The sequence below is a fragment of the Clostridium sp. chh4-2 genome (genome assembly GCF_002899675.1).
GTDB lineage: Bacteria > Bacillota > Clostridia > Lachnospirales > Lachnospiraceae > CHH4-2.
Window position 1 is genome coordinate 1 of the sequence record NZ_PKUU01000029.1, and the last position, 84,619, is coordinate 84,619.

Genomic DNA, 84,619 nt, shown 5'->3' on the forward strand with positions numbered 1-84,619 from the left:
CGGTCGAGGGCTTAACCAAGTTGGTTTAGGTAAGAAAGAGGAAAGCGGCAGAAGCCGTAACGGATGGAAGGTAGAGATACCGGTAGATATGATTCAGTGTGTGGTTTTGAGGGTACATACCCTATGATCCTTGATAGCTCAGTCGGTAGAGCACGCGGCTGTTAACCGCGGTGTCGTAGGTTCGAGTCCTACTCAGGGAGTTTACTTTTGATAATATAATAAGGCCCCATGGTCAAGCGGTTAAGACATCGCCCTTTCACGGCGGTAACACGAGTTCGAATCTCGTTGGGGTCATTGTGTCTGATAATAAATATTTATTTTGGACCTTTAGCTCAGTTGGTTAGAGCAACCGGCTCATAACCGGTCGGTCCTGGGTTCGAGTCCCCGAAGGTCCACTAACTCTGAACTAAATATTTGATTATAATTTTGGCCTGGTGGCTCAGCTGGTTAGAGCGCCGCCCTGTCACGGCGGAGGTCGTGGGTTCGAATCCCATCCGGGTCGTTGACATCTTTCAAAAAAAGATGTACAATTAGTAACAACTTTATATTTATTCCCTGGGATCTTAGCTCAGCTGGGAGAGCATCTGCCTTACAAGCAGAGGGTCATAGGTTCGAGCCCTATAGGTCCCACTTAGAAGATATTTTTATCTTCATGCCGGCGTGGCGGAACTGGCAGACGCACAGGACTTAAAATCCTGCGGGCCTAATCGCCCGTACCGGTTCGATTCCGGTCGCCGGCATTTTAAAGGACAATCTTATTGTGATTGTCCTTTTTGCGTTATATGAATAAAATTTTAATCTCATTATTTTAGGGAAATGTGTCACAAACAGCCGGGGTGGCTGTCTAACTACATAAAAGGACATTTTATTTGGAGGTATGAGATGGAGAGAGAAGAAATCGACCGTATGGTAGATCTCGCGGTGAACGGGGATCAGAATGCAATGGAGAGCCTGCTTGTGGAAGTCCAGGACCGGGTGTTTAATATTTCACTCAGGATGCTGGGAAGTGTTTCGGATGCAGAGGACGCCAGCCAGGACATTTTACTGCGTGTTATGACGGGACTGCCGGGGTTCAGGAAAGAAAGCAGTTATTTCACATGGGTTTACCGAATTGCGGTTAATTACTTAATTAATTATAAAAAATCTATGTTTGCCCAGCATCCGCTGGATTTTGAATTTTATGGAAGAGACATTGAAACAGGCTCTTTAGATTTTCATGAGGAATTATACGAGGAACCGGATAGGGAACTGCTGGCGGAGGAGTTAAAACTTTCGTGTACGAATGTGATGCTGCAGTGTTTAGATCCGCAGAGCCGGTGTATCTTTATACTGGGGACCATGTTTAAATTAGACAGTCGGATGGCTGGAGAAATTCTGGATATGAGTCCGGAAAATTATAGAAAAAAACTGTCCAGAATCAGGAAAAAGGTGGGAGATTTCCTGTCTCAGTATTGTGGGCTTACGGAAACAGGTATGTGTTCCTGCCGAAAACGGGTTGGATATGCCATATCACAGCATAGGATTAATCCGGAAAGACTGGAGTTCGGTAATTTGAAACGGCTGGACAGCGGAATACTGGAAACGGTTAAGCAGGAGATGGAGACTATGGATGCGGCATCGCTTATATTTTCGAACATGCCGGAATACAGGATTTCGGATAAAGCTAAGGAATTCATAGAGAAAATGATAGGGTCAGAGTCAATGAAAATAATTGCTGCCAATACAAAATGATTTTTATATCCACATAAATGATTTTTTTAGCAAGGCTCCCATTTATGCCTCTTTATTTGATATATTTGCTGCATAGTATCAAGTAATTTAAGGAGGTTATAATTTATGAGAAAGCCATATAGAAACAGGAAAAATAAGAAAAAGTGGGGGACAAAAGCGGCCGCTTATGCAGTGGCACTTTGTTTATCGGTAAGCGGTGCGCCTTTAAATGCGGCAGCTGAAGAAATTGTGGACGGAATCGGCCAAGCCAATGAAACTATTACCGGCAGTTATGATGTGACTGAGGAAGATAAGAAGGCTGAAACGGAAAATGGAGAAGAAGCCGAAGTGGATGCTGGAAAAAGTGAAGGGGCTGGGGCGGATGAAGAGACCGTAGGGACAGGAACAGATAACGAAAGCGGGGAAGACGCCGGAACGGATAATGAGAATAAAGGCGAAGCCGGAGTAAATAACGGGAATGAAGATGAAAATGATGAAAAAGCAGAACCTGATTTAGAACCTGGAACAGGCTCGGAGACCGATGATAAAGCTGATTCTGATTTGGAATCCGGAGTGGGTTCGGAGACCGGCGAAAAAGCAGAAACTGATTTGGAGCCCGGAGCGGGCTCGCAGCCCAATGAAAAAACTGATTCTGATTTAGAATCCGAAACAGACACGGAAACGGATGAAAAAGCAGAGAAAGATGCAGAAGAAGGAAAGTTAGAAAATGATCTGCCGGTGGAGACAGAAAAAAGTAAGGATGAATTAAAAACGGAGAATATTTCCAATGCAATTCAGCCCCAATTATTGAATATGGCGGAATTTAAAATACCAGAACCCAAGGCAGATTTAGAACCCCTTTTAATGCAGGATGATGATGGCAGTATGAAGTTTAGTTTATCTCCTTTCGGATATGATGTGAAGGGCTATAGCGCTTCAGACGAAATCAGAAGTTCATTGGGGGGTATGGAGTTTGGTTATTGCAGAATGATCAGACAAGTGATCTGATATTTTCAGACGGTAATATGAAGAGTACAAAGGGAGATTTAAAAGTTTTCCTCAGGGCGAAAATTGAAATAATAAATGATTTGTCTTATGTCAGATTAATATATTACGTCGAAAATACAAATGCAGATGAAGCGGTTACATTTTCCCTTGGAAGCGCAGCGGATACATGCGTGGGAAATGATGATCATGCAGCGGTCAGGCGTAGTGATGATGGGATATTAATGCTGGGACGTGATTACTCTTCAGATAATCGTGAAGAATATAAACTTGCATTTTCTGTTACAAATGATGAAGAAAGTGATGCTGATGTTGACAGATGGTGGTACGGACGGTATTATGATCGGACAGAAAATATATTTACCGGGGAATTGCCAACAGAGGAGCTAAATGGTGTGGACAGTGGTATGGCCTATTCCTGGATAGACCAGACATTAGAAGGCGGTCAAACGGCAAAGTATTCTGTCCTGTTTGGAATTGGAAGTATAGAGGATTATGCAGAACCGGAACAAAAGCCGGAACCGGAACCGGAACCAATACCAACTCCGACCCCTGCGCCTTCTGATCAGGAATCATCCTATGAAAGTGAAGACAGTGAGGATCACGATGATACGGAGTATTGGGCCGTAAGGGATGGCAAATGGACATTTACCAATGGGGTCTCTTACAGAAATCAGTGGGGATATTTATATTATAATGGGGCATATGGATGGTATTTCTTTAATCAGGACGGGTTTATGGAAACTGGATGGCATACGGATCAGGATGGAAGAAAATTCTATCTGAATCCGTTCATAGACGGAAAACAGGGAATGATGTGTACCGGATGGAATCTGATTGACGGCAAATGGTATTATTTCAGCATGGAAGACGGAGCCGGAATGGGGCAGCTTTTGGTATCTGCGACTACGCCTGATGGATATGAAGTGGATGAAAACGGGGAATGGATTAATTGATGAATGGATGAATTGGTATGTCGGGAAGTGCAGGTATATCAATCTGCAGCACGGAAGAGGAACCCTTCAGGTTTCTCTTCCGTGTTTGCTTTTACCGGAAAATGAACGCTTCGTATTGCTGATTATTGGTACTCTATATTTGCTTCCATAAAACAATGGAGACTTCAAATTCCTCGTTATCAGGCCTTAGATAGAACTGGCCGCCGTTTTTTTCTACGAGGCTGCGGACGCTGGCAAGGCCGATTCCCGGCCCTTCGTGCTTGGTGGAAGCAATATGATATTCCGAAGCAGAAAATACGCCGTTCCAGCTGTTCTTTACGGTTAAAAGAAGGTTTCCTTTTGAGATTTTTGAATATACCTTTATGATGCGTTTTTCTTTGGGAAGCTTTACGGAAGCCTCAATTGCATTTTCCAAAAGGTTACCGAATAAAATGCCCAGGTTCCAGGCTTCCAGTTTCAGGGCGGGCGGCAGAGATACTTTTAATTCCATAGGAACCTCTTTCTGCACGGCAAGCCTGAAATAGTAGTTCAGGACAGCGTTGGCAGCTTGATTTTCACAGAGATTTGTCTGTGTGAATTGTTTGGTGTTGTCATCACAGCCTTTTATATAATTTTCTAATTCATCGTATTCATGTTGGCTGGCCAGTTCCCCAATTGTATTCAGATGATGACGGAGATCAGATACCGATTAAGGTACGAGAAAGGAAAAAAATCAGGGAAAAATATTTTCATTATCTATTGGAGAGGGAGTGGAGCACAGAGGGATGATTCTGATTTTTTAACCGAACATTTCTTTTTCCTATCGGTGCAAAATATGTAACTTTGTGTTAGAATAGAGGAAAAGGAAGAGGAGGGTGATATCTATGAGTCATGTGATAACCATAAGCCGTGAATTCGGCAGCGGCGGGCGGGAACTGGGACTTCGTCTGGCAGAGAAGCTTGGGATTCCGTTCTATGATAAAGAACTGATTTATGTGGCGGCTAAGGAAAGTGATATTGCAGAGGATGTATTTCATGAGTATGAGGAGTCTGTGGATCACGTGGAGATTCCGGCCTATACTCCGTTTTCCAATATTTATCAGGTTCCTATGTCGGATCAGATATTCCTGGCACAGGGCAGAGCCATTAAGAAGCTGGCGGGTGAAGGTCCTTGTGTGATCGTAGGGCGTTGTGCGGATATGGTTTTAGAAGACAGCGTGAACCTGTTTATCTGTGCGCCTATGAAGAAGAGGCTGGAGCGGATGCTGACCATAGAGAAGGGGGCAGAGCCCAGAGAGATGGAACGCAGAATCCGTGAGATTGACAGAAAGAGAAAAGATTACTATCAGTATTATACTGGCAATACCTGGGGGAGGGCGCCGCATTATGACCTCTGCCTGAATACGGGAAAAGCAGGGATTGCAGGATGTTTGGAAACTGTTTTGGCATATCTGGACACATTGGAGAAATGATGTTCTTTTGAAACGTGTGTTTGAATAAGGGAGAAATATGGAGATTCAGTTATACTATACAGAGCGTGGGGAAGGGGAACCGCTGGTGCTTTTACATGGCAACGGTGGAAACTGCGGCTATTTTAAGCATCAGCTGGAGCACTTCTCTAAGGAATATCATGTGATTGCCATTGATACCAGAGGACATGGGCGTTCGCCCAGGGGAACGAAGCCGTTTACGCTGAAGCAGTTTGCCAAGGATCTGAAGGCATTTCTGGATGAAAAAAAAGCTGAAACGGGTGAATCTTCTGGGGTTCAGCGACGGCGGGAATATCGCCCTTATTTTCGCGCTTAAATATCCGTCCTATGTAAAGCGTTTGATTCTAAACGGAGCCAATCTGTATCCCTCCGGCTTAAAACTGAGGTATCAGGCTGAAGAATATGTAGATTTTATCAGGCTTTTGATTCGAGGGAAGGATGAGAAGTCAAGGGGTGAGGCCACCAGGCTGGAATTGATGAAGATTATGATTGAGGAACCGCATATCAAGGTGGAAGCGCTTCATAAACTCAGGATGCCGGTTCTCGTCATAGCGGGAACGGACGATATGATCCGGACCGGGCATACCAGGAGGATTTATCGATCGATTTTAAACGGGCAGCTGGCTCTGATCGAAGGGGATCATTTTATCGCGGCGAAGAATCCGGGTGGGTTTAATGAGGCGGTGGAAAACTTTTTGAAAACTTTTTGAAAAATGCTTGACAAAAAAACAAAAATAGATTAAAATCTGTAATGTTGCAGCAGTGAGTTGCAGCATTACAAAATATGTGTGTGTAGCTCAGCTGGATAGAGCACTTGGCTACGGACCAAGGTGTCGGGAGTTCGAATCTTCTCACGCACGTATAGGAAAAGCCCTGGATCGTTGATCCGGGGCTTTTTATTGTGCGCCTGTCAACTACGGCGCCTTTTTAGATTATGGCAAGTGCGATTGGTAAGCTGCGGCAATTTGTGTATGTTCCGGGGGGAGGCTATTTAGCTCCTCCTTTTTGTTCACGTGTTTGGCATATTGTGACGGCGGTATTCCAACCATGGACTGAAAAACCTTACAGAAATAGTTGGCATCGTTAAAACCGCAAACCATAGCTGTAAAGGATACACTGCAGCCGTTTCTAAGTTCATGTTTGGCAAGGATTATCCGAAGCTGGTTGATATAAGTGCGGAGATTGATTTTCATTCTCTGGTTAAATGTGTGGCTGACATAAGAATGGGAATAATTGCAGGCCCGGGCAATTGAAGTGACATTGAGACCGGGATCCGTATAACAGCGGTATATGTATTTCTGGATATTCTCAAAACCGATATCAGTCACATTTTGGGATTCCTTATATTTTTGCACCCGGCCGGTATAGGGACGGAAAACTTCGGCTAAGTATCTGGCAATAAAAACAATAACTATTTTACAGTCTTCAGATGGAGGTGCTGCGCCTACAGTTCCGGCGAAACACTGAAGCAGAGTGGATTCTTCAAGACCGAAACGGTTGCTTAGGGCAGAGATGCGGCTGGCAGTAAAACTGTAATCGGAGCAGTAATGTCCGACAGATATGGAACCGATACAAAGTTCATCAATTATAATCGGAACAGAATATTCCGATATGCCGAGGAAACAGGGCCGGCAAAATGGAGCATATGTCCGTTCACAGAACCGTTGGTGGATGTCTGCGCATTGAACACATCGTGCGTAAGCCGCCGAATTCTGCTTAACGGCAGTGCAAAAAGCGCTGTGATGTCCGGTATAGGCCAGAAGAGCTGCGCCGACGGTTGGTTCCCAGTTTAAAAAACCAACAAAATCTTTCAATACGAAACCACTGCACAAATGATCCAGAGTATTTAAAAGTGGTGTCAAAAGTTCTTTAATATCCATACAGTCCCTCCCCCTTATAAAACATATAAATCAGATAATATCATTATAAGTAAAGAATAGTTGCGAGGCAATAGAAATGCATTTATTTACTGGTAGACAGCATATTATTACAGGTAAAATTACTAAAATAATGATAATATTTATTTGTAAGATATAAAAAATAACAAAAGTACCTGACACGTAAAAGATCTGCAGGCTTTGATGTGTGAAAGGAACTCAAAAAAGAGGAGGAAAATTCATTAATGAAAAAGATTTTCACTAATTTGTTGTGTATGGCAGTAGTTATTTCTATGACAGCCTGCAGCTCCGGTACGTCAGGTGACACGAAACAGACTGCGGAAATAAAAGAAACTGTTTCCAGTTCGGCAGCGGAAAAAACGGAAGCGGGGGAAACCGCAGCGATGGAAACGATGGCCGACGGCGAACCCAAATACATCGACGAAAACGCCGCAGAGCTGACCGGTACTGTAAGACTTTTGACTGCGTTTAAAGGATCTTTGGGAACGGATGACTTAATTGCTGCATTTAATGAGTATTATCCAAACGTGAATGTAACTTATGAGATTTATACCAACAATGCTGATGGTAATTTAAGCGCCAATACCAATATTCAGGCCGGGGTAACGGATGTTATTCTGAGCTTTGGCACACATAATACCGCATTCCGCTGGGAAAACGGTATGTTAATGGATATTACGGATCGCCTGGCAGCAGATAATCTGGATTTGGTAAAGGAATGGGGAACGGATGCTTATACGTACAATAATCGGATCTTTTGCTTCCCTTCAGGTGGATTGTCCATCTTTGTGGCACTTAATATGGATATGTGGAATGAAGCGGGATTGGGTGATATTCCGGTTTCCTGGACATATGACGAATATATGGAAGCCTGCCGGAAAATGACAAAAAAAGACGGTTCCGGCGCTGTTGCCGTATATGGCGGCACTGATTTTAATCAGAGAGATTACTGGACTTATTCCATGCGTCAGACTAAGGGAGTTGATGCGTTTTATAATGCGGAGGGAAAGGCGGATTTTACCAGCGGCCTGGCGGAAACTATTATTCAGCGGGAATTGGATGCAGAGGCGGAAGAGATTTGGTATCCGAAGATCAACCTGATTAAAGACAGCGTTAAAGCGCGTGACATGTTGTGGTCCGGTAAAGCGGCTACTTGTGTGGAAAGTATTCTAACCCGTTTTGTCATGGATAAGGAAAATTATCCTCACGATTTTATACTTGGTTATGCCCCATATCCTGTTAATAAAGAAGGGGAGACTAACTATGCACTGGGAAATATGCCGAACTCCTTCTATTGTGTTACAAACAATGCCCAGGATCCGGATGCAGCATATGCATTTGCAAAATTTGCTTCAACCTTGGGTGGAAAATACCTTTATGCAGCAGGGCACACAACAACATGGACCGGCACTGATGCGGATGAAATTGTAGATCTGGTATTTGGAAGCCGTGAAAATGCTGAAAAGTATATTGATGTGGATTCTTATATCGCTAATGTTTTAGCAGTGGGGCAGCCGGCATACCACGAAGAAGTTATTACGGCTTACAGTGAGATCGCTTCCCTGATCGATGAGTATACGGACTATATTCTGAGCGGTGAGATGAGTGTCAGGGATGGCCTGCAGCAGCTGAACGATGCCGCAAATCAGGCAATTGAGGAAAGTGAATGATAATGCAGCCTGAATCTTGATTTTACCAACGGGGCCGTGCGCGGGAACTGCCTGACATGGCTCCGTTTGTTATGGAGGAAACGATGAAAAATAAAACAAAGTTAACGATGACCGGTTATGTATTTTTGGCTCCGGCGCTTATTATATTCATTATTTTTGTGCTGATTCCAGTTATTACATCAATAATTTTGGCGTTTACCAAGTGGAATTTCTTCTCAGGAGTTCAGGGACTTAAATTTATTGGATTGAGAAATTTTAAAAAACTGTTTACTTCAGACCGGTCTTTTATGACAGCGCTGATTAATACCATTGTATATGCAGTGGCGACAGTTCCGGCCACAGTGTTTTTTGCATTAATTTTTGCACATATTGTAAACGGGCGGGTCTATTTTCAACGTTTCTTCCGCCTGGCATTTTTTGTGCCGTACATTTCCAATCTGGTTGCCTTGGGCGCAGTATTTAAGTTCCTGTTTCGTTCAGACGGACCGATTAACCAGATCTTAACTCATGTGTTCCATGTTCAGAATGTGCCGGATTGGCTGGTTTCCACCAGCCTGTGCAGGATTCCGATTATCTGTGTTATGGTTTATTCAGGAATTGGTTTTTGCCTGATTGTCTATATTGCAGCATTGAAAAATGTTCCGATGGAATTATATGAGGCCGCCAGGGTTGATGGGGCATCTGCATGGAAACAATTTTCGGCTATTACTGTGCCGATGATTTCACCAACAACCTTTTATCTGATAATCGTGCGTCTGATTAATGCATTCCAGGTCTTTGCGGCCATTAATATCATATCGGACGGAGGAAAATCTTCCGGCAGCGTCAGTCTGGTTGTTTTGGTTTATGAAGAAGCATTTAAAAATTATAATTTTGGATACGCAAGCGCCGAAGCATGGATATTGGTTATATTTATCCTGGCGGTTACTCTTGTAAATTTCGGACTACAGAAAAAATGGGTTCATTATTAAGGGAGGCTTTCATATGAACAAAAAAAATATAAACTTGGGAAAGATTCTCCTGACAGCGGTTGCTGCAGTTATGGCGGTAGGATTTATGCTTCCGCTGCTATGGATGGTATCCTCATCGCTGAAGTCTTCCATGCAGGTATTTGAGTCACCGTTTCGGTGGATTTCCGACCGGATACGCTGGGATAATTTCATGCAGGTCTGGATAAATTCCGAACTGCCGTTTTGGAAAATGTTTTTAAATTCTCTGACGATTTCCTGTATCAGTGTGGTAGGGCAGCTGCTTGTTTCTTCAATGGCGGCTTATGCGTTTGCCAAGATTGAGTTTAAGGGGCGCAATATTGTTTTTATGCTGATGCTGGTTACGATGATGATTCCGGTGCAGGCGTTGATTATACCGAGGTTTATGCTGTTCCATATTCTTGATTTATATGATACGTTATGGAGTATTATTCTTCCCAACTTTTTTAATGTTACGTCGATTTTTCTTCTGCGCCAGTTTTATCTGTCTGTACCGGATGATATAGCGGAAGCTGCGCTGATCGACGGTGCGGGCCATTTCCGCATATGGGGGCAGATTATGGTTCCCTTAACTAAGAATGGCCTGATATCCGCAGCTATCCTGGCGTTTATTAATTCATGGAATGAGTATTTAAGCCCGCTGATCTTTCTTCCCAGCACAAAGAATTTTACAGTTGCGTTGGGAATCCGCTGGTACTTAAACGATACGGCCAGAGAATACAATTTAATGATGTGCGCTGCAGCAAGTACGATTATTCCTGTTGTTGTTCTTTATATTTCAGCACAGAAATATTTTGAAGACGGCATTGCCACTGCCGGAGTTAAGGGGTAGGGATTGCAGGGAAAGGAGTCTTATTAAAATGAATAAACAAAAACCAAATGTTATTCTTATATTAACGGATGACCAGGGATATTGGTCTTTGGGATGCAATGGAAACAAGGAGATCAGAACTCCCAACATTGATGCGCTGGCATCCGGAGGAGTTAATTTGAGCAATTTTTTCTGCGCCTCTCCTGTCTGTTCCCCGGCAAGAGCCTCTCTGCTGACAGGCTGTATTCCCTCACAGCACGGAGTGCATGACTGGATCCGAAAGGGCGCCGGAGAAGTTCATGGCGATGCCCCTGTTAAGTATCTGGAAGGAATTACCGGATATACGGAGCTTCTGGTATCCGGCGGATATACCTGCGGCATCAGCGGAAAATGGCATTTAGGTGCTACCGGCTATCCGCAGAAGGGCTATTCTCACTGGTTTGTAACTTTAGGAGGAAGCGGTACCTATAGAGATGCGGAGGTTTATCGGGGGTCTGAGAGAATTAAAACAGAAGGATATTTAACGGATGTAATTACGGAAGATGCCCTGTCCTTTATTGATGAATGTGCCGATGAGGATAAACCGTTTTATTTAAATCTTACCTATACGGCCCCTCACAGTCCGCATGTGGATCAGCATAAAGAAGAATACGTAAAATATTATAAAGAGAACTGTACATTTGCGGATGTTCCCCAGCATCCGAGAAGCGGATGGAGCATCCATCATCCTCATGATATTGCTTATAGCCTGACATTTGCTTCCAAAGAACGGGAGTATCTGACAGTACGCGATCTGCTGGCCGGATATTATGCCGCCGTACAAGGAGTTGATGACGGGGTTGGCCGCCTGGTGGAAAAGCTGGAGGAACGGGGAATCCGCGATAATACCTTGATTATCTATACAAGCGACAATGGTTTTAACTGCGGGCAGCATGGCATCTGGGGCAAGGGCAACAGCACGATGCCGCTGAACCTGTTTGACACCTCCGTAAAAGTCCCATGTATATTTAATTTGCCGGGGAAAATACAAGGAGGATGTGAGAATGACAGTCTGCTCAGCGCTTATGATTTTATGCCGACGCTGCTTGATTTTCTTGGGATCGAAAACCCAGAAGCCGGAAAGCTGCCTGGACGGAGCTTTTTGCCGCTTCTACAGACCGGCAGCAGCCGGGTTTATCATGAAAGCATTACGGTTTTTGATGAGTACGGCCCCAACCGAATGATCCGTACAAAAAAATGGAAATATATCCACCGTTATCCATATGGCCCGAATGAACTCTATGATTTGGAAAATGATGGAGGAGAGCTGTTTAACCTTCTCGACGAAAACCGGTATTTTCTATATGGACCTAAGTTCCTGGAAGAAAAAGAGGCAGAGATGAAAGCCCAGCTGGATGAGTGGTTCTTAAAATATGCGGAGCCGCAGATTGACGGCAGGAAAGAGCCGGTATGCGGGCGCGGGCAGTTGTGTAAGGTTGGTGCATCTTCCGAAGGAAAGCTGACTTTTCAGCCAGCCATGGAAGTGGAATATTCAAGATAGCAGGGGGAAGAAGATATGAAGCAGTATATCAGGGAGACGCCGGCGCCGTCAAAGAATCCGCCGGTACGTCTGCATTATGAAGTGGTGTTTGTCGGCGGCGGATTGAGCGGACTGTGCGGAGCCATTGGCTCTGCCCGCCAGGGGGCTAGGACGGCCCTTATACAGGACAGAAGCGTTTTTGGCGGAAATGCAAGTTCTGAAACGAGAATGCATGTTTCCGGCGCTTCCTGCCACTGGGGAAAAAAAGATGCAGCTGAAACCGGAATTTTAATGGAACTTCAGCTGGAAAATAAATATTTGAATGACAGCTATAACTACTCTCTTTGGGATGGGGTTCTGTGGGCAGCCGCAAAAGAATGTGAAAATCTGGACATTTATATGAATACGTCCATGTACAAAGTCAATTCCGACGGAAAGACCATACAGTCTGTTTTATGTTACCAGATGAATACGGAAATCTGCTTTGAATTTACGGCAGAAGTTTTTGTGGATACGACAGGAAATGGTACTCTTGGCTATTTTGCAGGTGCGGAATACTGCATCGGGCGGGAAGCGGGATGCGAATATGGGGAAAAAGATGCGCCTGTGCAGCGCGACGGCGAGACCATGGGAAATACGATTTATTTTGTTGCAGAAGATAAAGGGCATCCGGTCCGTTTCCGCAAACCGGAGTGGGCGTATACATTTGATGAAAGCGATTTTGTACACCGCTATCACGGGGACATCGTGGTTTACCATGATGCAGATGATGTGGTTGTCTTAAAACCGGACGAAGACTATGAAGACCACCAGGATCAGCTGGTGGAAAAATATGATGTGGAATCAGGATATTGGTGGATTGAACTGGGCGGAGACTGGGATGACATCATCCGTCAGGCCGAAGATATCCGTTACGAATTATACCGGACGGTTTACGGCGTATGGGATCATATAAAAAATGGGGGCGGCCACGGCGCGGAAAACTATGAACTTGTTTGGGTTGGATCAGTTGCCGGAAGCCGTGAAAGCCGCAGGCTGATGGGGGACGAGGTCTTGACCGAAAATGATATTCTCACAAACCGGGTATTTGAAAACGGAATTGCTTACGGCGGCTGGCCGATGGACGAGCACACAGCCGGAGGTTTCAGGGCAAAGGGGCAGATTCCGTCTAAGGTGCGTTCTTTCCCTGGTTTCTATTCGATTCCTTACGGGTGCTATTGTTCAAAAACTATTTCTAATCTGATGATGGCGGGACGCAATATCTCAGCAACGAAGCTGGCAATGGGATCTGCCCGGGTTATGGGAACCTGTGCCGTTGGAGGAGAGGCGGTCGGAATCGCAGCTGCCGGGGCGGCTAAACTTGGGATGACGCCCAAGGAGTACGGTAAAACACATATACAGGAACTGCGTCAGGAATTACTAAAAAATGATTTATATATCATGGGCTGCCGGAATGAAGATAAGAAGGATGCTGCGCGAACGGCCATTATTTCAGCTTCTTCTGAGAAAAAGGGCTTCGAAGCTGGTCTGGTGGTTTCCGGCGTGACTCGGAGAGAAGGCAGCTGCAGCAATATGTGGAGCTCGGACGGCATATCTTCACAGGGGGAATTTTTAAGGCTGAAGCTTTTAAAACCAGTGCCGGTTAAGGAAGTCCGTTTAGTTTTGGATCCTGATTTATCAGAGGAACGGTGCATCTCCGTCTCTAAGGCATTTTTGGATAAAGAACCTCTTGGCGTAGCTCGGGAACTGCTGAAGGATTATACGGTTAAATTCCTTATGGATGGGAAAACGGCGGCGGATGTGGAAATCCGTGATAATTACCAGCGCCTAAACCGCATTGTCCTGCAGGAAAATGTCCTGACAGATACTGTGGAGATACGGATACATGAAACGAATGGCTGTCAGGATGCACATATTTATGAAATCAGGATTTATGGAGCCGAAACGAACGAATGATGTCAAAGCATATGTAACAGTTCAGCCTTCCGATGCCGCAGCAGGCACAGACATCGGAAGGCTGAACTGTTACAAAATATTAAGTTTTATGGGCAAAATAGTTGAAATTATATATCCGTTATGGTATTATTTGAACATTAAGTCGAAAACCAGATAAGAATGCATAGGTGCATACTCCATAGCGGAAGTGCACCGTTTTTTGTATTGTAAGAGAATCGGGTGATTTTCTGATTGTCTGGTTAAGAAGAGGAGGAGCTATATTATGAAAAAGAAACTGAGTTTATTGTTGGCAGCAGCAATGACGGCCGGTCTGGCTTTGACGGGATGCGGCGGTTCCGGAAACGGAGGGGCGGCAGGCAGCGGAGAACAGACTTCTGCGGCAGGGCAGGAGACGACTGCTCAGAGCTCATCTGCATCAGCAATCGATACAACAGGATTTCTGGCTGTGGCCAACGTATCTGACGTTCAGACAGCCGATGTACAGAGGACGTCTAAGGACTATCAGATTCCGATGAACATCTATGACCGCCTGGTGGATATTCAGGTGGCAGAGGACGGAACATCTTCCGTAGTGCCCAGTCTTGCGGAATCATGGGATGTTTCTGAGGACGGACTGGTGTATACCTTCCATTTGAGAAAAGATGTTAAATTTCATAACGGCAATGATTTAACGGCAGAGGATGTTGCATACACATTTAAACGCCTTCTTACCGTAGAGGGGGCGACGAATACGGAATTTATCGACCAGATTAAGGGTGCGGCCGAATTATATGACGGCACGGCAACGGAGCTGGAAGGTATGGAAGTGGTTGATGATTATACCTTTAAGGTGACTTTAAAAGAGGCGTATGCAGGATTTTTGGCCTGTCTTTCCGCGCCCGGTGTTTCCATCTATGACAGTGAGGCTACCGAGGCAGCAGGCGACCAGTTTGGATTAGATCCTGCGGTTACTGTGGGTACAGGGCCGTTTAAATTCGCTTCCTGGACATTGAATGACCAGATCGTGCTGACTGCTAACGAAGACTATTGGAGAGGCGCGACAGAGCTTCCCGGAATCGTAATTAAGGTGGTTCCTGATACGGAGACACAGACCATGATGTTTGAAAGCGGCGAACTGGATCTGATTGACCTGGATTTTGTTCAGGATGCGGTGGATCATTTTATGGAAGCTTATCCTGATCAGATCGTTTCGGGACCACGTGTGGGAATCACATATTTTACAATGAATCAGAAGCTGGAACCATTTAACGACGTTAAAGTCCGCAAGGCGGTTCAGATGTCGATTGACCGTCAGGCCATTCTGGATGCGCTGTACGGCGGCAGAGGCGACGTGGAAAACGGTATTTTCCCTCATGGACTGATCGGCTACAATCCTGATCTTCCTGCAATCAACTATGATCCGGAAGCGGCTAAGGCGCTGCTTACAGAGGCCGGTTATGCGGACGGATTTACTATGGAGATCGGAGCGGATGCCAGCGCATCGGATACTACGACCATGGCGCTTGAGATCATCAAAGACCAGCTTCAGGAAGTTGGAATCAATGCGGAGATCAAGAATTATGATGAGTCCACTTGGCTGGATACCAGAAAAGCGGGAGATATGGGCTCCTTTATGAGCACATGGACTGCAGATTACAATGATCCTGATAACTTTATCTATACATTCTTTGGCGGTGAAGACAAGACAAAGATGAGATCCATTAACTATCCGGATACGGAAGTGATGGCCCGCGTTCAGGCAGCGAGAGCGATTGTGGACGTGGATGAAAGACTTGCTGAATACAAGGCTTTGGAAGAAAAGATCATTCAGGAAGATGCGGCATGGGTTCCGATGTACTCAAGACAGCATTTATTTGCAGTGAGCAAGAGGACGCAGGGATTCCAGGTATCATGGAATGGCTTGAGTGATGTCAATTTCTATCCGATTTCTGTTAAATAACTGATAAACACTTATGGATGCCGCAGGATGAGGATTACTTGTTTTGCGGCATCTATTTTAGTGAAAAGGAAGGGATTTGTCTCGTGATAAAAAATATCGTAAAACGCATTTTGATTTCAATTCCGGTTCTGATCGGAGTGATCCTGATCATCTTTATCATGCTCCGCATCGTTCCCGGAAATCCGGTGACCACGATGATGGGCGAGCATGTGAATGAAGCGGTCATTGAAAAAGTGAGCAGGGAGATGGGATTGGACCAGCCTCTTTATATTCAGTTTTTTAAATACATAGGAAATGCTCTGCATGGCGACTTCGGAACCTCTTACCGGCTGAACAGAAATGTGACGAGTATAATTCTGGAGTCATTTCCTAATACCATTAAGCTTTCAGTCTGCGCTGCGGTGGTTGCGTGGATTATCGGCATTGTGTCGGGCATTGTGGCTGCCATTAAGCAGAATAAGCTGCTGGACCGTTTATTTATGGGCGGGGCGCTGATCGGCGTATCCATGCCTGTGTTTATGACCGCATTGTTTTTGCAGTATACGCTGGCATTTAAATTAAAGATTTTCCCGGTGTCGGGTTATAATTCACTGGCCTGTATGGTTCTTCCGGCCATCGTGCTGGGGTGGAACTCGGCGGGCAGCATTGCACGTATGACCAGGTCCAATTTGCTGGAAGTGATGCAGGACGATTATATCAGGACTGCAAGGGCCAAGGGGCTGAGGGAATACGGCGTTATCGTAGGACATGCGCTGAAAAATGCCATGCTTCCGGTAGTTACCATGATGGCGCTTCAGATATCCAGTATGCTGTCGGGCGCGGTTATCACGGAGAGCATCTTCGGGGTTCCGGGTATCGGACGGCTGGCGGTCAATGCCATTGAAACCAGGGATATGCCGCTTTTGCAGGGGACGGTTGTGTTTACCACCATTCTGGTGATTGTGGGCAATCTGGCTGCCGATTTATTATATTCCGTATTAGATCCTAGAATCAGGGAGGGTGCATAACATGAGCAAATTACAGAAAAACAATTCTCTCAAAGCTTCAGCCGAAGGGGCCGGACAGGGTTCTAGGGAGTACGGATTGGAGGGCACAGCTTATACGCCCGATATGGATTCTCAGATCGGAGAAGCGGATACATGGCTGGATAAGGTGAAAACTTTGGTACGGCAGAATAAACTGGCCGCTTTTTCGGCGGTTGTCATCGTATTGATCTTGCTGGCAGCCATCTTTGCGCCTCTTGTAGCGCCTTATGATTATCTGAAACAGAGTCTGGTTGACCGCCTTCAGGCGCCCAGCGCGGAGCATTGGCTGGGGACGGATGAATTGGGAAGAGACGTGGTGAGCCGTATTATCTATGGCGCCAGGGTTTCTTTGACTATTGGACTTGTACCGACGCTGATTTCTATGACGATTGGAACGGTTCTTGGGCTGTTTGCCGGTTTTTACGGCGGTAAGGTGGATTTTATCATCATGCGTCTGGCGGACGTTATGCTGGCGTTTCCATCTCTTTTGCTGGCCATGGTTGTGATGTATACCATGGGCGGAGGGCTTGTGAATATTTTCATCGCGCTCAGTCTGGTTAACTGGGCCAGTACGGCGAGAATTGTGCGTTCGCAGACCTTGTCTTTAAAGGAAAAGGAGTATGTGGAGGCGGCCAGGTCCATCGGCGTGAAGAAATGGACGATTATGATGCGCCATATTCTTCCAAACTGCATTCCTTCTCTGATCGTATTGTTTACACTCAACATTCCTTCGGCCATTCTTTCCGAATCCAGCCTGAGTTTCCTGGGAGTGGGAGCGCAGCCGCCTTCTGCCAGCTGGGGGCTGATGGTTGTACGCGGGAAGAAGTATTTGTTCAGTGAACCGTGGCTGTCTCTGGCGCCTTGTGTGGCTATTATGATCGTAGTAATCGCATTCAACTTTTTGGGCGACGGGCTTAGGGACGTGCTGGACCCATATTTGAAAGAACAGTAGGAGGGGATCAGAATGAGTGATAATAAGGTATTGGAAATCAAAAATCTGAAATCCCACTTCTTTACGGCAAAGGGCGAGGTTCCGGCTGTGGACGGAGTCAGCATTACCGTTCCCCAGGGCAAGATTATCGGCATCGTTGGGGAATCGGGCTGCGGCAAGAGCATGACGGCCATGTCGGTGATGGGGCTTTTGAGACATCCGGGAAAAATCGTGGACGGGACGATTACATTAAACGGCAGGGATATTACCCATTTGTCTAAGAAGGAGTTGTCCCAGGTCCGCGGAAATGAGATTTCCATGATATTTCAGGAGCCCATGACTTCCCTGAATCCGGTCTATCAGGTGGGCAGGCAGGTGAGGGAGGCGATTCTTCTTCATCAGAAGATGAGCAAGGAAGAGGCAAAACAGAAGGTCATCGACATTTTCCGGGAAGTCGGGATTCCGGAGCCGGAAAAACGGTATTATTCCTATCCGCACCAGCTGTCCGGCGGGCTTCGCCAGAGGGTGATGATCGGTATGGCTATGGTCTGCAAGCCGAAAGTGATGATTGCGGATGAGCCGACGACAGCTCTGGACGTTACTATTGAAGCGCAGATTCTCCGGCTGATGAGGCGGCTTTGCGATGAGCAGGGCACTTCGATTATTCTGATCACTCATAACATGGGAGTTGTGGCGGAGCTTTGCGACTATGTCTATGTTATGTATGCGGGAAAGGTGATGGAACAGGCCGAAACATTTGAATTATTTGAAAATACCCAGCATCCCTATACGAGGGGGCTGCTGAAATCCATACCGAAACTGGACAGCAAGGAGGAACGGCTGTACACGATTGAGGGCGTGGTGCCGAATCTTCTTCACCTTCCGAAAGGATGTAATTTCTGCAACCGCTGTGAACTGGCAGAGAAGATCTGCTTTGAGAAAAAACCATGTTTGTATCAGACGTCCGAAGGGCATGGAGTCAGATGCTTTCAGTATGAACAAGAGGTGCAGTTAGATGGAATATAAAAAAGTTCTGATAGAAGCAAAACATCTGGTGAAGGAATTTCCGCTGGATGGCAAAAAGGGAAAATCAGTGGTTCATGCGGTTTCCGATGTAAATCTGGAGATCTATGAGGGCGAGACTTTGGCGTTAGTCGGAGAATCGGGATGCGGAAAAAGCACGCTGGGCCGGGTTTTAATCCGACTTTTGGACCCGACGGCAGGAGAGGTTGATTTTGAAGGAGTCAATATTGCCGGGCTGAAGGAAAAGGAATTTGCCCGGTACAGAAAACAGATGCAGATCATCTTTCAGGACCCGTATGCTTCCCTGAATCCCCGGATGAATGTGAAGGAGATCATTGCGGAGCCGCTGGTCACTCACGGGCTGGCTAAGACGAAGCAGGAGGTGGAGGAACAGGTCAGGGAATTGATGAAGGAAGTGGGGATTCCGGCGGAGTTTATCAACCGCTACCCGCACCAGTTTTCCGGCGGACAGAGACAGAGAATCGGGATCGCCAGGGCTATCGCCCTGCATCCTAAACTGATTATCTGCGATGAGCCGGTTTCTGCTTTGGATGTGTCCATCCAGTCCCAGGTGCTGAACCTTTTGAAGGATCTGCAGGCTCAGTACCAGCTGACCTATCTGTTCATCTCCCATGACCTCAGCGTGGTTAAATTCATTGCCGACAGGGTCTGCGTGATGTTTCTGGGGATGATATGTGAAGTGGGAGATACGGACAGTTTGTATGAAAAACCGCTTCATCCTTATACCAAGTTTTTGTTAAATGCAATTCCAAAGGCTGACCCTAAGTTCAGGAAAGAGGAAAAAGAGCTTCTGACAGGGGAGATTCCAAGTCCTGTGAATCCGCCTTCGGGCTGCCGGTTCCATACCAGATGTCCTTATGCAAAGGAAATCTGCAGGGAGAAGGCGCCGGAGGGGAAAAAGGTGGGAGATCGTCAGGTGTTCTGCCATTTTCCATTGATATAATTTTTTTGCAATTTATTAAGTGACTGCAAACTGATATTTTACATATGGAGCCGGACTTTTAAAGTCCGGCTTTGACATTTTACCAGCTTTTTGAAGTGCAGCAGAAGGAAAGAGGACTTATGAAAATAAAATATGTGACAAATCATTTCTATACACCGATTCTGGCTGATGAAAGCGTGTTCTCTGCGGAGGATGCCATACATATTATACAGGAGAGGGCAGCGGATCTGATTAATATCAAACGGATGAGCGGTCCTGTATATGAGGGAAGCAGGATTCGGATGAATGACGCATGGGAACCGGTATCGGGGAAATCCCGGAAAATGAGCTGACAGGAGTGGAATAAGCGGATGGAATATGGTATATTGAAACAATCGGCAGTCACGATCTATGAGCGCGCCTGTACATGGAAGGAATCGGGCGGAGAACGGATATCTTCCATTGCGGACGAAGGGCTATACGGTATGGCGGTCAGAATTACAGGGGAAGAGGAATGCGGATATCTGCCTGTGATAACCCATTACGGATATGGCGGTTATGTGGAAATGTCCGCGCTTTGTCCGGCGTCTTTGAAGGAAGTGAAGGCCAGGGACCTGGACTGCGTCAGAGTTGTGGACGCGGGCTGCGCGGATGTGCTGTCTCTTCCAAAGGTTTCGGGAATCAGACTGGCTTCTCTGTTTCGGGGAAGCTTGATTGAAGTGCTTTTGGAACGGGAAACAGACGGCTGGTCGGCGGTGCGCCTGGCGGATGGAACAAAAGGATATATGAGAACGCAGTTTTTAGCGGAAAAGAAATTCAAACACAGTTTTTTGTGGGAAGGGATTCTGCCTCAGGCTGAAATAGGCGGGGAAGAGGAGTTTCGCAGGGATGTGGTGGAAACGGCATTCAGGTATATGGGCACCCAATACCGCTGGGGCGGGAAGAGCGGCCAGGGAATCGACTGTTCGGGTCTGACTTCCATGGCCTATATGATGAACGGGATTTTGATTTACCGGGACGCCAGGATCAAAGAGGGATATCCGGTGAGGGAGATTCCATTTGTGAGGAGAAAGCCGGGGGATCTGCTGTATTTTCCGGGGCATATCGCCATGTATCTGGGAGAGGAACGCTATATTCATTCCACCGGGAAGGCGGGAAGCGGCGGTGTGGTGGTTAACAGCTTTAGGTCGGGAGACGATGATTACCGGGAGGATTTGGCCGGGAATTTGCTGGCGGTTGGAAGCATTTTTTAGGCGGAAAGTGAGGAAATATGAAAGTATTTGATATGCACTGCGATACATTGATGGCTGTCAATGATGCAAGAAAGGCCGGAGAGGCCGTAAGTTTTGAGAACAATGAGTTACATATTGATTTGAATAAATTGAAAAAGGGAGATTATCTGCTGCAGTGTATGGCGGCATTTGTCCATCTGGGAAGGGATAGGAATCCGCTGGAAACGGCGATGGAAGAATTTGACGTATTTTATCAGATCATGGATCAGTATAAGGATTCCATAGGTCAGGTGAAATGTTTTGGAGATTTGGAACGGAACATGAGGGATGGAAAGATTTCCGCCATGCTGACTGTGGAAGAAGGCGGGACCTGCCTCGGCAATCCTGCGGTGCTGCGTATGTTTTACCGGCTGGGAGTGAGGATGATGACCCTTACCTGGAATTATGAAAATGAACTGGCTTATCCGAACCGAATGCCTCATGATGAAAATGATAATTTTCCGGCGTCGGCGGATTTGCAGCACGGTCTGAAGGAGAGGGGAATCGAATTTGTCAGGGAGATGGAGCGGCTTCATATGGTTGTGGACGTATCGCACCTTTCCGACGCCGGTTTCTGGGATGTTGCAAAATACAGCACGCGCCCGTTTATTGCCAGCCATTCCAATGCCAGGGCGTTATGCAGTCATGTGAGAAATTTAACGGACGATATGTTAAAAACCATGGGAGAGCGGGGATGTCTTTTGGGCATCAATTACTGCGCCGCATTCCTGGACCAGCAGGACAAGGAAGAAAACTGTTTCAGCTCTGTAGCCCTGATGGCAGACCATATCCGTCATATTCAAAATGTGGCCGGAATTGATATCATCGGACTTGGTTCGGATTTTGACGGAATCGGCAGCAGGCTGGAGATGAAGGACGCTTCTTATCTTCCTTTATTGGAAAGGGAGCTTAGAAAACGGGGATTTCATGAGTCGGAGATCGAAAAGGTCTTTTATAAGAATGCCATGAGAGTATTTAAAGAGCTTTTGTAAATGGGCGAAGGGCTGTGATCAGCAGAAAGAGGATGGAAATACTGCCGGTTGGCAAAACGGAGAAAAACGATGGATGAGAGACTGACTTTGGAAAAAAGGATAGCGGCGGAAATTGCCAGCTATGACGGCAGGATGGCTGTCTATGCCGACGATCTGCGGGGAAATGTGATCGCCATTTACCCGGATGAGAAATTTGAAACGGCCAGTACGGTGAAAACTTATATTCTGGCCTGCCTGTTTGACCAGGTGGAAAAAGGAAATGCGGATTTGGAGGGAATGCTTGCGTTAAAACCGGAACATATGGTGGAGGGCAGCGGCGTTCTCTGTTCTTTAGAGCCCGGACTGAAGCTCAGGGTGAAGGATGTGGCCACGCTTATGATTATCGTCAGCGACAATGTGGCCACCAATATGATGATCGAATATCTGGGAAAGGATACGGTCAACAAATGCATCAGGAAGCTGGGATGTAGAGATACGGTTTTACATAACGATATCCATTTTGACAGGTACCGCAGGCTGGGAACAACCACTCCCAGGGATTATGCGGGCATGTTTATCCGCCTTGCAAAAAAGGAACTGATAAGTGAGGCGGCGGATGAGGCCATGATGTCCATTTTCCGGAAACAGCATTACAACAGCATGCTGACCGGGGCGTTTCCGCCTTATTTTCTGGATTGCGAGGATACGGGAGAGGAAGAGCTGATCAGCGTGGCGTCCAAGAGCGGAAGCATGGATGCCTGCCGCAATGACGGGGGAATTATTACCACGCCTTACGGTTCTTATGTGCTGGTGATGATGCATAAGGAATTCAGCGATTCCATTTACTATCCGGGTCATCCGGCTACCGTATTCGGGGCTAAGGTGAGCCGGATGATACTGGATCAGTATCTGGCGCTGGAAGGAAGATTTTACCTTTAGATATTTTGTCTGTTGTTATATTGGAGGATATTCGCTATAATCAAGGTGAAAATAATAACAAAAGAGAAAGCCTCTGTTAAGGAGTGACAGGATGAAAAGAATAATTTTAGATTTGAACCCTTTTAAGACGGAAGACAAGGCGCTTGAGTATATTTGGCTGGAGATGGACATAGACGAATCCTTTGGACAAAGCCTGTCCGGTTTATATGACGCTTTAGCCGCCATGACGGAAAATACCTGTGTGGGTGTCTTCTGCCCGCCGCAGGACGAGACGGGGGCTTATGAGTATGGCTGGAAGGTAAAACGGGTTTTTTGGGATGCGCAGGCGGACAATGAGCATTTATGCGTGATCTATGGAGACCTGGAAGAGAATTACGCGGAATAACGGGGCGAAGGAACGAATGGAGAAGGCGGTATGAAACATTTTCGAAATGCAAGATTGAAGAAGAAGCTGATTTTATTAGGAATTGTCAGCGTGTTGGGGCTGGTTTTGATGGGCGCGTCCTCATTGATCACAACAAATCAGATCAGGAAGTCCAGTACGGATATGACACAGGCCTGGCTTCCGTCTGTTATTATTGCGGAAGAATTGAATACGGCCACTTCTGATTACAGAATCAATGAATACAACCATGTGATCACCCATGATGAGGCGGTGATGGAGGAACTGGAAAAAGAGATGGCATTGGTCTGCGAGGACATTGAAGACAAGTTCCGCCAATATGAATCGCTGATTACCAATGAAACGGATGAACGTCTGATGCGGGAGGCGGAGGATGTCTGGCACGAGTATCTGGAATACAGCAAAGAGATTCTGGAAATCAGCCGGAGAAATGATACTGACGACGCCAGGGAACTGATCATCGGACAATCCAGGGACTATTTTAACCAGGTCAGCAGTTTGTTCATCGACGTGGTGGATTTCAATAAAAACGGGGCGGAAGCGGCCAGCGCCTATGCGGATACTTTATACATCCGCATGATCAAGATCAAGATGACTACCATGGGCCTTATCAGCCTTTTGATTATTATTATGGTGGTTTATATTATCAAGGCCGTGGAAAAGCCGGTGGAAGAGCTTGTGGAAGGTACCAGACGGCTTGCAAGCGGTGATTTAAGCGTAAGCCTGAACTATGAGTCGGACGACGAATTGGGAGTGCTGACCGAGTCGGTCAATACGCTGGTGCACCGTCTGCGCGCCATCATTGGCGACCAGAAGCGGGTGCTCCGGGAGCTGGGCTGCGAGAACTTTGACGTGAAATCAGAATGTGAAAATGCCTACAGCGGCGATTTTGCCCCGATTCTCTATTCTTTAGAGGGGCTGCGCTCGAGGCTGATCCATCTGAAAAAACAAACACAGGATATTAAGAGAAAGAATGGAAAATAAGATGACAGCTAAGTGGATGCTTCAGACAAAAAAGGCTGATTTTGACGCCATAGCAGGCAGGTACAGAATCAGCCCTGTAACCGCGAGAATTATCAGAAACAGGGATGTCCAAAGTGAAGAGGAGATCAGACGGTATCTTACCGGAACTTTGGACGACCTGTATGATCCCCACCTGATGAAGGATATGGACCGGGCGGTGGAGATACTAAAAGAAAAGATCCGGGATCAGAAGAGGATCAGGATCGTAGGGGATTACGACATTGACGGCGTTTGTTCGACCTATCTGCTCTATAAGGGGCTGAGTCGCGTGAACGCCGCCGTTGATTATGAGATTCCCGACAGAATTAAAGACGGATATGGAATTAACGAATCCATTATCCGGGACGCGTATGAAAGCGGAATTGACACCATACTCACCTGCGACAACGGAATCTCCGCCATTTCCCAGATCGCCCTTGCAAAAGAGCTGGGTATGACGGTAATCATTACGGACCATCACGATATTGCGGAAGAGGACGGAAAAGAGCTGATTCCCCAGGCGGATGCGGTCATTAACCCGAAACAAAAATCCTGTACCTATCCATTTTCCGGAATCTGCGGAGGGCTTGTGGCGTATAAGCTGGTTCAGGCGGTCTATGAGGCCTATGGGGTTCCCATGGAAGAATGGAAGGACCTTTTGGAATTTGCGGCCATCGCTACGGTGGGCGATGTGATGAAGCTCCAGAATGAAAACAGGATCATCGTAAAATACGGCCTGATGCAGATTCGTAAAACCGGAAGCCTGGGCCTTAAAAAGCTGATTGAAAAAAATGACCTAGACCCGGAACATATCTCTTCTTATCACATCGGCTTTGTGATAGGACCCTGCCTGAACGCAGGAGGACGTCTTCAGACGGCAAAACTGGCCTTGTCCTTACTTTTATGCCAGGACGAGGAAGAAGCCGGCCGTATGGCCCAGGAATTGAAGCAGCTCAATGACATGAGAAAAGATATGACGCAGCAGGGGCTGGCAGAGGCGGTGGAGCTGGTGGACCGGCATTATGCCGATGATAAAGTTCTGGTGGTATACCTTCCGGAATGCCATGAATCCCTTGCGGGAATCATAGCGGGCCGCCTCAGGGAACGCTATCACAAGCCGTCTTTTGTGCTGACCCGGGGAGAAGAGTCCGTGAAGGGCTCGGGCCGTTCCATCGAAGCCTACCATATGTTTGAAGCACTGCTGGAAGTGAAGGATGTGCTGCTGAAATTCGGGGGGCATCCTATGGCGGCCGGACTTTCTCTGGAAGAGAATATGGTGGATGAATTCCGCCGCCGTCTGAATGAGAATGCCTCTTTAACGGAAGAAGATTTTATAGAAAAGATATGGATCGATGTTCCCATGCCTTTGGATTACATCAGCGAACCGCTCATTAAAGAACTGGAACTTTTAGAGCCGTTTGGACAGGGAAACGAAAAACCTCAGTTTGCCCAAAAGGATCTAAATATCCGGAGCGTGCGCGTCCTGGGCAGAAACCGCAATGCGGTAAAGCTTTGCCTGGTGACGGGGAACGGAACCGTGATGGACGCCATGCTTTTTACTGACGGGGATGAATTTACGGCGAAGCAGGCGGGGCACAGGATGATTGATATTATCTATTATCCTACGATCAATGAGTATAATGGAAATCGTACTTTGCAGGTGACGGTTAAGGATTATAAGCTGCATTGAGGATGATAGACGGTTGTGCGCACGGTAACAGTTCGGCCTTCCGATATCTGCGTCGGCTCCGGCAGTTTCCATGGCTTTTCCTGTGACTTTGCAGGGCATTAGCAATTCTTAACGCGCAGAATTTTTCGTTCAAGGGAAATGTCCACCTGTTTGAGCGTGAGCGAGTTTGGGCATTTCCCTTGGTTTTTAGAAAAATCCTGCACGTTTAGAAGTGCTTATGCCCGAAACCGGAACAGGAAAGGCCATGGAAACTGCCGGAGCCGACGCAGATATTGGAAGGCCGAACTGTTACCGTGCGCCTGAGAATTGATTCCATTTGCTTGACACTGGTATGCTGTTTGTAATATAATCATTTCCAACAACGTCCGGCGCTGGCAGTTTTATCTATCCGGCGCCTGTTTTTTACATTTGCTACCACACAGATAGAAGGAGAGAATGAAAATCATGGTAAATGAAGTAATGAAATTCATCACGAGCTATGACCCTGAAGTTGGCAATGCCATCGAAGCAGAGTGCGCCCGTCAGAGAAGAAACCTGGAATTGATTGCATCAGAAAACATTGTTTCAGAGCCGGTTATGATGGCGATGGGTACCGTTCTTACTAACAAGTATGCAGAAGGATATTCCGGAAAGCGTTATTATGGCGGATGTGAGTGCGTCGATGTCGTGGAAACCATTGCCATTGAACGTGCGAAAAAGCTTTTTGGCTGTGATTATGCCAATGTTCAGCCGCATTCAGGCGCTCAGGCCAATATGGCGGTATTTGTTGCCATGCTGAAAGCCGGTGACACCGTTATGGGTATGAATCTGGATCATGGCGGTCATCTGTCCCATGGAAGCCCTGTTAACTTTTCAGGACTGTATTTTAACATCGTTCCTTATGGAGTAAATGATGAGGGATACATTGATTATGATGAATTAGAGAGAATTGCGGTGGAAGCAAAGCCTAAGCTGATTATCGCAGGCGCCAGCGCATATGCCAGAGAGATTGATTTTAAGAGATTCCGTGAGGTAGCGGATAAAGTGGGCGCTTATCTGATGGTGGATATGGCTCATATTGCAGGACTTGTGGCGGCAGGAGTTCATCCAAGCCCATTTCCTTATGCCCACGTGGTTACAACAACCACTCATAAAACCCTGCGCGGCCCAAGAGGCGGCATGATTCTTGCCAATAAAGAAGAGGCTGATAAGTTTAACTTCAATAAGGCTATCTTCCCGGGAACCCAGGGCGGCCCGTTAGAGCATGTGATCGCTGCGAAAGCGGTTTGCTTCGGTGAGGCATTAAAACCTGAATTTAAGGCGTATCAGGAGCAGGTGGCAAAGAATGCCAAGGCACTGGCTGCAGCGCTGGTTAAACAGGGCTTTAAACTGCTTACAAACGGTACGGATAACCACCTGATGCTGGTTGACCTGCGGGGGATGGAGGTATCCGGCAAGGAACTCCAGAACCGTTGTGACGAAGTATATATCACACTGAATAAGAACACGGTTCCAAACGATCCGAGAAGCCCGTTTGTAACTTCCGGCGTCCGCATCGGTACTCCGGCCGTAACTTCCAGAGGTCTTGTGGAAGAGGATATGGAAAAGATTGCGGAATGTATCTGGCTGGCAGCGACTGATTTTGAGGCCAAGGCTGATTATATCCGCGCTGAGGTGACGAAGATCTGTGATAAATATCCGATTTACTAGGAAGTGATTTATTGATATAGGAAAAGGCGTTTTGCTCTATGCTTGTTGAGCAGACGCCTTTTTATTTTATACCATAGGAAAGTGCTCCTATGATATAAAAAGCCCTCCAATGCCAACTTTGTTGGCTATGGGACCGCACTGCGGCGGCAGCTCTTTTTAGTTTTTCAGCGTACCAGTTCAGCTTTTCGGTGAAAAGTGGAAATGATATGCATTGCCACGGCCGTATTTATATGATATAATAAACGCGTATTTTCTGAGACGGTTCCGTCTTGTTTCCGGCAGTTCGCCAATTTTTCCAGTGATTAAAATTTATAAAGCGGGGAGGGGGATTAACGGTTTGAATGGGTAAACGTTTCGGATTTCCGCATTTTGTGTATCAAGGCCGGAATGGGGAAATTCGGATAAAATCTGGTTGACAATTGCGGCCAACTATAATATAGTATTATTTATGAAAAAGAACATTTGTTCGCTTTGAGGCGAGGCCTGACTGCAGGCAGAGAGGTGTGTGGAGATGAATAAAGATGAGAAGATGAAAGCCCTTGACGCGGCTTTAACACAGATTGAGAAAGCATATGGAAAAGGCTCTGTTATGAAACTTGGAGATTCCGGAGCCAATATGAATATAGAAACTGTACCGACTGGTTCTTTAAGCCTGGATATTGCGCTGGGACTGGGCGGCGTGCCTAAGGGAAGAGTGATTGAGGTCTACGGACCGGAATCCAGCGGTAAGACAACCGTGGCCCTTCATATGGTGGCGGAAGTCCAGAAGAGAGGCGGCATTGCCGGATTTATCGATGCGGAGCATGCGTTAGATCCTGTTTATGCCAAGAACATTGGCGTTGATATTGACAACTTGTACATCTCCCAGCCGGATAACGGAGAACAGGCGCTGGAGATCACGGAAACCATGGTGCGTTCCGGCGCAGTTGATATCGTGATCGTGGACTCTGTAGCGGCTCTCGTTCCGAAAGCCGAGATCGACGGCGATATGGGAGATTCCCATGTAGGTCTGCAGGCGCGTTTGATGTCACAAGCACTCCGTAAGCTGACCGCTGTGATCAGCAAGTCCAACTGTACGGTTATTTTTATCAACCAGCTTCGTGAAAAAGTTGGCGTTATGTTCGGCAATCCGGAGACGACCACAGGAGGACGCGCGCTGAAGTTTTATTCTTCGGTACGTTTGGATGTGCGCCGTATTGAGACCTTGAAGCAGGGCGGCGAGATGATCGGAAACCGTGTCCGCGTTAAGGTGGTTAAGAATAAGATCGCTCCTCCGTTTAAGGAAGCGGAATTTGATATCATGTTCGGCCAGGGCATTTCCAAGGAAGGCGATGTGCTGGATCTGGCGGCTAAAGAGAACATTATTGAGAAGAGCGGCGCATGGTATGCTTATAACGGCGCTAAGATCGGACAGGGCCGTGAGAATGCCAAGATCTATCTGAGAGAGAATCCGCAGATATGTGAAGAAGTTGAGAATAAGGTGCGCGCGCACTACGGCTTAGGCGGAGCAGTTGAAACTGAGGAAGCCAAACCAGAAAAAGCGGTAAAGGCGGCTTCTAAATCAGAAGAGAAGACGGAAGCATAGGCATGCAGGTTACATCGGTAACACCACTCGATAAAAGAAGATATAAGATATTGCTGGATGAAGAGATTACGATCGCGCTTTATAAAGGCGAAGTGAAGCGCTACCGGATAGAAGCCGGAGGAGAGCTGGAAACGGAAGAATATGAAGAGATTCTCCATGACATTCTGTTTAAAAGGGCCAGAGAGCGGGTAGTATTTCTATTGAAGGCATCAGACAAGACGGAAAAGGAACTGCGGAATAAACTGAAAGAAGGTTATTATCCGCAGGAGGCGATTGATCATGCGATCACCGCTGTAAAAAATTACCATTATATAGATGATGAACGTTATGCCAGACAATATGTGGCAAATGGCGCCTGCAAAAAAAGCAGGCGCCAATTATCTTACGAGCTTCAAAAAAAGGGAATTGACCAGGAGCTGATCGCAGATCTCATGGAGGAATGCCCCATTGAAGAGGACAAGCAGATCCGGGATTTTCTAAGAAAACGCAGGTATCATGCCGGGGAAGCTTCGATGGAAGAGAAGAAAAAGATCATGGCTGCATTGGGGCGGAAAGGCTTTTCTTATGAGTCTATTATAAAAGTGATCGGTGAATTTTGTGATAACGAATATTAAAGGGTGCATTTTGTCTAAGTATGGTGAGTATAGTAGGGATATACTTGACATAATGTATAAAACGGTATAAAATTGTAGTGTTGTATTCTTGTACAATGAAAACTTAATAAGGAGGTGCTCCTGTGTCACAAGTAATAATAGCTGCATTGATTACGATGGTTGTCGTGGCTCCTGTTACCTGGGTACTGGCAACAGCTTATCGCAAGAATGCGTATGAAAGCAAGATTGGCAGTGCTGAGGAAAAGTCTAGAGAAATTATAGATGAAGCATTAAAGACTGCAGAGACAAAGAAGCGTGAAGCTCTCCTGGAGGCAAAAGAGGAATCTTTAAAAACTAAGAATGAGTTAGAAAAAGAAACTAAGGAAAGAAGAGCTGAGCTTCAACGTTATGAACGACGTGTATTGAGCAAAGAAGAGAACCTGGACAAGAAGTCTGAAACAATGGAGAAACGCGAAGCAGGTCTTGCTGCTCGTGAGGAAAACCTGAACAAGAAGAGTGCTGAAGTGGAAACACTCTATCAAAAAGGGATACAGGAACTGGAACGTATTTCCGGTCTAACCTCCGAACAAGCAAAAGAATATCTTTTAAAATCTGTTGAAGAAGATGTAAAACATGACACTGCGAAATTAATTAAGGAACTTGAAAACAAAGCAAAAGAAGAAGCTGATAAGAAGGCAAAGGATTATGTGGTTACAGCCATCCAGAGATGTGCTGCAGATCACGTTGCAGAGACGACAGTTTCCGTTGTGCAGCTCCCGAATGATGAGATGAAGGGTCGTATCATCGGACGAGAGGGACGCAACATACGTACTTTAGAGACCATGACCGGCGTGGAATTGATTATCGACGACACCCCGGAAGCGGTAGTATTATCTGGTTTCGATCCAATTCGAAGAGAAGTTGCAAGGATTGCATTGGAGCGTTTGATTGTAGACGGACGAATTCATCCGGCTAGAATCGAAGAGATGGTAGAGAAGGCACAAAAAGAAGTGGAAACCAATATGAGAGAAGAAGGCGAGGCCGCAACTCTTGAGGTAGGTATTCACGGTATTCATCCTGAGTTAGTTAAGCTGCTTGGTAAGATGAAATTCAGAACAAGCTATGGACAAAACGCATTGAAGCACTCCATCGAAGTTGCCCAGTTATCAGGATTGCTGGCGGCGGAGATCGGCGTGGATGTACGTTTGGCTAAGCGTGCTGGTTTGTTACATGATATTGGTAAATCCATCGATCATGATATGGAAGGTTCCCACATCCAATTAGGTGCGGAACTTTGCAGAAAGTATAAGGAATCTGCGGTGGTAATCAATTCCGTAGAATCACATCATGGCGATGTTGAGCCAGAAAGTTTGATCGCCTGCATCGTTCAGGCAGCGGATACCATATCAGCTGCGAGACCTGGTGCAAGAAGAGAAACACTGGAAACATATACAAACAGATTAAAACAGTTAGAAGATATCACTAATTCCTTTAAAGGCGTGGATAAGTCATTTGCTATTCAGGCAGGCCGGGAAGTTCGTATCATGGTAGTGCCGGAACAGGTAACGGATGATGATATGATACTGCTGGCGAGAGAAGTTTCAAAACGTATTGAAGATTCTCTCGAATATCCAGGTCAAATCAAGGTAAATGTAATTCGTGAATCACGTGTTACCGATTACGCGAAGTAATTGTTCGGAGTGAGATGATAAATGCCCTAACGCCGCAGAAAGTTTAGTACTTATGCGGGGTTAGGGCATTTTTTGTCTTCTGTAATCCGTAAAAACTCCTCAGCCATAGCCTCCGGCGTTTCTTTCGTGCCGTTTTCCAGCCAGCAGAGCATCATGTTATAAAAGGCACCGGAAAAATAGTAAAGTTCATATTTGGATATGGAATTGGCAGGCATGTCGCCGTAGGCGTCGATTTCGCAGTCCGTGATGATATCCAGCAGTGTGACCGACATCTTTGCATGGTGAAAAGCCAGAACGATCGGAGCATTTTCCTGGTAGAAGCGGAATTTATAAAGCATGGCTTCCCGGCTGTGAAAATCCTCATCCTGGTAGGTCTTACCCTCATGATAGCGCTGAGCCATATGCTGAATTCCATAATCGATGAGATCCTCTACCGATTTAAAGTTGCGGTAAAAGGAGGCCCGGGCAACCCCGGATTTCTCAATCAATTCACTGACGGTGATCTTTGACCAGTCTTTGTATCCTGCGAATTCGATCAGTGCAGAAAATAAGCGGTCTTTTACTCTTTTATTGGCGGCTTTTCTTTTATCCATGATACAATTCACCTCATTTTGTCTCAGGTTAGCTCATTGACAACATCATTTGATGTGATACAATATGTATCATAATAATATGATTCAGTTTTGTCAAGAGGAGGACATTATGATTTTATATTTTAGCGGTACTGGTAACAGTCAGTTTGTGGCAATGCAGCTGGCGGAACTCATGGCTGACGATGAAGTGGTTTCGATTAATCGATATTTGAAGGCGGAAAAGAAGGTTACTATCCGGTCAAACCGTCCGCTGGTGTTTGTGGCTCCGACTTATTGCTGGCGCCTGCCTAAGGTTGTGGAACAGTGGATCATGGAAACCAGCTTTGAGGGCAGCCAAGACGCTTATTTTATCCTGACCTGCGGCGGTGATTGTGGAAATGCCGGGGCCTATGCGGAAAAGCTGTGCTTAAAGAAGGGGCTGCGGTTTTGCGGGTTAGATTCTGTGGTCATGCCGGAAAATTATTTGGCGTTGTTCCCAACTCCTGATGAAGCGGAGTGCCGGGTTATTGTGGAACGGGCCATGCCGCGTATCTCTGAGTTTGCAGATCAGATACGGGCAGACAGGTGTTTTGACAAAACGCCTGTATCCTTTAGCGGCAAATTGGAAAGCGGCCCGGTCAATCCGTTGTTCTATTCATTTTTCGTGCATGATAAGGGATTTAAGGTTTCAGAACGCTGCATCTCCTGTGGAAAATGTGCTTACCGCTGCCCTTTGAGTAATATTAAGATGGTGGATGGGAAACCTAAATGGCAGGGAAACTGTACACACTGCATGGCGTGTATCGGTGGCTGCCCCACAGGTGCGATTGCATACAAGGAAAAATCAAAGGAACGCTGTCAATATTATATTATGAATGATTCGCTGTGCTGGGAAAATGGAGGTCAGAAAATTGAAAAATAAGCATACGGTCCAAATTGACACTGAAAAGTGTATTGGATGCGGTCTATGTCAAAAGGATTGCCCGGCAAGCAACATTGTGGTGGAAAATAAAAAGGCCGGAGTCATAGCTCAGGACTGTATCATGTGCGGACACTGTGTTGCGGTCTGTCCCAAGGCTGCCGTTGCCATGACAGGATTTGATTCACAGCCGGAAGAGATCATGAAGCCGGTCAGGTTGGAACCCGGGGAGCTTTTGGCTGCGATTAAGACAAGAAGAAGCATCCGTCAGTTTACGGATCAGCAGATCGCCCCGGAACTCATTGAGCAGATCATCGAAGCAGGCCGTCTGACTCCCACCGGAAAAAATGCTCAGGACGTTTCCTATGTGGTGTTAAAGGATGGAATGGATCAATTTGAAACGTTGGCCGTGCGCTTGTTTCGCCGTTTGCTTCCGATGATGAAACTAGTAAATCCAGTGGCACGGCGAACAGAGATCGATGAACATTTTTTCTTTAAAAATGCTCCGGCTGCAATTATGATCGTGTCGCCGGATAAAATGAACGGCGCACTTGCCGCATCCAATATGGCGCTGATGGCAGAAGCCTGTGGTTTGGGTGTGCTGTACAGCGGCTTTTTTTCTATGGCTGCAATCTGGTCCGGCTCTCTGCGCAGAGCGCTTGGATTGAAGCATGGGGATAAAGTAGTGACAACTTTGGTTCTGGGCTATGCCGGAGTAAGATATCATCGAACCGCGCCAAAAGAGGCGGCTTCTGTCCGTTGGCTTTGAGCTGAGCGGAAGCGGCTTTTGCCGCATTGAAATATCTGTAATCATTAGTTAGAAAATTAAAATAGGAGGAATTAATTATGAAGCTTAGTTATATTACATTTATGGTCCGTGATATGAAAAAAACAGTGGATTTCTATGAAAAAGTGGCAGGTCTTCACGTAATAAGGCAATTTAATCCGGGCAAGGGAGAAATCACATTTATGGCAAATTCAGCAGATGAGATAATGCTGGAATTTATTCAGTTTGAGAACGTGGAGAAAGTGTCTGTTAAAGGCATGGTTATGAGTTTTAAAGCGGAAGAGGATCTGGAATGTCTGAGAGAACGAACCATAGAATTGGGCTGTGATCCTACCGACATAATCGAAGAAGGACCAAAACCGAAATATTTCCGGGTGAATGATCCGGATGGAATGGTTATAGAGTTCAGCGTTTAAGGAATATACTGCAGATTTGCAGAAAAGCCGCCAATGTCCGGTTAAACGGCAATCGGGAATGATGGCGGAAAAGGAGAATTACCAAATGAAAAAAATAATCCGCAGCCTATGTATCTCAATGGCAGCTGTGATGTTCCTGGCTGCATGCGGTTCGGCTTCTTCGGCGGATACTGTAAAGGAAACTGCTGCCTCTGAGACGGACAGCGCTGTGACATTGCCGGATACTTTAGTCAATTCCTATTATTCCGGCCAAAGTGATCCGGCATGTGAGTATTTTAAACATTCCAGGATACAGAAATTCTTTGCGATGTGGGTGGAAGAAGAGACGGACGATTTTACAAATCCTGTGAGCAATTTTGAGAGTTTTACTGAAATCAGTGTGCGGGATTACGATTTGTCGGTGTTAAATCCGGATAAACCGCTATATTACTGCACGTTTTCCGATGGTGCAGACAGGTATGGATATGTGATTGTGGAATATAATGGAGGCGATCCCAGTATAATAAACTGGGGAGTGACGGAAACTACGCCGTGCCTTTATGATTTGAGGGCAAATGAAAAAGAGATTGCCGCCGCTCTTATAGAGACAGATATTGATCTTTCCACGGCAAAAGCTTCCCGCGTTTATTTGTACGATAAGGATCAGAAAATGAATGATCAGGCGATTCTTTTTACAGATGAGAAAGGCGATAATTATATCTGCTATTTGGGGGAGGAAAATTTTTGCGTTGAAAAATGGTAATTGAGCTGCGGACGGGCAGAAACAATCTGAATCTATAGAAAATACCACTGGGATGAAGCACGGTGGTATTTTTTATAGCTGCACCTAAGCCGGGCCGAGCAAGTTCTCGTGTTGCTCTCGGATTTGTGGTAGAATAAAAAAACAGAACAATAAATCGGTGTTTGTAAACGGAAAGAGGAATTGGACATTATGAATATAGAAAACAGTATTCTGGCTGCAAAGCAAGGATTTGAAAATAGTTTTTCTTCGGGGGATTTTTACAATAAGCAGACACAGGATGAACATCATTTGAAAAACATTCTTGATTTTTTGCCATTTAAAGCGGATATGAAAATTTTAGATTTAGGTACAGGAAGTGGCTATTTGTCTTTTCCTATTGCAAAAAAATATCCAAAGATATCTATAATTGGACTGGATATTGTTGAAAAGGCATTAGAAGTCAATCGTTTAAAGGCAAGAGAAGAAAATGTCCAAAATATTAGTTTTATAACTTATGATGGTGTTAATTTTCCATTTGCTGATAATGAGTTTGACATGGTTATTTCAAGATATGCGTTACATCACTTCCCCGATATACAAAAAAGTATTTCTGAGATTAGCCGCGTTATTAAATCAGATGGCTTCTTGTTTATTTCAGACCCTGCACCTAATGTCAATGATACCAGCCGATTTGTTGACGGATACATGCAGCTAAAAAAAGATGGTCATATTAAGTTTTATACAAAAGACGAATGGTTACAAATATGCGGAAAGTATGGGCTGCGATTCGAGAAATCTTTTGATAGCATCATTCGGTTTCCAAAGAAAAAAGATACAGCTTATGGATTTGATGAATTATTAAAGAAACATGATAAAGAGATTATTGAAAGTTATGAACTTGAAGTAGTGGGAAATGAAATATATATAACTGAATGTGTTAATAATATTTTATTTTGCAAACGATAAATTCCGGTTTGATGAACTGATCCGGCTTCGTCTTATTGATAAAAGGCGTACTTGCATAGCTGGGGAAACAGCAAAGCCCGCCGAGCCAGTCTTTCGCCCTTCCTTCTTTTTTCTTACAATTCTCTTGCAGATTGCGCATCCGGGGAAAATTACATTGACACGTCAACTTTTCCGTAATACAGTTATAATATAACTAAAATTGAGGGAGTGGAGAATATGATTAGATTGAAAAAAGTACTGGCAATCCTTCTGACCGGAGGCTTACTTGCAGGGATGACAGCAGTGCCGGCAATCGCGGCTAACAGACAGAAAATTAAGTCGGTATCATTAACCATAAAGTCTGAGATTCAGGTAGGAGATGAGATTCGGTCGGATGGACTGGAGATCGAAACCAGCAGTGCAAAGTACACAATCGGTGATTATGAATTCAATAATTCCGGTTTCGAGTGGTTTGAAGATGATATTCCGGAGGCCAAGGTTTATCTGCATGCCGCAGAGGGATATTATTTTGCACTCACCAGAGCCAGCGATGTGAAGCTGACAGGCGCGTCCTATGTAAAGGCAGTAAAAGAAGATTCTTCAGAAACCCTTGTTCTGACCGTAAAACTGCCTTCATTGGCGGAGAACGTTGGGGAGATTCAGTCGGCCGGCTGGTCCGGCACCACTCTGGCATCCTGGGCGGAAGCGACAGGGGCCGGAAGTTATGAAGTCAGGATTTACAGAGACGGCAATCCGGTTGGAGGAAGCAAGAAGGCGGACAGCAATACATTTGACTTTATAGCGAGCATGGGAAGGCCCGGCAAATATGAATACAAAGTCCGTCCTGTGAACAAGATCAAAACAGATAAAAAAGGGGAGTGGATAACATCCTCCTCCGTTACGATTGATTCGGCTGTAGCAGAACAGATCAGAAATGCGAACGCAGCAGGAACTACGCTTGGCGTTAATTCCGGAGAGTGGATTCAGGATTCTACCGGCTGGTGGTACCGCAACTCAGACGGAAGCTATACAAAGAACAACTGGCAGAAGATCGGTGAAGAATGGTTCTTCTTCGGCGATAACGGTTATATGAAGACCGGCTGGATTGAATGGAACGGAGCGTGGTATTACTGTGATGCCACAAGAGGCAATATGCTGGTGAACACCCAGACACCGGACGGATTTACTGTAAATGCGGACGGAGTTATGGTTCAGTAATATAGGGAGCGGATAAAAGAAAAAGCCGTATATGACAAAACAGAAGGACAATGGAGGTAACACAATGGCTGTAATCGGTTTCATCGGCATGGGCAACATGGGCTATGCGATCATGAAAGGTTTATTAAAGGTTTATTCCAAGGAAGACATTTTATTTACGGATGTGAATAAGGCCAGAATGGAACAGGTTGGTGAAGAGACTGGAGTCCGGTACGTGGAGAGCAATGGGGAATGTGCCAATCAGGTGAAATATCTGGTGCTGGCGGTAAAACCGCAGTACTATGACGGCGTTCTGGATCAGATCAGGAATATCGTGACGCGGGAGCATGTGATCATCTCAATTGCGCCGGGAATTTCCATCGAACAGCTGAAGAAAAAATTAGGGGTTGAGAAGAGGATTGTGCGCGCTATGCCCAATACTCCGGCCTTGTTGGGCGAAGGAATGACAGGCGTGTGTTATGATGCAGCTCTGTTTGATGAAGAAGAGCGGGAGACGATCAGCACATTTTTCCAGTCTTTTGGTAAGATGAAGATCGTGGAGGAGCGTTTAATCAATGCTGTGGTCTGCGTCAGCGGAAGCTCGCCCGCCTATGTTTATATGTTCATTGAAGCGCTGGCCGACAGCGCGGTAAAATACGGCCTGCCAAGAGACGCCGCTTATGAGATGGCGGCCCAGACTCTCATCGGCAGCGCGAAGATGGTGTTGGAAACAGGCGAGCACCCAGGCCTTTTAAAGGACCGGGTATGCTCTCCGGGAGGAACTACCATTGCTGGGGTGGCCGCTCTTGAGGAATACGGATTCCGCAATGCGGTGATGAAAGCAACGGATGCCTGCTATGATAAGTGCACCAACATCAAATAAAGGAGAAACAGAATTATGACACAGCCGGTAGTACGTTTAAACCGTGAATTGAAATATCAGGGAACCATTCTTAAAATTTATGAAGATACCGTTTTGGCAAACGGACATGAAGCTCATTGGGATTTTATCCATCACAATGGGGCGGCGGCCGTTGTGCCGGTGACAAAGGACGGAAAGATACTCATGGTCCGCCAATACCGCAATGCGCTGGACCGTCAGACGCTGGAGATTCCGGCAGGGGCTTTGGACTGGCCGGAGGAACCCAAGATCAACTGCGCTTACCGGGAACTGGAAGAGGAAACCGGGTTTAAAACAGAAAAGCTGGAGTATCTGATCAGCGTGAATACCACGGTGGCATTTTGCGACGAAGCGATCGATATCTTTGTGGCAAAAGACCTGATTCCATCCAAACAGAATCTGGATGAGGACGAATGCATTGAAGTGGAGGCGTGGGAAGTAAAGGATCTGGAAGAACTGATCTACAGCGGGAAGATTACAGATGGAAAAACCATAGCCGCCATCATGGCGTATGCGAGAAAATACTCTGTTTAAAACGGGGAAACGTCATAATACGGGACAATGGTTCATAGATTGAGATAAAGAATAGTTTGGACCGGTGTTCATGTTAAAACGGATTACTTACTGGGATTGGCTGCTGATCTGGTTTATAGCGGGTACGGCCTGCGGAACACTGTTAATCAATGTGTGGAAGCCGCAGTTTGCCGGAACGCCCCAGATGCTCAGCAGTTTACTGCTGGATATGACTGCCGGACCCGGCGGTCAGGATAAAACGAATCTCATGCTATATGTGGCCAGGCAGAGGCTGGGGCGCACCATTTTGATCGTACTGGTATCTGTTACCTCCTGGTCTGTGCCCGGATTTTACTTTTTGGCATTTTACGGCGGGCTGTCGGGCAGCATGATCTTATCCATGATCACCTGTCAGAAGGGGCTTATGGGTCTGGTCTGTTATCTGGCCACCTTATTTCCGCAGTACTTATTTTATCTGCTGATCTGGTTTATTTTGGCCGGCTGGGCATCCAAACAGTCTCATCATGTGCGCATGAGTGCAGTTTTGGGAATCGGCGTACTTTTGCTGGCGGGAATCTGCCTTGAGACGCTGGTAAATCCGGTTATTATGAATTTTTTCTGCTAAAATTAAAAAAAAGTTAAAAATATTTAAAATTTTTTTTTACAACATATTGGGAGCTGGAAAAGTCTGGCTGCCAATATGTTGTATTTTTTATGTAAAGTAAGCGGAAAATGACCTGTAAGTGGGAAAATAGCGTTTGATTTTATGGAAAATACTATATATAATGTAAGGCAAAGCCCTTTTTTGGGCCTAATTATGGGACTTGTGGAGCAGGGGTATAGAGATGAAAATGGAGATAAAAAACTTTATTGAATATATGAAGGAGGTTAAGCAGATCTCCAGGAATACGGAACTTTCCTATCAGAGAGATTTGCTGCAGCTTGTTGCCTTTATGGAGGATAAGGGGATAACAGAGGTGGACAAGGTGACAAAGACCAGCCTGAATTCCTATATCCTGTATATGGAAAAAGAGGGCAAGGCGACCACTACCATTTCCAGAGTACTGGCATCCATCAAATCATTTTTTAATTATGAATTCAAAATGGGGAATATTAAGCGTGATCCGGCGGAGCTGTTAAAGGCACCTAAAATCGAGAAAAAGGCGCCTGTCATTCTCAGTGTGGACGAAGTGAGCTGTCTGTTAGGCCAGCCGGCGGGACATGGGCCCAAGGAAATCCGGGACAAGGCGATGTTAGAGCTTCTTTATGCCACGGGAATCAGGGTGTCGGAACTGATTCATCTGAAGGTGGCTGATGTGAACCTTTCGGTGGGATTTATCGTGTGCCGGGACGGCAGCAAGGAGAGGACGATTCCATTTGGCAAAGTGGCAAGGCAGTCGCTCTGCGATTATATGAATTATGCAAGAGATGCGCTGTTAAAGGGAGAGGAGTCGGAATGGCTGTTCACCAATTGCAGCGGCAAGGCCATGAGCAGACAGGGATTTTGGAAGATCATAAAGTTTTACGGGGATAAGGCAGGAATTCAGGCCGATATTACCCCTCATACGTTAAGGCATTCTTTCGCCGCACATCTGATTCGCGGAGGAGCTGATATTAAAGCTGTCCAGGCGATGCTTGGCCATTCCGATATGGCAACAACTCAGATGTACACCATGTATTCTCAGAATGAAACCATGAGAGAAGCATATGCCGGAGCACATCCGAGACGGTAAGAAGACGAGGTTTGGGGAAGAGTATGAGAAGAGCGGACAGGGAAGTAACCGATTTTAACAGGATAATAGGGATTTTAGACCAGTGCAAGGTCTGCAGAGTGGGATTAAATGACGACGGTGAAGTTTATATTGTTCCTATGAATTTTGGATATTCGCTGGAAGATGAGAACTTGACTTTGTATTTCCACTGTGCCAAGGAAGGCAGACGGATGGATATCTTAAAGACTAACTCTGTGGTTGGATTTGAGATGGACTGCAATCATAATCTGGTGGAAGGGGATGTGGCGTGCCGGTACAGCTTTAAGTATGCCAGTATTATCGGAACCGGAGATGCCTGTTTCATAGAGGATTCCAATGAGAAGATGAAAGGATTTCATATCATCATGAAACACCAGACCGGGTTGGATTTTGAGTTTAACGAGCAGATGGTGGCTCCGGTGACCATGTTTAAGGTGAAGGTGCGGAACTATTGCTGCAAAGAACAAAAATAGATAAAATAGAAAAAGACCAGCGCAGGAATCAGTAAGAAGCGCCGGTCTTTTTTTAGTTCATAGAAAAGGGGGCTTTACGAAAGGTTATTCAAAAAGACCTTCTGTTGATTTGCCGCTTTTACCGCTGGTGCCGGTGACTCTGGGCCATCGGTTTGTTTCAATAATTGTAGTTCCATTTATATTGCCTAAATGTGAATAAAAATGGCGGTACTGCGATAGGATTAACCCCAATCGGTTGGATACACATCCGTTTGGCACTTCATACAGCTGTTCATCTGTAAGTGAATCGATATAGGACATGATCTTTTCTTTCACTTTTGCAAGATAAGCGGAAAGCTGTTCTCTTGATAGGGTTTTCTCACTTGGAATATCCAAAGAATTTAAATTTGGCACATGAAAATCCGGTTCGGTATATTCATTTGGGTTGATGAACCATTGGTCACAGGAATGGAGCATATGATATACGTGTTTCCATATGGGTATATCGCAAAGAATGTAATCGAGATTGCAGGTTTTAAGCATAATTTCGGCGTTTGTAAACAACACTTCCGTTTGTTTTCTGATATTGCCGACTAATTCATTTCTCACCATAATTCCCCCCTATGTAAAATACAAAGTTCTTTGGTTATTGTCTCTGCTTACAGTTACATTTTATCACATTTCTACAGACCCTTATAGGGTGTTTAATCAATAAAGAAGCTGCGACAGGTAGAAAAATCTGTGCAAATGTGAAATATTAAAAAAACACCTGAAAAAGGAAAAATCCTTGTAACCACCTTATTTTTTAAATATTTTTTTGAAAATTTGCAAGCAAAATTCATAAAATTTTGCAAAAAGAAATCCCTTGTGAAAAGAAAGTGAAAGAAATTTGAAAAGAAAAAAGAGAAAATTGTAACGTTTGGATATAATGCACAAAAGCCAGGGGTTGAATTGTTGGTTTTTACAATTGATGAAAAGTACACAAAAACGTATTCTATAGACATCTCGAACACGAAATAATAAACAAAAAAGTATAGAAAGTTAGTAGGGGAGGATGAAAGAATTGTTTGAATTTACTGATAAAATACGGTTTACACATGCAAAATATTATAGCTTTCGACCAATACCACTGCCAAAGCCATTTAAGGATGGAACCGGCGGATTTGGTAGATTTGCACCAGAACAGGGCTGCATCGAATTATACGACAGCGAAGGCGCATGTGCACACCTTACATGTACAAGGAATTTTGTGGCGACCATCCTTCCTTTAATTTTAAACGGAGAGACAAAGACATTTACCGAATGGAAAAACACGCTTTACTGGAGATTCAGAAACGGCGGGTTCCAGAGCAGCCAGGTGGTAGAGGTTGGGCAGCTGGAACTGATGATGCTGGATATTCTGGCCCAGAGAGCAGGACAGCCCCTTCACCGGTTCATGGGTGCGACGAAAGACTGGGCGGCAGCTTATAAGGGCGGCGGATCGCTTCTTCTGGAAGATGAAGAACTGGTGGACGACATGGCCCGCTACGTGAGCGAAGGATATACAACTGTTAAGTTTAAAGTCGGAAGCGACGACGGAACGAACATGGAACGTGATGTAAGACGTCTTGAAAAGGTTCGAAAAGCGGTTGGAGATCAGATCGATATCGCGGTGGATGCCAATCAGCGCTGGAGTGTAGAAGACGCTTACAAGTTTGCGAAGATGATCGAACCTTACCGTCCGGCCTGGTTTGAAGAACCGATCCACGCGCATGATATGAACGGAATCAAACGGCTTCACGAGATGCTTCCTGATATGCAGCTGGCATTTGGAGAGTCCATGAGAGTTTCATACGCTTATGAGACATACATAGAAAAAGGAGTTACACATCTTCAGCCTTCCGTGGGAAGAATGTCCAGAATGGATGATCTTTTAAGAATCAGGGATATGGCAAGAGAGAGCGGAGTGCGTTTCTCATCCGGCGGAAGAATTTACTTAAATGCGATTTTCGGATGTCTGTACGGAGAAGATGAATACATCGAATTTCACGAGCCGATCAGCGCTCCGGTAGGCGTTTATACCTTATTCCAGCCGGAAGAAAAGAACGGTAAGTTCTACGTTCAGACCGATATTCCGGGAAATCCTCAGAGAATGGATCTGAAAAAATTAGAGCATGACGGTCTTCTGGAAGGATACAAAATCTATTATACAGAATAATGAAAAAGGAGGGAATCGAAGCAGATGAAAAAGAGAAATGGTATTATGAACAAAAAAAGCGCTCCATACATGATGCTGCTGCCTGCGATGGCAATGATCGCAGTGTTCATGTTTTATCCGATCTTCATGACTTTTTACAACAGCTTTCATAATTATGTGCTGACGAAGCCAAAAGATTACGGATTTATCGGAATTGAAAACTATGTGGCGCTGTTTAAAGATCCTATATTCTACAAATCCTTATACAATACGCTGATTTGGACATTCTGGAACGTTATCCTGCAGGCGTCTTTGGGACTTGCGGTTGCGATTCTGATGAACATTGAATTTAAAGGACGTAAGATTTACCGTATGATCGTTTTCTCACCATGGGCGTTCGGCGGTATGGTAGTTGCTCTTGTATTCAGCTACATGTTTACCGGACAGACAGGTGTTGTAAATGACCTGCTGATCAAACTGGGGCTTATCAGTGAGAGGATTCCGTGGTTTGCCACAGGAGCGAGAGCGAGAGGCGTCCTGATCTTTACAACTACATGGAGAGGAATTCCGTTCTTCGCGGTATCTTTCCTGGCAGCACTTCAGTCTATTCCGGGCGATTATTATGAAGCAGCCGATGTGGACGGAGCAGGAACCTTATATAAATTCACTCACATAACAATGCCTCTTATTAAAAATACGGTTATTCTTACCACCATGCTGAGAACGATCTGGACATTCAATATCGTGGATATCATCGCAGGTATGACGGCAGGCGGCCCGAACAATGAGACGATGACACTTCCATTATATCTGATGACCAAGTTTAACGAAGGTCTGGATATCGGCTATTCAAGCGCGATGGCGGCTACGATGGCAGTCATGCTGGCAGTTTTCGCAGCGGTTTATGCATTCGTAGGAGGATTTGGAAAGGAAGGTGATTTATAATGACATACGGTCAGAAGAAAAAATTAAAGAAACGTATCTTCCGTATTGTAGCAGTAAATATTCCTTTAATTCTTTTGTTCCTGCTGATCATGTTTCCGATCTATTGGACGGTTGTTACTTCTTTTAAAGAAGAATCATCCATGCTGCAGCTGCCGATTAAATATTGGCCGTCGCCATTTACATTTGACAACTATAAATACATCTGGGAGAATATGGGATTCGACCATTACTTCTTCAACAGTGTGTTTGTAACAGGCGTCAGCACAATCGCATGTACGATTATCTCTATTTTCGGCGGATATGCGATTGCCAGATATAAATTTAAAGGAAAAGGCGTTTCTTATCTGATCCTTTTGGTTTCCCAGATGTTTCCGGGCGTTGTACTCATGATCCCGTTGTTTGTAATCTTCAAGAATATGGGTATTGTAAACTCTCCGTATTCTTTGATCCTTACTTATGCAACCGTAAGAATTCCATTCTGTATGATTATGATGAGCGGTTTCGTGGCAGGCGTTTCACCGGCACTGGAGGAAGCGGCACAGATTGACGGATGTTCCATTTTACAGTCTATTTTCAAAATCGTCGTTCCTACGATCGCACCTGGTATCGTAGCGGCAGGAGCATTCTCATTCGTAAGTTCCTGGAATGAATATGTATATGCATTTACATTCCTGAGCAAAGAAAAATACTTTACACTTCCAATCGGACTGAGACTGATGCAGGGTGAATTTACCGTTGCATACGGATGTCTGGCAGCAGGATGTGTGATGGCGTTGATTCCGGTATTATTGTTATTTGCTTATATTCAGAAATATTTAGTATCAGGTTTATCCTCCGGAGCAGTTAAGGGGTAAATATAAAGGCGATTCACAAATGTAGAAAGGGAAAAGGAGAAAAAATTTATGAGGAAAATTCTTTCAGTAACTTTAGCGGCAGCTATGGTAATGGGATTAGCAGGATGCGGCGGCGGAGCTAAGAGCGAACCGACCACAGCGGCAACAGCAGCAACAGAGGCGGCTTCCAAGGACGCAGGCAGCGAGGCAGCAAAAGATACAACTGCAGCAGCAGCGGACAAAGATCCGGTTACATTGACATTCTGGCACAGAGACGGTAATACGACATCCAACCCGATTTATGCGGAATTAATTAAAAAATTCGAAGAGAAATATCCTTGGATTACAATCGAGTACACAGGTCTTGCATCTGACTCCTATACACAGAAATTCAATACCGCTGTTGTTACAGACAGCACACCTGATGTGGGTACCATCAGTGATAAAGACTTATATGCTCTGGTAGCACAGGACGCTCTTCTTCAGTTAGACGATTCCTTTAACCAGTGGGAAGAGAAAGACAATATGCTTCCAAACATCATCGAACAGGCCAGATTCTATGCACAGGATGATAATCTGTACATGTTAGGATATGGTAAAACTCAGGAAACTTCCTGGTATAACACAAAATGGCATGAGGAGCAGGGAATTGAGCCTGCAACCACCATTTCACAGTTACAGGAATACTGCAAAGAATATGCAAAAGACGGAAAATACTATTTCTCATTAAGAGGCGGTTCAGGATCTGCTGAGAACTTATTCATGTTCATCTTATCTTACGGCGGACAGAAATCCTTCTTTAATGAAGACGGAACCAGCACACTGAACGATCCTAAGGTTGTAGAAGGTCTTGATGCGTATGCAAACCTTTATAAAGACGGACTGGTATCTCACGATGCAATCTCCAATGGTTACAGAGAGATGGTAGCTGAGTTCGGCGCAGGTACTGCACAGTACATCATGCACAACTCTTCATCCGTATCTGAGCACGCTACAAACTTAGGCGAAGGCAACTTCCTTCCAATCAAACCAATGGCCGGTGAAGATGGAATCGCAGTCTGCAAATCCCCTACATTCATGGGATCTGTAGTATTTAAGAGCACAGAACATCCTGAAGAAGCTATCTTATTCGCACAGTATTTAGCATCTGCTGAAGGCGCCGGATATGTAGATCAGAACGAAGGACGTGTGCCTGTTAACACAGGTGTTTACGAGCAGGATTGGTATAAAGAGAATGTATACTTTAAAACATATGCAGATTTCGAAACAGATCCAAGCATCGTATTCGCACAGTTCCCAATCTATCTGGACGGATATACAGAATATGCATCTAATGTTATCGTAGCAGATTTACAGGCTGTTATGATGGGCGACAAGACAGCACAGGAAGTATGTGATGGATGGGCAGCTAAGCTGACAGAAATGCAGCAGGCATATCTGGCCAATAAGAATAAATAAATGACAGGGCTGTCGTAAAATGCATGAAGGATAAGTGAATCGCTTTAACCTGCATTTTGCGGCAGCCTTTCTGCATGCAGAGACATGCTTTGGGAGAGGTTTGTTATGGACTATAAGAAGAGTGAGATAAAATTTGACAGGGCTGTGGTGTATTCCCTCAGGCCAATACCTCAGAAAGCGCCTTTTTACGATGCGACGGGCGGCCCCTTTGTGGATACGAAGATTGATCATTTGATGGAACTTTATGACAGTGACGGAGTGGTGGGCAAGATACCGTGTTCTTCGATTATGACGGACAGGATTCTTCCGCTGGTGCTGACCGGGGAGAAGAAGACGTTTGAAGAATGGATGCATCTGGTCTATTGGAAATTGAGAAACAACGGGCTGGCCGGTGAGACCACAAAGGAGATCGGCCGGTTTGAGTTCGCTATGCTGGATATCGCGGCTAAGAGAGAAGAGATTCCGGCCCATAAGCTGTTGGGTTCCGACAGGGAATGGGTGGATGTGTACGGAAGCGGCGGAAGCACGCATTTGGAAGGCAGGGAGCTGGCTGAGGAGATGGAACGCTTTCTCTCTTTTGGACATAAGACGGTGAAAATGAAGGTGGCGACGGATTTTGGAACCAGGCTGGACCGGGATGTGGAGCGGGTGAAGCTGGTTCGAAAGACCATCGGTCCGGACGTTTCCCTGGCGCTGGACGCCAATCAGGCATTTAATGTGGAACAGGCGCTGGAGTTTATAAAAAGAGTGGAAGAATATGATATCGCCTGGTATGAAGAGCCGATTCACAGCTATGATTTCCGGGGATACCGGGAGCTGGCGGCAAGGTGCAGCGTGCCTGTTTCGCTGGGAGAGACATTTTTGAATCACTATCTGTTTCAGCCTATGGCTGAGGCGGGGGTTAAACATTTTCAGCCTACGGCTTCGAATTTCGGAGGAATCGAGGACTGGCTGGAGGTGAATAAGCTGGCAAAAGAATGCGGAGCCATGATTTCTACCGGCGGCCTGCCCATGCTTTCCACGATTATGATCGCCAATGCGGGGGAAAATGCCATTGTGGAATTTTTGGAGCCGTGCAATCAGCCGCTGGTGGATTATATGGATATAAGGCCGGAACGCAGGGACGGAAGATTTTACTTCCCGGATTGTGCGGGACTTCCTTACCGGTTTGATATGGAGAGGCTGGAAAAAGAGGGATTTCTTGTTTCAAAAGAATATTATGGAAGAAAAAAGAACTGATACTGAGAAAGGATTATTATTACCTTAAACAATTATGATGCGGAAAAATGATTTGAAATTGGGAATCCAGCCGTTTTGGTTCTGGAACGGAAATCTGGACAGAGAAGAAATCGTGCGCCAGATCGGAGAAATGCATGATCAGGGCATTAGTGGATTTATCATTCATCCGAGGCAGGGAATGGAGCTTCCCTATCTGTCGGAAACGTATTTTGAGTATATTGATCTGGCCGTGGAACAGGCGAAGAAATGGGATATGGAAGTGTGGCTGTATGACGAATATCCCTATCCCAGCGGAGTGACGGCGGGGCAGGTGACCCTTGACCATCCGGAATACCAGTGCAAGATGCTGGATATGAAGGAACATCAGGCAGAAGCGGGAGAAACGGTTGTGATGGATATGCCGTGGGGCCGGATTCTGTCCGCAAAAGCCTATCCGCTTAAAGACGGAGAGACGGACTGGGAGAACGGCATCGATTTGTCGGGATACATCGGAACCGCTTATCAGGAAGAGGTGTTCCAGTTCAGCGGGCTGACGGAGTATAATCATAAACGGTATTTTACCGGGCAGCAGGCGAGGCGCTTGTGGTGGACTGCGCCAAAAGGACGTTGGCAGATCTATGTGTTTACCGAGGTTGTGATGACCGGGTTTAAGTATTTTAATACCTATGTGGACACCATGAATCCGAAAGCGGTCAGACATTATCTGGATACCACCCACGAGCGGTATAAAAAACGGTTTGGCGGGGAGTTTGGAAAGACGATCAAAGGCATTTTTACGGATGAGATCACCGCTTTTCCGCCGGAACGGCCGTGGTCGCCGCTTCTGCCGGATATGATGTTTCAGAAGACGGGAATCCGGATTCTGGATTATCTGCCCGTGCTCTTTGATATTCCTATGGGGGATATGACGGACCGGGTTTTATACGCTTATTGGAATACGTGTACGGATGCATTTATTGAGAGCTATGATAAGCAGGTCTATGAGTGGTGCAGTCAGAATGGAATCCGGTTTATCGGAGAAAAGCCGATTTTGAGGAGCAAGGAGCTGGAATTCACCCATTGTCCGGGAATCGATGCGGGACATCAGAAGGTGGGAGCAATGCCGGCGATAACCCCGGGAAAATATAGGGCTAACGGGAAGATGATCTCTTCCGCAGAGCATTTTTATGGGAGCGACGCGGCTCTGTGCGAGGCGTTTCACAGCATCGGATGGGGAATGACTATTCAGGATATGAAATGGATTTTCGACTGGCTGACGGTTCACGGCGTGGACTGGTTTGTGGTTCATGCTTATTATTACACCACAAACGGGCTGAAAAAGCATGATGCTCCGCCGTCCGCATTCTACCAGATGCCGTGGTGGAAGGATATGAAGCTGCTGAGTGAGTATGCGGGTCAGCTGATTCATACCAGCAGGACTTGTGAGAGAAAGGTGCCTGTGCTCCTGGTGGACCCGGTCACTTCGGTATGGACGGCAAAAGAAGAGGATAAGGAACCGCAGAGAGAGGCATTTGGTAAGCTTCAGAGAGCGCTGTTGGAAAACCGGCTGGATTATTATATCATCGATCCTCAGCTTTTGGAAAAAGGAACGGTGAAAACCGGCGAAAATGGAACCAGCATGGTGATCAATGGGGAAGAATTCTCGCTGATCGTACTTCCTTCCATGACTAATTTGGAGGACGGATGTTTCTTAAAGATCAAGGAATATGTGGAAGCGGGCGGAAAGCTGGGAGCGGTAGGCCATCTGGCGGACAAAATGATCCAGAAGGAGAATCCGGGCCCGTGGATGAGGCAGTGGTTTTCTTCGGAAGAAGGAAAGCTTCTGTACGGAGCCGATGCGGAAGAACTGTGCCGCAGGCTCAGAACGGTGGCGGACGGATATAATCTGGAAGCGGCCGACGGCCTTGGAATGGAAGATATTCTTTCTGTGGAATATGAGAAAGAGGATGGAACGAAGCTGTATTTTATCATGAATGCTGGTGACCGGGAGCGTGTGATTACAGGAACGATTATACGGGGAGAGTGGCGGATGGGGCCGCTTGAATCCGGTTATTACACTCTGGATGAGGACGGATATCTGAAGCTGCCAAAAAGGGCGGATATATCCTGTGAAATCTCTTTGGACAGGGAATGGGAGATGGAGCTGAAATCGCCCAATGCTCTGCGCCTTGGATGGTGGAAGATGAAGGGAATGGGCACCGGGCAGGAGACGGCCGGACTTGTGGAGCCCATGCCGGTGATAGACCAGCTGGAAAAAGGGCGGATGATGATACCGCTGCAGCCGCGCAAACAGTTTGGCTGTCCGAAGACCCTGCTTCTTCCGGAGGATACTTATTGCTACCAGAGTGAATTTGAGGTGGCGGATGACAAGATATGCGGAATTCCGGTGAATCTAGTGATGGAGCCTTACGGAATACGCGGCAGCTGGACGATAAGCCTGAACGGGCATTGCCTGACAAAAGAGGATTTTGAAGTAAAAAGCATGTACCTGCCGGATAATCTGGCCGCCGATGTGACCGGATATCTTAAAAAAGGCGTCAATGAGATCGTGGTGACGGTGGATGCCGGGGAAACTTATGACGGCGTGAGCAGCCCACTGTATCTGATGGGAGATTTTGGAACAGAACTGGAAAATCAGGTGTGTCGGCTTGTTGAACTGCCGGAAAGCGGCTGTATGAAGGATGGAAAAAAGGATAAGATTCCACATTATGCGGGAACGGCGGCTTACAGCTGTGATATGGAGATCGATATTCCTGAATCTGGCCGGAATGCAGAATTTGTGATAAACGATACATGGCTCCAGGACAGCGTTACTCTGACGGTTAATGGCACTTGCCTTGGAACGAAGGCATGGAGAGGCTACCGTTGGACGGTTCCTGAGGGAGTGCTGAAAAATGGAGTCAACAGAATCTGTCTGGAATTATCCGGAACCATGATCGGGCTGTTTGAAGGGCAGTATTTTAACAGGGAAGCTCACAGATATGAGAATTACCAAGGGGAAGAAACAATAATTGAAGAGTATGAAGCAGTTGTACATAAATAAAGCAGATTTGTGATTTAGTGATAGAATTTATGTGTGAAAAAGGAACCTGGGAAAGGAAAAGGCATCGGCCTGCCATTCCCGGGTTCCTTTTTTGTGTTGTTTTGAGATTCATTGTCAACAATCAATATTTTTTGTGACATACGCTGCCTCCTAATCCCCCGATAATTTGGTAAAAAACAGAAAAACCCAAATCTATAACCCGAAATTACCGAAAAACCAAAGAAAATAACAGAAAAACACAGAATAAAGCATTGACAAGAGCAAAGCATGTTGTATAATATGTATAAAGAAACAAGAAATAAATGGTGATAAAGGGTAAAATTACCGGAAGGGGGGATGCAGATGTTAGCCATGGAGCGTGCCAGATACATAGTGGGGAAGCTGGAAAAGAACAAAGTGGTTTTGGTGGCCGAACTGAGCAAGGAGATGAATGTATCGGAGGAGACCATACGTAAGGATCTGGAAAAGCTGGAGAAACAGGAACAGATCTGCCGGGTTCACGGAGGGGCTTATCTGAAAGAAGGATACGGGAATGAAACTTCGGTGAATGTGCGGGAGCAGATTTACCAGGAGGAAAAGACAGCATTAGGCAGACAGTGTGTGAAGTTTATTGAAAAGAATGAGATCATCATTCTGGACTGCAGTACCACGGCCAGATATATTGCAAGGGCGATTGGAGAATCGGGGCTGAAGGTTACGGTGATAACCAATTCACTGGCCACCGCATATGAGCTGTCCCAAAACTCTCAGGTCAGAGTTCTCATGCTTGGAGGGGAGCTGGACCGGAATACCGGATCATTTAACGGCAGTCTGGTGCTGGAGGCTTTGGAGAGATATCATGCGGACAAGGTATTTTTAAGCAGCGCAGGTATCAGCGCGGAAGCGGGGATCACGGATTACCGTCAGAATGAGGCAGATGTCAGAAGAAAGATGATCTGTCAGGCGGATCAGTGTTATTTCGTGGCGGACAGGACTAAGATCGGCAGACACGCCGCATTTATCGTGGGAGATTTCGGGGCGGTTCAGCATCTGATTGTGGAACAACCCATCGAAGGCGATCTGGCTCTTAAAAAGAAGCTGGAGGAAGCGAGAGTTACGGTTACTTCCTGCGTGCAGCCTCAAAGACCGGAGGAACCGACAGAAAGAAAGGAAGAGGAATGACAGCATTGAATAATCAGTATGAGGAAATAAAGGAACAGCTGGTAAAGACTGCGAAAAAAGCTTACCGTGAGAAGCTGATGGCAGGCACCAGCGGGAACATGAGCATCTTCTGCAAGGAGCAGGGACATATCATTATTACGCCAAGCGGCTATGATTACGAAATTATGGAAAGGAAGGATGCGGTTGTCATTGATTTGGACGGCAATCTGATAGAGGGGATTCATAAACCTTCTTCCGAGTGGCGGATGCATGCGGAGATTTACCGGCAGCTGCCTGAAGTGGGGGCCATTGTTCATACCCATTCGCCTTATGCGGCCAGTTTTGCGGTTCTGCATAAAGAGATTCCGGTGATCCTGATTGAGATGATTCCATTTTTAAAGGGAAGTGTGGAGGTCAGCCCTTATGCGCAGCAGGGAAGCGCAGAGGTGGGCATGAACGCGGTGCCGGTATTGAGAAGAAAGAATGCATGTCTGATGGCCAATCACGGCGCGGTGACCGTGGGGGCGTCTCTTGACGAAGCATATATTAACAGCGTGTATCTGGAGGATGCGGCGAAGATCTATCACATGGCCTGTTGTGTGGGTACGCCGGTGGTCATTGAAGAATAGGAGGATCATTTATGAATCGTGCTTATGAAAGACTTTTGCAGTGTTATGACAGCATCAAAGACAGAATCCCATTTACGCCCAAGATAGCCATAGTTTTGGGTTCGGGTCTGGGAGATTATGCGGATGGAATCCGGCAGGACGGAGTGATTGAGTATAAGGATATCAAGGATTTTCCGGTGTCCACGGTTTCCGGCCATAAGGGGAGATTTATCTTCGGACGGGTGGAAGGAGTTCCTGTGGTTCTCATGCAGGGCAGAGTTCACTATTATGAGGGATATTCCATGGAGGACGTGGTACTTCCTGCCCGTTTGATGAAGCTAATGGGAGCGGAGATTTTATTCCTTACCAATGCGGCCGGAGGAATCAATTATGATTACCAGGCGGGAGATTTTATGGTGATCCGGGATCAGATCACATCATTTGTACCATCTCCTCTCATCGGGCCGAATCTGGACCAGCTGGGGCCGAGATTTTGTGATATGTCCTCGGTTTATAGGGAAGAACTGAGAAAGATCATTCGCCAGGAGGCGGAAAAACTGGGAATGAACATCCGGGAAGGCGTTTATATCCAGCTTACGGGGCCGGAATTTGAGACTCCGTCCACGGTGAAGATGTGCCGGATTCTGGGCGCGGACGCGGTGGGAATGAGCACAGCCTGCGAGGCGGTGGCGGCCAACCATATGGGAATGAAGATCTGCGGAATTTCCTGCATCTCCAATATGGGAGCGGGAATGACGGAGAATCCGTTGTCCCATGAAGAGGTTTATGAGACGGCAGAACGTGTTTCTAAGGATTTCAAGAAACTGGTTACTGCATCCGTGATACGGATGGGAAAGGAGATAACGGATGAAAGCTCTGTGCTATGACGGAACTCAGGCGGTATATACAGAGGAACGGGAGATGCCGAAGCCGGGGGATACGGAAAGCCTTGTGCGGATTTTAGTAAGCGGGGTCTGTAATACGGATAAAGAGATATTGAAAGGCTACCGGCCGGATTTCAGAGGCGTGATGGGGCACGAGTTTATCGGCATTGTGGAGCAGTCCAAAGATCCGTTCTGGATCGGAAAACGGGTGGCCGGAGAGATCAATGCCGGGTGCGGAACCTGTTTATACTGCCGCACAGGAAGGGAAAAACACTGTGAAACCAGAAGAACTCTGGGGATGAGCGGAGGGAAGGACGGCTGCTTTGCGGAGTATATGACCATAGAAAACCATCTGCTTCACGAAGTTCCGGAGAAGCTTCCCACAGAGGTTGCGGTGTTTACCGAGCCCCTTGCGGCGGCCCTGGAAATTCTGTCCCAGGTACATATTAAACCGGAATCCAAGACGGCGCTGATCGGAGACGGCAGGCTGGCGTTTATGATCGCTCAGGTGCTGGCTCTTACGGGAACGGATTTGACGGTTATCGGAAAGCATGAAGAGAAGCTGGAACTCTTTAAGGAATACGGAAAGACCACAACTGCCACAGAAGAAACGTTTGATAATGTGGTGGATGCCACCGGTTCTGCCAGCGGAATCGGACTGGCGATGAAGATTGTACGCAGACAGGGCGTTATCATTTTAAAGAGCACATACAGCGGTCTGGCGAATGTGGATATGACTTCCCTGGTGGTGAATGAGATCACAGTGGTGGGAAGCAGGTGCGGCCCATTTGAACCGGCACTCAAGCTTTTGGCCAGCGGGCGGGTGAAGCTGCCGGACGTGAAGCTGTACGACCTGAAGGACTACCGGGAGGCATTTTCATCTCCTGAATTTAAGGCGGGATTTTTCATAGGTAAAGAATAGGAGGATTGCAGATGAATAAGCAGGAAATGGCTGCAGGCGCGGACAATGTAACGTTAAGCGAAGACGGAAAACTGGTCATCATCGACCAGACAAAGCTTCCGAACATCACGGAATATCTCACGCTGGAAACGGCAGAGGATATTTTCGATGCGATTTTTGAACTGAAAGTGAGAGGGGCTCCTGCCATAGGAATATGCGCCGGTTACGGCATCTATGTTTTGGCCCGTTCCATTGATACGGAGGATTACGGCGTATTCCTTGAGAAATTCAGAGAATATAAGGAATACTTAAATTCTTCCAGACCGACTGCCGTGAATTTAAGCTGGGCGTTAAACCGGATGGAGGCTTTGGTTTTAGAGAATGAGGGAACGCCTGTTACAGAGATAAAAGACCTTTTAGAGGCGGAGAGCCGGAAAATCCAGGAGGAAGATATCGCCATGTGCCGCGCCATATCAGAGTTCGGGTTAACGCTGATAAAAGACGGGGACGGCATTCTGACCCACTGCAATGCCGGTCCGCTGGCCACATCACGGTATGGCACCGCATTAGGCCCAATTCTTCTTGGAAAAGAAAAAGGGATGAATTTCCATGTATTTGCCGATGAAACAAGGCCTCTTTTACAGGGAGCCAGGCTGACTTCCTATGAATTGTCGAAAGCCGGGGTGGATGTAACCTTAATCTGCGACAATATGGCCTCCATGGTCATGAAAAACGGCTGGGTACAGGCCTGCTTTGTGGGCTGTGACCGGGTGGCTGCCAACGGGGACGCCGCCAACAAGATCGGAACCAGCGGGGTGGCGATTCTGGCAAAGCACTATGGAATTCCGTTCTACGTGCTGGGCCCTACATCAACCATTGATCTGAACTGCAAAACAGGAGCGGATATTGAAATCGAGCTTCGCAATCCGGACGAAATTAAAAAGAAATTCTATGAAAAGCCAATGGCTTTAGAAGAAGTAAAATGCTACAATCCGGCTTTTGACGTGACGGACAACAGCCTGATCGCCGGAATTGTAACAGAAAAAGGAATCTGCAGGGCGCCTTATACGGAGAGCCTGGCAAAATTGTTTGAATAATTGTAAACGGAAGAGATGAAAGTGAGGAACGGATTATGAAAAGATTTGCAAGAGTAACTGCATTACTGACAGCGGTGTCCATGGTTACATTATCCTTGTCAGCCTGTGGAAAGAAGATTGACATTCCGGCTGAGACGGAAGGCGGCGTAAAGATCGGCGTGGTTTATACGACCGCCGGATTAGGAGACAACAATTTTAACGATATGGTAAACAGCGGTTTGGAAAAGGCAAAAGCAGATTTAAAGATCACCTATGATTACTCTGAACCGAGTTCCAACGGCGAGGTGGTTACAATGTTAAGGGATTTTGCCCAGACGGGAGAATATGATCTGGTGCTGGCCCTTGGCGCTGACTCCGCTTCCGCATTGGAGCAGGTGGCAGGAGAGTATCCGAAACAGAACTTCACAATCATTGATACCGTAGTTGCATTGGACAATGTCAGCTCCATCTCCAAAAACGGAGCAGACCAGTCCTTCTTATGCGGCGTGATGGCCGGATATTTAACAAAAGATGAAAGCGTTGACAAGATCAATGCGGACAACAAAATCGGCGCCGTAATGGGACTCGATATTCCTCTGTTAAATTCCGTAGTGGCAGGTTTTACGGCAGGAGCGAAATATGCCAATCCTGACGTAGAAGTGATCGCTTCCTATGTAGGTTCCTTTAATGATCCGGCTAAGGCGAAGGAAATGGCGGATTCCATGTACAAACAGGGCGTGGACATCATACTTCAGGGTGCGGGCGGCTCCGGCATGGGCGTGTTCAACGCTGCAAAGGAAGACGGCGGATATGCCATCGGTACCGGAGTAAACCAGAACGCCACAAGCCCGGACGAAATCATCGCAACAGCTACCTATGAGCTTCCGAATATCGTTTATGACGAGGTAAAGAGCGTGACCGACGGCGCATGGAAGAGCGGAGCGAAAGTATGGGGCTTAAAAGAAGGCGCAGTAGGATACAGTGTGGAAGGAAGCAACGTAAAGATTCCTCAGGAAATTCTTGACAAGGTGGAAGAGGCGAAGAAATGGTTCTTAGATGAGAATATCGTTCTTCCGTCCACCACCGATGAGGTAGATGCCTGGGTCAGCCAGTATGTAAAATAAGGGAGAATGTCCATGAATCTCATAAGAATGGAGCAGATCACGAAGACGTTCGGAACCGTCCGGGCCTTGAAAAATGTGGATTTTCAGTTAAAAAAAGGGGAAATCCACGCCCTTTTGGGGGAAAATGGCGCCGGAAAGACCACGCTTATGAAGGTCCTCTACGGCATGTATCAGGCCAACGGAGGCAGGATTTATTATCAGGATAAGCAGGTAGATATCACCGGTTCCGCAGAAGCTATAAAACTTGGCATCGGTATGGTCCATCAGCATTTTATGCTGGTTCCCGTGCTTTCCGTAGCGGAGAATATCGTGGCCGGAATGGAGCCTAAAAAAGGGCTTCGCTTTGATTTTGACAAGGCGGTGGAGGAAGTCAACGCATTGTCTGAACAGTACGGCTTTGGTGTGGATGCAAAGGCCAAGGTATCGGAACTGTCTGTCGGCGAACGGCAGCGTGTGGAAATTTTAAAGGTGCTGTACCGTGGAGCGGATATCCTGATTCTGGACGAGCCCACGGCCGTGCTCACGCCGATTGAGGTGAAAGAGCTGTTCGAGGCGTTAAAACAGATGCGGGAAGCCGGAAAGAGCATTATCATCATCACCCATAAACTGTACGAGGTGTTGGAGATTTCCGACCGCGTCACGATTTTGCGGGACGGGGAGCTGATCGGTACGGTGGAGAGCCGGACCGCGTCCCAGGAAAGCCTTGCGCAGATGATGGTGGGCCGTGAGGTCCAGCTGTCGGTAAAACGAAGATCTGAAAAGATGGGAAACGTTTTATTTGAAGTAAAGGATTTGTGTTTAAAGAAAGAGCAGATTCCTGTGCTTGACCATATCAATCTGTCCATCCGGAGAGGCGAGATTCTGGGAATTGCCGGAATTGAAGGCAATGGACAGACGGAGCTTTTGGAGGCCCTGACGGGAATCAGAAAACCGGATCAGATGGAAATTCTGCTGGACGGAAAACCTTTGGATGGAAATGCTTATGATTTTATCCGGGCGGGAATCGGCCATGTGCCGGAGGATCGGATGACCCGGGGACTTGTTCTGGATATGAGCATCAAGGAAAATCTGGTTTTAGGCTATGAGGATAAGAATCAGTTTGTCACCCATGGGATTTTAAACTGGAAAAATATCCGCAGCTATGGACAGGAGCAGTTAAACCGGTTTGGAATCAAGGCGGAGGACAGCGAGACGGAGGTTGGGAACCTGTCTGGAGGAAACCAGCAGAAGGTGGTTATCGCCAGGGTATTTGCCCAGAATCCTGAAGTGGTGATCTGCGCCCAGCCTACCAGAGGAGTGGACGTATCGGCTATTGAATATATCCATAACGTGATTTTGGATTACAGGGATAAAGGAAAGGCAGTGCTTTTGGTCAGCGCGGATCTTGACGAGGTCAAGAGCCTCAGCGACACCATCGCAGTGCTCTATAAAGGGAAAATCGTGGCACAGGATGAGGCGGATAGCTTTGACGACACCCGTCTCGGAACCCTGATGACCGGGGCCAAGGAATGAAGGAGGGAATTCAGATGTCCGTAACCGGTAATAAAGCAAAAAACAGCTCAAAGAAGCTGTTGGAGGTATTGGCAGCTCTGTTTCTTGCCCTGGTGGCAGGCGGGATCTTCTTTATGATCAGCGGTTACAATCCCATCCAGGTCTATGGATTGATTGTGAAGGGGGCTTTCGGCAGCAGGAATTCCTTTTTGACCACGCTGTCCTATGCGACCCCTCTGATTTTGTCCGGTCTGGCTTTTGCCGTGGCAAAGCAGGCCAATATCATGAACTTAGGCGGAGAAGGCCAGATCTATGTGGGCGCTATGACTGCGGCCGTTGTGGGAACTCTGTTTCCGTCGCTTCCAAAGGTTCTCTATGTACCGCTGGTTCTTTTGACCGCATTTGCGGCGGCAGGCCTCTATGGAGGAATCGCCGGATTCTTGGATGTGAAATTCGGTTCCAATATCGTTATCGTAACCATTATGCTCAATTATATTTCCCAGAATTTCTGCAGTTATCTGGTTGCATCGCCTTTGCGGGCCGATGAAAGCACGCTGCAGACCGCGCTGATCAGTGACAATGCGGTGATCGGGCGAATCTTTCCGGACCACCAGCTGTCAGGCGTATTTTTCATGGCGGTGGCGGCGGCTGTGATCATCGCGCTGGTGATTAAGTATACGAAATTCGGTTTTCATATGAGAACGGTTGGCTTTAACCGACTGGCAGCGGAGACTGCCGGAATCAATTATAAAACGATTACCGTGGTTTCCATGTTTCTCAGCGCAGGAATCGCAGGCCTTTGCGGGGCGGGACAGATCATGGGCGTGCATTACCGTTTTATCGATAATTTTTCCTCAGGCTATGGATTTGAAGGAATTGCGGTGGCTGCATTAGCGGCCAATCATCCGGTGGCCATCCTGGTTTCGGGAATCCTGTTCGGAGGGCTGAAAGCGGGCGCTATGTCCGTTAACCGTGTGGCGAATATCCCCATGGATTACATATTAATTATTCAGGCTCTTGTAATCGTGTTTATTGCGGCTCCGAAACTGATCAGCCAGATAAACGGAGGAATATCAGGAATCTTTAAGAAGAAAAGGAGGGTGGCTTCATGATTGACTGGAAGGTGACACTGTTAATTCTGCTGGTTTCCACCATCCGCATGTCCACGCCGATCACGCTGGCGGCGGTGGGCGGCGCGTTCTCGGCCCGGTCCGGGACCATGGCCCTTGGATTGGAGGGCTTCATGCTCATGGGAGCGTGGGGAGCTGCTCTGGGGTCTTATCTGTTTCAGAATGCATTTTTAGGGCTTTTTGTGGGAATTCTTGTCTCATTGGCATTTTCCCTGCTGTTCGGCGTATTTACAATCCGGTTTCAGGTAAACCAGGTGATATGCGGAATCGGGTTTAATTTATTCGCTTCCGGATTTACGGCTTCCATGACACAGATGATCTGGGGAACCAGAGCCAATTCGGATCAGGTTCCAACGCTTCCGAGGATTCATGTGCCGGGCGTCGGGGATCTCTCGATCCTGATTCCGGTAATGCTTATCGTGGTGGCTCTGTCCTGGTTTTATCTATTCCGGACTCCGTCCGGCCTTAGAATGAGGATTGTAGGCGAAAGCGCCCATACGGCCGATTCCATCGGTTTGAAGGTAAACCGTTATAAGTATCTGGGAATCCTGATCTCCGGCGCGCTCTGCGGCATGGCGGGAAGCTTTTTATCCATAGACCATGTGAACATGTTCGTGCGGGAAATGACGGCGGGCCGCGGATTCATCGCGGTTGCAGTAAATATTCTGGGACGGTTTAATCCGCTTGGCGCCCTGTGGGGCGGCCTGCTCTTTGGATTTGCCGATTCTTTGCAGCTGGTGATTCCGTCTGCGCTTGTTCCGGGCCAGATTCTTCAGATGATTCCATATGCAGTTACTTTATTTGTTATTATATTTGCAGTGCGTTATGTATCCACTCCGGCAGGAATGGGAGAGGTTTTAGAGCACTAGAAATGTCCTTATCAGGAAGGAGTTGTATAGATGAAAGCAATAATGGTAATGTTTGATTCATTGAACCGCCACATGCTGTCCAGTTACGGATGCGATTGGACGAAGACACCGAATTTTAAGAGGCTGGCCGAACGGACCGTTACATTTGACCGGTGCTATGTGGGAAGTATGCCCTGTATGCCGGCCAGACGGGAACTTCATACCGGACGGTACAATTTTCTGCACCGCAGCTGGGGGCCGATGGAACCGTTTGACGATTCCATGCCTGAGATTCTTAAAAACAGCGGCGTATATACCCATTTAGCCAGCGATCACTGGCATTACTGGGAAGAGGGCGGAGCGAATTATCATACGAAATATAATTCCTATGAATGGGCCAGAGGACAGGAGGGAGATTTCTGGAAAGGATATCTTCCGGATTTCCCGATTCCCGAATGTATTGATGGAAAACCGGGATTATGGGGCAGGCAGGACTGGGTGAACCGCCGCTATATGCAGAAGGAAGAGGACCAGCCTATCGCAGTTACATTTAAAAATGGTTTGGAATTTATTGAAAATAACCATGGGGAGGATAATTGGTTCTTGCAGTTAGAGGCATTTGATCCCCACGAGCCGTTTTACAGCCAGGAAAATTACAAGGAACTCTATGCGGACGGATACGACGGCCCCGTTTTTGACTGGCCTGCCTATCACAAGATCCGCGAGACGCCGGAACAGGTAAAGCACTGCGTCAATGAATATGCGGCCGTGCTCTCCATGTGCGACCACTATCTCGGAAAAGTCATCGATATGATGGACGAATATGGAATGTGGGACGACACCATGCTGATCGTCAACACGGACCACGGTTTCCTTCTAAGCGAACACGACTGGTGGGGCAAGGTTATGATGCCGTTTTACAATGAAATTGCCCACATCCCGCTGTTCATCTGGGACCCAAGATGCAAAAAGAAAGGGGAGCGGAGAGAATCTCTGGTGCAGACCATAGACTTATGTCCTACCCTTTTAGAATATTTCGGCGCTGAGATTCCAAAGGATGTCCAGGGCAAATCTCTGGCTCAGGTGATCAAAGATGACCAGCCTGTGAGAGAATACGCCCTTTTCGGAATGCATGGATGCCATGTAAATGTTACGGACGGCCATTATGTCTATATGCGCGCCTGCGATACGGGAGTGGAGCACAACAATGAAAATCTCCGCAATTATACCCTGATGCCGGTTCACATGAAGGAAAGCTTTGACCGTGATGAACTTCTGAACATGGAACTGGTGGACGGCTTCTCCTTTACAAAGGGAATGAAGCTGTTGGCAGTGCCGGGAACAGAGAAGATCCCAACCATGGGCTTCCCTCCGTCCTCTCTCTATGACGGCGGGCACATGCTCTTTGACGTGGATAAAGATCCGGGAGAAGAGCATCCTCTCGATGATCCGGAAACCGAGGAACGCATGATCCGCGGCATGATCCGCCTTATGGAGGAAAATGACGCGCCAAGCGAGCAGTATATCCGCCTGGGATTGGATAAATACAGAGAAGGAAGGGGGTAAAGGAATGAAGATAAGATTTTATAATGCCAGAATTATGACTATGGATGGCGGCTGTGACGTGAAAGAGGGAGAAGTCTGGACCGATGGGGAACGGATCAGCTATGTGGGGCCGGCGAAAGAAAGTCCGTCAGAGCAGTCCTGGGACCGTCAGATCGATGCGGCCGGGAATCTGATTATGCCGGGATTTAAAGACGCACACACCCATTCCGGCATGACATTCCTGCGCTCCAGCGCGGATGATCTGCCGCTGGAGGAGTGGCTTAATAAGCAGGTGTTTCCGCTGGAGGCAAAGCTTTGCGGGGAGGACGTGTACCATCTGTCCAAACTGGCTGTCTTAGAATACCTGACCAGCGGAATTACCTCCAACTACGATATGTATTTCTTCCCTGACCAGATCGCCCGCGCTTCCATTGAAACGGGCTTCCGCACCGTGCTCTGCTGTCCGATCACCTCATTTTCAGGAGAAACCGCCAAGACGGTGGAAGAGAATTATCTGAAATACAACGGTTACCATGAACTGATCAGCTATACGCTGGGATTTCATGCGGAATATACGGTGGAAACTCCGCTTTTGGAAGAAATTGCAAAGCTTTCACAGAAGTACCGAGCTCCTGTATTTAACCATAATTCGGAGACTGTGGACTCGGTGGAACAGTGTATAAAGAGAAGCGGCATGACGCCTACCGTCTTTTTAAACAGCCTCGGCATGTTTGAGTATGGCGGCGGCGGATACCACTGCGTTCATATGACAGAAGAAGACTTGGCGGTCTTCGCCCAAAAAGGGCTGACTGCAGTAACAAACCCAGGTTCCAATGTAAAACTGGCCAGCGGTATCGCTCCAATCAAACGGATGCAGGAACTTAATATTCCGGTAGCTATAGGAACCGACGGCCCGGCCAGCAACAACTGCCTGGATATGTTCCGGGAGATGTTCTTAGTCACCGGTCTTGCCAAGATCCGTGAAAATGACGCTTCCGCAGTGGAAGCCGGTTCCGTGCTCACCATGGCAACGGTCAACGGCGCCAAAGCGATGGGGCTGGATGACTGCGATGTGCTGGCGCCCGGAAAACTGGCGGATCTGATCATGGTCGATCTTCATCAGCCGAATATGCAGCCGCTTAACAATATTGCCAAGAACTTGGTGTACAGCGGCAGCAAGTCCAATGTTAAGCTCACTATGATAAATGGAGAAATTCTCTATGAAGATGGAAAATTCTTTGTGGGAGAAGATCCGGAAACCATCTATGCACAGGCGAATAAAATAGTGGAAAAATTAATGAAGTAATCTAACGTGAAATATGCTCTAAGTGACTTCTTAATCATGTTTTTTCTCATGATTAGTGAAGAACTTAGAGCTTTTTTCATGCGAGGAGGGCGGGGATATGGTAAAAGTAATGTACGTGATACTATTCCTAACTTTTCGGTTTGATCTGTCTCTTGTTATTATTCATACTTCTGTATATAATCACTATATGAATTGGAACGGACGGTAAGGTTTGAAATATCATTCTGATACGGAAAAAATGCAGGCAGATCCGTTTTAAAAAATAGGAGGAAGTATAAGAGGAATTGCGACATGGAGAGAAAACCGCAAAAATGTAGACAATGTGGCCGGAAAATCTATTTTGACGGGATTTGCATTCCCTGTCAGGCTGAAAATGAACGAAACAGAATATTATCGCTGACGAACGAAGAAATCGACGGCAAAGCCCGGGAAATATGCGATGAGATAGAAAAGAAGGGTAAGCTGGATAAAGAATATGATTTATTTAAAAAGCTGTTAAATTATAGAGATATTGATACATCAAAAATAGCTGAAACTGCATTCAGGCAAAAGGTTTTTTCACCCTGTGAATTGTATAAGGATGCTCCTGATGATCTGATAAAAGTAATGATAGAAATGGTAATGCAGGACAGCATCGAGCCCAATATTGCAGGCAATCTGCTGCTATGCCTTGCTGTTCATGGCGGCGACGAAGTGTTTCAGGCTTTTTTAGAACTGGAAAAGCGGCCGCGGAAGTGGAGAAAAAACTTATATGTGAACCCTTCTTTTTATGCAACATACGGAGGGTGGACTTATGATAAAAACGGCAAATTTCTTAAAACAAATTTCGATAAGTGTTATCCCATGGTGAAGGGAACTTTGGAAGAGAAAAAGCACAGCCCTGTAAAAATTGGCGTTAAAACAGAAGAAAAATGTCCCAAATGTGGTTGCAGAATCGTCAATCTCATGGAGATTGACGGCAGAGATCCTCGATTGGACTTTCTTGAAATTAACGGTGTCATCAAAGCAAAATGTTGTCCAAATTGTTTTGAATATTCATACGGTGACTTTTGCAGATATACTGTCAATGGAGAGAGTGAAGTCCTCTATGGAGAAGATTGTTCCATTACAGAAGATTACTTAAAAGATGAAGGAATTGAGGAACTGGCGTCTAACACTTACATTTTAGGGGACAGCCCTGTTCCGCAGCGGTATGCCGCTGACTGGGAGGGCGGTTCTTCTATTGGCGGATTTGCATTTTGGATTCAGGATTGCGAAATTAAACGTTGTCCCGATTGTGGAAAGCCAATGAAATATCTTGCACAGATACAATGGGATACCGTATTAGACGGCGTGGAGGGAAATGCTTACATAGAAATTTGCAGGGACTGCAAAATAATTGTGATATTACATCAGCAGACATAAGCGATCGTATTCTGGCATTTAGAACAGAAAACTATGATAAAGAACAGAACTGCTATTCCCTGATTGACTTCGAGATGGGAATGTACGGCCTCCCGGAATCCGATTTCGCCCGAGTGCTGCTTGATTTGATTCCCGAAAAGTTATCGGACTCTTTTTTAGATGGATATTACAGCAAAAGTTGTCATATAAAAAAGGACATAAGGACAATACGCCTGTTTTTACTTATGAAAATTGTTGAAATATGCAGCTGGTCTTATAAACGTTCTCCTGATTATTATGTTAAGACCTTTCATACATTAGAAAATATGTACGATCAAAGTGATGAATAATAATTGTTGATAATACTTGAAATCAGTGCTTTGAAAGAAAATTTTACTGGAAAAACCCTCCTTCAAAACCTTGAAGGACCGCCCGAGATAAGGTATACTAAAACTGTCTTTGCTGTGCGATACGGCAAGGGCAGTTTTCATGTTTAAAAGAATTAAACGATGTAATGAACTGTGAGAGGATTGAACAATTACATTTTCTTTTAGAAAGGAACATAAGAGAAGTGGCAGGAATTGCATTTTTTGCACCGGATCAGCAGGTCTATGACAGGGCCAAGGAGATACTGGCTGAGAACCCAGGGCATATTACCGTATTGAAGATGACCGAAGGCGGTGAGGATGCTGTCATAGAAGCCAGAAAAGCGGTATCGGATGGAATTAATATTATAATAGCAAGAGGACGTCAGGCCAGCCTGATCCGCCAGTATACCAATATCTCGGTTGTGGATATCACCCTGACGGCTCAGGAGATCGGGCTTTTGATCCTGGAAATGAAGGAAAAGATCGGCAAAGCCTATCCCAGAATCGGTTTGGTGGGTAACTCGCAGATGTTCTGCGATACCACCCATTTAGGCCAGTTATTCGACGCGGATGTGAGAAAATATCCTCTGGATGAAGGGTTTAACTTTCAGCAGATGGTGGAGTTTGCGATTGAGGAGCAGGTGGATGGGATTATCAGCGGAGCCAATGTTCTGGACTATGTGAAGGACCGGGGCATTGTCACCGGATATTTTAATTCCACCGGGGAATCCGTCCGCAACTCCATCAATCAGGCGGAAGCGCTGTACCGTGTCAGCGAGGTGGAGAGGAATAACTATGTCCATTTCACGTCCATTTTGGAAAGCGCGATCAATGGGCTGATACAGGTCAATAAAAAAGGGGAAATCACTGTAATCAATCACGCGATGGAATTGATGCTCAGGAAATCGGTGACGGATGTGATGGGCAAAAAGGTCACTTCCATCTTGGAAGGGCTGGATAATAATGCGGTGAAAAGGGTGCTGAACAGCCCTAAGGAAAGCTATGCCACGTTTGTTAAAATCGGAAATGAGAATATGGTTGTGCTCATGATTCCTGTGGTGATCGCGGAAGAGGTGGATGGCGCCATCATTTCCTGCAATAAGGTTAACCGTTCTTCCGGATATAATGAAACAAAGCAGATGCAGGACCAGTATCTGCGCGGCTATGTGGCCCGGACAACCTTTGAAGATATCGAAGCGCTGACTAAGGGAATGCCGGAAACCATAGAGATGGCCAAATGTTATGCTCTGTCCACCAGTCCGATCCTTTTAAAGGGAGAATCCGGGGATGAAAGAGAAGAACTGGCCCAGGCCATACATAATCACAGCATGAGGAAGTCGGGCCCTTATATCTCGGTCAACATTGCCGGACTTTCGGATGAAGCCCAGATCGATCTCTTATTCGGAAAGCGTTTCTTAAACCCTGACTCCAAGGACCGCACCCAAGGCGCGCTGATGGCCGCTACCAATGGAACCCTGGTCATTCATGCGCTGGATAAGATGGGGGTGAGAACCCAGTTTTTCCTGAATAACATCATTCAGAACAACACGCTCATTTATAATGATTTGGAGCGGATTCAGGACGCCAATACGAGAATTATCGGTGCGTGCACGAAGAATCTTTATCCATTGGTGGAAAAAACTTTGTTCCGGGATGACCTCTATTACATTTTCCATTCCCTGACCCTTGTGATCCCTCCTTTGAGAGACAGAAAAGCGGATATGGAACGGCTGATCGATATCTATATCCCTAAATATATTGAAAAATACTCCAAATTCCATGTATTCACTGCGGGAGCGAAAAGGGTTATGCTTCAGTACAGCTGGGCTGGCAACCGGGTGCAGCTGGAGCGGTTTTGCGAGCGGCTGATTCTGACAGCCGGAAAACGGACTATCACGGATAATTATGTGACCCTGCTTTTGGAGCAGTTATATGGGCATAATGAGAGTAAGGACAAGGATGAGACAAAGCAGGAAGATCCGACGTATGAAGATTCCTATGAGAAACTGATCAGAAATACGTTAAGAAAATATAACGGCAATAAAGGGCTGACCGCAAAGGCCCTTCATATAAGCACCACGACTTTGTGGAGAAAAATGAAAAAATATAATATTGATTAAAATGCCGTTTTCACGGCGGAATGAGAGGAAACGTATGAAAAAAGTAGAAGATTATGTGAGAAGTATACCGGATTTTCCGGAACCGGGAATCATTTTCCGGGATGTTACCACCATACTGCAGGATGCAGACGGACTTCATCTGGCCATTGACGGCATTCTGGATAAACTGAGAGATACGGAATATGACGTGGTGGTGGGGCCGGAATCCCGTGGATTTATCTTTGGAGTGCCGGTGGCTTATGCGGCTCACAAAGCATTTGTGCCTGTACGTAAAAAGGGCAAACTTCCCTGCGAAACCATTTCCATGGAATATGAATTGGAATACGGCACGGCTGAGATCGAGATGCATAAGGACGCCATTAAAAAAGGACAGAAAGTGGTGATTGTGGACGATTTGATCGCCACAGGGGGAACGATCGAGGCCATCATCAAGCTGATTGAACAGCTTGGCGGAATTGTGGTTAAAATCTGTTTCGTGATGGAGCTGGCAGGTTTAAACGGAAGAAATAAACTGTCGGGTTATCCGGTGGAATCGGTTATCACTTACGAAGGAAAATAAAAGTTTTTGCCGCAGTGCGGCAGAAGTGGAGGAGTTTATGGAGGAATTGGCCTTTGGCAGTCCTAACGAGGCGGGGGTACCTTCCGGAGCAATTTTATCATGCTTGAAACGCCTGGAAACGCAAAATATTCCGCTGCACAGTTTTTTGATGTACAGAAAGGGAAAGGTGATCGTAAATGCCTGTTATTATCCTTATGAGGAACATACGCTTCACCGGATGTATTCTGTAACCAAAAGCTTTGTATCCCTGGCAGTGGGGATTTTGGCGGACCGCGGCGTAATCAGTTTGGATGATCCGGTTATCCGGTACTTTGAAGAATACCTTCCCGGCCAGGTTCATCCCTGGCTGGCTTCCATGACAATCCGGGATATGCTGAAGATGGAAACCTGCTATGCCGGAACCACCTATAAAAAGGATCTGACAAAAAACTGGGTGGAGAGTTTCTTTATAACTGAGCCGGATCACAGGCCGGGAACGATATTTACTTATGACACATCTTCCGCTCATACGCTGGGCGCTTTGGTAGAAAAGCTGACAGGGATGGAGCTCTTGGAGTTTTTAAAAAAGGAATTGCTGGATGAGATGGGATTCAGCGCACAATCCTATATCAGAAAAGACCCGTTCGGGGTTTCCATGGGAGGAAGCGGCCTGATGGCTGAGCCGATGGATCTTCTGAAAGTAGGGGTGCTGCTGCTTCACCGGGGCGTATATCAGGGTGTCCGGCTCTATCCGGAATGGTATCTGGACGAGGCGCTCAGCTGTCAGGCTGAAACGGCCGGTTCCAGAGAATGTGAGGATGAGCGCCAGGGATACGGGTACCAGTTTTGGCAGTTCCGCCACGGCTGCTTTGGATGTTACGGCATGGGCGGACAGTTTATCCTCTGCTGTCCCAAGGAGGATTTGGTATGCGTGACGACGGCGGATACTCTTGGCATAACGGGAGGCCATCAGCAGATATTGGACGCGGTCTATGACTGTATCTTTCCTTATCTGGATCAGAAGGATGAGGGGGATGAGAAAGCGCTGCAAAGCTATTTAAAAGGTGCTTCCATATTGCCGGTTCGGAATGAATTGGTTCCGGCTTCTGTGGAAAAAGCCTTTGAAGGAGTTTTTGAATCCGTAAAACCGGGCAGCTTTTTTTCGGAGATGAGTCTTTCGTTTTCCGGGGATAAAAGCCGGGGAGAGCTGCGGTATCACTGCTGCCAGGGACAGGGACGGCTGGAATTTGGAATGGGATTTTGGGTGCTGTCGGAATTCCCGTTTTACGGTCAGCCCTGTGCGGCCTGCGCCGGATGGACGGATGAAAAAAATCTCATGATAAAAGTCCAGATTACCGGGGAAGATTCCAGCTCAGTCTGTATTCAGATGACTGTTTCCGACGGCTGTCTGACAGCACTTATGAAGAGTACCGGAGAGAACGCGTTTCTGGAATTTTCCGGGTTTTTTGAAGGAAAAGCCACATCTTAATTTATTTCAAAATATTACATATCTGAAAATAATGCAACAAAAATGCAAAATATACGGTGCATTTTGAAAGCAATGTAGGAAGTGCAAAAAATACACCCCGTTTATAGGTCAATATGCCTATAGTTTCCTCTTTTTCTATCGTTTATTATCTATCATAGAGAAGAATAGGAAAGAGAGGAGGGGGGTATTTCAGGCAGCCGTCCTTGCTGGAAAATGTGCCGTGTCTTTATAATTTCCCCAATGAATAAATACATGATCACAACCGATCAGCCGTGTTTTATGCTGCCGGAAGGAGAATACCCTGTATATCAGGCATTATGGTATTTGACCGATATTTTAAAGATTATCTCAAAGAATTTGACCAGTTATGCCCAGAAATATGGGCATATAAAGACGGATGCGTCATGACCGGAGCCCAGATTCTGTATGAGGCTGAAAATGATGACAGATATCTGCAAAGCCTTCTGCGCTTTGGCGATAAATATGTGCGGGAAGATGGTTCCGTCACCGGATTCCGCCCGTCCGAACATAATGTGGACCAGCTCAGGTGTGGAACTACTTTCTTTTTCCTTTATGAACAGACCGGAAATGAAAAATACAAAAAGGCGATGGAGCTGTTCATGGACAACTTAAAAACTTTTCCGAGAACAGAAGAAGGGAGTTTCTGGCACAAAGAGATCTATCCTTATCAGGTATGGCTGGACGGACTTTATATGGCTATGCCGTTTTATCTGAAATACGACACCCTGTACGGCGGAAAGAAACATTACAATGACATCATCGACCAATTTAAACGGGTGAGACGTTATCAGTATGATGAAGAAAAACAGCTGTATTATCATGCCTATGACGAAAAGCGTAAGATGATCTGGGCTGACAAAGAGACTGGATTATCCCCCTGTTTCTGGCTCAGGGCAGAGGGCTGGTTTTTGATGGCTTTGGTGGACTGCTATGAGATCATACCGGAAGAATCTTATGACCAGTTCCGGTACCTGGGAGCTTTGTATAAAGAGGCGCTCAGCGGAATCTTAAAATATCAGGATCAGGAGAGCGGATTGTTCTATCAGCTGATTGACCGGGCGGACCTGCCGGGCAATTATCTGGAAACTTCGGGATCGGCCATGGTTGCCTATTCCATATTAAAGGCCTGCCGTCTGGGACTTTTGCAGAGAGAGAAATATTTTGAGGTGGGTGAGCAGATTCTGACGGCTTTGGAAACCAAGATGTTTTCTGTGGAAAATAAGAAATTCCATCTGAACGGCATCTGTGCCAGCGCAGGACTTGGGCCTAAGGACGAGAGGGACGGAAGCCCGGAATACTATCTCAATGAACCGCAGAAGCAGGATAATAAACATGGGGCGGCAGCCTGCATGATGGCTTACGGAGAATGGAAACGACAAATATAGGCCGCCTGGGCGGCAAAAGTGAGGGAAATATGGAATTCAATATCATTTTTCAAACGTCCAGAAAGATTACGATCGAAGTGAAGGATTATGGTATCTGGTTTACAGAGGAGACTTACCGTATCTATCTGAACGGAGAACCGGTTATGACTTCGGAACGGGTGGTTCAGACAATTGGAGGACTGAAACCGGATACGGAGTATACCATATGGATTGAAAGTAAAGATCAGAGATCAGAGACGAAAACATTTAGAACCAATTATGAATTTGTGACCCTGGATGTGAAACGTTTTGGAGCAAAGGGGGACGGAGTGTCGGACGATACTCTGTTTATACAGGCCGCGATTCAGGCTTGTCCGCCTGAAGGAAGGGTATTTATTCCGGAAGGCGTTTATAAGGTGACATGCCTGTTTTTAAAGAGCGATATCACTATTGATTTAGATGATAAAGCGGTGCTGTCCGCATTTACGGACCGGTCCCGTTTTCCAATATTGCCGGGAATGATTGAAAGCTATGACGAAAAGGACGAATACAACCTGGGAACGTGGGAAGGCAATCCGTTGGATATGTTTGTGTCCATTATAACCGGAATTCATGTTTCCAATGTGGTGATTACAGGCGGTGGTATTCTGGACGGAAACGGCAGTTATGATAACTGGTGGTCAGGTACCGGGAGGGAAAAGACAGGCGGAGCATTCCGCCCGCGGATGATCTTTTTAAATCACTGCAGCCATATAACGGTGCAGGGACTTACTGTACAGAACAGTCCTGCCTGGAACCTGCATCCCTATTTTTCCGATGATACGAGATGGATTGATTTAAAGATTATTAATCCCAAGGTGTCTCCGAATACTGACGGCATGGACCCGGAATCGGTGGACGGGCTGGAAGCCGTAGGCGTTTATTTCTCCCTGGGCGACGACTGTATTGCCGTGAAATCAGGAAAGTATTATATGGGGCACAAATATAAAAAGACATCTCAGAACCTGGAGATCAGGCAGTGCTATATGCGCCACGGACACGGCGCGCTCACACTGGGAAGCGAGATCGCGGCAGGAGTGCGGAATCTGGTGTGCCGGGACTGCCTGTTTGAGGACACGGACAGAGGGCTTCGGGTTAAGACACGCCGCGGGCGCGGGAAAGAGGCTGTGCTGGACAATATCACATTCGACAACATTAAAATGGACGGAGTGCTGACGCCATTTGTAATCAATTCATTTTATAACCGCTGTGATCCGGACGGACATTCGGATTATGCCCAGAGCAAGGAACCATATCCGGTGGATGAGCGGACGCCAGTAAACGGAAGAATGACATTTTCCAATATTGAGGCGAAAAACTGTCATGTGGCTGCTTCCTTTATCTATGGACTGCCGGAAGCCCCTATTGAGGAATTGAAGTTTGAGCATATTGACATCAGCTTTGCGGATGATCCGGTAACCGATTATGCGGCCATGATGGATGATTTGGAACCCAGCTGCCGGAAGGGCATCTATATCAACAATGTTAAGAAACTGGAGTTAAAAGATGTGAAGATACGCGGCCAGGAAGGCGAGGCTGTGGAAATGCATCATGTAGAGGAATTGAGAAAGGACGACTGAGAGTATGATATTCGAACGCTATATTAAAAATTATATGTATGAATTTGACCAGCTTGACCGCTGCTTCTGGAATTATGAGGACGGCTGCGTGCTCATCGGAGCCCAGGCCATGTACGAGGCCACAGGCGATGAATATTATTTTGACAGCATCCGGAATTTCATCGACCGCTATGTAAAAGATGATGGAATCATGTACTACGATCCCAAGGAATATAACATCGACAAGATCCCGTCTGGCCGCGTGCTCTATCTCCTTTACAAACGGACCCACAATGAAACGTACCGGAAAGCCATTGAACTGTTAATGGGCCAGCTGCGTGAACATCCGCGCACCGAGTGCGGCAGCTTCTGGCACAAAAAGATCTATCCATACCAGATCTGGCTGGACGGCCTGTACATGGGAATGCCGTTCTATATGATGTATGAAAATGATTTCGACGGCGGAAAGAACTACAGCGACATCATCAACCAGTTCTTAAATGCCAGGAAATATCTTTACGACGAAGAAAAACATCTCTATTATCATGCCTACGATGAGAAAAAAGAGATGTTCTGGGCCGACAAAGAAACCGGTCTTTCCCCGAACTTCTGGTCCCGCGCTACCGGCTGGTATCTGATGGCTCTGGCCGACTGCTACGAGCTGATGCCGGAGGAACAGGAAGAATACAGAAAAGTCTTAGCAGATCTTTGGAAAGAAGCCGTCGACGGAATGCTGGAATACCAGGACAAAGAAAGCGGATTGTTCTATCAGCTGACCGCCCTGCCTGAGCAGGAAGGCAATTATCTGGAGACTTCTTCTTCTTCCATGGTGGCCTACTCCATCCTCAAAGGATGCAGGCTGGGCGTTCTTCCTGAAGCGGTTTACCGTGCAAAAGGGGAAGAAATTCTGATTGCCTTAGAAACCAGAATGTTCACCATGAAAAACGGCAAACTGGAACTGGGCGGCATGTGCGTAGGCGCCGGCTTAGGCCCTGCCGACAACCCGCGCAGAGACGGAACCGTGGCTTATTATCTGGCCGAAGGTGTTGTACACGATGAGCAGAAGGGCACAGGAGCCGCAATGATGGCATACAGCGAATGGCTGAAACTAAGAAAACAGGGAATTGAAGTACTCCCGGGCATCGAAGTAGAAATCTATAACAGCGGGTATTGATAATCTTTATTTAGTTTAGAAAGAAACGCCGGAAAGAAGGGAGCACCCGGGCGGCCGGCAGAAATGAAAAGACATAGGGGATTCGGGTTACGCCCCTAAGTGATACTAGGCCGCCAAGAGCGGAAAAAGGCAGCGCGGCGCCATTCGCGATGAACTCTTTATGACTTCATCGCTCAAGGGCGCCTCAAATACTGATTCGGAATTCAGTATTTGTCTGCCTTTTTCCACTCTTGCCGACCAAGTATCACTAAGGGGCTGCACACGATCCCCTATGTCTTTTCATTTCTGCCGGCCGCCCGGGTGCTCCCTTCTTTCCGGCTGCTGATTGGCTAGCTAAGGATAAAAAAGATTTGATGGGTTGTGAGTAAGTTTTTACATCAACCGTTAAGTCTTTTTCAAAAATGCCTTCACGATTTAATGTAAAGGGTGAGGTCATTTTGCGAAATGCCTTAACGTTTAAAGTAAAACCTGAAGTCATTTCTGAAAATCCCTTCGTGATCTATATAAATTTGGCTTTACGTAAATACCAATGCATAACATTGTTTTTAACCAGGCTAGCGAAAACCAGCATGGAATCGGGAGGCGGAGCCGGAAGCCAGCGGTCGGAAGGGCTGTCCGGGCCGGGGAAGGAAGATGCAGCCAAATGGGATCGTATGGAACCCCTGTAGTGCTACTTAGGCCCGTAAGGGCAGAACGAGGCAGGTAGAAACTGAATTCAAGATCAGTTTCTAAAGCGCCGCTGAGCAGCGAAGTCATCAAGAGTTCACTGCGAATGGCGCTGGCCTGCCTCGTTCTGTCCTTACGGGCCTTAGTAGCTCTTAGGGGCGAATCCCGAATCCCATTTGGCTGCATCTTCCTTCCCCGGCCCGGACAGCCCTTCCGACCGTTGGCTTCCGGCTCCGCCTCCCGATTCCGTGCGTACCTTCTCCAACTCCGTTAAATAACAATTTATACTTGCTCGCCCTTGATGAAGAAGCGGCTGACGGCCAGGGCGCTGGCGCCGGCGGCGCCGTCTGTTAGGTGATAGGGGAGGATTTCTATATTGTCCGCATAGGTGCTGTCTACGAAAAGAAGCTGCCGTTCGATATAGTCCATCAGCTCTTTGCGGATATCCTCATTGTCAAACAGTTGTCCGTGCAGGAAGATCTTGCCGGGATTCATGATAATGGCAATGTTGGATGTGGTGATTCCTAAATATTTTAATGCGTCGGTGATGTACATGCCGATTACGGGATCTCCCATGGAATAGGCGTTGGTGATAGTTCCGATCGTGATCTGGCTTTCGTTTTTGACAAGGCTGTGCAGGATTGTGTTAGGTGTGTTGCGGTAGGCCATGCGCGCATTTTTTAAAAGCCAGTTTTCACTGGAATAGGTCTGAAGGCAGCCGTATTTCCCGCATTCGCAGCGGCGGCCGCTTTCATTAACGATGGTGTGGCCGATCTCACCGGCTACGTAATTGTTGCCGAGAAACATATCGCCTTCCACCATGTTGGCGCAAAACATGCCCAGGCCCACATGGAAAAATGCGAAACTGTCCGGGCTGTTGCCGGGATCGAAGAGATATTCCCCGAGCGCCATGCAGCGGGCGTTATTTTCACAGGCAACCGGAAGTGGAAATGCCTGCCTGATTTTTGAAGGGCTGAAGGCGTCCCATGTTTTACGGTTTGTGACCAGGCTGTTCTGGTCCTGGCTGATATGGCCGGGAACGGCGATGCCGATGCCGATGAACTGATTCCAGCCAAGCCCGGATTCCAAAACCAGAGCTTTTGTCCCTTCTATGATCTCATCCGTGATTCTAAGGGCCAGATCTTCACTGAACGGCTTGATCTGTTTGAAGAGAATGGTTCCCTTTAAATCAGTTATGCAGATTACGAGAGCTTTTTGCGTGAATTCAATGCCGATGCTGTAGGCGCAGGACGGTATGATGTCGATCAGAACACGCTTTCTTCCGGACGAATTTTCTTCGGGAAAGATCTCGCCCAGCTCTTCCACCACCCCTTCTGTCAGCAGAGCGGTCACGTTGGCCGTTACGGTAGCGGGAGTGATCTCTGTTTCTTCCGCAATGTCAGTTCTGGCGATGGGGGCATTTCTGTATATGCATTCCAGAATCCGGCTTCTGTTTGATAATTTCTTTTTCTTCCCTTTATACATCTCTATTCTCCTAATAATTACAGGGTTGCAGCAAGACGGCTTTCCAAATGAAAACCGGTGTATTTGGATGAGACCTCGGTTATGCGGTAAACATCCAGGCATGATTGGAATTCTGTTTCTTTTTCGCAGATCAGCTGCTGGAATTCGTTCCAGCAAAGCTGAGCTTTCTCAGTATGCCCTTCTGATAATAAAAGAAGGGCTTTTCCTAATCGTAAGCTATAATCCTTGTGATAGTCAAGCTGTTTCCAAAATAAATTGGCCGGAGATTGTGCCGGTATATCTGCGGGCCGTTCCGGGAGAAAGTGTTCGACGGCATCCAGAAGCTGTTTTGTGTTGGCGGCTATTTTTTCGTCTTTCCGTTCGCCTTTTCCGTTAAAATAATCACAGCTGCATAAATCGGACAGAAGGGAGAGATATTGCAGAGCGCACTGCCATCCCGAACCGTAAGCGGCCTGAAAATATTCATCTCTGATGTCCTCAAAACGGCAGGAGGTATCAAACAGGGTATAACCCATTACGTAATTGGGCAGGGAATTTGGGAAAAAGGAGCGCAGTTCCTGACAGCTGACGTAGCCGTTTAACCCCATTTTTTCAATCTGCTTGATGTCTTCACTGATGACGCGGGATATATGGTGATATCCCAAGTCACCGTAGTGGGCCCGGCCCAGAGGATAGTCATATACAAAACTGTCGCCTTTAAACTGCTTCTGCCAGGCTTTCAGATATGCCATATTTTCATCCAGGTTTATGGGCAGGATGATCTGATTCCGTTTGTATTCCGGGATGTCGGAGTAGGAATCTTTGATCTGATAGGAGGATTCAAAAGTCCGGCTTATGGGGGCGAACATGAGCACAAACCGGTCAGGATTGTGAAAATATTCATGTTTCGGCGGCCATAAAAGTTCCTGATACAAAAGGAATACGATTTTTGTGGCGATTCCCATATCGCTTAACTGTCTGTCCACTTGGTTGAGAAGACAGATATACTGGTCGGGAAGGGTGGTTTTTCGGCATGCATCACATTCGCATACATTGTTGTACTCATCGGCAAGCCAGACGTGGAGATAATCGATGTCCGGCCGTTCTTTTACATAATTGGTCACCTGCTCTGTGAATGCCCGGATCACTTCCGGATTGGAATAGCAGAGATTGGTGTTGATCGGGATGCCGTGAAAGAAATCCCGTTTGCCGTTTAAAAGCGCAGCCATCTGTTTCTTCTCTGCGGGAAGAGTGGCTTTTACCGATTTCCAGTCAGAAGATGGAAAGCCCAGGGCTTCTCCTGTCCAGCCATGGCCGGCCTGATGGAGAAGGAGACCTCTTTTTTTGATTTCTTCCTGCAGGATTTTTGTATATTCCTCCGCTTTTTCCACAGGAAAATCTTCCGGCTTCAGCAGCGGATTCAGTTCGTGATGATACCATCGGGCCATAAATGTGTAAGGAAGCTTAAATTGAAGAAAGAACCCGTTATACCCCAGTTTAGGAAGCCAGTCTATAAAGTCGATGATGTTTGAAAGGGAATTGGCTCCTTCAATACATACACCCCTGTGACGCAGGGAGGCTGTCTTTTGGCAGGACTGATACAGATCTTCTATATTCGTGAGAAGCGGGGCGGATTCATATTGGCGTCCGGGAGCCAGGAAACGGCAGCCCAGCAGATGAAGATATTGATAGACGCCTAAGAGCACGCTCCTTTCATTGCTTCCGGCAATTGTGCCTCCGCCGGGGCCTGTCTGAATGATATATTGGTCATCCAGGTATGGATCTGGCAGAGGTTTCATCTGATATTGGTGATGAAGATCGGAAACTGCCAGACAGATTGTAAAATCAGCTTCATAGGATTCATTATTAAATGTAATTAAAGCTTCGGGCATCATACGGCTCAGATAGCTGGCCAGTTCCCTGGACGAATATTCAAGAATCTTACTATTTCTTGTTCTATATTGAATATGAAGTTTCATACACCCTCCTTAATATCTTTGCTAATTAATTATAATTTGTAATTATTATAGCAAAAAAGATATAAGAAAATATATGTACAATATAACCAATAAATTATTAAAAAACTATCTAAAATAAACTAATATACAATTATTTGTCAAATATCTATTGTGAAAGTTAGGGAAGTATGCTATATTAAATTCAACAACCACATGACATATTGATTATAAAAAATAATTAATTAAGAACAAATGGAAGGAAGGCTTTAAAAATGAATAAGCAAAGATCCCAAACGCTGCCGGCACCTGTCTCAGACCGCAGGAGGAGACAAAAAAGACGTATTAATATGTGGTGCTGGATCTTTATGATACCGACTATGGTTCTGTATATCTTGTTTCAGGGCTACCCGATCCTATCCAGTATTTTCTATTCTACATTGGACTGGTCGGGAATGACTTCAGATGCTTTGTTCGTGGGCCTTGACAATTTTAAAGAACTGCTGAGGGATAAGTACTTTTTTAACTCGGTTATAAACAGCTTTAAGTACATGATTATGGCAGTGCCGCTTCAGCTGACGATTTCCCTGGCTCTGGCGTACATATTTAACAGCATCATTAAAAAGGGAGCTTCCTTTTTTAGAACGGTATTCTTCCTTCCGGTTATTACAACTGCTTCTATCGTGGGTATTATTATGATGTTTATATTTGGAGGAACCGGATCAGTCAATCAATTCCTTTCTCTGTTCGGAACGAGAGGGATCAACTGGCTGGGCAATGCGAAGACTGCTCTTCCTGTGGTGGTGCTGATCGGTGTATGGAAGGAATCAGGAACTTTCATGATTTACTGGCTGGCAGCTCTCCAAAGCGTGTCCCAGGATGTATATGAAGCGGCGACCATCGACGGGGCGAACAAGTGGCAGACCTTCCGCCATGTTGTATTTCCTTTGATTCTTCCGATGGGCGGGGTGATATCGGTGCTCTGCATCATCAGTTCCCTGAAAGTGTTCGATTTGATCCAGACAATGACCAACGGCGGGCCGTTCTATTCTACGGATGTGGCAGCGACTTTTGTATACAGGACCGCTTATGCCAGCTCAACCGGAATGCCGAGACTGGGGTATGCGAGCGCGGCAGCTATGTTGTTCGGTTTGATCGTAATCGCAGTCGGCGTTATTGGAAATACGGCTAAAACCGCATTCCAGAAGAAAAATGCAGTGTAGGAGGGGCTCATGGAGAGATCAAATGTTTTGAATAAGGTCGGAAAAATTGTTGTATACGCGTTTTTGGCAGTAGCTGCATTTTTATGGGTTTACCCTTTTTTATGGATGGTGTCCGCGTCTTTTAAGACCCAGAATGAGTTCTTTGCCAGCGGTTTGAATCTGATTCCTCAGTCATTCAGCTTTGATAATTTTGTCCGGGCATGGAATAATGCGAATTTCGGAGTGTATTTTAAGAATTCCATCATCGTCACATTTTCTGTGGTTGTGATCGTGCTTTTAAGCACTTCTTTGGCAGGTTATGTGCTGGGAAGATATATGTTTATCGGGAAAAGCCTGATTATGAAGATATTTATGGCAAGTATAACGATTCCTCTTGTATTCACGGTAATTCCGATTTATGAACTGTTGAAAAATATCGGTATGTCCCAGAATCTGTTGGGATTGATTCTGGCGGAATCAGGCGGAGGCCATGTAATTTTCCTGATGCTGTTTTCCAGCTTTTATTCTTCCATTCCCAATGAGATGGAAGAAGCGGCCACCATTGATGGGGCCGGTTTTGTGCAGACCTATGCAAAGGTGATGTTTCCGCTGGCAAAACCCATTATGGTTACTGTAGTCATCATGCAGTTTATCTGGACCTGGAACTCGTTCCTGCTCCCGTTAATCATTACACTCAACAATCCGTCTCTGAGAACTTTGGCGGTTGGGCTCTATGCTCTGAGAGGTGAAAATGTTGTGGATTGGACCGGTATTGCGGCCGGAGCCAGCATTGCGATTCTTCCGGTAATCTGTATTTTTATTGCATTACAGAAATATTTTGTGGATGGAATTGCCGGTGCGGTTAAGAGTTAAGCGTTTAATAATGAAAATTATCATAAATTAAGAGAGGAGATTTATTATGAAATTAATGAAAAGAGTGGCTGCAGCGCTGCTGGCGCTTACAATGGCCGGTTCTATGTCTGCCTGCGGCGTTAAGGTGAGCACAAAAGGAGGCGGGGATACACAGACGAGCGCTGCTTCTCAAGCGGAAACGGCAGCGGTTAACACATCAACCGATGAAAAGGTGACTCTGAAGATTATTGACTGGAGTGACAGTACAAAAGAGAGACGTGAAGTTTTCAATAAAAAATTCATGGAAGAGAACCCCAATGTGACCATTGAATATACGGTTCTGACTGCGGATCAGTTTAAAGAAACGGTGATTTCAGCCATAAAGGCCGGCAATGCCCCGGATCTTTTCCCGCTTCCGTCCGGTATGAAACTGAGCGCGGCTCTGAAGGAAAACTGGTTCCTTCCTATGAACGATTATCTGACAGATGAATTTATCAATTCATTTGCCGACGGAGCTTTGAACGAGGGTATTACGAATATGGACGGAAAACTCTATGTTCTGCCTGAAGCTGCCAATATTATTAATACATTGATCTTTTACAATAAAACTGTATTAAAGGAAGCCGGAATCGATGAGGCCAATCTTCCTAAAACATGGTCTGAATTCACGGAAGTCTGCAAACAGGTTTCCGATGCGGGAAATGGTAAATTCTATGGAATTATAGACAGCGGTGCTCAGGCGAACCGTCTGGAATTAGTTCTCCGCTCTTTAGCCAGTTTGGACGGAGGAAAGTGCAGTGACATTTCACAGATGATCTTAGTGGATGGACAGAATACCATGAATTCCGAGGCAATGCAGCACGCCCTAGAATTTTATGACAACCTGGTAAAGGAAGGCTGTTTCCATCCGAACTCCGTGTCCATTAAAGCGCCGGAAGCGCGTGCGTTATTTGCACAGAATCAGGCGGCATTTATCCCTCAGGGAGCTTGGTGTATCTCCACTTGGAGAAAAGATAACCCTGATTTGGACTTTGGCGTTATGGCTTTGCCGGTACCGGACGATGGGATGAAAGGAAAACTTCCATATACAGGCGCTCAGCCGTGGATGGGAATCTCCGCAAACAGCAAGCATCCTGACGTGGCTGCAAAATATCTGATGGGCCTCTATTCGGAAGATTATCAGTCAGGATTAGTGGAAGACGGAGGATTTGTATCGGTTATCGATGCTGTTAATAAAGCGCACATGACAGATGAAGCCATGCTTGATTATTATAACTTAAACAACGAAGAAGCGGCTCTTGCTCCTGATCCTATCGTAGGAAACCCGGCAGCAGCGGAAGTTTATGCAGAGGTATCCGCAATCTCCCCAAGCCTGGGAGAAATTGCACAGGGCGTGCTGGCACAGAATATTGACTATAAAGCAGAACTTCAAAATCTGTCGGATAAAACTCAGGAAGAGTGGATGAGAGCCATTGATGCGGCAAAAGAAAAAGGGGCAGATGTATCTGCAGACGATTTTGAATTCAAGAATTGGGACCCTATGGTAAATTATACGGCTGATTTATATGAGGCCAAATAATTAATGCAGCGGGATTGAAAATGATTTGGCGGGAAATGGTACGCCAAGAAGAATGGGAACGGGACGGACAACTGAACATCCGGTGGGATGAAAATCGGCTGTCCGCCCCGTTCTTTTTTTCGCGCATGCAGAAAATCACAATTCTACAAAACTTCTTTTTTATTTGTGCCTGCGGTCTGAACGTGGCATAATATAGGGAGATCAGGAAATAGTAAGATTAGAAAATTGTGAAGGTTACAAATGAGGACAGTTGAAGTGAGGACGAGGAGGGAACGATATGGCGCAGATATTATATAATGGGACATTTTTGACTATGGATGCTGCTATTGGGGAAGTGGAGGCGGTGCTGGTTTCTGATGGACGGATCAAGGCGGTCGGAAGTTTTGATGAGGTGCGCAGTCAGGTGCCGGATGCGGAGCAAAAGGATATGGAGGGGCGGACGGTGCTGCCGGGATTTATTGACGGGCATTCCCATATCTCTGCGGTCGCCTATCAGCTTTTGATGGCGGATTTGAATCCTCCGCCTACGGGAGACTGCAGTTCGGTAGAAGATGTGATTGAGAAAATGAAGGCATTTCTGGCCTCAAAGGAGCTGGCTCCGGGGCAGTGGCTAATGGGGATGGGATACGACAACAGCGTATTCCCGGGAGGAAAGCACCCTACGAAAGAGGATCTTGACCGGATCAGCCGGGAAATACCCATTGTGGTCACCCATGTGTCCGGCCATCTCTGCGTGGTGAATACAAAGGGGATGGAGCTGATGGGATATGTGGGGGATCATTTTGTGGTTCCTCAGGGCGGAGTTGTGGAGAAAAGCGGCCTTTTAAAGGAACATGCATTTTTAGGGCTGGACAAGATGAAGGGGCCGTCCCCGGAAGAGGTGATCCGCTCTGTGAGAGACGCTTCCCGGCTTTATGCTTCCTATGGCATCACGACGGTGCATGACGGAAAGGCCGGAATGTCGGAGTACGAGCTTTTAAAGGCTGCCGGGGAACAGGGATTGATCTGCAATGATGTGGTCATCTATTTTTCGCCGGAAGCGGCTGAGGAACTTCTGCCTCATCAGTATCCGGCAGAAAACGGTTACCATAACAGGCTGAGATTTGCCGGTATGAAGCTGTTTTTGGATGGTTCTCCCCAGGGCAAGACCGCTTGGCTGTCAAAACCTTATTACATCGCTCCGGAAGGCGAGGGGCAGTATTACCGGGGATTTCCGGTGCAGACAGAAGAGTATGTGATGGAAATGATGAAAAAGGCGGTGGAAAACCATTGGCAGATCAACGTTCACGCCAATGGGGATGAAGCGATTGAGCAGATGATCCGCTGTTATACGAAGACTTTGGAGGAAACAAAGAGCGGCGAGCAGCTAAGACCGGTAATCATCCATTGCCAGACGGTCAGGGAAGACCAGCTGGAACGGATGAAAAAGATCGGCATGATAGCCAGTTTCTTTCTGGATCATGTTTACTATTGGGGAGATTACCATTATGAATCGGTTTTAGGGCCGGAGAGGGCCGGGCGCATCAGCCCGCTTAAAGAAGCGCTTAATTATGGCGTCTCCTTTACCCTTCATCAGGATTCGCCGGTGGTGCCGCCCAACGTCCTGTTTTCTATCCACAATGCGGTGAACAGGAAGACTTATAAGGGAAGAGTTTTGGGAGAAGATCAGAGGATCAGCGTACATGAAGCTCTGGAAGCTGTGACCATCCATGCTGCCTATCAAATCTTTGAAGAGGATAAAAAAGGGAGCATTACCCCAGGCAAATATGCTGATTTTGTGGTGCTGGACCAGAATCCGGAAAAGGCCGATCCGGAACGGATTAAGGATATTGCCGTTATGGAAGTGATAAAGGAAGGAAAACGGATATTCCCGGAGTCCGGCCATGACGGAAATGCTTGACCATGGGCATTTGACTAACGTATAATCAAGATATTATAAAAAGGATGGGAGCTGAACGCTTAGATGGGAAAAATAGCCCTGATGGTTTCCAGGGAAGAAATGCTGTACCAGGCGCATAATATCCTTCAGGAGAAAAAATATGAGATCAGCGAGATTCGGGTTGTCCAGACCAGGGACACCATCGTGGAGGCCAGACAGTCCATTGCCAATGGAGCTTCCATTATCATTGCCAGAGGTCTTCAGGCATCGCTGATCAAACAATATACAGATATTCCTGTAGTTGAAATCGCCCTTACGGCTCAGGAAATGGCTTTGCTGGTGGTAAAAGCTAAGCAGATCGTGAAAAAACCAAAGCCAGTGATCGCGGTCGTCGGATTTAAGAACATGTTCTGCGACATGTCTTATTTTGATACCCTATATGATATCGAGCTGAGAACTTATTATTCGGCCAATAGCTCCGGCCTGCGGGACGCGGCATTGAGGGCGGTTGAGGAAAAGGCAGATCTGATAATCGGCGGGGACACGGTTGTGGAGGTGGCTACAGAAGCCCACATTCCATCCCTGTTTTTGTCCACCACAGAGGATTCTTTAAAAACGGCATTTGCCATGGCTGAAAGCATGAATTATGCCATGGGTGTGGAGAAAAAGAACGCTGCCCAGATGGAAACACTGCTGGATTACTCCTACAGCGGAGTGATAAAACTGGACGCGGAGGGACTGATAACAGCGGTCAACCCCTTGATGGAGGACATTCTGGGCTGCAAGGAAGAGGAATTGACCGGAAAACGGATTACGGACGTTTTCGGAGATTTAGGAGAGGATGCGGTCTATCAGGTCCTCAGCGAGGGAGAAGAGTATTCCTCGTTCATGGATGCCAACCGGACTTCCTTATTTGGCGTATTGGCTCCTATTTTGATTGAAAACCGGGTGGACGGAGCCATTCTCACCTGCCACAAGATGAAACGGCGTCAGTCCGTGGAAGTGGAATCCCAGAAAAAGCGCCGCTCAAAAGGTTTGGTGGCGCTGGGAAAATTCCAGGATATCCTCCAGAAGTCAAAGGCTATGCAGGAATGCGTCCACACCGCTAAGCTCTACTCCCTGTCAGAAAAGCCGGTGATGATTATCGGGGAACCAGGTAGTGAGACCCGCTTAATTGCTCAAAGTATTCACAATTCCAGCTTGAGAAATGACGGGCCGTTTATGGATATTTCCTGCTGCGGCCTGACGGCTGAAAGCCAGATGGAATTAATTTTTGCGGATAAAGGAGCTGCCGTTCAGGTAAAAGGCGGTTCCCTGTTTATAGAAGATGTGGATCAGCTGACTATGGATAACCAGTACCGCCTGTACCAGCTGATCCGCTACAAGCGCAGAAGTGGCAAAGATGCATCCCAACCCGTTCACTCGGACGTGCGTGTGATGGTATCCACAGGAACTTCCCTGGAATGCATGATGAGCCGCGGAGAATTCCGAAAAGATTTATACTACCTCCTGAATGGTCTCGTGGTATCCGTCCCCCCAATCCGCAGCAGAGAAGAAGATTTAAGACAAAAGATCACAGACTGCATCAAAGAGGGCTGTGAACGGTATTCCAGATATCACGTGCTCACCAACGGAGCATGGAAGATTTTGATGGACTATGAATGGAAAGGCAATCTGCTCCAGATAGAATCCTTCTGCGAACGCCTGATCCTCACCTCTTCCAGAAGATCCATCGACGAAATCGCCGTCAACAGGCTCCTGCGCGAACTCTATCCCGAGCACGAAGACTTTTGTCAGGAAGATTCCTCCCCACCAGAAAAAAGGTTCCGGGAAGAACTACAGTTCCCGTCAGAATCCCAGAACTATACCACAATTTCCGAATCCAGAGAAGCCCAAAAGATCATAAACGCCCTAAAAAAAGCCGGCGGAGACCGCCTGAAAGCAGCAGCCGAACTTGGAATCAGTAAAACAACCCTTTGGAGATGGATGAAGAAATTTGAAATTACAGAGGTTTAAAGTAATTAGTAAAGCTATTCCATAAGCGAAAAATAGGGAGAAGAAACAGCAAAACGCGCTGCCTCTTCTCCTCATTTTTTATTAATCTCATTTCCCACATAAAGCTCAACCATTCTATTCTACCTCAACTATCCCGCAGAAAATCTTTTATACCTAATTGCAGCCAGTACACAGCCAGGAAGGGATGGGATCGGGGTAAGACGGGCCGGGCGGGAATGGGAAGGATGCAGATTGCATTTGCAGGAGTTTAGTTTCACTAAGGCGGTGAAGTTTTGCGTTGCACGTCCAAATAAATCTGTTTGAGCGGCTTCATCGCGAGTTTTTATTTGGACGTGCAACGCAAAACTTCACC

At 46.5% G+C, this 84,619-nt stretch carries 75 protein-coding genes and 7 tRNA genes; 75 read left to right on the top strand and 7 right to left on the bottom strand.

All coding sequences use genetic code 11. The features are described from left to right. The first annotated feature begins 127 nt into the window (after window positions 1-127). The 9 genes from C0033_RS23265 (at window position 128) to C0033_RS23305 (ending at window position 3,671) form a co-directional block, all read left to right on the top strand. Window positions 128-200, top strand: a tRNA-Asn gene (locus C0033_RS23265). Window positions 201-222: 22 nt separating this feature from the next. Further along, a tRNA-Glu gene (locus C0033_RS23270) sits at window positions 223-294 on the top strand. 27 nt (window positions 295-321) lie between these two features. Beyond that, window positions 322-395, top strand: a tRNA-Ile gene (locus tag C0033_RS23275). Between the two features lie 33 nt (window positions 396-428). Then, window positions 429-502 (top strand) — tRNA-Asp (locus C0033_RS23280). Between the two features lie 55 nt (window positions 503-557). Continuing rightward, window positions 558-630 (top strand) — tRNA-Val (locus C0033_RS23285). Window positions 631-654: 24 nt separating this feature from the next. Then, window positions 655-740, top strand: a tRNA-Leu gene (locus tag C0033_RS23290). 142 nt (window positions 741-882) lie between these two features. Then, window positions 883-1,731, top strand: a complete 849-nt coding sequence (locus C0033_RS23295; RefSeq protein WP_103230242.1) for an RNA polymerase sigma factor — start codon at window positions 883-885, stop codon at window positions 1,729-1,731. 105 nt (window positions 1,732-1,836) lie between these two features. Continuing rightward, window positions 1,837-2,718: a hypothetical protein gene (locus tag C0033_RS23300; protein WP_103230243.1), complete on the top strand. Its 882-nt coding sequence runs from the start codon at window positions 1,837-1,839 to the stop codon at window positions 2,716-2,718. A 17-nt stretch (window positions 2,719-2,735) separates the two neighbouring features. Beyond that, the gene (locus C0033_RS23305) at window positions 2,736-3,671 is read left to right on the top strand and encodes a hypothetical protein (protein ID WP_146043808.1); all 936 of its coding nucleotides are present in this window, start codon (window positions 2,736-2,738) and stop codon (window positions 3,669-3,671) included. Window positions 3,672-3,804: 133 nt separating this feature from the next. Here C0033_RS23305 and C0033_RS23310 read toward each other — a convergent pair whose 3' ends face one another. Beyond that, window positions 3,805-4,161, bottom strand: coding sequence for a GHKL domain-containing protein (locus C0033_RS23310; protein ID WP_103230245.1), 357 nt, complete (start codon window positions 4,159-4,161; stop codon window positions 3,805-3,807). 373 nt (window positions 4,162-4,534) lie between these two features. Here C0033_RS23310 and C0033_RS23315 point away from each other — a divergent pair, with 373 nt between their 5' ends. The 4 genes from C0033_RS23315 to C0033_RS23325 all read left to right on the top strand — a co-directional run bounded on the left by C0033_RS23315 (window position 4,535) and on the right by C0033_RS23325 (window position 6,000). Beyond that, entirely contained in the window at window positions 4,535-5,122 is a 588-nt protein-coding gene (locus tag C0033_RS23315) for a cytidylate kinase-like family protein (RefSeq protein WP_103230246.1), read from the top strand. Window positions 5,123-5,159: 37 nt separating this feature from the next. Continuing rightward, window positions 5,160-5,456: an alpha/beta hydrolase gene (locus C0033_RS27715; protein ID WP_278320776.1), complete on the top strand. Its 297-nt coding sequence runs from the start codon at window positions 5,160-5,162 to the stop codon at window positions 5,454-5,456. Continuing rightward, window positions 5,380-5,850 carry an alpha/beta hydrolase gene (locus tag C0033_RS23320; RefSeq protein WP_278320777.1) on the top strand — a complete coding sequence of 157 codons (471 nt, stop codon included), beginning with the start codon at window positions 5,380-5,382 and terminating at the stop codon, window positions 5,848-5,850. The genes C0033_RS27715 and C0033_RS23320 overlap by 77 nt, the downstream gene beginning before the upstream one ends. A 76-nt stretch (window positions 5,851-5,926) precedes the next feature. Then, window positions 5,927-6,000, top strand: a tRNA-Arg gene (locus tag C0033_RS23325). 72 nt (window positions 6,001-6,072) lie between these two features. On the opposite strand, the gene C0033_RS23330 is transcribed toward C0033_RS23325, so the two are convergent. Then, on the bottom strand, window positions 6,073-7,020 hold the full coding sequence (locus C0033_RS23330) for a helix-turn-helix domain-containing protein (RefSeq protein WP_103230247.1): 948 nt from the start codon (window positions 7,018-7,020) through the stop codon (window positions 6,073-6,075). A gap of 272 nt (window positions 7,021-7,292) precedes the next feature. Here C0033_RS23330 and C0033_RS23335 point away from each other — a divergent pair, with 272 nt between their 5' ends. The 21 genes from C0033_RS23335 to rny all read left to right on the top strand — a co-directional run bounded on the left by C0033_RS23335 (window position 7,293) and on the right by rny (window position 31,678). Continuing rightward, the gene (locus C0033_RS23335) at window positions 7,293-8,708 is read left to right on the top strand and encodes an extracellular solute-binding protein (protein WP_180994866.1); all 1,416 of its coding nucleotides are present in this window, start codon (window positions 7,293-7,295) and stop codon (window positions 8,706-8,708) included. Window positions 8,709-8,791: 83 nt separating this feature from the next. Further along, window positions 8,792-9,679 carry a sugar ABC transporter permease gene (locus C0033_RS23340; RefSeq protein WP_180994867.1) on the top strand — a complete coding sequence of 296 codons (888 nt, stop codon included), beginning with the start codon at window positions 8,792-8,794 and terminating at the stop codon, window positions 9,677-9,679. Between the two features lie 13 nt (window positions 9,680-9,692). After that, window positions 9,693-10,529: a carbohydrate ABC transporter permease gene (locus tag C0033_RS23345; RefSeq protein WP_103230250.1), complete on the top strand. Its 837-nt coding sequence runs from the start codon at window positions 9,693-9,695 to the stop codon at window positions 10,527-10,529. A 28-nt stretch (window positions 10,530-10,557) separates the two neighbouring features. Then, a complete protein-coding gene (locus C0033_RS23350; protein ID WP_103230251.1) occupies window positions 10,558-12,048 on the top strand; it encodes a sulfatase-like hydrolase/transferase in 1,491 nt (496 codons plus the stop codon). Window positions 12,049-12,063: 15 nt separating this feature from the next. Beyond that, window positions 12,064-13,983 carry an FAD-dependent oxidoreductase gene (locus tag C0033_RS23355; RefSeq protein WP_103230252.1) on the top strand — a complete coding sequence of 640 codons (1,920 nt, stop codon included), beginning with the start codon at window positions 12,064-12,066 and terminating at the stop codon, window positions 13,981-13,983. Between the two features lie 262 nt (window positions 13,984-14,245). After that, a complete protein-coding gene (locus tag C0033_RS23365) occupies window positions 14,246-15,922 on the top strand; it encodes an ABC transporter substrate-binding protein (protein WP_103230254.1) in 1,677 nt (558 codons plus the stop codon). A gap of 83 nt (window positions 15,923-16,005) precedes the next feature. After that, window positions 16,006-16,929, top strand: coding sequence for an ABC transporter permease (locus C0033_RS23370; protein ID WP_103230306.1), 924 nt, complete (start codon window positions 16,006-16,008; stop codon window positions 16,927-16,929). A 1-nt stretch (window position 16,930) separates the two neighbouring features. Continuing rightward, window positions 16,931-17,899 carry a nickel transporter permease gene (nikC, locus tag C0033_RS23375; protein WP_347501212.1) on the top strand — a complete coding sequence of 323 codons (969 nt, stop codon included), beginning with the start codon at window positions 16,931-16,933 and terminating at the stop codon, window positions 17,897-17,899. Between the two features lie 12 nt (window positions 17,900-17,911). Beyond that, window positions 17,912-18,904: an ABC transporter ATP-binding protein gene (locus C0033_RS23380; protein ID WP_103230255.1), complete on the top strand. Its 993-nt coding sequence runs from the start codon at window positions 17,912-17,914 to the stop codon at window positions 18,902-18,904. After that, the gene (locus C0033_RS23385; protein ID WP_103230256.1) at window positions 18,894-19,865 is read left to right on the top strand and encodes an oligopeptide/dipeptide ABC transporter ATP-binding protein; all 972 of its coding nucleotides are present in this window, start codon (window positions 18,894-18,896) and stop codon (window positions 19,863-19,865) included. The genes C0033_RS23380 and C0033_RS23385 overlap by 11 nt, the downstream gene beginning before the upstream one ends. A 119-nt stretch (window positions 19,866-19,984) precedes the next feature. After that, on the top strand, window positions 19,985-20,197 hold the full coding sequence (locus C0033_RS27825) for a hypothetical protein (protein ID WP_180994868.1): 213 nt from the start codon (window positions 19,985-19,987) through the stop codon (window positions 20,195-20,197). Window positions 20,198-20,215: 18 nt separating this feature from the next. After that, window positions 20,216-21,097: a C40 family peptidase gene (locus tag C0033_RS23395; protein WP_103230257.1), complete on the top strand. Its 882-nt coding sequence runs from the start codon at window positions 20,216-20,218 to the stop codon at window positions 21,095-21,097. A 17-nt stretch (window positions 21,098-21,114) separates the two neighbouring features. Beyond that, window positions 21,115-22,107, top strand: a complete 993-nt coding sequence (locus tag C0033_RS23400; protein WP_103230258.1) for a dipeptidase — start codon at window positions 21,115-21,117, stop codon at window positions 22,105-22,107. A 69-nt stretch (window positions 22,108-22,176) separates the two neighbouring features. After that, window positions 22,177-23,025 carry a serine hydrolase gene (locus C0033_RS23405; RefSeq protein WP_103230259.1) on the top strand — a complete coding sequence of 283 codons (849 nt, stop codon included), beginning with the start codon at window positions 22,177-22,179 and terminating at the stop codon, window positions 23,023-23,025. Window positions 23,026-23,116: 91 nt separating this feature from the next. Further along, window positions 23,117-23,410: a hypothetical protein gene (locus C0033_RS23410; RefSeq protein WP_103230260.1), complete on the top strand. Its 294-nt coding sequence runs from the start codon at window positions 23,117-23,119 to the stop codon at window positions 23,408-23,410. A 30-nt stretch (window positions 23,411-23,440) separates the two neighbouring features. Then, window positions 23,441-24,412, top strand: a complete 972-nt coding sequence (locus C0033_RS23415) for an MCP four helix bundle domain-containing protein (protein ID WP_103230261.1) — start codon at window positions 23,441-23,443, stop codon at window positions 24,410-24,412. Between the two features lies 1 nt (window position 24,413). Next, the gene (recJ, locus tag C0033_RS23420; RefSeq protein WP_103230308.1) at window positions 24,414-26,120 is read left to right on the top strand and encodes a single-stranded-DNA-specific exonuclease RecJ; all 1,707 of its coding nucleotides are present in this window, start codon (window positions 24,414-24,416) and stop codon (window positions 26,118-26,120) included. Between the two features lie 444 nt (window positions 26,121-26,564). Then, the gene (gene glyA / locus C0033_RS23425; RefSeq protein WP_103230309.1) at window positions 26,565-27,809 is read left to right on the top strand and encodes a serine hydroxymethyltransferase; all 1,245 of its coding nucleotides are present in this window, start codon (window positions 26,565-26,567) and stop codon (window positions 27,807-27,809) included. Window positions 27,810-28,320: 511 nt separating this feature from the next. Further along, a complete protein-coding gene (gene recA, locus C0033_RS23430) occupies window positions 28,321-29,394 on the top strand; it encodes a recombinase RecA (protein ID WP_103230262.1) in 1,074 nt (357 codons plus the stop codon). 2 nt (window positions 29,395-29,396) lie between these two features. Continuing rightward, entirely contained in the window at window positions 29,397-30,008 is a 612-nt protein-coding gene (locus tag C0033_RS23435; protein WP_103230263.1) for a regulatory protein RecX, read from the top strand. A 155-nt stretch (window positions 30,009-30,163) separates the two neighbouring features. Continuing rightward, the gene (rny, locus tag C0033_RS23440) at window positions 30,164-31,678 is read left to right on the top strand and encodes a ribonuclease Y (protein WP_347501214.1); all 1,515 of its coding nucleotides are present in this window, start codon (window positions 30,164-30,166) and stop codon (window positions 31,676-31,678) included. 50 nt (window positions 31,679-31,728) lie between these two features. Here rny and C0033_RS23445 read toward each other — a convergent pair whose 3' ends face one another. Further along, window positions 31,729-32,271 (bottom strand): TetR/AcrR family transcriptional regulator, encoded by a 543-nt coding sequence (locus tag C0033_RS23445; protein ID WP_103230265.1) that lies wholly within the window; start codon window positions 32,269-32,271, stop codon window positions 31,729-31,731. A 109-nt stretch (window positions 32,272-32,380) separates the two neighbouring features. Between C0033_RS23445 and C0033_RS23450 the strand changes: the two genes are divergently transcribed. The 11 genes from C0033_RS23450 to C0033_RS23500 all read left to right on the top strand — a co-directional run bounded on the left by C0033_RS23450 (window position 32,381) and on the right by C0033_RS23500 (window position 40,873). Beyond that, window positions 32,381-33,172, top strand: coding sequence for an EFR1 family ferrodoxin (locus C0033_RS23450; RefSeq protein ID WP_103230266.1), 792 nt, complete (start codon window positions 32,381-32,383; stop codon window positions 33,170-33,172). After that, window positions 33,162-33,938: a nitroreductase family protein gene (locus C0033_RS23455; protein WP_103230267.1), complete on the top strand. Its 777-nt coding sequence runs from the start codon at window positions 33,162-33,164 to the stop codon at window positions 33,936-33,938. Before C0033_RS23450 ends, C0033_RS23455 begins: the two co-directional genes overlap by 11 nt. 77 nt (window positions 33,939-34,015) lie before the next feature. Continuing rightward, complete coding sequence (locus C0033_RS23460; RefSeq protein ID WP_103230268.1) at window positions 34,016-34,372, top strand: VOC family protein; 357 nt, start codon at window positions 34,016-34,018, stop codon at window positions 34,370-34,372. Between the two features lie 85 nt (window positions 34,373-34,457). Next, a complete protein-coding gene (locus tag C0033_RS23465) occupies window positions 34,458-35,114 on the top strand; it encodes a hypothetical protein (protein WP_103230269.1) in 657 nt (218 codons plus the stop codon). A 189-nt stretch (window positions 35,115-35,303) separates the two neighbouring features. Then, window positions 35,304-36,059: a class I SAM-dependent methyltransferase gene (locus C0033_RS23470; protein ID WP_103230270.1), complete on the top strand. Its 756-nt coding sequence runs from the start codon at window positions 35,304-35,306 to the stop codon at window positions 36,057-36,059. Window positions 36,060-36,275: 216 nt separating this feature from the next. Further along, complete coding sequence (locus tag C0033_RS23475) at window positions 36,276-37,256, top strand: cell wall-binding protein (RefSeq protein WP_242984581.1); 981 nt, start codon at window positions 36,276-36,278, stop codon at window positions 37,254-37,256. Window positions 37,257-37,320: 64 nt separating this feature from the next. After that, window positions 37,321-38,118, top strand: coding sequence for a pyrroline-5-carboxylate reductase (gene proC / locus C0033_RS23480; RefSeq protein ID WP_103230271.1), 798 nt, complete (start codon window positions 37,321-37,323; stop codon window positions 38,116-38,118). A gap of 15 nt (window positions 38,119-38,133) precedes the next feature. Next, complete coding sequence (locus tag C0033_RS23485) at window positions 38,134-38,670, top strand: NUDIX hydrolase (RefSeq protein ID WP_103230272.1); 537 nt, start codon at window positions 38,134-38,136, stop codon at window positions 38,668-38,670. Between the two features lie 70 nt (window positions 38,671-38,740). After that, complete coding sequence (locus C0033_RS23490) at window positions 38,741-39,274, top strand: stage II sporulation protein M (RefSeq protein WP_103230273.1); 534 nt, start codon at window positions 38,741-38,743, stop codon at window positions 39,272-39,274. A gap of 220 nt (window positions 39,275-39,494) precedes the next feature. After that, window positions 39,495-40,382, top strand: coding sequence for a site-specific tyrosine recombinase (locus C0033_RS23495; RefSeq protein WP_103230274.1), 888 nt, complete (start codon window positions 39,495-39,497; stop codon window positions 40,380-40,382). A gap of 23 nt (window positions 40,383-40,405) precedes the next feature. Then, on the top strand, window positions 40,406-40,873 hold the full coding sequence (locus tag C0033_RS23500) for a pyridoxamine 5'-phosphate oxidase family protein (protein ID WP_103230275.1): 468 nt from the start codon (window positions 40,406-40,408) through the stop codon (window positions 40,871-40,873). Between the two features lie 84 nt (window positions 40,874-40,957). Here the strand turns inward: C0033_RS23500 and C0033_RS23505 are convergent, their stop codons facing one another. Next, window positions 40,958-41,464 carry a hypothetical protein gene (locus C0033_RS23505; RefSeq protein WP_242984582.1) on the bottom strand — a complete coding sequence of 169 codons (507 nt, stop codon included), beginning with the start codon at window positions 41,462-41,464 and terminating at the stop codon, window positions 40,958-40,960. 442 nt (window positions 41,465-41,906) lie between these two features. On the opposite strand from C0033_RS23505, the gene C0033_RS23510 reads away from it, so the two are divergent. From C0033_RS23510 to C0033_RS27230, 25 genes are all read left to right on the top strand, one after another. After that, window positions 41,907-43,049: an enolase C-terminal domain-like protein gene (locus C0033_RS23510; RefSeq protein ID WP_103230276.1), complete on the top strand. Its 1,143-nt coding sequence runs from the start codon at window positions 41,907-41,909 to the stop codon at window positions 43,047-43,049. Window positions 43,050-43,073: 24 nt separating this feature from the next. Next, the gene (locus tag C0033_RS23515) at window positions 43,074-43,973 is read left to right on the top strand and encodes a sugar ABC transporter permease (RefSeq protein WP_242984583.1); all 900 of its coding nucleotides are present in this window, start codon (window positions 43,074-43,076) and stop codon (window positions 43,971-43,973) included. After that, window positions 43,973-44,827, top strand: a complete 855-nt coding sequence (locus tag C0033_RS23520; protein WP_103230277.1) for a carbohydrate ABC transporter permease — start codon at window positions 43,973-43,975, stop codon at window positions 44,825-44,827. Before C0033_RS23515 ends, C0033_RS23520 begins: the two co-directional genes overlap by 1 nt. 48 nt (window positions 44,828-44,875) lie before the next feature. Beyond that, on the top strand, window positions 44,876-46,264 hold the full coding sequence (locus C0033_RS23525) for a sugar ABC transporter substrate-binding protein (RefSeq protein ID WP_103230278.1): 1,389 nt from the start codon (window positions 44,876-44,878) through the stop codon (window positions 46,262-46,264). 105 nt (window positions 46,265-46,369) lie between these two features. Continuing rightward, complete coding sequence (locus tag C0033_RS23530; RefSeq protein ID WP_103230279.1) at window positions 46,370-47,503, top strand: mandelate racemase/muconate lactonizing enzyme family protein; 1,134 nt, start codon at window positions 46,370-46,372, stop codon at window positions 47,501-47,503. Window positions 47,504-47,537: 34 nt separating this feature from the next. Further along, window positions 47,538-50,546, top strand: a complete 3,009-nt coding sequence (locus C0033_RS23535) for a glycosyl hydrolase (protein WP_103230280.1) — start codon at window positions 47,538-47,540, stop codon at window positions 50,544-50,546. 342 nt (window positions 50,547-50,888) lie between these two features. Next, a complete protein-coding gene (locus tag C0033_RS23540) occupies window positions 50,889-51,707 on the top strand; it encodes a DeoR/GlpR family DNA-binding transcription regulator (RefSeq protein WP_180994869.1) in 819 nt (272 codons plus the stop codon). Further along, the gene (locus tag C0033_RS23545; protein ID WP_103230282.1) at window positions 51,704-52,315 is read left to right on the top strand and encodes a class II aldolase/adducin family protein; all 612 of its coding nucleotides are present in this window, start codon (window positions 51,704-51,706) and stop codon (window positions 52,313-52,315) included. Before C0033_RS23540 ends, C0033_RS23545 begins: the two co-directional genes overlap by 4 nt. A gap of 11 nt (window positions 52,316-52,326) precedes the next feature. Next, entirely contained in the window at window positions 52,327-53,181 is an 855-nt protein-coding gene (locus tag C0033_RS23550; RefSeq protein WP_103230283.1) for a purine-nucleoside phosphorylase, read from the top strand. Next, window positions 53,162-54,100, top strand: a complete 939-nt coding sequence (locus C0033_RS23555) for an alcohol dehydrogenase catalytic domain-containing protein (protein ID WP_103230284.1) — start codon at window positions 53,162-53,164, stop codon at window positions 54,098-54,100. Before C0033_RS23550 ends, C0033_RS23555 begins: the two co-directional genes overlap by 20 nt. Before the next feature lie 11 nt (window positions 54,101-54,111). Continuing rightward, on the top strand, window positions 54,112-55,176 hold the full coding sequence (gene mtnA, locus C0033_RS23560) for an S-methyl-5-thioribose-1-phosphate isomerase (protein ID WP_103230285.1): 1,065 nt from the start codon (window positions 54,112-54,114) through the stop codon (window positions 55,174-55,176). A gap of 35 nt (window positions 55,177-55,211) precedes the next feature. After that, a complete protein-coding gene (locus C0033_RS23565) occupies window positions 55,212-56,279 on the top strand; it encodes a BMP family ABC transporter substrate-binding protein (protein ID WP_103230286.1) in 1,068 nt (355 codons plus the stop codon). 12 nt (window positions 56,280-56,291) lie between these two features. Then, window positions 56,292-57,791 carry an ABC transporter ATP-binding protein gene (locus C0033_RS23570; protein WP_103230287.1) on the top strand — a complete coding sequence of 500 codons (1,500 nt, stop codon included), beginning with the start codon at window positions 56,292-56,294 and terminating at the stop codon, window positions 57,789-57,791. Window positions 57,792-57,805: 14 nt separating this feature from the next. Beyond that, window positions 57,806-58,882 (top strand): ABC transporter permease, encoded by a 1,077-nt coding sequence (locus C0033_RS23575; RefSeq protein WP_180994870.1) that lies wholly within the window; start codon window positions 57,806-57,808, stop codon window positions 58,880-58,882. Next, on the top strand, window positions 58,879-59,769 hold the full coding sequence (locus C0033_RS23580) for an ABC transporter permease (protein WP_103230289.1): 891 nt from the start codon (window positions 58,879-58,881) through the stop codon (window positions 59,767-59,769). Before C0033_RS23575 ends, C0033_RS23580 begins: the two co-directional genes overlap by 4 nt. Window positions 59,770-59,799: 30 nt before the next feature. Continuing rightward, window positions 59,800-61,314 carry a sulfatase gene (locus tag C0033_RS23585; RefSeq protein WP_103230290.1) on the top strand — a complete coding sequence of 505 codons (1,515 nt, stop codon included), beginning with the start codon at window positions 59,800-59,802 and terminating at the stop codon, window positions 61,312-61,314. A gap of 4 nt (window positions 61,315-61,318) precedes the next feature. Beyond that, a complete protein-coding gene (locus tag C0033_RS23590) occupies window positions 61,319-62,599 on the top strand; it encodes an amidohydrolase (RefSeq protein WP_103230291.1) in 1,281 nt (426 codons plus the stop codon). Between the two features lie 291 nt (window positions 62,600-62,890). Then, window positions 62,891-64,003, top strand: a complete 1,113-nt coding sequence (locus C0033_RS23595) for a hypothetical protein (protein WP_103230292.1) — start codon at window positions 62,891-62,893, stop codon at window positions 64,001-64,003. A 550-nt stretch (window positions 64,004-64,553) separates the two neighbouring features. Then, window positions 64,554-66,470, top strand: coding sequence for a sigma 54-interacting transcriptional regulator (locus tag C0033_RS23605; protein WP_180994871.1), 1,917 nt, complete (start codon window positions 64,554-64,556; stop codon window positions 66,468-66,470). 34 nt (window positions 66,471-66,504) lie between these two features. After that, on the top strand, window positions 66,505-67,029 hold the full coding sequence (locus tag C0033_RS23610) for an adenine phosphoribosyltransferase (protein WP_103230295.1): 525 nt from the start codon (window positions 66,505-66,507) through the stop codon (window positions 67,027-67,029). Window positions 67,030-67,066: 37 nt separating this feature from the next. Then, entirely contained in the window at window positions 67,067-68,497 is a 1,431-nt protein-coding gene (locus C0033_RS23615; RefSeq protein ID WP_103230296.1) for a serine hydrolase, read from the top strand. 317 nt (window positions 68,498-68,814) lie between these two features. Beyond that, on the top strand, window positions 68,815-69,903 hold the full coding sequence (locus C0033_RS23620; RefSeq protein WP_103230297.1) for a glycoside hydrolase family 88 protein: 1,089 nt from the start codon (window positions 68,815-68,817) through the stop codon (window positions 69,901-69,903). Next, complete coding sequence (locus C0033_RS23625) at window positions 69,885-71,501, top strand: glycoside hydrolase family 28 protein (protein ID WP_347501213.1); 1,617 nt, start codon at window positions 69,885-69,887, stop codon at window positions 71,499-71,501. Before C0033_RS23620 ends, C0033_RS23625 begins: the two co-directional genes overlap by 19 nt. Window positions 71,502-71,505: 4 nt before the next feature. Next, the gene (locus C0033_RS23630; RefSeq protein ID WP_103230298.1) at window positions 71,506-72,654 is read left to right on the top strand and encodes a glycoside hydrolase family 88 protein; all 1,149 of its coding nucleotides are present in this window, start codon (window positions 71,506-71,508) and stop codon (window positions 72,652-72,654) included. Window positions 72,655-73,148: 494 nt separating this feature from the next. Further along, entirely contained in the window at window positions 73,149-73,322 is a 174-nt protein-coding gene (locus C0033_RS27230; RefSeq protein ID WP_180994872.1) for a hypothetical protein, read from the top strand. Between the two features lie 140 nt (window positions 73,323-73,462). Here the strand turns inward: C0033_RS27230 and C0033_RS27720 are convergent, their stop codons facing one another. Genes C0033_RS27720 through C0033_RS23645 form a run of 3 tightly spaced genes read right to left on the bottom strand, consistent with a single transcriptional unit; the run spans window position 73,463 to window position 76,763 of the window. Then, entirely contained in the window at window positions 73,463-73,585 is a 123-nt protein-coding gene (locus C0033_RS27720) for a hypothetical protein (protein ID WP_278320778.1), read from the bottom strand. 17 nt (window positions 73,586-73,602) lie between these two features. Continuing rightward, the gene (locus tag C0033_RS23640; RefSeq protein WP_103230300.1) at window positions 73,603-74,805 is read right to left on the bottom strand and encodes an ROK family transcriptional regulator; all 1,203 of its coding nucleotides are present in this window, start codon (window positions 74,803-74,805) and stop codon (window positions 73,603-73,605) included. A gap of 17 nt (window positions 74,806-74,822) precedes the next feature. Further along, window positions 74,823-76,763: a DUF4838 domain-containing protein gene (locus C0033_RS23645; RefSeq protein ID WP_242984584.1), complete on the bottom strand. Its 1,941-nt coding sequence runs from the start codon at window positions 76,761-76,763 to the stop codon at window positions 74,823-74,825. 251 nt (window positions 76,764-77,014) lie between these two features. Between C0033_RS23645 and C0033_RS23650 the strand changes: the two genes are divergently transcribed. From C0033_RS23650 to C0033_RS23670, 5 genes are all read left to right on the top strand, one after another. Then, entirely contained in the window at window positions 77,015-77,962 is a 948-nt protein-coding gene (locus tag C0033_RS23650; RefSeq protein WP_103230301.1) for a sugar ABC transporter permease, read from the top strand. Window positions 77,963-77,971: 9 nt separating this feature from the next. Further along, on the top strand, window positions 77,972-78,814 hold the full coding sequence (locus C0033_RS23655) for a carbohydrate ABC transporter permease (RefSeq protein WP_103230302.1): 843 nt from the start codon (window positions 77,972-77,974) through the stop codon (window positions 78,812-78,814). Window positions 78,815-78,860: 46 nt separating this feature from the next. Further along, window positions 78,861-80,372, top strand: a complete 1,512-nt coding sequence (locus tag C0033_RS23660; RefSeq protein WP_103230303.1) for a sugar ABC transporter substrate-binding protein — start codon at window positions 78,861-78,863, stop codon at window positions 80,370-80,372. Between the two features lie 277 nt (window positions 80,373-80,649). Then, entirely contained in the window at window positions 80,650-82,272 is a 1,623-nt protein-coding gene (locus C0033_RS23665; protein WP_103230304.1) for an amidohydrolase, read from the top strand. Between the two features lie 63 nt (window positions 82,273-82,335). Beyond that, window positions 82,336-84,267: a PrpR N-terminal domain-containing protein gene (locus C0033_RS23670; RefSeq protein ID WP_103230305.1), complete on the top strand. Its 1,932-nt coding sequence runs from the start codon at window positions 82,336-82,338 to the stop codon at window positions 84,265-84,267. Window positions 84,268-84,619: the final 352 nt, after the last annotated feature.

What these genes read in the sequence shown, in the direction of transcription:
- C0033_RS23580 (WP_103230289.1), top strand. Translation starts at nt 58,879, where the DNA reads ATGATTGACTGGAAGGTGACACTGTTAATTCTGCTGGTTTCCACCATC.
- C0033_RS23550 (WP_103230283.1), top strand. Translation starts at nt 52,327, where the DNA reads ATGAATCGTGCTTATGAAAGACTTTTGCAGTGTTATGACAGCATCAAA.
- C0033_RS23380 (WP_103230255.1), top strand. Translation starts at nt 17,912, where the DNA reads ATGAGTGATAATAAGGTATTGGAAATCAAAAATCTGAAATCCCACTTC.
- C0033_RS23330 (WP_103230247.1), bottom strand. Translation starts at nt 7,020, where the DNA reads ATGGATATTAAAGAACTTTTGACACCACTTTTAAATACTCTGGATCAT.
- C0033_RS23620 (WP_103230297.1), top strand. Translation starts at nt 68,815, where the DNA reads ATGGTATTTGACCGATATTTTAAAGATTATCTCAAAGAATTTGACCAG.
- C0033_RS23590 (WP_103230291.1), top strand. Translation starts at nt 61,319, where the DNA reads ATGAAGATAAGATTTTATAATGCCAGAATTATGACTATGGATGGCGGC.
- C0033_RS23665 (WP_103230304.1), top strand. Translation starts at nt 80,650, where the DNA reads ATGGCGCAGATATTATATAATGGGACATTTTTGACTATGGATGCTGCT.
- C0033_RS23515 (WP_242984583.1), top strand. Translation starts at nt 43,074, where the DNA reads ATGAAAAAGAGAAATGGTATTATGAACAAAAAAAGCGCTCCATACATG.
- C0033_RS23485 (WP_103230272.1), top strand. Translation starts at nt 38,134, where the DNA reads ATGACACAGCCGGTAGTACGTTTAAACCGTGAATTGAAATATCAGGGA.
- C0033_RS23340 (WP_180994867.1), top strand. Translation starts at nt 8,792, where the DNA reads ATGAAAAATAAAACAAAGTTAACGATGACCGGTTATGTATTTTTGGCT.
- C0033_RS23490 (WP_103230273.1), top strand. Translation starts at nt 38,741, where the DNA reads ATGTTAAAACGGATTACTTACTGGGATTGGCTGCTGATCTGGTTTATA.
- nikC (WP_347501212.1), top strand. Translation starts at nt 16,931, where the DNA reads ATGAGCAAATTACAGAAAAACAATTCTCTCAAAGCTTCAGCCGAAGGG.
- C0033_RS23615 (WP_103230296.1), top strand. Translation starts at nt 67,067, where the DNA reads ATGGAGGAATTGGCCTTTGGCAGTCCTAACGAGGCGGGGGTACCTTCC.
- C0033_RS23395 (WP_103230257.1), top strand. Translation starts at nt 20,216, where the DNA reads ATGGAATATGGTATATTGAAACAATCGGCAGTCACGATCTATGAGCGC.
- C0033_RS23345 (WP_103230250.1), top strand. Translation starts at nt 9,693, where the DNA reads ATGAACAAAAAAAATATAAACTTGGGAAAGATTCTCCTGACAGCGGTT.
- C0033_RS23565 (WP_103230286.1), top strand. Translation starts at nt 55,212, where the DNA reads ATGAAAAGATTTGCAAGAGTAACTGCATTACTGACAGCGGTGTCCATG.
- C0033_RS23365 (WP_103230254.1), top strand. Translation starts at nt 14,246, where the DNA reads ATGAAAAAGAAACTGAGTTTATTGTTGGCAGCAGCAATGACGGCCGGT.
- C0033_RS23400 (WP_103230258.1), top strand. Translation starts at nt 21,115, where the DNA reads ATGAAAGTATTTGATATGCACTGCGATACATTGATGGCTGTCAATGAT.
- C0033_RS23585 (WP_103230290.1), top strand. Translation starts at nt 59,800, where the DNA reads ATGAAAGCAATAATGGTAATGTTTGATTCATTGAACCGCCACATGCTG.
- C0033_RS23555 (WP_103230284.1), top strand. Translation starts at nt 53,162, where the DNA reads ATGAAAGCTCTGTGCTATGACGGAACTCAGGCGGTATATACAGAGGAA.
- C0033_RS23310 (WP_103230245.1), bottom strand. Translation starts at nt 4,161, where the DNA reads ATGGAATTAAAAGTATCTCTGCCGCCCGCCCTGAAACTGGAAGCCTGG.
- C0033_RS23320 (WP_278320777.1), top strand. Translation starts at nt 5,380, where the DNA reads ATGAAAAAAAAGCTGAAACGGGTGAATCTTCTGGGGTTCAGCGACGGC.
- C0033_RS23305 (WP_146043808.1), top strand. Translation starts at nt 2,736, where the DNA reads ATGAAGAGTACAAAGGGAGATTTAAAAGTTTTCCTCAGGGCGAAAATT.
- C0033_RS23630 (WP_103230298.1), top strand. Translation starts at nt 71,506, where the DNA reads ATGATATTCGAACGCTATATTAAAAATTATATGTATGAATTTGACCAG.
- C0033_RS23575 (WP_180994870.1), top strand. Translation starts at nt 57,806, where the DNA reads ATGTCCGTAACCGGTAATAAAGCAAAAAACAGCTCAAAGAAGCTGTTG.
- C0033_RS23445 (WP_103230265.1), bottom strand. Translation starts at nt 32,271, where the DNA reads ATGGATAAAAGAAAAGCCGCCAATAAAAGAGTAAAAGACCGCTTATTT.
- C0033_RS23465 (WP_103230269.1), top strand. Translation starts at nt 34,458, where the DNA reads ATGAAAAAAATAATCCGCAGCCTATGTATCTCAATGGCAGCTGTGATG.
- C0033_RS23650 (WP_103230301.1), top strand. Translation starts at nt 77,015, where the DNA reads ATGAATAAGCAAAGATCCCAAACGCTGCCGGCACCTGTCTCAGACCGC.
- C0033_RS23570 (WP_103230287.1), top strand. Translation starts at nt 56,292, where the DNA reads ATGAATCTCATAAGAATGGAGCAGATCACGAAGACGTTCGGAACCGTC.
- C0033_RS23520 (WP_103230277.1), top strand. Translation starts at nt 43,973, where the DNA reads ATGACATACGGTCAGAAGAAAAAATTAAAGAAACGTATCTTCCGTATT.
- C0033_RS23510 (WP_103230276.1), top strand. Translation starts at nt 41,907, where the DNA reads ATGAAAGAATTGTTTGAATTTACTGATAAAATACGGTTTACACATGCA.
- mtnA (WP_103230285.1), top strand. Translation starts at nt 54,112, where the DNA reads ATGAATAAGCAGGAAATGGCTGCAGGCGCGGACAATGTAACGTTAAGC.
- C0033_RS23505 (WP_242984582.1), bottom strand. Translation starts at nt 41,464, where the DNA reads ATGGTGAGAAATGAATTAGTCGGCAATATCAGAAAACAAACGGAAGTG.
- C0033_RS23670 (WP_103230305.1), top strand. Translation starts at nt 82,336, where the DNA reads ATGGGAAAAATAGCCCTGATGGTTTCCAGGGAAGAAATGCTGTACCAG.
- C0033_RS23645 (WP_242984584.1), bottom strand. Translation starts at nt 76,763, where the DNA reads ATGAAACTTCATATTCAATATAGAACAAGAAATAGTAAGATTCTTGAA.
- C0033_RS23610 (WP_103230295.1), top strand. Translation starts at nt 66,505, where the DNA reads ATGAAAAAAGTAGAAGATTATGTGAGAAGTATACCGGATTTTCCGGAA.
- C0033_RS23525 (WP_103230278.1), top strand. Translation starts at nt 44,876, where the DNA reads ATGAGGAAAATTCTTTCAGTAACTTTAGCGGCAGCTATGGTAATGGGA.
- C0033_RS23350 (WP_103230251.1), top strand. Translation starts at nt 10,558, where the DNA reads ATGAATAAACAAAAACCAAATGTTATTCTTATATTAACGGATGACCAG.
- C0033_RS23595 (WP_103230292.1), top strand. Translation starts at nt 62,891, where the DNA reads ATGGAGAGAAAACCGCAAAAATGTAGACAATGTGGCCGGAAAATCTAT.
- C0033_RS23495 (WP_103230274.1), top strand. Translation starts at nt 39,495, where the DNA reads ATGAAAATGGAGATAAAAAACTTTATTGAATATATGAAGGAGGTTAAG.
- C0033_RS23415 (WP_103230261.1), top strand. Translation starts at nt 23,441, where the DNA reads ATGAAACATTTTCGAAATGCAAGATTGAAGAAGAAGCTGATTTTATTA.
- C0033_RS27715 (WP_278320776.1), top strand. Translation starts at nt 5,160, where the DNA reads ATGGAGATTCAGTTATACTATACAGAGCGTGGGGAAGGGGAACCGCTG.
- C0033_RS23540 (WP_180994869.1), top strand. Translation starts at nt 50,889, where the DNA reads ATGTTAGCCATGGAGCGTGCCAGATACATAGTGGGGAAGCTGGAAAAG.
- C0033_RS23450 (WP_103230266.1), top strand. Translation starts at nt 32,381, where the DNA reads ATGATTTTATATTTTAGCGGTACTGGTAACAGTCAGTTTGTGGCAATG.
- C0033_RS23410 (WP_103230260.1), top strand. Translation starts at nt 23,117, where the DNA reads ATGAAAAGAATAATTTTAGATTTGAACCCTTTTAAGACGGAAGACAAG.
- glyA (WP_103230309.1), top strand. Translation starts at nt 26,565, where the DNA reads ATGGTAAATGAAGTAATGAAATTCATCACGAGCTATGACCCTGAAGTT.
- C0033_RS23470 (WP_103230270.1), top strand. Translation starts at nt 35,304, where the DNA reads ATGAATATAGAAAACAGTATTCTGGCTGCAAAGCAAGGATTTGAAAAT.
- C0033_RS27825 (WP_180994868.1), top strand. Translation starts at nt 19,985, where the DNA reads ATGAAAATAAAATATGTGACAAATCATTTCTATACACCGATTCTGGCT.
- recA (WP_103230262.1), top strand. Translation starts at nt 28,321, where the DNA reads ATGAATAAAGATGAGAAGATGAAAGCCCTTGACGCGGCTTTAACACAG.
- C0033_RS23335 (WP_180994866.1), top strand. Translation starts at nt 7,293, where the DNA reads ATGGCAGTAGTTATTTCTATGACAGCCTGCAGCTCCGGTACGTCAGGT.
- C0033_RS23640 (WP_103230300.1), bottom strand. Translation starts at nt 74,805, where the DNA reads ATGTATAAAGGGAAGAAAAAGAAATTATCAAACAGAAGCCGGATTCTG.
- C0033_RS23405 (WP_103230259.1), top strand. Translation starts at nt 22,177, where the DNA reads ATGGATGAGAGACTGACTTTGGAAAAAAGGATAGCGGCGGAAATTGCC.
- C0033_RS23625 (WP_347501213.1), top strand. Translation starts at nt 69,885, where the DNA reads ATGGAAACGACAAATATAGGCCGCCTGGGCGGCAAAAGTGAGGGAAAT.
- C0033_RS23315 (WP_103230246.1), top strand. Translation starts at nt 4,535, where the DNA reads ATGAGTCATGTGATAACCATAAGCCGTGAATTCGGCAGCGGCGGGCGG.
- rny (WP_347501214.1), top strand. Translation starts at nt 30,164, where the DNA reads ATGGTTGTCGTGGCTCCTGTTACCTGGGTACTGGCAACAGCTTATCGC.
- C0033_RS23300 (WP_103230243.1), top strand. Translation starts at nt 1,837, where the DNA reads ATGAGAAAGCCATATAGAAACAGGAAAAATAAGAAAAAGTGGGGGACA.
- C0033_RS23535 (WP_103230280.1), top strand. Translation starts at nt 47,538, where the DNA reads ATGATGCGGAAAAATGATTTGAAATTGGGAATCCAGCCGTTTTGGTTC.
- C0033_RS23660 (WP_103230303.1), top strand. Translation starts at nt 78,861, where the DNA reads ATGAAATTAATGAAAAGAGTGGCTGCAGCGCTGCTGGCGCTTACAATG.
- C0033_RS23655 (WP_103230302.1), top strand. Translation starts at nt 77,972, where the DNA reads ATGGAGAGATCAAATGTTTTGAATAAGGTCGGAAAAATTGTTGTATAC.
- C0033_RS23500 (WP_103230275.1), top strand. Translation starts at nt 40,406, where the DNA reads ATGAGAAGAGCGGACAGGGAAGTAACCGATTTTAACAGGATAATAGGG.
- C0033_RS23355 (WP_103230252.1), top strand. Translation starts at nt 12,064, where the DNA reads ATGAAGCAGTATATCAGGGAGACGCCGGCGCCGTCAAAGAATCCGCCG.
- C0033_RS23385 (WP_103230256.1), top strand. Translation starts at nt 18,894, where the DNA reads ATGGAATATAAAAAAGTTCTGATAGAAGCAAAACATCTGGTGAAGGAA.
- C0033_RS23295 (WP_103230242.1), top strand. Translation starts at nt 883, where the DNA reads ATGGAGAGAGAAGAAATCGACCGTATGGTAGATCTCGCGGTGAACGGG.
- C0033_RS23435 (WP_103230263.1), top strand. Translation starts at nt 29,397, where the DNA reads ATGCAGGTTACATCGGTAACACCACTCGATAAAAGAAGATATAAGATA.
- C0033_RS23530 (WP_103230279.1), top strand. Translation starts at nt 46,370, where the DNA reads ATGGACTATAAGAAGAGTGAGATAAAATTTGACAGGGCTGTGGTGTAT.
- C0033_RS23460 (WP_103230268.1), top strand. Translation starts at nt 34,016, where the DNA reads ATGAAGCTTAGTTATATTACATTTATGGTCCGTGATATGAAAAAAACA.
- proC (WP_103230271.1), top strand. Translation starts at nt 37,321, where the DNA reads ATGGCTGTAATCGGTTTCATCGGCATGGGCAACATGGGCTATGCGATC.
- recJ (WP_103230308.1), top strand. Translation starts at nt 24,414, where the DNA reads ATGACAGCTAAGTGGATGCTTCAGACAAAAAAGGCTGATTTTGACGCC.
- C0033_RS23545 (WP_103230282.1), top strand. Translation starts at nt 51,704, where the DNA reads ATGACAGCATTGAATAATCAGTATGAGGAAATAAAGGAACAGCTGGTA.
- C0033_RS23475 (WP_242984581.1), top strand. Translation starts at nt 36,276, where the DNA reads ATGATTAGATTGAAAAAAGTACTGGCAATCCTTCTGACCGGAGGCTTA.